Origin of the sequence: Pseudomonas sp. S3E17, assembly GCF_024168685.1 — a bacterium.
Lineage (GTDB): Bacteria > Pseudomonadota > Gammaproteobacteria > Pseudomonadales > Pseudomonadaceae > Aquipseudomonas > Aquipseudomonas marginalis.
Window position 1 is genome coordinate 688268 of sequence record NZ_JALJWE010000001.1, and the last position, 113863, is coordinate 802130.

General features: G+C 61.7%; 102 protein-coding genes and 2 riboswitches (2 of these 104 cut by a window edge). Of the genes, 58 read left to right on the plus strand and 44 right to left on the minus strand.

From position 1 onward, the window contains the following. A protein-coding gene (locus J3D60_RS02695; protein WP_253489502.1) for a PLP-dependent aminotransferase family protein crosses the window boundary here: on the plus strand, positions 1–1349 show its 3' portion. 136 nt of this gene lie to the left of the window's left edge; 1349 of the gene's 1485 nt are visible here — the last part of the coding sequence; its start codon lies off the left edge, out of view; its stop codon occupies positions 1347–1349. Here the strand turns inward: J3D60_RS02695 and J3D60_RS02700 are convergent. Continuing rightward, on the minus strand, positions 1279–2187 hold the full coding sequence (locus tag J3D60_RS02700) for a MurR/RpiR family transcriptional regulator (protein WP_010211026.1): 909 nt from the start codon (positions 2185–2187) through the stop codon (positions 1279–1281). The two genes, J3D60_RS02695 and J3D60_RS02700, sit on opposite strands and share 71 nt — an antisense overlap. 284 nt (positions 2188–2471) lie before the next feature. Here J3D60_RS02700 and iolC point away from each other — a divergent pair, with 284 nt between their 5' ends. From iolC to J3D60_RS02765, 13 genes are all read left to right on the plus strand, one after another. Continuing rightward, positions 2472–4409 (plus strand): 5-dehydro-2-deoxygluconokinase, encoded by a 1938-nt coding sequence (gene iolC / locus J3D60_RS02705; RefSeq protein WP_065941170.1) that lies wholly within the window; start codon positions 2472–2474, stop codon positions 4407–4409. 102 nt (positions 4410–4511) lie between these two features. After that, entirely contained in the window at positions 4512–5405 is an 894-nt protein-coding gene (gene iolE / locus J3D60_RS02710; RefSeq protein ID WP_253489504.1) for a myo-inosose-2 dehydratase, read from the plus strand. Beyond that, entirely contained in the window at positions 5402–6190 is a 789-nt protein-coding gene (iolB, locus tag J3D60_RS02715; RefSeq protein WP_065927950.1) for a 5-deoxy-glucuronate isomerase, read from the plus strand. The genes iolE and iolB overlap by 4 nt, the downstream gene beginning before the upstream one ends. 23 nt (positions 6191–6213) lie before the next feature. Further along, positions 6214–7029, plus strand: coding sequence for a TIM barrel protein (locus J3D60_RS02720; protein ID WP_065927949.1), 816 nt, complete (start codon positions 6214–6216; stop codon positions 7027–7029). 10 nt (positions 7030–7039) lie between these two features. Continuing rightward, the gene (gene iolD / locus J3D60_RS02725; protein ID WP_253489507.1) at positions 7040–8971 is read left to right on the plus strand and encodes a 3D-(3,5/4)-trihydroxycyclohexane-1,2-dione acylhydrolase (decyclizing); all 1932 of its coding nucleotides are present in this window, start codon (positions 7040–7042) and stop codon (positions 8969–8971) included. A 19-nt stretch (positions 8972–8990) separates the two neighbouring features. Next, on the plus strand, positions 8991–10001 hold the full coding sequence (locus J3D60_RS02730) for a Gfo/Idh/MocA family protein (RefSeq protein WP_253489509.1): 1011 nt from the start codon (positions 8991–8993) through the stop codon (positions 9999–10001). 149 nt (positions 10002–10150) lie between these two features. Next, positions 10151–11179, plus strand: coding sequence for a Gfo/Idh/MocA family oxidoreductase (locus tag J3D60_RS02735; RefSeq protein WP_253489511.1), 1029 nt, complete (start codon positions 10151–10153; stop codon positions 11177–11179). 127 nt (positions 11180–11306) lie between these two features. Continuing rightward, positions 11307–11483: a hypothetical protein gene (locus tag J3D60_RS02740; RefSeq protein WP_162844258.1), complete on the plus strand. Its 177-nt coding sequence runs from the start codon at positions 11307–11309 to the stop codon at positions 11481–11483. Between the two features lie 48 nt (positions 11484–11531). Further along, the gene (locus J3D60_RS02745; protein WP_027606526.1) at positions 11532–12467 is read left to right on the plus strand and encodes a sugar ABC transporter substrate-binding protein; all 936 of its coding nucleotides are present in this window, start codon (positions 11532–11534) and stop codon (positions 12465–12467) included. A gap of 65 nt (positions 12468–12532) precedes the next feature. After that, a complete protein-coding gene (locus J3D60_RS02750; RefSeq protein WP_065941178.1) occupies positions 12533–14086 on the plus strand; it encodes a sugar ABC transporter ATP-binding protein in 1554 nt (517 codons plus the stop codon). 58 nt (positions 14087–14144) lie between these two features. Continuing rightward, positions 14145–15167: an ABC transporter permease gene (locus tag J3D60_RS02755; RefSeq protein ID WP_024076018.1), complete on the plus strand. Its 1023-nt coding sequence runs from the start codon at positions 14145–14147 to the stop codon at positions 15165–15167. 325 nt (positions 15168–15492) lie between these two features. Then, the gene (locus tag J3D60_RS02760; protein WP_003191666.1) at positions 15493–15897 is read left to right on the plus strand and encodes a TraR/DksA C4-type zinc finger protein; all 405 of its coding nucleotides are present in this window, start codon (positions 15493–15495) and stop codon (positions 15895–15897) included. A gap of 183 nt (positions 15898–16080) precedes the next feature. Then, positions 16081–17676, plus strand: a complete 1596-nt coding sequence (locus J3D60_RS02765) for a methyl-accepting chemotaxis protein (RefSeq protein WP_253489513.1) — start codon at positions 16081–16083, stop codon at positions 17674–17676. Between the two features lie 81 nt (positions 17677–17757). On the opposite strand, the gene J3D60_RS02770 is transcribed toward J3D60_RS02765, so the two are convergent. From J3D60_RS02770 to J3D60_RS02780, 3 genes are all read right to left on the minus strand, one after another. After that, a complete protein-coding gene (locus tag J3D60_RS02770) occupies positions 17758–17994 on the minus strand; it encodes a DUF2789 domain-containing protein (RefSeq protein WP_027606523.1) in 237 nt (78 codons plus the stop codon). 72 nt (positions 17995–18066) lie between these two features. Then, positions 18067–18297, minus strand: a complete 231-nt coding sequence (locus J3D60_RS02775; protein ID WP_065927941.1) for a hypothetical protein — start codon at positions 18295–18297, stop codon at positions 18067–18069. A gap of 115 nt (positions 18298–18412) precedes the next feature. Next, the gene (locus J3D60_RS02780) at positions 18413–18679 is read right to left on the minus strand and encodes a hypothetical protein (RefSeq protein WP_083236488.1); all 267 of its coding nucleotides are present in this window, start codon (positions 18677–18679) and stop codon (positions 18413–18415) included. 416 nt (positions 18680–19095) lie between these two features. Between J3D60_RS02780 and J3D60_RS02785 the strand changes: the two genes are divergently transcribed. Then, positions 19096–19545, plus strand: a complete 450-nt coding sequence (locus tag J3D60_RS02785; protein WP_065941180.1) for a hypothetical protein — start codon at positions 19096–19098, stop codon at positions 19543–19545. A 133-nt stretch (positions 19546–19678) separates the two neighbouring features. Continuing rightward, positions 19679–20695 (plus strand): ABC transporter substrate-binding protein, encoded by a 1017-nt coding sequence (locus J3D60_RS02790; protein ID WP_065941181.1) that lies wholly within the window; start codon positions 19679–19681, stop codon positions 20693–20695. An 83-nt stretch (positions 20696–20778) separates the two neighbouring features. On the opposite strand, the gene J3D60_RS02795 is transcribed toward J3D60_RS02790, so the two are convergent. Continuing rightward, the gene (locus J3D60_RS02795; protein WP_253489515.1) at positions 20779–22905 is read right to left on the minus strand and encodes a TonB-dependent siderophore receptor; all 2127 of its coding nucleotides are present in this window, start codon (positions 22903–22905) and stop codon (positions 20779–20781) included. Positions 22906–23000: 95 nt separating this feature from the next. Beyond that, positions 23001–23390 (minus strand): DUF2946 domain-containing protein, encoded by a 390-nt coding sequence (locus tag J3D60_RS02800; RefSeq protein WP_065941183.1) that lies wholly within the window; start codon positions 23388–23390, stop codon positions 23001–23003. Positions 23391–23482: 92 nt separating this feature from the next. On the opposite strand from J3D60_RS02800, the gene J3D60_RS02805 reads away from it, so the two are divergent. From J3D60_RS02805 to J3D60_RS02820, 4 genes are all read left to right on the plus strand, one after another. Beyond that, positions 23483–23920 carry a DUF3995 domain-containing protein gene (locus J3D60_RS02805; protein WP_253489518.1) on the plus strand — a complete coding sequence of 146 codons (438 nt, stop codon included), beginning with the start codon at positions 23483–23485 and terminating at the stop codon, positions 23918–23920. Positions 23921–24036: 116 nt separating this feature from the next. Continuing rightward, positions 24037–26538, plus strand: coding sequence for a TonB-dependent siderophore receptor (locus J3D60_RS02810; RefSeq protein WP_253489521.1), 2502 nt, complete (start codon positions 24037–24039; stop codon positions 26536–26538). A 91-nt stretch (positions 26539–26629) separates the two neighbouring features. Then, the gene (locus J3D60_RS02815; protein ID WP_065941186.1) at positions 26630–26959 is read left to right on the plus strand and encodes a hypothetical protein; all 330 of its coding nucleotides are present in this window, start codon (positions 26630–26632) and stop codon (positions 26957–26959) included. Between the two features lie 178 nt (positions 26960–27137). Further along, entirely contained in the window at positions 27138–27398 is a 261-nt protein-coding gene (locus J3D60_RS02820; RefSeq protein WP_253489524.1) for a hypothetical protein, read from the plus strand. A 267-nt stretch (positions 27399–27665) separates the two neighbouring features. On the opposite strand, the gene J3D60_RS02825 is transcribed toward J3D60_RS02820, so the two are convergent. Continuing rightward, on the minus strand, positions 27666–28610 hold the full coding sequence (locus tag J3D60_RS02825) for a GGDEF domain-containing protein (RefSeq protein ID WP_253489527.1): 945 nt from the start codon (positions 28608–28610) through the stop codon (positions 27666–27668). Between the two features lie 116 nt (positions 28611–28726). Continuing rightward, positions 28727–28867: a hypothetical protein gene (locus J3D60_RS02830; protein WP_166655323.1), complete on the minus strand. Its 141-nt coding sequence runs from the start codon at positions 28865–28867 to the stop codon at positions 28727–28729. Between the two features lie 222 nt (positions 28868–29089). On the opposite strand from J3D60_RS02830, the gene J3D60_RS02835 reads away from it, so the two are divergent. From J3D60_RS02835 to J3D60_RS02850, 4 genes are read left to right on the plus strand one after another with little or no spacing between them, the layout of a single operon-like run. After that, entirely contained in the window at positions 29090–29401 is a 312-nt protein-coding gene (locus J3D60_RS02835; protein WP_253489530.1) for a YXWGXW repeat-containing protein, read from the plus strand. A 31-nt stretch (positions 29402–29432) separates the two neighbouring features. Further along, a complete protein-coding gene (locus J3D60_RS02840) occupies positions 29433–30011 on the plus strand; it encodes an RNA polymerase sigma factor (RefSeq protein WP_065941189.1) in 579 nt (192 codons plus the stop codon). After that, on the plus strand, positions 30008–30433 hold the full coding sequence (locus tag J3D60_RS02845; protein WP_065941190.1) for a hypothetical protein: 426 nt from the start codon (positions 30008–30010) through the stop codon (positions 30431–30433). The genes J3D60_RS02840 and J3D60_RS02845 overlap by 4 nt, the downstream gene beginning before the upstream one ends. Next, complete coding sequence (locus tag J3D60_RS02850) at positions 30430–30921, plus strand: periplasmic heavy metal sensor (protein WP_141157510.1); 492 nt, start codon at positions 30430–30432, stop codon at positions 30919–30921. The genes J3D60_RS02845 and J3D60_RS02850 overlap by 4 nt, the downstream gene beginning before the upstream one ends. Positions 30922–31314: 393 nt before the next feature. Here J3D60_RS02850 and J3D60_RS02855 read toward each other — a convergent pair whose 3' ends face one another. Then, complete coding sequence (locus tag J3D60_RS02855; RefSeq protein ID WP_065941192.1) at positions 31315–31677, minus strand: NUDIX hydrolase; 363 nt, start codon at positions 31675–31677, stop codon at positions 31315–31317. Positions 31678–31805: 128 nt separating this feature from the next. Between J3D60_RS02855 and J3D60_RS02860 the strand changes: the two genes are divergently transcribed. The 3 genes from J3D60_RS02860 (at position 31806) to J3D60_RS02870 (ending at position 34209) form a co-directional block, all read left to right on the plus strand. After that, complete coding sequence (locus J3D60_RS02860) at positions 31806–32786, plus strand: Gfo/Idh/MocA family protein (protein ID WP_253489533.1); 981 nt, start codon at positions 31806–31808, stop codon at positions 32784–32786. A gap of 19 nt (positions 32787–32805) precedes the next feature. Beyond that, a complete protein-coding gene (locus J3D60_RS02865) occupies positions 32806–33435 on the plus strand; it encodes a ribonuclease T2 (RefSeq protein ID WP_253489534.1) in 630 nt (209 codons plus the stop codon). Between the two features lie 186 nt (positions 33436–33621). Further along, positions 33622–34209 (plus strand): LysE family translocator, encoded by a 588-nt coding sequence (locus J3D60_RS02870; RefSeq protein ID WP_253489536.1) that lies wholly within the window; start codon positions 33622–33624, stop codon positions 34207–34209. Here the strand turns inward: J3D60_RS02870 and J3D60_RS02875 are convergent. The 9 genes from J3D60_RS02875 to gloB all read right to left on the minus strand — a co-directional run bounded on the left by J3D60_RS02875 (position 34151) and on the right by gloB (position 48545). Further along, on the minus strand, positions 34151–35038 hold the full coding sequence (locus J3D60_RS02875) for an AraC family transcriptional regulator (RefSeq protein ID WP_253489539.1): 888 nt from the start codon (positions 35036–35038) through the stop codon (positions 34151–34153). The genes J3D60_RS02870 and J3D60_RS02875 overlap by 59 nt on opposite strands. Positions 35039–35111: 73 nt before the next feature. Further along, positions 35112–38558 (minus strand): hypothetical protein, encoded by a 3447-nt coding sequence (locus J3D60_RS02880; protein ID WP_253489542.1) that lies wholly within the window; start codon positions 38556–38558, stop codon positions 35112–35114. Positions 38559–38735: 177 nt separating this feature from the next. Beyond that, entirely contained in the window at positions 38736–40349 is a 1614-nt protein-coding gene (locus J3D60_RS02885; RefSeq protein ID WP_253489545.1) for an ABC transporter ATP-binding protein, read from the minus strand. A gap of 1 nt (position 40350) precedes the next feature. Further along, complete coding sequence (locus J3D60_RS02890) at positions 40351–41370, minus strand: ABC transporter permease (protein WP_027606501.1); 1020 nt, start codon at positions 41368–41370, stop codon at positions 40351–40353. Between the two features lies 1 nt (position 41371). Beyond that, positions 41372–42448, minus strand: a complete 1077-nt coding sequence (locus tag J3D60_RS02895) for a microcin C ABC transporter permease YejB (protein WP_027606500.1) — start codon at positions 42446–42448, stop codon at positions 41372–41374. Then, positions 42449–44293 (minus strand): extracellular solute-binding protein, encoded by a 1845-nt coding sequence (locus J3D60_RS02900; RefSeq protein ID WP_065941199.1) that lies wholly within the window; start codon positions 44291–44293, stop codon positions 42449–42451. Then, entirely contained in the window at positions 44290–46119 is a 1830-nt protein-coding gene (locus J3D60_RS02905; protein ID WP_253489548.1) for an extracellular solute-binding protein, read from the minus strand. The genes J3D60_RS02900 and J3D60_RS02905 overlap by 4 nt, the downstream gene beginning before the upstream one ends. A 144-nt stretch (positions 46120–46263) precedes the next feature. Further along, on the minus strand, positions 46264–47679 hold the full coding sequence (locus J3D60_RS02910; protein WP_027606497.1) for a lytic transglycosylase domain-containing protein: 1416 nt from the start codon (positions 47677–47679) through the stop codon (positions 46264–46266). A gap of 98 nt (positions 47680–47777) precedes the next feature. After that, the gene (gene gloB / locus J3D60_RS02915) at positions 47778–48545 is read right to left on the minus strand and encodes a hydroxyacylglutathione hydrolase (RefSeq protein ID WP_253489551.1); all 768 of its coding nucleotides are present in this window, start codon (positions 48543–48545) and stop codon (positions 47778–47780) included. A 65-nt stretch (positions 48546–48610) separates the two neighbouring features. Between gloB and J3D60_RS02920 the strand changes: the two genes are divergently transcribed. The 5 genes from J3D60_RS02920 to J3D60_RS02940 all read left to right on the plus strand — a co-directional run bounded on the left by J3D60_RS02920 (position 48611) and on the right by J3D60_RS02940 (position 53737). Next, positions 48611–49369: a class I SAM-dependent methyltransferase gene (locus tag J3D60_RS02920; protein ID WP_053134936.1), complete on the plus strand. Its 759-nt coding sequence runs from the start codon at positions 48611–48613 to the stop codon at positions 49367–49369. Between the two features lie 44 nt (positions 49370–49413). Continuing rightward, complete coding sequence (gene rnhA, locus J3D60_RS02925) at positions 49414–49866, plus strand: ribonuclease HI (protein ID WP_003173571.1); 453 nt, start codon at positions 49414–49416, stop codon at positions 49864–49866. Between the two features lie 82 nt (positions 49867–49948). After that, positions 49949–50689 (plus strand): DNA polymerase III subunit epsilon, encoded by a 741-nt coding sequence (gene dnaQ / locus J3D60_RS02930; protein ID WP_168166845.1) that lies wholly within the window; start codon positions 49949–49951, stop codon positions 50687–50689. Between the two features lie 202 nt (positions 50690–50891). Continuing rightward, a complete protein-coding gene (locus tag J3D60_RS02935) occupies positions 50892–53147 on the plus strand; it encodes an Orn/Lys/Arg decarboxylase N-terminal domain-containing protein (protein WP_065941204.1) in 2256 nt (751 codons plus the stop codon). Positions 53148–53167: 20 nt separating this feature from the next. Next, on the plus strand, positions 53168–53737 hold the full coding sequence (locus J3D60_RS02940) for a GNAT family N-acetyltransferase (RefSeq protein ID WP_253493942.1): 570 nt from the start codon (positions 53168–53170) through the stop codon (positions 53735–53737). Here the strand turns inward: J3D60_RS02940 and J3D60_RS02945 are convergent. After that, positions 53734–54627 (minus strand): LysR substrate-binding domain-containing protein, encoded by an 894-nt coding sequence (locus tag J3D60_RS02945; protein ID WP_065941206.1) that lies wholly within the window; start codon positions 54625–54627, stop codon positions 53734–53736. The two genes, J3D60_RS02940 and J3D60_RS02945, sit on opposite strands and share 4 nt — an antisense overlap. Positions 54628–54808: 181 nt before the next feature. Here J3D60_RS02945 and J3D60_RS02950 point away from each other — a divergent pair, with 181 nt between their 5' ends. Next, a complete protein-coding gene (locus tag J3D60_RS02950) occupies positions 54809–55153 on the plus strand; it encodes a hypothetical protein (RefSeq protein ID WP_253489554.1) in 345 nt (114 codons plus the stop codon). A 63-nt stretch (positions 55154–55216) separates the two neighbouring features. Here J3D60_RS02950 and J3D60_RS02955 read toward each other — a convergent pair whose 3' ends face one another. Beyond that, positions 55217–55453, minus strand: coding sequence for a hypothetical protein (locus J3D60_RS02955; RefSeq protein ID WP_065927911.1), 237 nt, complete (start codon positions 55451–55453; stop codon positions 55217–55219). A gap of 226 nt (positions 55454–55679) precedes the next feature. Between J3D60_RS02955 and J3D60_RS02960 the strand changes: the two genes are divergently transcribed. After that, positions 55680–56237, plus strand: coding sequence for an NADPH-dependent FMN reductase (locus J3D60_RS02960; RefSeq protein WP_092488663.1), 558 nt, complete (start codon positions 55680–55682; stop codon positions 56235–56237). Positions 56238–56424: 187 nt separating this feature from the next. Here J3D60_RS02960 and poxB read toward each other — a convergent pair whose 3' ends face one another. Together poxB and J3D60_RS02970 are read right to left on the minus strand one after the other, a co-directional pair. Then, the gene (poxB, locus tag J3D60_RS02965) at positions 56425–58149 is read right to left on the minus strand and encodes a ubiquinone-dependent pyruvate dehydrogenase (RefSeq protein ID WP_253489557.1); all 1725 of its coding nucleotides are present in this window, start codon (positions 58147–58149) and stop codon (positions 56425–56427) included. 77 nt (positions 58150–58226) lie between these two features. Next, positions 58227–59459 (minus strand): NADH:flavin oxidoreductase/NADH oxidase family protein, encoded by a 1233-nt coding sequence (locus tag J3D60_RS02970; RefSeq protein ID WP_253489559.1) that lies wholly within the window; start codon positions 59457–59459, stop codon positions 58227–58229. A 71-nt stretch (positions 59460–59530) separates the two neighbouring features. Here J3D60_RS02970 and J3D60_RS02975 point away from each other — a divergent pair, with 71 nt between their 5' ends. After that, the gene (locus J3D60_RS02975; RefSeq protein ID WP_027606485.1) at positions 59531–59935 is read left to right on the plus strand and encodes a MerR family transcriptional regulator; all 405 of its coding nucleotides are present in this window, start codon (positions 59531–59533) and stop codon (positions 59933–59935) included. Between the two features lie 40 nt (positions 59936–59975). On the opposite strand, the gene J3D60_RS02980 is transcribed toward J3D60_RS02975, so the two are convergent. Both J3D60_RS02980 and J3D60_RS02985 read right to left on the minus strand, forming a co-directional pair. After that, positions 59976–60470, minus strand: coding sequence for a DUF934 domain-containing protein (locus J3D60_RS02980; RefSeq protein ID WP_003235539.1), 495 nt, complete (start codon positions 60468–60470; stop codon positions 59976–59978). Beyond that, a complete protein-coding gene (locus J3D60_RS02985; protein WP_065941211.1) occupies positions 60454–62112 on the minus strand; it encodes a nitrite/sulfite reductase in 1659 nt (552 codons plus the stop codon). Before J3D60_RS02985 ends, J3D60_RS02980 begins: the two co-directional genes overlap by 17 nt. A 422-nt stretch (positions 62113–62534) precedes the next feature. Here J3D60_RS02985 and J3D60_RS02990 point away from each other — a divergent pair, with 422 nt between their 5' ends. Next, positions 62535–63602, plus strand: a complete 1068-nt coding sequence (locus J3D60_RS02990) for an ABC transporter substrate-binding protein (RefSeq protein ID WP_253489561.1) — start codon at positions 62535–62537, stop codon at positions 63600–63602. Here the strand turns inward: J3D60_RS02990 and J3D60_RS02995 are convergent. Together J3D60_RS02995 and metH are read right to left on the minus strand one after the other, a co-directional pair. Further along, a complete protein-coding gene (locus tag J3D60_RS02995) occupies positions 63599–63817 on the minus strand; it encodes a DUF2970 domain-containing protein (RefSeq protein ID WP_027606482.1) in 219 nt (72 codons plus the stop codon). The genes J3D60_RS02990 and J3D60_RS02995 overlap by 4 nt on opposite strands. Before the next feature lie 52 nt (positions 63818–63869). Next, positions 63870–67580 (minus strand): methionine synthase, encoded by a 3711-nt coding sequence (gene metH, locus J3D60_RS03000; protein WP_253489572.1) that lies wholly within the window; start codon positions 67578–67580, stop codon positions 63870–63872. 165 nt (positions 67581–67745) lie between these two features. On the opposite strand from metH, the gene J3D60_RS03005 reads away from it, so the two are divergent. Beyond that, positions 67746–70037: a fatty acid cis/trans isomerase gene (locus J3D60_RS03005; RefSeq protein ID WP_253489575.1), complete on the plus strand. Its 2292-nt coding sequence runs from the start codon at positions 67746–67748 to the stop codon at positions 70035–70037. Positions 70038–70130: 93 nt separating this feature from the next. Then, on the plus strand, positions 70131–70715 hold the full coding sequence (gene nfuA, locus J3D60_RS03010; protein ID WP_027606479.1) for a Fe-S biogenesis protein NfuA: 585 nt from the start codon (positions 70131–70133) through the stop codon (positions 70713–70715). Between the two features lie 384 nt (positions 70716–71099). Here the strand turns inward: nfuA and cobM are convergent, their stop codons facing one another. The 4 genes from cobM to J3D60_RS03030 all read right to left on the minus strand — a co-directional run bounded on the left by cobM (position 71100) and on the right by J3D60_RS03030 (position 73210). Further along, positions 71100–71846: a precorrin-4 C(11)-methyltransferase gene (cobM, locus tag J3D60_RS03015; RefSeq protein WP_065941215.1), complete on the minus strand. Its 747-nt coding sequence runs from the start codon at positions 71844–71846 to the stop codon at positions 71100–71102. 70 nt (positions 71847–71916) lie between these two features. After that, positions 71917–72309, minus strand: coding sequence for a cobalamin biosynthesis protein (locus J3D60_RS03020; protein ID WP_141157524.1), 393 nt, complete (start codon positions 72307–72309; stop codon positions 71917–71919). Continuing rightward, a complete protein-coding gene (locus J3D60_RS03025) occupies positions 72306–73010 on the minus strand; it encodes a CbtA family protein (RefSeq protein ID WP_065941217.1) in 705 nt (234 codons plus the stop codon). The genes J3D60_RS03020 and J3D60_RS03025 overlap by 4 nt, the downstream gene beginning before the upstream one ends. Before the next feature lie 11 nt (positions 73011–73021). Further along, the gene (locus tag J3D60_RS03030; protein WP_065941218.1) at positions 73022–73210 is read right to left on the minus strand and encodes a CbtB-domain containing protein; all 189 of its coding nucleotides are present in this window, start codon (positions 73208–73210) and stop codon (positions 73022–73024) included. Positions 73211–73306: 96 nt separating this feature from the next. Beyond that, a riboswitch (cobalamin riboswitch) is annotated at positions 73307–73512 on the minus strand. A gap of 42 nt (positions 73513–73554) precedes the next feature. Beyond that, positions 73555–73755, plus strand: a riboswitch (cobalamin riboswitch). A gap of 89 nt (positions 73756–73844) precedes the next feature. On the opposite strand from J3D60_RS03030, the gene cobW reads away from it, so the two are divergent. From cobW to J3D60_RS03050, 4 genes are read left to right on the plus strand one after another with little or no spacing between them, the layout of a single operon-like run. Then, positions 73845–74906 (plus strand): cobalamin biosynthesis protein CobW, encoded by a 1062-nt coding sequence (gene cobW, locus J3D60_RS03035; protein ID WP_065941219.1) that lies wholly within the window; start codon positions 73845–73847, stop codon positions 74904–74906. A gap of 3 nt (positions 74907–74909) precedes the next feature. Then, positions 74910–78671: a cobaltochelatase subunit CobN gene (gene cobN / locus J3D60_RS03040; RefSeq protein ID WP_065941220.1), complete on the plus strand. Its 3762-nt coding sequence runs from the start codon at positions 74910–74912 to the stop codon at positions 78669–78671. Then, positions 78671–79669, plus strand: a complete 999-nt coding sequence (locus tag J3D60_RS03045) for an ATP-binding protein (protein ID WP_253489579.1) — start codon at positions 78671–78673, stop codon at positions 79667–79669. Before cobN ends, J3D60_RS03045 begins: the two co-directional genes overlap by 1 nt. Before the next feature lie 53 nt (positions 79670–79722). Beyond that, on the plus strand, positions 79723–80325 hold the full coding sequence (locus tag J3D60_RS03050; RefSeq protein ID WP_065941749.1) for a VWA domain-containing protein: 603 nt from the start codon (positions 79723–79725) through the stop codon (positions 80323–80325). Positions 80326–80451: 126 nt separating this feature from the next. Here J3D60_RS03050 and J3D60_RS03055 read toward each other — a convergent pair whose 3' ends face one another. Beyond that, positions 80452–81399, minus strand: coding sequence for a DUF1853 family protein (locus J3D60_RS03055; protein WP_253489582.1), 948 nt, complete (start codon positions 81397–81399; stop codon positions 80452–80454). A gap of 146 nt (positions 81400–81545) precedes the next feature. Between J3D60_RS03055 and J3D60_RS03060 the strand changes: the two genes are divergently transcribed. The 10 genes from J3D60_RS03060 to J3D60_RS03105 all read left to right on the plus strand — a co-directional run bounded on the left by J3D60_RS03060 (position 81546) and on the right by J3D60_RS03105 (position 91082). Beyond that, positions 81546–82436 carry an NAD(+) kinase gene (locus J3D60_RS03060; protein ID WP_003217892.1) on the plus strand — a complete coding sequence of 297 codons (891 nt, stop codon included), beginning with the start codon at positions 81546–81548 and terminating at the stop codon, positions 82434–82436. Then, on the plus strand, positions 82433–83407 hold the full coding sequence (locus J3D60_RS03065; protein WP_168166846.1) for a metallophosphoesterase: 975 nt from the start codon (positions 82433–82435) through the stop codon (positions 83405–83407). Before J3D60_RS03060 ends, J3D60_RS03065 begins: the two co-directional genes overlap by 4 nt. Further along, on the plus strand, positions 83404–84273 hold the full coding sequence (locus J3D60_RS03070; protein WP_253489596.1) for a rhomboid family intramembrane serine protease: 870 nt from the start codon (positions 83404–83406) through the stop codon (positions 84271–84273). Before J3D60_RS03065 ends, J3D60_RS03070 begins: the two co-directional genes overlap by 4 nt. Positions 84274–84287: 14 nt before the next feature. Continuing rightward, positions 84288–84548, plus strand: a complete 261-nt coding sequence (locus J3D60_RS03075) for a YeaC family protein (RefSeq protein WP_253489600.1) — start codon at positions 84288–84290, stop codon at positions 84546–84548. Next, positions 84545–85375 (plus strand): DUF2797 domain-containing protein, encoded by an 831-nt coding sequence (locus J3D60_RS03080; RefSeq protein ID WP_065941225.1) that lies wholly within the window; start codon positions 84545–84547, stop codon positions 85373–85375. Before J3D60_RS03075 ends, J3D60_RS03080 begins: the two co-directional genes overlap by 4 nt. Positions 85376–85388: 13 nt before the next feature. After that, a complete protein-coding gene (gene pepN, locus J3D60_RS03085) occupies positions 85389–88046 on the plus strand; it encodes an aminopeptidase N (RefSeq protein WP_253489613.1) in 2658 nt (885 codons plus the stop codon). A gap of 148 nt (positions 88047–88194) precedes the next feature. Continuing rightward, positions 88195–88911 (plus strand): YafY family protein, encoded by a 717-nt coding sequence (locus J3D60_RS03090; RefSeq protein WP_253489615.1) that lies wholly within the window; start codon positions 88195–88197, stop codon positions 88909–88911. A gap of 51 nt (positions 88912–88962) precedes the next feature. After that, positions 88963–89298, plus strand: a complete 336-nt coding sequence (locus J3D60_RS03095; RefSeq protein WP_065927894.1) for a nuclear transport factor 2 family protein — start codon at positions 88963–88965, stop codon at positions 89296–89298. A gap of 15 nt (positions 89299–89313) precedes the next feature. After that, on the plus strand, positions 89314–90417 hold the full coding sequence (zapE, locus tag J3D60_RS03100; protein WP_065941228.1) for a cell division protein ZapE: 1104 nt from the start codon (positions 89314–89316) through the stop codon (positions 90415–90417). Positions 90418–90590: 173 nt separating this feature from the next. Continuing rightward, a complete protein-coding gene (locus tag J3D60_RS03105) occupies positions 90591–91082 on the plus strand; it encodes a GNAT family N-acetyltransferase (RefSeq protein WP_027606459.1) in 492 nt (163 codons plus the stop codon). Between the two features lie 103 nt (positions 91083–91185). Here J3D60_RS03105 and J3D60_RS03110 read toward each other — a convergent pair whose 3' ends face one another. The 4 genes from J3D60_RS03110 to J3D60_RS03125 all read right to left on the minus strand — a co-directional run bounded on the left by J3D60_RS03110 (position 91186) and on the right by J3D60_RS03125 (position 95977). Next, positions 91186–91395 carry a hypothetical protein gene (locus tag J3D60_RS03110; RefSeq protein WP_065941229.1) on the minus strand — a complete coding sequence of 70 codons (210 nt, stop codon included), beginning with the start codon at positions 91393–91395 and terminating at the stop codon, positions 91186–91188. 144 nt (positions 91396–91539) lie between these two features. Further along, entirely contained in the window at positions 91540–93765 is a 2226-nt protein-coding gene (locus J3D60_RS03115; protein ID WP_253489618.1) for a TonB-dependent siderophore receptor, read from the minus strand. Between the two features lie 114 nt (positions 93766–93879). Further along, entirely contained in the window at positions 93880–95637 is a 1758-nt protein-coding gene (locus J3D60_RS03120; RefSeq protein WP_065941231.1) for a phosphoethanolamine transferase CptA, read from the minus strand. A gap of 160 nt (positions 95638–95797) precedes the next feature. Next, entirely contained in the window at positions 95798–95977 is a 180-nt protein-coding gene (locus J3D60_RS03125; protein WP_256097793.1) for a DUF6026 family protein, read from the minus strand. 226 nt (positions 95978–96203) lie between these two features. On the opposite strand from J3D60_RS03125, the gene gnd reads away from it, so the two are divergent. Genes gnd through J3D60_RS03140 form a run of 3 tightly spaced genes read left to right on the plus strand, consistent with a single transcriptional unit; the run spans position 96204 to position 99573 of the window. Further along, positions 96204–97232: a phosphogluconate dehydrogenase (NAD(+)-dependent, decarboxylating) gene (gnd, locus tag J3D60_RS03130; protein ID WP_223841635.1), complete on the plus strand. Its 1029-nt coding sequence runs from the start codon at positions 96204–96206 to the stop codon at positions 97230–97232. Beyond that, on the plus strand, positions 97229–98752 hold the full coding sequence (gene zwf, locus J3D60_RS03135; RefSeq protein ID WP_253489621.1) for a glucose-6-phosphate dehydrogenase: 1524 nt from the start codon (positions 97229–97231) through the stop codon (positions 98750–98752). Before gnd ends, zwf begins: the two co-directional genes overlap by 4 nt. Further along, a complete protein-coding gene (locus J3D60_RS03140) occupies positions 98749–99573 on the plus strand; it encodes an HAD family hydrolase (RefSeq protein WP_253489623.1) in 825 nt (274 codons plus the stop codon). Before zwf ends, J3D60_RS03140 begins: the two co-directional genes overlap by 4 nt. 65 nt (positions 99574–99638) lie before the next feature. Here the strand turns inward: J3D60_RS03140 and J3D60_RS03145 are convergent, their stop codons facing one another. Continuing rightward, positions 99639–99899 carry a hypothetical protein gene (locus J3D60_RS03145; protein ID WP_032887053.1) on the minus strand — a complete coding sequence of 87 codons (261 nt, stop codon included), beginning with the start codon at positions 99897–99899 and terminating at the stop codon, positions 99639–99641. Positions 99900–100242: 343 nt separating this feature from the next. On the opposite strand from J3D60_RS03145, the gene J3D60_RS03150 reads away from it, so the two are divergent. Beyond that, on the plus strand, positions 100243–101568 hold the full coding sequence (locus J3D60_RS03150; RefSeq protein ID WP_115486227.1) for a sigma-54 dependent transcriptional regulator: 1326 nt from the start codon (positions 100243–100245) through the stop codon (positions 101566–101568). A gap of 81 nt (positions 101569–101649) precedes the next feature. Here J3D60_RS03150 and J3D60_RS03155 read toward each other — a convergent pair whose 3' ends face one another. The 7 genes from J3D60_RS03155 to J3D60_RS03185 all read right to left on the minus strand — a co-directional run bounded on the left by J3D60_RS03155 (position 101650) and on the right by J3D60_RS03185 (position 107664). Further along, a complete protein-coding gene (locus J3D60_RS03155; protein ID WP_065941235.1) occupies positions 101650–102954 on the minus strand; it encodes a hypothetical protein in 1305 nt (434 codons plus the stop codon). 49 nt (positions 102955–103003) lie between these two features. Continuing rightward, positions 103004–103747, minus strand: a complete 744-nt coding sequence (locus tag J3D60_RS03160; protein ID WP_141157538.1) for a hypothetical protein — start codon at positions 103745–103747, stop codon at positions 103004–103006. A 38-nt stretch (positions 103748–103785) separates the two neighbouring features. Beyond that, positions 103786–104466 carry a C39 family peptidase gene (locus tag J3D60_RS03165; protein WP_253489627.1) on the minus strand — a complete coding sequence of 227 codons (681 nt, stop codon included), beginning with the start codon at positions 104464–104466 and terminating at the stop codon, positions 103786–103788. Between the two features lie 61 nt (positions 104467–104527). Beyond that, positions 104528–105271: a hypothetical protein gene (locus tag J3D60_RS03170; RefSeq protein WP_065941238.1), complete on the minus strand. Its 744-nt coding sequence runs from the start codon at positions 105269–105271 to the stop codon at positions 104528–104530. Between the two features lie 67 nt (positions 105272–105338). After that, positions 105339–105890, minus strand: coding sequence for an adhesin (locus tag J3D60_RS03175; protein ID WP_092488639.1), 552 nt, complete (start codon positions 105888–105890; stop codon positions 105339–105341). Continuing rightward, a complete protein-coding gene (locus J3D60_RS03180; RefSeq protein ID WP_253489630.1) occupies positions 105890–106339 on the minus strand; it encodes a hypothetical protein in 450 nt (149 codons plus the stop codon). The genes J3D60_RS03175 and J3D60_RS03180 overlap by 1 nt, the downstream gene beginning before the upstream one ends. Positions 106340–106668: 329 nt before the next feature. Continuing rightward, a complete protein-coding gene (locus tag J3D60_RS03185; RefSeq protein ID WP_065941241.1) occupies positions 106669–107664 on the minus strand; it encodes a FecR family protein in 996 nt (331 codons plus the stop codon). 142 nt (positions 107665–107806) lie between these two features. On the opposite strand from J3D60_RS03185, the gene J3D60_RS03190 reads away from it, so the two are divergent. After that, entirely contained in the window at positions 107807–108076 is a 270-nt protein-coding gene (locus tag J3D60_RS03190) for a PepSY domain-containing protein (RefSeq protein WP_027606443.1), read from the plus strand. 20 nt (positions 108077–108096) lie between these two features. Here J3D60_RS03190 and J3D60_RS03195 read toward each other — a convergent pair whose 3' ends face one another. After that, positions 108097–113256 carry a DUF6543 domain-containing protein gene (locus J3D60_RS03195; protein WP_253489633.1) on the minus strand — a complete coding sequence of 1720 codons (5160 nt, stop codon included), beginning with the start codon at positions 113254–113256 and terminating at the stop codon, positions 108097–108099. Between the two features lie 180 nt (positions 113257–113436). Here J3D60_RS03195 and J3D60_RS03200 point away from each other — a divergent pair, with 180 nt between their 5' ends. Beyond that, positions 113437–113863, plus strand: the 5' portion of a protein-coding gene (locus J3D60_RS03200; RefSeq protein WP_253489636.1) for an Ldh family oxidoreductase. 608 nt of this gene lie beyond the right edge of the window; 427 of the gene's 1035 nt are visible here — the first part of the coding sequence; it begins with the start codon at positions 113437–113439; the stop codon falls past the right edge of the window.

Genomic DNA, 113863 nt, shown 5'->3' on the forward strand with positions numbered 1-113863 from the left:
CATCCACCCGCAGCCTCGCCGAACGCTGGCAGTTATCCCGTGGCACCCTGGAGGCGGCATTCGACCGTCTGCACAGCGAGGGCTATGTGCAGCGCGTGGCCGGCTCCGGTACGCGGGTGTGCGCGGTGATCCCCGAGCAATTCATTGCGGCACCTGCACCGCACGCGATGCCTCGTCGCGAAGTGGCGGTTGATCGCCCCGAGTCCGGGGTGCAGAGCCATGTGCCTTTTGTCGCGCGGCGCCCGGACGCCAGCCTGTTTGATCTGAAGGCCTGGGCCCGCTGTATTTCCCGGGGACTGCTATCAGCAGGGCCGGGGGCGCTGGAAGCGGGCCATCCCGCCGGGCTGCCGGAACTGCGCGCACAGATCGCCGACTACCTGCGCAGCTATCGCGGCATGCACTGCGAGGCGGATGAAGTGATCGTCACCAGCGGCATTCGCCACGCCCTTGACCTGATCGCGCGCACGCTGCTCAAGCCCGGTGACACCGCCTGCGTCGAAGACCCCGGCTATCCACCCGCGCGCCGCCTGTTCGGGCTGGCGGGGGCGCAGGTCCAGGCGATTGCGGTCACGGCCGAAGGGCTGGATACCGCGCAACTCCCCGACACGGCGCGCCTGGCCTACGTCACCCCGGCCCACCAGGCACCGCTGGGCATGACCCTGTCGGTGTCGCGCCGCCTGGCGCTGCTGGACTGGGCTGCCCGTGCCGAGGCCTGGGTGGTGGAAGACGACTACGACAGCGAATACAACTACCACAGCGCACCGCTGGCGGCGCTCAAATCCCTGGACGCCCATGACCGGGTGATCTACTGCGGCAGCTTCAACAAAAACCTGTTCCCCGGTTTGCGCGTCGGCTTCATGGTGGTGCCCAAGGCACTGCGCCCGGCCTTGCTGCGCACCCTGCAACTCACCGGGCAGTCGGTGGGCGCCAGTGATCAGTTGGGGTTGCTGGAGTTTCTCGGCAGCGGCGCTTTCGTGCGCCACTTGCGGGCTTCGCGCCAGGCCTATCAGGCGCGGCGCGATGTGTTGCTCGACTGCCTTGGCGCGCACTGTACGATCAGTGGGCAACAGGCCGGTCTGCACTTTGTATTGTGGTTGCCGAGCGGTGTCGAGGAGGGCGAGTTCTGTTCCCGTGCTGCTGCCGTCGGGTTGACGTTACAGCCCCTGGGCACGTTCTGCGTCGAGGCGATCCTGCCGCCGGCGGTCATCATCGGCTACACCGCGTTGACCCTGGCGCAGATCCGCTTTCATGGGCGCGCGTTAGCCCAATTACTGCCGGTCAGTCATCAAACCCGACCTGCTCGTGAATCTCATCCACCTTCAACTCCAGCCGGTACGCCACGGCAATAAACAACGCCTGGCACAGGCACAAGGTGGCGCTCAACGAACGGAAGGCAAACGACGAGCCTTCATTCACCAACAGCACCGCGTTGGCCCGCTTGGCCAGGGGCGACAGGTTGCTGTCGGTGATGATCAGGGTCTTGGCCTGATGGTGCTGGGCGATCCGCAGGCAGTGCTGGGTCTCTTTGCCGTAGGGCGTGAAGCTGATGGCGATCACCAGGTCATTGGCACGCACGCTGCGCATCTGCTCGCGATAGCTGCCGCCCAAACCGGAAATCAGGTGGATGCGTTTGTTGGTGTGCTGCAGGTTGTAGACCAGGTAGTCGGCCACCGCGAACGACCGGCGCACCCCAACCACGTAGATGTTGTCGGCGTTGACCACCAGGTCCACGGCCTTGTCGAAGGCCACGTCATCGAGCTCCAGCCCCAGGCGCTCGATACCCGACAGGGTCGCGTTGACGCACTCGCGGGCCAGGTCGCCGCCGCTGGCTTTCTGTGACTTGTTGGCGATCATGCTGCGGATGCGCTGCTGGTAGTTCTGCACCGGTGTGGTCTTGTGGGTGTAGGCCTCGCGAAACAGCGCCTGCATCTCACTGAACCCACTGAAGCCGAAACGCTGGGAAAACCGCACGATCGCCGAAGGATGCACTTCGCATTCGCGGGCGATGTCGCTGATGCGGTCGACCATGATCCGGTCGCTCTGCTGGCTCATGTAGCTGGCGATGCGCTTGAGCTGGCGCGGCAGGCTTTCGTATTCGTCGGTGATCAGCTGCAACAGGCGTTCGGCGTTGATCGGAGGGCTGGCGATGGTGTCTTCCAGGGTGGTCTCGGGATCGGTGCGGGACATGGGCAATCCTTCTGGCGTGTTCTTCTGATGCGCTGATGGGTGGCGCAAGTCTACAGGGTAGGCGCAAAAAAATACCCCGGCATCACGGCCCGCGTGGCCTGCTGAAACGATGCACGGTGGCTGGCGTGCCCCTATGCTGACGTATTGGAAAAAATATTCCACTAAAAATAATTCTGGAATAAATATTGATTGCTGCCGCCGGACGTTCTAGTCTGCTCCCACCAAGAGCGTTTGCCGTCGTCACGGCGGCACAACGCAGGCTGATAAAAATAACAGGAGCCAGCATGGGCCAGACTCGTTTTGCCAGTGGGCGTCAATTGGATCTGATTTGCCTCGGGCGCCTGGGCGTCGACCTCTACGCACAGCAAGTAGGTGCGCGGCTTGAGGACGTGTCCAGCTTCGCCAAATACCTCGGCGGTTCCTCCGCCAATATCGCGTTCGGCACTGCCCGGCTGGGGCTCAAGTCGGCGATGTTGAGCCGGGTGGGGGACGACCATATGGGCCGCTTCCTGGTGGAGTCCCTGGCCCGCGAAGGCTGCGATGTCAGCGGCATCAAGGTCGACCCGGAACGCCTCACCGCCATGGTGCTGCTGGGCCTCAAGGACCGCGAAACCTTCCCGCTGGTGTTCTACCGCGAAAACTGCGCCGACATGGCCCTGCGCGCCGAAGACGTCAACGAAGCCTTTATTGCCTCGAGCAAGGCCTTGCTGATCACCGGCACGCATTTCTCCACCGACGGCGTGTACAAGGCCAGCCTCCAGGCCCTGGACTATGCGGCCAAGCACAACGTCAAGCGCGTGCTGGATATCGACTACCGCCCCGTGTTGTGGGGCCTGGCGGGCAAGGCCGACGGTGAAACCCGGTTTGTCGCCGACCAGAACGTCAGCCAGCATGTGCAGAAAATCCTGCCGCGTTTCGACCTGATCGTCGGCACCGAAGAAGAATTCCTGATCGCCGGCGGCAGCGAAGATCTGCTCACCGCCCTGCGCACCGTGCGTGACCTGACCCCGGCGACCCTGGTGGTCAAGCTCGGCCCGCAAGGCTGCACGGTGATCCACGGTGCAATTCCGGCGCGACTGGAAGAGGGCGCCATCTATCCTGGCGTGCGGGTTGAAGTGCTTAACGTGCTGGGCGCCGGCGATGCCTTTATGTCGGGCTTCCTCAGCGGCTGGATCAATGACGCCAGCGATGAGCGTTGCAGCCAGTTGGCCAACGCCTGCGGTGGTCTCGTGGTCTCGCGCCACGCCTGTGCGCCGGCCATGCCGACCCCGGCCGAACTGGATTACCTGTTCAACAGCCCGGTGCCGATCACCCGGCCTGACCAGGACGCGACCCTGCAACGCCTGCACCGCGTCACCGTGCCGCGCAAGGCCTGGAAGCAACTGTTCATCTTTGCCTTCGACCACCGCTGGCAACTGGTGGACCTGGCGCAACGCGGCGGCCAGGACCTGACCCGCATCAGCGAGATCAAGCAGCTGTTTATCCAGGCCATCGAACGTGTGGAGAAAAAGCTCGCCGAGCAGGGCGTCGAGGCCGATGTGGGCCTGTTGGCCGACCAGCGCTTCGGCCAGGACGCGTTGAATGCCGCCAGCGGCCGCGGCTGGTGGATCGCGCGTCCGGTGGAAGTGCAGAACTCGCGGCCCCTGGCGTTCGAACATGGCCGCTCGATCGGCAGCAACCTGATTGCCTGGCCCCAGGAGCAGGTCATCAAGTGCCTGGTGCAATACCACCCCGACGACGAGCCCATGTTGCGCCTGGAACAGGAAGCGCAACTCAAGGCGGTGTACGAGGCGTCGGTGACCAGCGGCCATGAGCTGCTGCTGGAGGTCATCCCGCCCAAGGATCATCCGTCCACTTACCCGGACGTGCTCTACCGCAGCCTCAAGCGCCTGTACAACCTGGGCATCTACCCGGCGTGGTGGAAGATCGAGGCACAGTCGGCCGAGGATTGGAAAAAGCTCGACGAACTGATCCAGGAACGCGACCCGTACTGCCGTGGCGTGGTGTTGCTGGGCCTGAATGCCTCGGCCGAATGCCTGGCCGCCGGCTTCCAGCAAGCCAGCCAGAGCAGCACCTGCCGTGGGTTTGCCGTGGGCCGCACGATCTTCCAGGAACCGAGCCGTTTGTGGATGGCGGGGGAGATCGATGATGAGACGTTGATCCAGCAGGTCCAGGCGACCTTTGAGCAGTTGATCAACGCCTGGCGCAGTGCCCGAGGCTGAACCCAGTCCTAAATGTGCAATGCAATCAAATGTGGGAGGGGGCTTGCCCCCTCCCATAGAAAGCAGATCTCAGTGATACCAGAAAATAATAAAGGTGCAGCCATGCCCGCAATCCGAATTGGCATCAACCCGATCTCCTGGAGCAACGACGACCTTCCGGCCCTCGGTGGTGAAACCCCGCTGAGCACCGCCCTGAGCGAAGGCAAGGAAATCGGCTACGAAGGTTTCGAGCTCAACGGCAAATTCCCCAAGGACGCCAAGGGCGTCGGCGACGTCCTGCGCCCCTATGACCTGGCGCTGGTCTCCGGCTGGTACTCCAGTCGCCTGGCCCGTCGTTCGGTGGCCGAAGAAATCGAGGCCATCGCCGGCCACGTCGAACTGCTGAAACAAAACGGCGCCAAGGTGCTGGTGTACGGCGAGGTGGCCGATTCGATCCAGGGCTCGCGCATTCGCCTGATCGAACGTCCGCGGTTCCACAGTGAACAGGCCTGGCAGGACTACGCCGACAAACTCACGGAGCTGGCGCGTTTCACCCTGTCCCAGGGCGTGCGCCTGGCCTACCACCACCATATGGGCGCTTACGTCGAATCGCCTGAAGACATCGATCAGTTGATGGGCCGTACCGGGCCGGAAGTCGGCCTGCTGTTCGATTCGGGCCACTGCTACATGGGCGGCGGCGACCCCATCGAGGTGTTGCGCAAGCATATCGACCGCGTCTGCCACGTGCATTTCAAGGACGTGCGCAAAGCCGTGGTGCAACTGGCGCGCAACCAGATGTGGAGCTTCCCCGATTGCATCGTCAACGGCACCTTCACCGTGCCCGGTGACGGCAATATCGACTTTGCCGAGTTGCTCGATGTGCTGCTGGCCGCGAAATACGCGGGCTGGCTGGTGGTGGAAGCAGAGCAGGACCCGGCCGTGGCGCCCAGCTATGTCTATGCAAAAAAGGGCTATGACACGTTGCGTGCGCTTCTCGACGAGAGGACCCAGCCATGAGCTTGCTGGTAAAGAGCAGTAAACGTGGGCAGACCATGGTCGCCCTGGAAGAGGGCCGCCTGGAGTACGTAGGCTTTGCCGCCTACCGCCTGAGCCTGGGTGAAACCCTGCCGGTCACCGCCGGTGATCAGGAGTTGTGCCTGGTGCTGCTCAGCGGTCGGGTCAATATCGAAGGCGAGGGCTTCAACTGGCAGAACCTCGGTGATCGCCAGTCGGTGTTCGAGGACAAATCGCCGTTCGCCGCGTATCTGCCGCCGGGTACCGACGCCCAGGTCACCGCGTTGAGCGACGTGCAGATTGCCGTCTGCGCCGCGCCGGGTGCGCCGGGTTTCGAGCCACGCCTGATCCGCCCCGAACAGTGCAAGCGCAGCGTCCGCGGCAAAGGCGCCAATACCCGTTACGTGTGCGACATCCTGCCGGATACCGACCCGGCCCATTCGCTGCTGGTGGTGGAAGTGCGCACGCCGTCCGGGCATTCGTCGAGCTACCCGCCGCACAAGCACGACACCGACGACCTGCCGCACCAGAGCTTTCTCGAAGAGACCTACTACCACCAGATCAACCCGCCCCAGGGTTTCGTGTTCCAGCGGGTGTACACCGACGACCGCAGCATCGACCAGGCCATGGCCGTGGAAAACAGCGACCTGGTGGTGGTGCCCAAGGGCTATCACCCGGTCAGCGTGCCGTATGGCTACGAGTCTTACTACCTGAACGTGATGGCCGGCCCCAAGCGCGCCTGGCATTTCCACAATGACCCGCAGCACAGCTGGCTGCTGGACCTTTAAACGGTGTTGGACGGAGAACAACAATGAAGTCGCCTCTACGCTTTGCCCTCAACCGTATGGTCGCGCCCAACCTGTCCCTGCCGGATTTCATCCAGCTGGCCGTGGCCTTGAAATGCGATGCCATCGAGATTCGCAACGACCTCAAGGATCGCCAGATCGAATACGGCACCCCGGCCGGCCGCGTGCGCGAATTGTGCGCGGCCCAGGGCATCACGGTGCTGTCGATCAACGCGCTGTACCCCTTTGACGTGTGGAATGACGAGCGCCGCGCCCAGGCGATAGCGCTCGCCACCTATGCCCGCGAATGTGGTGCGCAAGGCTTGGTGATGTGCCCGTTCAATGAACCCGGCGACACCCGCAACGAAGCCCAGCGCGCCGCCGGTTTGCGCACCGCGTTGAGCCAGCTGGCGCCGATCCTGCGCGAGTACGGGATTCTCGGGTTTATCGAGCCCCTGGGCTTCGAAGAATGCGCCATGCGCCGCAAGCGCGTGGCGGTGGACGCGATCCAGTCCATCGGCGGCCTGGATGTATTCCGCCTGGTGCACGACACCTTCCACCACCACCTGGCCAGCGAGCATGAGTTCTTCCCGGAGCTGACCGGGCTGGTGCATATCTCCGGCGTGGAAGATGCCGAGGCGCCGCTCAATTCGATCCGCGACGGCCACCGCGTGCTGGTGGGCGAGGGCGATATCCTCGGCAATACCGCGCAGATCGACACCTTGCTCAGCAGCGGTTACAGCGGCTACCTGTCGTTCGAGCCGTTTGCGACAAGCGTGCACGAGCTGGCGGATATCCAGCAGGCCTTGGGGGCAAGCATCGCCCACCTGCAGAAACGATAAGGGGCGCGACATGACCACCACCCGACTGACCATGGCCCAGGCCCTGGTGAAGTTTTTGGATAACCAGTACATCGAAGTCGATGGCGTGCAGAGCAAGTTCGTCGCCGGCGTGTTCACCATTTTCGGCCATGGCAACGTGCTGGGCCTGGGTCAGGCCCTGGAACAGGACAGCGGCGACCTGATGGTGCATCAGGGCCGTAACGAGCAGGGCATGGCCCATGCCGCCATCGGTTTTGCCAAGCAGCACCTGCGCCGCAAGATCTACGCCTGCACCGCCTCCGTCGGCCCGGGTGCGGCGAATATGCTCACCGCTGCTGCGACCGCCACCGCCAACCGTATCCCGTTGCTGTTGCTGCCCGGCGATGTCTACGCCAGCCGCCAGCCTGACCCGGTGCTGCAACAGATCGAGCAGTTCCACGACCTCAGCATCAGCACCAACGATGCCTTCCGTTCCGTGAGCAAGTACTGGGACCGCATCAACCGCCCCGAGCAACTGATGACGGCGGCGATTCATGCCATGCGCGTGCTCACCGATCCCGCCGAAACCGGTGCGGTGACCCTGGCGCTGCCCCAGGACGTGCAGGCCGAGGCCTGGGACTACCCCGATTACTTCCTGCAAAAACGGGTGCACCGTATCGACCGCCGCCCGGCCACCGCCGCGATGATCGGCGATGGGTTGGCCGCCTTCCGGGGCAAGCGCAAACCGCTGATCATCTGCGGTGGCGGCGTGAAGTACTCTGGTGCGAATGCTGCCTTGCAAGCCTTTGCCGAGCGCTTTGATATTCCTTTCGCCGAAACCCAGGCGGGCAAGAGCGCGGTGGTCTCCAGCCATCCACTCAACGTGGGCGGTATCGGCGAGACAGGCTGCCTGGCCGCCAACCTGCTGGCGCCCGAAGCAGACCTGATCATCGGCATCGGTACCCGTTACACCGACTTCACCACCTCGTCGAAATCGCTGTTCAAGCATGCCGAGGTGAAGTTTCTCAACCTCAATATCAGCCCCTGCGACGCCTTGAAACTCGACGGCGTGCAGGTGCTGGCCGACGCCAAGGTCGCCCTCGAAGCGCTGGCCGATGCCCTTGGTGATTACCGTTCCGGCTGGGGCGAGCAGATCGCCGACGCCAAGGCGCAGCTGGACGCCGAAGTGGACCGTGTCCATCAGGTCGAGTACCACGGCGATGATTTCGTACCGGAAGTCGACGACCACCTGGACCGCGCCGTGCTGCGTGAATTTATCGAACTGACCGGCTCGTGCCTGACCCAGAGCCGGGTGCTCGGCGTGCTCAACCAGACCCTGGCCGACGACGCGATCATCGTCGCCGCGGCCGGTAGCCTGCCCGGCGACCTGCAGCGTGCCTGGCGCAGCAAGGGCGTCAACACCTACCACGTCGAGTACGGTTATTCGTGCATGGGCTATGAGATCAACGCCGCCCTCGGCGTGAAGCTCGCCGAGCCCTCCAAGGAGGTCTATGCCCTGGTCGGCGATGGCTCCTACATGATGCTGCACTCGGAGCTGGCCACCTCGATCCAGGAACGCCGCAAGATCAACGTGGTGCTGCTCGACAACATGGCCTTCGGTTGCATCAACAACCTGCAGATCGGCAACGGCATGGACAGCTTCGGCACCGAGTTCCGTTACCGCAACCCCGAGAGCGGCAAGCTCGACGGCGGCCTGGTGCCGGTGGATTTCGCCATGAGTGCGGCGGCCTATGGCTGCAAGACCTACAAGGTCAGCAGCGTGGAGCAGCTGGAAGCGGCCCTGGCCGATGCGCGCACGCAAAGCGTCTCGACCCTGATCGACATCAAGGTGTTGCCCAAGACCATGGTCCACGGCTACCTGTCGTGGTGGCGGGTGGGGGTGGCGCAGGTGTCCACCAGCGAACGCACCAACGCGGCGGCGAAAAAACTCAATGAACACCTGGCCAAGGCCCGGCAGTACTAATAACAAGAGGAGCGTTTGTATGTCTTTGAAGCTTGGTGTAATCGGTACCGGCGCCATCGGCCGCGATCATATTCGTCGTTGCAGCCAGACCCTGCTCAACAGCCAGGTGGTGGCGGTGACCGACATCAACCTTGAGCAGGCCGCCAAGGTGGTCGCGGAGTTGAAGCTGGACGCCGAGGTGTACGCGGATGGCCATGGGCTGATCAACTCGCCGCAGGTCGAGGCGATTCTGGTCACGTCCTGGGGCCCGAGCCACGAGGAGTTCGTGCTCGCCGCCATCGCCGCCGGCAAACCGGTGTTCTGTGAGAAGCCCCTGGCGGTGACGGCCGAAGGCTGCCGCAAGATCGTCGACGCCGAAGTGGCCTACGGCAAGCGCCTGGTGCAAGTGGGCTTTATGCGTCCCTATGACGAAGGTTATCGCGCCCTCAAGGCGGTGATCGACAGCGGCCAGATCGGCGAGCCGTTGATGCTGCACTGCGCGCACCGCAACCCGACAGTGGGCGAGAACTACAAGACCGACATGGCGATTACCGACACCCTGATTCACGAGCTGGATGTCCTGCGCTGGCTGCTCAACGACGACTACGTGTCGGTGCAGGTGGTGTTCCCGCGCAAGACCAGCAAGGCCCTGGCCCATCTGCGCGACCCGCAGATCGTGCTGCTGGAAACCGCCAAGGGCACCCGTATCGACGTGGAAGTGTTTGTGAACTGCCAGTACGGCTACGACATCCAGTGCGAAGTGGTGGGGGAGACCGGCATCGCCAAACTGCCGGAGCCATCCCAGGTGCAGCTGCGCAGTGGGGCCAAGCTGTCGAATGCGATCCTGATGGATTGGAAGGACCGGTTTATAGGTGCGTATGACGTGGAGTTGCAGGCCTTTATTGACAGCGTACGCGCCGGTCAGGTCGGCGGGCCCTCGGCGTGGGATGGCTTTGCGGCGGCGGTGGCGGCGGATGCGTGTATCGAGGCCCAGGGCAGTGAGCAGATCGTCAAGGTCAGCCTGCCGGATCGTCCGAACTTCTACGGCTAAATCACTGAAGGAACTCTGTTAAAAATGTGGGAGGGGGCTTGCCCCCGATGGCAGTGTGTCAGTCAACCAGTTGTTATCTGACCCACCGCTATCGGGGGCAAGCCCCCTCCCACAGTTGATTGGTTTCCAATTCAATTCAGGAGTTGATCATGCGAATCGGACTAGTCGGCTACGGCCACGGAGGGCGCTTTTTTCATGCGCCGCTGATTGCAACTTTGCCGGGGGCGACGTTTGTCGGCGTGGTGACGCGCTCACCCGAGCGCCGCCAGCAATTAAGTACCGATCTTCCAGGTGTGAAAGCCTTTGACAGCATCGGCCAGATCGTCGAAGCCGGTGTCGATGCCCTGGTGATTTCCACCACCCTCAAGGGCCGTCCGGCGTTGGTGCTGGAAGCCATCGAGCACGGCGTGGCGGTGGTCAGCGACAAACCCTTTGCCGCCAACGCCGAGCAGGCCCAGGCACTGATCACGGCCGCCGAGCGCCATGAGGTGTTGCTCAGCGTCTACCAGAACCGGCGCTGGGACTCGGACTACCTGACCCTGCGCAAATTGATCGACGCCGGTGCCCTGGGCGAGATCACCCGCTTTGAATCCCGCGTCGAGCGCTACACCCCGCAGGCCGTGGGCAATGCCAGCGGCGGCGGCTGGCTGCGCGACCTGGGCAGCCATCTGGTGGACCAGGCGCTGCAACTGTTCGGTCCGGTGGAGCGGGTCTTTGCGCAGTTACAGTTCACCCCTGAATACCCCACTGTCGACCACGGTTTCTTCGTCTCCCTGACCCACGCCAACGGGGTGGTTTCCCATTTGTGGGGCAACGCCCTGCAGAACAGCCAGGCCCCGCGTTTTCGCGTCAGTGGCACCTCGGGTTGCTACACCGTGGACGGGCTGGATGGCCAGGAAGAGGCGCTGATGGCCGGCAAGTCGCCGAAAACCGAGGGCGAGCACTGGGGCGCAGAAGAACATCGCCGCTGGGGCTGGTTCGAACAGGGGCCGGAACGTGAGCGAGTGCCGTCGGAGAAGGGCTGCTGGACCCAGTTCTATCGCCAGTTGCAAGCGGCGGTGCAAGGGAATGGCCCGTTGCCCGTGGACGCTTATGACGCGCTGGAAACCACGCGTATATTGGACGCCGCACGCCTCAGCGCCGAGCGCCAGCAGGTGGTTTCAACAAAAATAGAATAAAATTCTAAAACAGGTTGATATGGAAATTATTTTCCAATAAAGTCTTTTCCAGGTTGCATAAAGTACGTTCGAACTCGATTCGCACGACTCAACAAAAACAAGATCAAAAACAACCAGGTACCGTCAGATGAAAATCTTCAACGCTGTACTGCGAGTTTTACGCCCTGCCCATACGCCCCGCGGCCTGCCCCGCGCCCGGCCGTTCTACTTCTCCTTCCTTAATGTGCTGTGCGTCGAAAACCAGGGCGCGCTGGTCTGCTGCATTCCAGGCGCACCGGTCGTACGCGTGCCTGCCGAGCTCTGATAAACGCAACGTCCAAAAAACCAACAAGAAAGTGGAGACAGACCGTTCATGAAGACCCCGATCCGTTTTACCGCGCTGGCTTTATCCATGCTGCTGGCCAGCGGTGTTGCCAGTGCCGCCGACATCAAGGTCGGCGTGAGCATGTCCGCCTTCGATGACACCTTCCTCACTTACCTGCGCGAAGACATGGACAAGCAGGCCAAGTCCTATCCCAAGGGTGACGGCGTGCAGCTGCAGTTCGAAGACGCCCGCGCCGATGTGGTCAAGCAGCTGAGCCAGGTGGAGAACTTCATCAGCCAGAAAGTCGACGCCATTATCGTCAACCCGGTCGACACGGCCTCTACCAAGAACATCATCAATGCCGCGACCAAGGCCGGCATCCCGCTGGTGTTCGTCAACCGCCGTCCCGACCAGAAGGACTTGCCCAAGGACGTGGTGGCCGTGACCTCCGATGACGTCGAGGCCGGCAAGCTGCAAATGCAATACATCGCTGAGAAGCTCGGCGGCAAGGGCAAGATCGTGATCCTGCTGGGCGACCTGGCGAACAATTCCACCACCAACCGCACCAAGGGCGTGAAGGAAGTGTTGGCCAAGTACCCGGACATCAAGATCGAACAGGAACAGACCGGCATCTGGCTGCGGGACAAGGGCATGACCCTGGTCAACGATTGGCTGACCCAAGGCCGCGAGTTCAACGCGGTGCTGGCCAACAACGATGAGATGGCCATCGGCGCGTCCATGGCGCTGAAATCGGCCGGCAAGGAAAAGGGCAGTGTGCTGATCGCGGGGGTCGACGGTACGCCGGATGGCTTGAATGCGATCACCAAGGGTGACATGGCCGCCTCCGCGTTCCAGGACGCCAAGGGCCAGGCAGTGGGTTCGGTGGAAGCGGCGCGCAAAATGGCCAGGAAGGAACCGGTCGAGCAGAACGTGATCATCCCGTTCCAGCTGATCACCCCGGAAAACGTCGCCACGTTCAAGTAGCCCTGACATAACAACAATGAACCGGCAGGGCGGTCGTGCCCGCCCTGCTGATGGAGTACCGTCTTATGCTCGCTCAAGCCACTGTCTCGCAGCCTCCCGGGATCCAGCCGTTGCCGCTGGACGAACCCTACCTGTTGGAAATCGTCAACATCAGCAAAGGCTTTCCCGGCGTCGTGGCCCTGGCCGACGTACAACTGCGTGTTCGCCCCGGTACGGTGCTGGCGCTGATGGGCGAGAACGGTGCGGGCAAGTCGACCTTGATGAAAATCATCGCCGGCATCTACCAGCCCGACGCCGGTGAAATCCGCCTGCGCGGCAAGCCCATCGTGTTTGACACACCGCTGGCGGCGCAGAAAGCCGGGATCGCGATGATCCACCAGGAGCTCAACCTGATGCCGCACATGAGCATCGCCGAGAATATCTGGATCGGCCGCGAGCAGCTCAACAGCCTGCACATGGTCAACCACCGCGAAATGCACCGCTGCACCGCCGAGTTGCTGGCGCGCCTGCGCATCAACCTGGACCCCGAGGAACACGTGGGCAACCTGAGCATCGCCGAGCGGCAGATGGTCGAGATTGCCAAGGCTGTGTCCTATGACTCCGACATCCTGATCATGGATGAACCGACATCGGCCATTACCGAGAAGGAAGTGGCCCACCTGTTTTCGATCATTGCCGACCTCAAGGCCCAGGGCAAAGGCATCGTCTACATCACGCACAAAATGAACGAAGTGTTCGCCATTGCCGATGAAGTGGCGGTGTTCCGCGACGGCCAGTACATCGGCCTGCAACGCGCCGACAGCATGAACAGCGACAGCCTGATCTCGATGATGGTGGGTCGCGAGCTGAGCCAGTTGTTCCCGGTGCGCGAGACGCCCATCGGCGAACTGCTGCTGTCGGTGCGCGACCTGCGCCTGGACGGGGTGTTCCAGGGCGTGTCGTTCGACCTGCATGCCGGTGAGATCCTCGGCATCGCCGGGCTGATGGGCTCGGGGCGCACCAATGTGGCGGAAACCATTTTCGGCATCACCCCCAGCAGCGGTGGGCAGATCACCCTGGATGGCGAGGCGGTGCGCATCAGCGACCCGCACATGGCCATCGAAAAAGGCTTTGCGCTGTTGACCGAGGACCGCAAGCTCAGTGGCCTGTTCCCCTGCCTGTCGGTGCTGGAAAACATGGAAATGGCCGTGCTGCCGCACTATTCGGGCAACGGTTTTATCCAGCAGAAAGCCCTGCGCGCCCTGTGCGAGGACATGTGCAAGAAACTGCGGGTGAAGACGCCGTCCCTGGAGCAGTGCATCGACACCCTGTCCGGCGGCAACCAGCAGAAAGCCTTGCTGGCGCGCTGGTTGATGACCAACCCACGCTTGCTGATCCTCGATGAACCGACCCGGGGCATCGACGTGGGGGCCAAGGCCGAGATCTATCGCTTGATCGCCTTCCTCGCCAGCGAAGGCATGGCGGTGATCATGATTTCCTCCGAGCTGCCTGAAGTGCTGGGCATGAGCGACCGGGTGATGGTGATGCACGAAGGCGAACTGATGGGCACCCTGGACCGCGCCGATGCGACCCAGGAAAAAGTCATGCAGCTGGCCTCCGGTATGACCGCGGTCCACTGACGAACAGCCGCGCGGGCCTGCGGTTGGCCCGTGCCATAGAATAAGAAGGTGATTGGCTATGAACGCAATAACGGACAACAAGCCTGCCACGGCCCCGGTCAAGCACCGTCGGCGCTTGCCCACCGAGCTGAGCATCTTCCTGGTGCTGATCGGCATCGGCCTGGTGTTTGAGCTGTTTGGCTGGATCGTGCGGGACCAGAGCTTCCTGATGAACTCCCAGCGCCTGGTGCTGATGATCCTGCAAGTGTCCATCATCGGCCTGCTGGCGATCGGGGTGACCCAGGTGATCATCACCACGGGGATCGACCTGTCGTCGGGCTCGGTGCTGGCGCTGTCGGCGATGATTGCCGCCAGTTTGGCGCAAACTTCCGACTTTTCCCGGGCGGTGTTCCCTTCGCTGACGGACTTGCCGGTGTGGATTCCGGTGGCGATGGGGTTGGGTGTGGGACTGCTGGCGGGGGCGATCAACGGCAGCATCATCGCCGTCACGGGTATTCCGCCGTTTATCGCGACCCTGGGCATGATGGTCTCGGCCCGTGGCCTGGCGCGCTACTACACCGAAGGCCAGCCGGTGAGCATGCTCTCGGATTCGTACACGGCCATCGGCCATGGCGCGATGCCGGTGATCATCTTCCTGGTGGTGGCGGTGATTTTCCATATCGCCCTGCGCTACACCAAGTACGGCAAGTACACCTACGCCATTGGCGGCAATATGCAGGCGGCGCGGACGTCGGGGATTAACGTCAAGCGGCACCTGATCATCGTCTACAGCATTGCCGGCCTCCTGGCAGGCCTGGCGGGTGTGGTGGCCTCGGCACGCGCCGCCACCGGCCAGGCGGGCATGGGCATGTCCTATGAGCTGGATGCGATTGCCGCCGCGGTGATCGGCGGCACCAGCCTGGCGGGCGGGGTAGGGCGTATCACCGGTACCGTGATCGGCGCGCTGATCCTCGGGGTGATGGCCAGCGGGTTTACCTTTGTCGGGGTGGATGCGTATATCCAGGACATCATCAAGGGCCTGATCATTGTGGTGGCGGTGGTGATCGACCAGTACCGCAACAAGCGCAAGCTCAAGCGCTGAGCTTCAAGCTGCAAGCTGCAAGTCCGATGAGCTCTACAGCTTGTCGCTTGCAGCTTGCGGCTTATAGCTGCTGTACGAACTTTCCTGCTATAAACGCACTCCGATGACCATTCGCCAAGCCCGTCCTGGTGCCTTTGGGGGTTATATCGGAAAAAATGCCTGTCATTTCAGTTGCTGTGCCCTCAAGTCGGCCTTAGACTGCCGCCCCTCGTAAATTGAGTGCCGGGTGGCGCTTGGAATGGATGGCGCCTTTCCGAGACCTGCAGAGGTCGACCGGAACGCTCCCTTATTCGCCTTAATGCACGTATTTTTTATAGAGAAATCAATGACAAAGGAAAAGTTGCTGGCCATGCCGGCGGATGACTACATGAATGCCGAACAGCACGCTTTTTTCGAGAAGTTGCTGCAGGACATGAAGGTGGAACACCACGAGCGCATTGAGCAGAACCGCATCGCCATTGAAAGCCTGGACACCCCGGCCGACCCGGCCGACGCCGCGTCCGTTGAAGAAGAGCGCACCTGGCTGGTCAACGCCATCGACCGCGACCAGCGCATGCTGCCGCAGCTCGAGCGTGCACTGGAACGCATCAAGGAAGATTCCTTCGGCTGGTGCGATGACAGCGGCGAGCCTATCGGCCTCAAGCGCCTGCTGATCAGCCCGACCACCAAGTACTGCATCGAAGCGCAAGAGCGCCACGAGCAGATCGACAAGCACCAGCGCCAAGCCTGATGCGCTGAAGCTGGGGGATCGCCTGGGCGGTTCCCCGGAGAAAGACCCGTTACGCCCCGTCTATTGATCTGCTGCAGGCTACCCCACTAAAGGCCCATGGATAATGGCTGGATAGTGGCGTTTAATGCAGGGACAAAAATGACAAACAGTGGGGTAACGACAATGGCTGGAGACGGAGCTCTGATGGGCACAGCAGTGCCACCGCAACCGGTGGTGCGCGGGGTGCCCGGCTGGTTGATGCCGCTCCTGCAGAGCGCCGCCCTGGTGCTGGTACTGCTGGGCCTGACGTTTGCCAGTCTGCCGATCTACCTCTGCCTGCCCATTGCCTTGCTGGTGATCTGGCTGCCAGGCCTTATGAACCGCACCTCCCGCCCGGCACCGCCCGCCACTGCCGATGCCATTGGCGAGCTGACCCGCGATCTGTCCTATACCACCAGCCACAACGCACTGTCCGCTGCCGGCGTCGCCTATTCGGTCAAGCAACTGGCGGCTCGAGTGCAATCGCAATTGGGCGCGGCCAAGCAGATCGTCAGCAGTGCCGAAGTGATGATCAGCACTGAAAAGGTCACCTCCCAACTCAGTCGCGAGGCCCTGCAGGCGGCCAGCCAGGCCCATCAGCGCAGCACTGAAGGCCGTGAAGTGCTGGCCCAGTCGATCATTCGTATGCATCAGCTCAGCCAGCGCGCCAACGCCAGTCGGGAGTTGATTGAAGCCCTGAGCCAACGCAGTGAAGAAATCCAGCGGGTGACCCTGGTGATTCAGTCCATCGCCAGCCAGACCAACCTGTTGGCGCTCAACGCCGCGATTGAAGCGGCGCGGGCCGGTGAGCACGGTCGCGGGTTCGCCGTGGTGGCGGATGAAGTGCGTGGGCTGGCGGGCCGCACGGCCACGGCCACCGATGAAGTCGGGGTGATGGTGGCGGATATCCAGCAACGCACTGCCCAGGTGGTTGAGCAGATTCGCCAGCTCTCGGCAGACTTGCACACCGGTGTCGAGCAGGTGGAGCACGCCGGCGAGCACCTGGAGAACATTGCCGGCCTGGCGGCGGGTGTGGAAGGCCAGGTCAATGAAATCGCCCAGGGCACCGACAACAACCGCGCCCAACTCGACAGCCTGTTCCATGCCGTGGAGCAAATGCGCAGCGATCTTATCGTGAGCGACCAGCAGACCCGCCAGTTGGCCGATGCCGCTGTGCAGATGGAAGGGCAGGCCGAAACGATCAGCGAGCGCCTGGCGGAAGTCGGGCTGGATGACTATCACCAGCGCATCTACGACCTGGCGCGCGAAGGCGCGAGCCGGATTGCCGCGCAATTCGAAGCCGATGTACAGCAGAACCGCATCAGCCTGGATGACTTGTTCGACCGCAGCTACACCTTGATCCCCAACACCAGCCCGAGCAAGTACCACAGCCGGTTCGATGGCTACACCGACCAGGTGCTGCCGGCCATCCAGGAAGCACTGCTGCCACGCCATGAAGGCTTGGTATTTGCCATTGCCTGCACGCCCCAGGGCTATGTGCCGACGCACAACAAGGCGTTTTCCCAGGCGCTGACCGGCGATGCCCAGGTCGATGCGGTGCAGAACCGCACCAAGCGCAAGTTCGAAGACCGCACTGGCATCCGCTGCGGCAGCCACCAGCAAGCGGTGTTATTGCAGACCTACACCCGCGATACCGGCGAGTTGATGCACGATTTGTCGGTGCCGATCATGGTCCGGGGGCGGCATTGGGGTGGCCTGCGCCTGGGGTATAAGCCGGAGGGAGCGAAGGCTGCGGGCTAGGGCGTGTTGTTGTCTGTGAGGCGGGGAAATACCAGCTGCCTGGCAAGCGCTATTGCGCCCAGGCAGCCGGCATTGTGTGGATTACTGCGGTTGATGCAGGCGCTGGTTCAGCTCATCCACCGCCATGGCCCAATCGGCGTCTTCACGCAGTTCTTCCTTGAGGAACTGTGCCTGTTGCGGCGTCCAGAACGGCGCGTCGATCAACTTGACGTCGTCACTCAGCGGGTGCGCGACAATGAAGGCGTCGATAGCTTCGGGGGTTGAGTCCAGGCCCAGTTGTTCAAATAAGGTTTCGAGTGTCGGTATTGGCGCGTCCATGTCAGTCTCCGTGCGGGTTTCGGGATCGTTATGCATGGGAGGCTTGTGGCGCGGTAGAGTTCGATCGGATTGTCAGGAGGTCAGTGCCCCTGAATCCACTGCTGCCTTGAGTGCCTGGGCGGATTCTTTTCCGGCGCTGGCGGCAGTATCGAGGGTCTTGAACCAACGGTCTTTTTCGACCTGGTGCGTGGTAACGGTGGTCAACGGCGGCTTGGCGCGCATCACGATCACTGCTTGAAACTCACCGTCTACTTCCCTTGCGTCGCCATGGATGAAAAATTCGCCAATATCAAATTCCGTCACGTATCGCCTTCCCTTCGAGGTAACCAACAGCACTGATGAAACCTGGCCCGTGCGGGGGCAAATTCCAATGGACAGGCCAGTATGGCAGTTGTTGAAGGGCGGCGGCGCAGTAAAGTCATCCGGGTGACGAAACGATTCCGCCGTGCAGTGAGGCCTCCAGCCGCTTGGCCAGTTCGCAGGCCTTGATGTGGTCGCTGCGAAAGCCTTTGATCCTGCCACTGGTGACTTCGCGGATATGGAAGAAGTTTCTTCCGGCGGGTACAACTTGGTAAAGAACCGAATTGGGGTACCCGTTGGGACTGCGTAAGCAGTAGTATTGCTGTTCGTCCTGACATGATGAGCGAGTGCGGGAAGACGTAGCGTCGTATTGGCGTCGTTGCATGGTCAGCTCCTGTCGATCGATCTTGTTGACCCACCAGCAGCGTTACAGGTGGTTTTGACCCGTGTCGCTGTTTTAGTATTGTTGTCGGCAGTCGGCGTCTGGTTCCACGCCGAGATGTTTTTGTTTATATGAGCTGTCGGAAACTGCGTTTTTAATAGTGTTATTCTCTGAAGCGGGTCGACCGGTATTCTCCGGTTATTGAACCTGTGATTTCCTGCGATGCCTGATGTCCCTGCACAAGGCCCATCGTGCATGCCTGTCCGGGGCTTTGGGCGCAGCAACGGGGTCTTCTTCAGTTTTTCAATGAATGTGTTGTGTGATCGTGCCGAGATGGCCGTTTCTTTGTGCTGCCCGCTCTGGCGGTCAGTGCTTTATTTCGATGTGGGGGCGTTTCCTTGGCAGTCAGTAATCTGGATATGCACGCGTTGTTCGTGCTGGGTGATTTGCGCGCAAAGTTGGTCAAGCAGTTTCAATCCCGTTTTGTTTACATCACCGAGCAGACGCCGGAAGGTATCTATATCGCCGAAATCGATACCGAAGCGGCAATGGTTGTGGATGACAAACCCCGTCTGGAGCTCAAGGTGGGCGACCACTTCCGTGCTGCGGTATTGCCCAGTCGCGAAGGTGGCAAGTTCGAACTCAAGTTCCGCGACATCAAGTTGACGGTGTATGGCTTGGGCGACTATGCCTTTGTGTCCTCGCCCGAGGGCCAGGGCATCGTCTTCAAGGAAGGCCACAGTGTGATGCTGGTGTTTGCCGCCAATGAACAACTGCAGGAAGGCCTGACCAAGACCCTCAAGGCCGTGACCGGCAAGGCCGCCAAATGGCGCAAGGGTGAGCTGGTGACGTTCAAGGCCAGTGAATAATCGGTAAATACTGCGAACATCTCCTATCTCCCGGAACCTCTACTACAGTTGAGTTGACTTAACTATTCAGAGGCTTCGCGCATAGACAGCAAAGCCGTTCGTTGTTTGCTGCGACATCGCGAGGTGCAAGGGCATGAAAGGATTGAGAACGCTGTTGGCTGCATCGCTGACGACCCTGGGTCTATCGGTGGCTTCACTGTCAGTTTCGGCCGCGCCAGCGCCGGTGCACTTTGCCGACCTGAACTGGGAAAGCGGCAGCCTGATCACCGAAATACTGCGGGTCATCGTCGAGAAGGGCTACGACTTGCCCACCGACACCTTGCCCGGTACCACCATCACCCTGGAAACCGCCCTGGCCAAGAACGACATCCAGGTCATCGGTGAAGAGTGGGCCGGCCGCAGCCCGGTGTGGGTCAAGGCCGAGGCCGAAGGCAAAGTGGTGGGCCTGGGGGATACGGTCAAGGGGGCGACCGAAGGGTGGTGGGTGCCCGAATACGTGGTCAAGGGTGATCCGTCCAAAGGTATCAAGCCCCTGGCACCGGACCTCAAGAGCGTGAAGGACCTTGCGCGCTACAAGGACGTGTTCAAGGACCCGGAGTCTCCCGGTAAGGGGCGCTTCCTCAACAGCCCCATCGGCTGGACCTCGGAAGTGGTCAACAAACAGAAGCTCAAGGCCTATGGCCTGGATGACAGCTACGTGAACTTCCGCAGCGGTTCGGGAGCTGCACTGGATGCCGAAATTGCCTCGTCCATCCGTCGCGGCAAACCGGTGTTGTTCTACTACTGGTCGCCGACGCCGTTGATGGGGCGCTACAAGTTGATCCAGCTGGAAGAGCCACCGTTCGATGCCGAGGCCTGGAAGACCCTGACGGATGCGGATAACCCCGATCCGAAGCCCACTCGGTCGTTGGCATCCAAGCTGAGTATTGGCGTGTCCACGCCGTTCCAGAAGGAACATCCGCAGATTGCGGGGTTTTTCGAGAAGGTCGAGTTTCCGATCGAGCCGCTGAATAAAGCCCTGGCGACCATGAGCGAGAACCACACCGCGCCCCGGGAGGTGGCCCAGACATTCCTCAAGGAGCATCCGGAGGTGTGGAAGGCCTGGTTGACCGAGGATGTGGCGCAGAAGGTCGAAGCCAGCTTGAAGTAAGCACGGCGCTTATTGCCGAGCGGAGATCAAAAATAATGTGGGAGAGGGCTTGCCCCCTCCCACATGTTGTTTGCAGTGTCGCTTCAGAATCTGGTTTGCACCGCCAGCTCGAATGTCCGTGGCGCTCCCAGGTAATACGCCGGGGACACATGGGCAAACTCGGCATACACCTCATTGGTCAGGTTGCGCACCCGGCCGGTCACCGAGGTGTGTGAATCCACCTGGTAGCGCAGGAACGTCCCGAACAGCGTGTAGGCCGGCACCGTCTGGGTGTTGGCATTGTCCGCATACACCTCGGCGACATAGCGTGCATCCACGCCGCCTTGCCAGTCCTCGGCAAAGTCATAGGTCAACCACAGGTTGCCGACGCGCCTGGGCACGTTGGTCGGTGTATTGCCCTTGCGCGAGACCACCGCGCCACTGGCGATCTTCTCGTTGAACTCATCGTATTCGGCATCCACCCAGGCGACGTTGCCTTCCGCCAGCAGCCTGGGCGTGATGCGCAATGAACTGGCCAGCTCGATGCCCTTCGATGACTGCGCGCCGACCGGGATGCTCGTGGTCGGGTCCTGCGGGTCGGTTACGGCAAAGTCCTTGCGTTCGATCTTATAGACAGCAACGGTGGCCGAGCCACGGCCGTCCAGGTAGTCGAACTTGCTGCCCACCTCCCATTGTTTGCCGGTCGAGACATCGAACACCTGGGTGGTTGTACTCGGTTGTTCGGCGGCGGTGCTGTATTGCACGTAGACATTGGCCGATGGGATGAACTGGTAAGTCAGGCCGACGCGACCGGTCACCGGTTCCCAATGGCGCTTGAAGTGCCGTGGGTTGGTGGCCGTGATCGCGCGGTGGTTGGTCACATCCAGGTCGATGGCGTCGTAACGCAGGCCGCTCAGCAGCGAGAGTTTTTCGGTAAGGCCCAGGCGGTTTTCCACGAACAACGCCTTGGTGGTGACCTCACTGGTCTTGTCCTTGCCAAAGTTCTCCCGAGTACGCGGGATGTCGTAGAAGTGCCCGGGGTTGAAGCCGTTCGGGTCCACGGTGCTGTTACCCGGCACATTCAGCGGCGTGTTGGTGGTGCTGTTGACCTTGTACTCAAAACCACCGGACCAGGTGGTCGACAGGCCGAACAGACGGTCGTCATGGCGCAGTTCGAACTGGTTGCCGTGCTGTTCGCCCTGGTGGCGCACCTGGTAGGCGGTCGAGCGGTTTACCGCACTGTTGTCGGCGTTGTATTGGTAGGTTTCGAGGTTGCGGTAATCACGCTGGCTATCGAGGTGGTAGAGCGTATTTTTCAGCGTCGTGCTGTCGTTGATCCGGTAGTCGATGATCGAGCGCGCCCAGATCGTGCGCTGCTCGTAACGGCCGTCGGCGACGTTGTAGTTATTGAAACGGTTGTGCTTGTCGATCTTCAGCTCGCCGGCCTTGGGATTGAGCACCGGCGTGCCCCAGTAAGGGCTGTCTTCCTGTTCATCCTGGTATTCCAGGGCCAGGGTATGGGACAGGTCGGGGGTGAGGTCGCTGAGCAGGGAAAACGCCAGGCTCCAGGCCTCACGCTGGTCGCGGTCGATGTAGCTGTGGTTGGTGTTGCGGCTCACATCCAGGCGCGCGTAATGCTGCACGTCGGCGCCGGGCTCGGTCAGCGCGTGATTGACGCCGAATGCCATGCCGGTGGTGTCGTAGCTGCCATAGGTGAGCTGACCTTCGGCGGCCTGCTCCTCACGGGTGGCCAGCTTCGTCACATAGTTGAGCGAGCCGCCGACGGAGCCGGCACCGTTGATCAAGGAGGAGGGGCCACCGACCAGCTCCACCCGGTCATAGATCCAGGCGTCCACTGGCCGGGCCAGGCCTGTGGCGACATTGATACCGTTGAACATCTGGGTGATCTGGCTGCTGGTAAACCCACGGTAAGAGACAAACCCGCCAAAACCCGGTGGCGCGCTGGCGTTGACGCCGGGCAGGGTGTTGGCGGCATCGCGAAACGTCTTGGCGCCATGGCGTTCGATGTCATTGCGGTTGGCAATGGCAACCGACGCTGGGGTTTCCCGCACGCTCAGTCCCAGCCGCGAAGCGACGCCGCTGGATTGATCCAGGGTAAGACCGGATTCGGCAGTTGATTCGCCATCAATGGTGGTCGGGGCCAACTCGAGGGCCCAGGCGCAGACAGGCAGGCAGCCGAACAGGCCCGCCAACAGGGGTAGATGTTTCATGGTTGAATCCTGAAAAACTTGGCTTGAAAACAACGCACGGCCGTCCGTCATTCCGTGTGGAACCGGCGGTCAGTGCAGATGGGAAAGCAAAGGGATCAGGCGAAGGCGGGTGGCGCGCGCGGGTTAGCCGTGGGCCAGGTGAAGCGGGCAGGGATGTCAGCAGCCAGCACCACGGCCGGCGGTGGTGCATGGGGTTGTGGCAACACCGCCACATTCAGGCTGGAACTGAGCGCCGGGCCCATGCCGCCGGTTGAGCACAGCGGGCAACCGAACGCCTTGGACAGCGTCGGCAGGCTCTCATCGGTGGAGTTGGACGGCTTGGGCGCCTGGGTACGCGGGTCGACGGTGCAGAACTGCCCGCCGATGCCATTAAGCTGCATCCCCACCATCTGCCCGTGACCGATACTGCAGGCGAACACATTGAACAGGACGCAGCAATAGAGCATCCAGGCAATGAGCGAGCGGTCGGCGCGGGCGAGTTTCATGGGGCGGCACTTTACCATCAGCCGCCGACGAAATGCCTGCAAAAAATCCCAGGGCGACTATCCTGTCTCGCACCTTTCAGGGAGAACCCGCCATGAGCTTTGTCATCGCACGATGCATCGTCGGCGTTTTTACCTGCATCAGCATGGTGCACCTGTACTGGGCTGCCGGCGGCAAACTCGGCAGCCTCGCCGCCATCCCCCAACTGCCCGGCGAATTCGCCAGCGGGCCTCGCCCTGCATTCAAGCCCTCGGCGCTGGGTACCTTTCTGGTGGCGATGGGCTTGGTCGGCATTGCGCTGCTGGTGTGCCTGCGGGCCGGGCTGTACTTTTCGGCGGTCTCCCATGCGGCGCTGCAATGGGGAATCAGCGCGATCGCCCTGCTGATGTTTGCCAGGGCGATTGGGGATTCGGAGTTGGTGGGGTTTTTCAAGAAGGTCGGCGGGTCACGGTTTGCGCGGTGGGATACGTGGTTCTATTCGCCGTTGTGCCTGGCGTTGGGGGTGGGGTTGTTGGTGGTGGCGTGGGGTTAATGAGGGAAACACAACACACCGATCTACGCCGCTCAAATAAAAACTGCTCTCATCCTTGCCCGATTTGCCGACCTGGCCGTCATGGTTAATAGAACCTCTATTACCCAGGATTTCCCATGTCGCGCCTTGCTCGCCCCTTGCACCCACTGGCCCTGTCAGTGGCGTTGGCTTTTGCCGCCGTGCCGTTGCTGAACGTCCAATCCGCCTTCGCCGAAGAAAGCCGCAGTGCTGTACGCGGCTTCCAGATTCCGGCCGGTGACTTGAGCCAGGCGCTCAACAGCCTGGCCGAGCAGGCGGGCCTGGTATTGGCGTTTGATGCGAGCCTGGCACGCGGCAAACGCAGCAACGGCTTGAGCGGGCAGTACGCCACCGACGTGGCGCTGACCCAGTTGCTCGCCGGCAGCGGCCTGCAGGCGCTGAAGCTCTCGGCCGACCGCTACCGCCTGGAAGCCATCCCGGATAACGGCGGTGCCATGGAGCTGCAGGCCACCACCATCAGCGGCGCGTACCAGGCCGAAAGCCCTACCGGGCCGGTGTCCGGTTATGTGGCTACGCGCAGTTTGTCGGGCACCAAGACCGATACCGCGCTGATCGAAACCCCGCAGTCGATTTCCATCGTCACCAAAGACCAGATGCGTGCGCAGAACGCCGAGAGCCTCAACCAGATCCTGCGCTACAGTGCCGCGGTCATCCCGGAAACCCGCGGTGCCACGGCGTCGCGTCTCGACCAATTGACCATTCGTGGGTTTGCCCCGGCCACTTACCTCGACGGCCTGCGCATGCCGTCGAGCCGTGATGCCTTGCCGCAAAAGGATGCCTTTGACCTGGAGCGCGTCGAAGTGCTGCGCGGCCCGGCGTCGGTGCTGTACGGGCAGGGCACGCCGAGCGGGGTGATCAATATGGTCAGCAAGCGCCCGCTGGATACGCCCTTCCATGAAGTGGGCGTCGAATACGGCACCTTTAACAAAAAGCGCACCACCTTCGATTTGAGCGGGCCGATTGACGATCAAGGCGTGTATTCCTACCGCGTGGCGGGGCTGTTCGACGATGCCGATGGCCAGGTCGAACACACCGAAACCCGTCGCCAGTCGTTGTCCAGCGCGTTCACCTGGCGGCCGGACGAAGACACCTCGCTGACCTTGCTCGGGCATTTCCAGAAGGACCCCAAGGGCGCGTCCTACGGTTCGGTGCCGGCCTGGGGCTCGGTATTGCACAGCCCGACCGGGCGCAGCATCGACGTGGACTTCTACGACGGCGAAAAGAACTTCGAGAAAAGCGATCGCGAGTACTACTCCATCGGCTGGGCCTTCGAGCATCACGTCAACGATGTGTGGACGGTGCGCCAGAACGCGCGTTACCTGCGCAGCGAAGGACGGTATCGCAGCCTCTACAGCAACTACCTGATGGCGGATTACCGCACCATTCGACGTTCCACCATTGCCAGTGATGTCGACATGGATGCCTACACCCTCGATAACCAGGTGCAGGCCAGATTCGACACGGGCCCACTGCAACACACCCTGCTGATGGGGCTCGACTACCAGAACACCAGCACCGATACCTTGTCCGGCTCAGGGACGTATACCGCCGGGCCGACCCTGGATATTTTCAACCCGGTGTATGGCGCGGCCGTGCCGGTACCGGCGTACACCACCGACGGTACGTCACGCAGCGAACAGACCGGTGTCTATCTGCAAGAGCAGATGAAGTGGGACAAATGGGTGCTGTTGCTCGGCGGTCGTTATGACTGGGCCAGCACCGACAGCACCACCAAGACCTTGCGCACCGGGGCCAAGAGCCAGTCCTCCCTGGACAGCAAGGCCTTTACCGGGCGTATTGGCCTGGTCTATCTCTTCGATAACGGCCTGGCGCCCTATGCCAGCTATGCGGAGTCGTTCAACCCGCAGTCGGGCACCGGTTACGGCGGATCGGTATTCAAACCGACAGAAGGCAAGCAGTATGAAATCGGCATCAAGTACCAGCCGCCGGGCAGCAACAGCTTTATCACCGCGGCGATCTTCGACCTGCGCCAGACCAACGTCCTCACCACCGACCCGGACCCCACCCATCTGTGCGGCAGCGGTCGCTGCCAGAGCCAGGACGGCGAAGTGCAATCCCGTGGTTTTGAACTGGAAGGCAAGGCCAGCCTCAATGACAACCTGGACATCACGGCGGCCTATGCCTACCTGGATAACCGCATCAGCAAATCCAATAACACCGTGCGTTACGCTCCCATCAGCGATATCGGCGTAGGCCCGGCCATCAACGCCGAGGGCACCACCACCTATGCGGTACCGCGCCACACGGCGTCGGCGTGGGCTGACTACACCTTCCATGATGGCAACCTCAAGGGCTTCGGTGCCGGCGCGGGTGCGCGGTATGTCGGTTCGTCCTGGGGCGATACCGCCAACACCCTGAAGGTGCCGGGCTACACCCTGTTCGATGCGGCGGTGCACTACGACATTCCGAACATCGCCAACCTCAAGGACAACCTGCGCCTGGCCCTGAACGCCACCAACCTGGCGAACAAAGAGTACGTCGCGTCGTGCTATTCCTACTCGTGGTGCTGGTACGGCTCGCAGCGCACCGTGCAGGCGAGTGCGACCTACCAATGGTGATGGCACGACGATAAGGCAATTTAATGGCCCCTTTGTAACAAAATTCTCGCCAGAATCGCTTTTATTTTCAGGTGGTTAGGTGAGGAAGCAAATGCGCACTGTTGGAATCATGCTGATCGCCTGCTCCCTGGCCGGCGGCGCGGCTGCCGTGCAGGCACGGGAGCTGCGCGAGGGTGACAAGTACATGTGCAGTTGGGGCGCCGGCACCGCCGCCAGGGCCCAGGAGCTCAAGCTGTCGGGGGTGTCGCTGTACGCCGCGCGGCAGAAGATCCAGACCATCAAGTTCAGTAAATCCTGGATGCGCATGATGGCCATGGGCATCACCGAACAGACCTATGACAGTCGTTCACGGCTCAAGCCCGAAGCGATTCGCCAGAGTTTCTATCAGGATTGCGTGCGTTACAAAGTGGCACGCAAGTAATCGAGTGCAGGCTTTACAAAACCACGACAAACCGATGTTTCTATTTGCATACAATTGCTCCCTTGGTAGAGGAGGCAGGTATGCACACGCTTATTCGCGCCGCGACGCCGGTCCCGGGAGGGGGCTGCCCGAGGCGCTCCAGGTTTGCTGTCAAAACAGAGCCGGGCAGGGTAAGCCCGTGACCCCGGCCCCCCCCCCTTTATCCAACAGCCTGCGCTATTTTGCGCTTGGCGTGCTGTGTGTCGCGATGTTGCTCGGGGGCTATTTCATGCAGCTCAACGCCAAGGCGGATCGCCAGCGCGAAGAAGCGGCCGAGCGTTTGGCACTTTGCCGGCAGGTTGAGCGGGTCGCCAGTGTGGCCACCTCCGCGGGTCTGGAACTTCGCGATACCTGCAAGCAATTGGGGGAGAACGGGTCGAAGAGTGCCACGCCGCCTTAACTAATAACCCTTTTTTATAAGTGGAAATATCGGCGGTAGTTGCACCAAAAAGTGGCACTTATATGCTTCGCCACCTTAAAAAACATGTGGTTATTGAAGGACTTACAATGCTTTTAATCCGACGAAAGGATATAAAATTTTCTTGTTACAGCTTTTTACACTGGTTACTATAGCCGGGCGTTCACCTCCCACGGTTTATGCATTTTTAAATCCCAAGTTTCCATCAGCTACTTGGGATTTTTTTTGCCTGGAATTTAACCCCCGGCGTCAAACTTCACCTTCTGCAAACTCCGCACGCATCCGCCCGTTGCGTTTGGCCCGGTAGAGCAACTTGTCGACATCTTCGACAAAACCCAGCATCGGGCTGTCGGGTTTGACGATGCGCGTACCTACGCCCAGGCTCAGGGTCAGCAGGTTCGACACCGCTGAAAAGCCATGATCGATCTGTTGTTGGCGGATCAGGTGCAGGCAACGTACGGCGACCTGTTTGGCCGACGCCGCGTCGGTTTCCGGCAACAACCACACAAACTCCTCACCGCCGATGCGAGCGATGAAGTCCCGCGGCCGGTTGGCGGCCAGTGACAGGGTATGCGCGACCTGGCGCAGGCATTCGTCGCCCTTGATGTGGCCATAGTGATCGTTGTACTGCTTGAAAAAATCGATATCCAGGATGATCAATGACAGTGGCAACTGGCTGCGCTGGGCGCTGGTCCATTCGCGCTCGAGCACGGTGTCGAACATGCGCCGGTTGGCAATGCCGGTCAGGCCATCCTGGTAGGAATATTCCTCGAGTTGTTTTTGCAGGCGCACCAGGTGTTCTTCGGTCTTCTTGCGTTCGCTGATATCGAACATAAAGCCAATCAGCGCCTCGACTTCACCGTCCTTGCGCACCACATGCACCACGTCGCGGATCCATACATAGTCGCCGTTCACCGTCAGAGCCCGGTAATCCGCTTCATGGTCCACCCCGGCACGGGATTGCGACACGCAGAAATTCACCACGTATTCGCGGTCATCGGGGTGCATGCGCGAGACCCAGTCGTCGACGCTGACCCAGCTTTGCGGGGTCCAGCCCAACAGCGTTTCGATCTGCGGGCCGATATAGCTGAAGGTCATGCTCTGCCAGTCGATACGCCACGGGATGGCCTTGGTCGATTCCAGCAGCGTGCGGTATACGTCGCTGTCGGGCTGGCTCGGAGGGGCAATGCTCATGGTGGACGGCTCGAATGATGGCTAAGTGCCCAGAGCGTCGTGTGATCGACGGTGGGAGTCAAGCGCTTGCCGAGGCAGCAGACGAGAGGTCGTGTGACGAGCATGGTGGTGGCCAGCTAGCCGATGACAGCATGGCTTGGCGCGTCCACTGCGCCGTAGTAACGCCAGCAGCAATGACGGTGTTCCGGCACGATCACGCAGCCGCTGAGGCTGACGATCAGCACAGCGGCAACCAGCAGGGTAAGTCGACGGTACATGGTGTTTCCTCTTGGGTTGGCCGGGGTTAATCCTTCAACGCGGCGACCGGCGAAAATCCGTCGCACGCCTTTCAAACATTTCATCAAGCCCCGCCAACCCCTGAGCAATACTGGTCTCGCCCCCTGCTGAAAAAATCTGCGCAGCCGGCGACGGATTTTTGTGCACGCGCCGTTCAACCCATCAGCAACCTGCACTTTCGCGGGTTGCATGGAGGAGTTGCCATGAGAGCCCTGGCCACATTGCGTTTAACCGTGCTTGTTCCGCTGGTTTTCGCCGCGTTTGTCAGCACCCCGACGTTTGCCCAGACCGACATCATCATCCAGCAGGCGCCGCCGCCTCAACGTGTGGAAATGATCCCGGCCGAGCGCCCCGGCTATGCCTGGGACCCTGGCCACTGGCGCTGGGAAGGGCGCGGTTACGGCTGGGTGCCGGGCCACTGGCAGCCCGTGATGCGTCATGCACGCTGGGAGCCTGGCCATTGGGAAGCCCATGGCCCGAACTGGTACTGGCGCGAAGGGCATTGGATCCGCTGAACCCTGACCCTTGGCCCTGAGAACTGCCCGATTGAACGAAACTGATCCGGACGTTGAGCTGCTGGCGCGTATCGGCAATAACGAACCTGCCGCCGTCAACGAAATGGTGACGCGCAAGCTCCCGCGTTTGCTGGCGCTCGCCAGTCGGATCCTGGGGGACGCCGACGAGGCCAAGGACGTGGCCCAGGAAAGTTTCCTGCGCATCTGGCGCCAGGCCGCCCACTGGCGCAGTGGCGAGGCGCGTTTCGACACCTGGTTGCATCGGGTCGCGCTGAACCTGTGCCACGACCGCTTGCGGCGACGCAAGGAGCGCCCACTGAGCGATGAGGCGGCGGTGGAAGTGGCGGACAGCTCGCCATCGCCTGAAGAGCAACTGGAGACCCAGGACCGCAGTGCACGCATGGCCGCCGCGTTGGCGGCTTTGCCCGAACGCCAGCGCGAAGCCATCGTGTTGCAGTACTACCAGGAGCTGTCGAACATCGACGCCGCGGCCCTGATGAATATCAGCGTCGAGGCACTGGAGAGCCTGCTGTCGCGGGCCCGACGCCAGTTGCGCAGCCAACTTGCCGATACACCCGGGCTCGCCCGCCCAGGAAGGGGAACATCATGACACCCGAACGCTTTGTGTACCTGGCCGACGTCTATGGGGCGGACCTGCGTCGCTGGCCCGCGGCAGAACGGGCAACGGCCCAGGCGCTGCTCGACAACGGCAACGTCCATGCCCGTGTAGCCTTGCAGCAGGCACGTTGGCTCGACAGCCAGTTGGACAGCCATCAACTGGCGTTCCCCGACCCGGCGCTGGTCCGGCAGATACGCCAATCCGCCCCACGCTCATTCTGGTCACGCTATGCCAACTGGTTATCGCCCGCCGGCCTTGTCGGTGCGGGCATTGCCGGCATCGTCACCGGGATGCTGGTGGCGTCCATGAGCGTGCCGCTGCCGATGTTGTCCTCCGACGTGCTGCCCAGTGTCTTTGATCAAGGCGACGCGGAAGTCGTCTTCAGCGTCAACGCCGAGGAAACCGAACAATGACCGCCAGATCCCTGAAACCGTGGTTGTTTGTCTCGATCCTGCTCAACGTATTTTTGATCGGTGGGGTGGGCGGCGGTCTCTACCACTGGATGGCCAACGCCCGGCCTGCCGAAGTGGTGGTTAACCAGCACGGCCTGCGCCAGGCGATGGTCAAGTTGCCGCCGGAGCGGCGCAGGGAACTGCGCCAACTGCTGCGCCGCAATCGCGACGACAGCCAGCCGCTGATCATGGCCGGGCGTGAGGCGCGGCTGGGGGTGATCAAGCAATTGGAAGCGCCGACGTTGAAGCGTGATGTGTTGGAGGCGCAATTAGCCAAGGCGCGTGAGGCCGACGCGGCGCTCAGGGCCTTGGTGGACGGCACATTGGCGCAGTTTGCCGAAACCTTGACGTGGGACGAGCGGCAAAGGCTGGTGGAAGCGTTGTACTTGCGGGGGCAGGCAAACACACCGCGAACCGGAAGGAAGCAAGCCGCCATTGCGAGGGATTAAATCAATCGAGAGCGTAAGCAAGAGCCCTTTCATGGAACTGGATATTCTGACAAGCCACAGAGATAGCGCTCAAAGAAACCCCACATTCCGTTGGGTAGAGTAAGAAGGTAGGAACGATGACCGATATCTCTAAATTAGCTGGCTCGCAGTCACCTGTTGCACAGTCCAATTCTTTAGACGCGATTGCAGATTTCGGAGGCGCGCAAACGGACGGCATGGCTGAGCACATACGAGTGAAACGCCCGGAAGCAGAATCCGCAGCGGCAAACGCTCCGTCTCAGATCTCTTACTGAGTTTTGCTTTCAGCGGCGTGACGAAGCTGCCACGTTCGTCAAATCCTAAGCGAATGGCGGGGTCAAGCTAGAATTGCGCCATCGCGGGCAGCGTGCTGAATTACAGGCGACGCAGAAAGGATTTGACGATGTGCCGCGTGGCGTCGGTGGTGTCCAGTTCGTCCACGGCGCTATAGGCGTGCCACTGGCAGTCGACGATTTCGTTCAGCGGCCGTGCATCCGCGATATTCACTACCGAGGCTTCAAACACATGGTGCACGGTGTCGCGGGCTTTAAGCTCCTGCAAGTACAGCAGCCCGTCCACGTTCAATCCGGTTTCTTCTTCCAGCTCCCGTTCGGCCGCACCGACCGGGCGCTCGTCCCGTTCCACCTTGCCGCCCGGCAAGGCCCATTTTGACCTGGCCTTGCGCACGAAGAGGATATGCCCCTCGTGTTCGCAAATGACCGTTGCGCGTATTTTCATCGTCTGTGCCCCCGCAGCGGGATGAGTGTCATAAAAGTGTAATGCAATTGTCATGCTAAGTGGTTATGGCGCGCCGCGGTGGGGATGTGGATACTTGCCCGATTGATGAAAACGGGCGAGGAAAACAGATGAGCAGCGTACGTTGGGGCATGATCGGGTGTGGCAGTGTCACTGAGTTGAAGAGTGGACCCGCTTTCTACAAAGCGCCAGGTTCGGCGCTGGTGGCCGTGATGGGGCGGCGCGAGGAGGCCGTGCGCGATTATGCATCGCGCCATGGGATTGCCCGTTACTACACCGACGCCCAGGCACTGATCAACGACCCCGAAGTGGACGCGGTGTACATCGCCACGCCGCCCGACAGCCACCTGGAATACAGCCTGATGGTGGCGGCGGCCGGCAAGCATTGCTGTGTCGAGAAGCCGATGGCGCTGAATGCCGAACAGAGCGCGCTGATGCAGCGCACCTTCGAGCGTGCCGGGCTGCACCTGTTTGTTTCCTACTACCGGCGCTCGCTGCCACGCTTCCAGCAGGTGCGCGCGTGGCTGCAGGACGGGCGCATCGGCACGTTACGCCAGCTGACCTGGACCCTGTGCAACCCCCCGGCCGCCGAGGATGCCAGCGCCGCCAACTGGCGCACCGACCCGGCCATTGCCGGTGGTGGCTACTTTGCCGACCTGGCCAGCCACGGTTTCGACCTGTTCCAGTACCTGGCCGGGGATATTGTCGAGGTCGCGGGCTTTACCGCACGACAGGCCGGGCACTATGCCGCCGAGGATGCCGTGACGGCCTGCTGGACCTTCAGTTCGGGCGCGCTGGGCATGGGCTGCTGGAACTTCGTCGCCGACCGCCGTGAGGACCGGGTCGAGTTGATCGGCAGCCGTGGGCGCATCCAGTTCTCGGTCTTCGAAGACCAGCCGCTCCACCTGGAGGGCGAGACCAACGAGGTGCTGGAAGTGCCATGCCACCCGCATATCCAATGGCACCACGTAGTGGCCATGAACGCGCATATTCGCGGCGAAGCCGAGCATCCTTCGCTGGCCATCGAGGCGTTGAAGACCGATCGGATCCTGGACAAGGTTCTGCAACGTAACCCCAATCTGCCGGGATGATTTTCCAAGGAATAGCGGAATGAAATACTGGATGGTCCTGTGGCTGGCACTTGCCACCACGGCGATGGCGGCCCCGCGTAGCCAAGGGACGCCTGGGGAATTTGATTTTTATGTATTGTCGCTGTCATGGTCGCCGACCTTCTGCCTGACGCACCCGGACAACGAGCAGTGTTCGGGCAAGGGCTACGGCTTTGTGCTGCACGGCTTGTGGCCGCAATACGCGCGGGGAGGGTGGCCGGCGACCTGCGCGCCGCAATCGCGCTTGAGCCGCGAAGAGATGGACAAGGGCGCGGCGCTGTTCCCGACGCGCTCGCTGCTCACCCACGAATGGGCCAAGCACGGCACCTGCAGCGGGCTGGAACCCTTGGCGTACCTGGAGAAAACCGATGCGGCGCTGGGCGTGGTTGCCATCCCTGCGCAACTGCAACCGTTCAACACGCCACCGTCGTTATCGGCCCGCGAGATCGAGGCGCTGTTTCGCGAAAGCAACCCGCGCATGGGCAACCATGGGCTGGCGGTGATCTGCAAAGGCAAGGAGTTGTCGGAAGTGCGTGTGTGCCTGACCAAGGACCTGGCCTTCGCCGGTTGCCCGCGCAGTGTGAAAACCCAATGCCGTGATGGCGACATCCGCATCCCCACGCAGCGTTGAACGCCGGCATCCACACACCTTTGCCCAAGCCACTGCACTAGGTCGAGATCCTGGCTGAGGATGGACGGGGGTGTGACGTCGAAGACTGTGTGATCCACGTCCCAGGGTGATTTTGTTCAATACCTATTTGACCCGGCCTTATACCGTGGAACCCTGTTTACGCCTCATCATAAAAAGGGAACCGCAATGAGTTTGATCATTTCCATGGCCGCCTTCGCCCTGGCCACGTCCATCACGCCGGGACCGGTCAACGTGGTCGCCCTGAGTTCAGGCGCGCGCTTCGGTTTTGTCGCCAGCCAGAAGCATGTGTTCGGCGCTGCCGTTGGCTTTACCTTGCTGTTGGTGCTGATCGGCCTGGGGCTGCACGAGGTGCTGGTGCGCTGGCCCATCCTGACCCAGTTGATCCAGTGGGGCGGGGTCGCGTTCCTGCTGTACATGGCCTGGAAACTGGCGGTGGATAACGGCGAGCTCGACGCGGAGGGCAGCGCGACGGCGCCATCCATGCTCTACGGCGCGATCATGCAATGGCTCAACCCCAAGGCCTGGCTGGCCTGTGTGGCGGGCATGGGCCTGTTTGTGGCCGACGGGGATGGGCGGCAAGTCTGGCTGTTTGCCAGTCTCTACCTGGTGATCTGCTACCTGTCGGTGGCGTGCTGGGCCTATGCCGGGACTTTTCTGCGCCGTTACCTGGACAATCCCCAAGGCGTGCGCCTGTTCAACCGCTCGATGGCCGCGTTGCTGGTGGCCAGTGTGGGTTATTTGCTGATGGCTTGAGCACCTCGCGGTATTGCCCCGGGGTGGCGGCGAAATGCTGTTTGAAGGTGCGCTGGAAGTGCGCCTGGTCGGCAAAGCCCGCGGCGAGCGCCACGTCGGCGATCAACTCGCCCTTGCGCAGCTGGGTGCGGGCAAACTGGATGCGCTGGTTGACCAGGAACGCGTGGGGCGTCAGCCCGTAGTACTGCTTGAAGGCGCGGATCAGGTACGACGGCGACAGTTCGGCCGCCAGGCAGATGTCTTCGAGTTTCAACGCCTCGGTGCAGTGCGCACGGATGTACTCGGCGGCCCGCTCCAGCTTGTGGTTGACCTCGCGCATCGGTGTGGGTGAAGGGTTCAGGCGCTGCTGGACTTCGCTGAAGTAACTCACCAGCGCACTCTGTTTTTGCAGCAATTCGGCCTGCTCGTTCACCAGCATCCGGTACAACGCCAGCAAGCCGCTGTACAGCAGCGGGTCACGGGTATGCGGCGTATTGAACGGGCGATAACCCTGGTCGGTGCTGAAGCCCAATTGGTACTGCAGCTCGGTCAGCCAGGGCGTGTCGAGGTACAGCATATGATAGGACCAGGGCTGGTCGTGGATAGGGTTGCAGGCATGCACATCGCCGGGGTTCATCAACACCACGGTGCCGGCGCTGATCTGGAATGTATCGGTGCCGTAATGGTAATAGCTGCGCCCGGTGGTGATTGCGCCGATGGAGAAATGCTCATGGGCGTGACGGGTGTAAGTGACCTTGCGCCCGTCGGCGATGGTGCGCGCTTCGATGAACGGCAGGCGCTCGTCGCGCCAGAAGCGCGGTGCGGCGGGGAAAGGGGCGGGCGGTGTCATGGGCGCGACTCCAGGGCAGTCAAGATCAGAAACGGATCGTTGCACAGACCCTGGCGTTTGGGTAGCCGATGACTTAATAGGGTTTGAGATTGTGCAAACGCTCGTTTCGGCGTTTGTTGATCATCAGGACCTTTTCCACATTGTTGAGGTTCTGCGTGGACTCGCTCAGATCCCGGTGGTTACTGAGCAGGCATTGGTCAACGACCATCCTGGCAATCGCTTCGAGTCGTGCCGATTGCCAGGACTTCGGTATGGGGGCGGGGTCACCCTGGGTATCCGTTATGAGGGTGGTGTCCAGGGGATGGAGCAGGACCTGCGAACTGGCGTCCGCCACGGGTTCGGAACCGTTGAGATAAGCGCTCCAATCGATCTGCAACTGAACAGGGCCTGGGGCGACCGGGTCATTCAGCAGGCCGGATGGCGGGTTGGCCAGCTGCGTGACCAGCATCTGCCTGGGAAGCAGTTGCAGCAGGTAGCGATCCCGCTGGTAGCGAACACGCAACAGGCATCCAAAATGTGCGGTGATCATCGTGTCCCGCGCAGAGGGAGATGGTTTGCGCAGCAGGTACAGCTCGATGTTTCCCTGCTCCAGGCTGACGCGCCTGGGCAGCGGCAGGCAGGACAGCAGGTAGGCAATGTACACGACATAGCTCTCACGTAGGGATTCGAGCGCGGCATGGAAGTTTTCATCGGCGTTGTGGTCCTTGAGCGTTCTCAAGGGTGGCGAAAACCTGTTGACACGTACCTGTGGCTGAATCGCCCTCCAGCGTTCCATGTGCTTTAACTCACCGGCCAGATACAGTTCGGCCAGGGAAAAGGAAATATCCTGGGTGCTGACTTGCGGATAGCGAATACCGGGCGGAAGGAAGGGCGCCGGCATGAACACGGTTTTGTCCAGGTGAGCGTTATCCGGATAGACCTCACGCAGGTACCTCAATGCCGCCTCCTTCTGATCCGGATAGGGAGTGTGCAGCGATCCGAAGGCATCGTTGAGTGTGCGCTTCTGTTTCTCATAGGTGCGCACGGCGAGCTCGCCTTTAAAGGGCAGGTCCGTGTCCGTCGTATCCACCACGCCATTGGCACGCGCCCAGTCGAGGACGGGATCGACCGTAGGAGGCAGCGCCCAGAATTCCCGGTTGAGCGTCGTGGCAGGGTTATGGACCAGAGTCATGATGTTCTCAAGTGTCATGTACCGGCTGGCGCCAGGGGTTTTCAACTCGATGAAATCAACGAACTGCTTGAACACGACCCAGTTCTGGTTACACAGGTAAGGCAGGGTTTCGGGGATGTTGCGCACCAGCAATTGTGGCGCGCTGCCACTGAGCAGCAAATGCGCGGCCAATGGGGCACCCTCCAGAAGGGTCTGGCGCAGGAGGGCTTCCAGATTGCTGCGCACCAGTGCGCAGTTGTCACCCCAGTAGTAATCGGTGTCGATGGCCAGCCCGCCGACCAGGTTGCGTTGTGTGCCGGCCTGTTCGTCCAGGCTCAGAATCAGTGCGCTGAGCAGCAGTGTTTGTCGACGCTGTTGTGGCGTTGTACCGTGCAGTGCGGCATCGGACCAGATGACGAGGGTGTTCAGGCGCTCGACCAATAGCTGGCTGCGCGAGCTCTGCACCATCTGGTTCAGCAGCATGTCCGCTTCGGCGCGGATCCTGGGGGCGCTCTTGCCCGCCCAACAAGGTTCGCCGAGCCACTTGAACAGGGGCGCTCCCTGCGCCTGTGCAAACGCCTGTTGCGCTTCGTATACCTGTCGGCGTTGTGCGCTGGATAAGGTCAGCAATGACGGCTGCGGCTGGCCCAGGCCCTGCCAGTAGTTGCCCAGCCGTGGTGTAGCAGCCCTGACGGCCCTCAGGTAGTGCGCTGCCTGTTGGGCCTGGTCCGCTGTCTTCACTTCGGTCATGCGCAGGAACTTCATCAACTGCTTGAGGGTGGCCTTCATATCACTGCGCAGCTCGCCACCCAAGTGTTTGGCCAGCTCCTGCAAGGGCGTGAGATAGCGCTTGAGCGCTGGACTGGAGACGATATCGTCCGTGAGGCTTCTGCGCATGCCGTCCCTGTCGTCCGCGCCTACATACCCCTCTTCAGTCAGCAGTACCAGCGCCTTTTCGTCGTCGATACCGCGTTTCACGCAAATGGCGACAAATGATCTGTGCTTGATCATCATCAGCAGTTTTTCGGCGCTCTCCTCCAGCAACTGGTAGAACATCGAGTCAGTGTCCAGCTCGACCGTATCGTCGAGCTCAACCTTTTCATCGGGTTGTTTGCCAGCGCTGACGCGCTCCAACTCTGTCTGCAGGCGATTAAAGTTGTTCAGGGCGCTCAGGCTGTTTTGTTTGCGCTTGAGCCATTGCGCATCCTGGGCCGCTTCACTGCAGTACGGCTGCCCAGGCACGGATGACTGGCGCAGGCGCGTGATCAGGGCGTGCACATCGCTGGCCTGGAGGGGGACCTCGATGGCGTAGAAGTGCATGAGCTCTGCCAGGCTCAGGCTGTTATTGGAGGCTACCTGTTCTCCCAGCAACGATGCATATTGCGCCAGGCGAATCAGCCGACCCGCCACTGGCGCACCACCCAGGTGTGTACGCAGGCTGATGCTGATCCCCTGGAGTTCTGCGGATGAGGCACGCAGGGAATGATCCTCGCCGGAATAAATAAAGTATTCATCGGGGCCCAACGCAGTCGGGAACGTTTGCGTGAACTCGATCGAATTGATCACGCTCTGCAGTAATTGCGCGGCCTCTTTCAAGGTGTGGGCTACGAAAGAGTCAGACCTCAGCGTGAGGCGGTGGCGGTAAGCGAGATAGCTGTCATGGGGTTCATCCGCGGCTGCCGCGCTGGCCATGCATTGCTCGAGGTTATCGGCCAGTTGCAGCAAATCCAGGTGCTGGGCGTGCATTTCATGGCGTGTCGCCGACTGCGCGTGGCCATTGTCACCCATCGTTGGAAAGGCATGGTAGGCCTGCAGCTCATCGACAATCATCCGTGCCTGGATCTGGTTTTTGGGCAACGTGTAGCCGTAGAACGCCAGCGTCAACTCGAGTGGCAATTCAAACGTACTGTGGCCGTTTGGCAAGTCGATATAGGGCACGCCCAGTTGGTTGGGATCAATGATCTCGGAGATGCCCAGGATCGGCGCGGACACTTCCAGCCAGCCTGGGTCGTCATGAAGATGAAAGGCCCTGGAAGTCAGTTGGTCCTCGTGAATGACATTGGCGTGCAGGGAGCCTCCCATGACCTTGATGCTTCGATACTCCAAGTGCTGCGCGTCGGCCCATGCCAGGAACACGCTCTGGTTGATAGCCTTGCCGAACAGCACCATCCATTGGCCAAGCCTGGAATTGCGGTCGACCGCGATCAACGGGGGAGGCCCCAGCAGAGTCCAATTGTGCGGTACGGCGGGTGACAGCAGTGCAACCAGGCTGTTGATCAGCTTCAGATCATCCTGGGTGGCAAACAAGACGGGGCTGGCAGGCAGTGGCTCGGTCGCCGCAGCGGCAATCAGCGGGGCAAATTCGTACATGAATGAAGTTCCGTTTCAAGGTTGCCCAAGAAAACGCTCTTGAGCGGAGCTTCATGGTCGAGGTTTTTTACCTGCGCTTGATAGCCTGCGTCATCCCGAGTTGCTGTAGGTCGAGTAGGCGGCCACGGTGATCCAATGGCGAGGCATGCCCACGCAAGAGGTGGGCGTGCTCATCGCTCAGAGGCGCTCCGGGCAGGGCACCAGAAAGGCCGCTTCCAGCAGTTGACGCGTATACCCATGCTGCGGATCAGCGAAAATCGCTCGCGCATCGCCTTGCTCCACCACCTGCCCCTGCTTGACCACCATCAGTTGGTGACTGAGCGCCTTCACCACCGCCAGGTCATGGCTGATAAACAGGTAGGTCAGGTTGTACTTGGCCTGCAGGCTGCGCAGCAATTCCACCACTTGCCGTTGCACGGTGCGATCCAGCGCCGAGGTCGGTTCGTCCAGCAGGATCAGGCGCGGCTTGAGCACCAGTGCGCGGGCGATGGCGATGCGTTGGCGTTGGCCGCCGGAGAACTCATGGGGGTAGCGATGACGGGACTCAGGGTCCAGGCCCACCTCCTTGAGCGCCGCGATAATCGCCGCTTCCTGCTCGGCCGGAGTGCCCATCCTGTGAATGCGCAGGCCTTCGCCGACGATCTCGCTGACGCACATGCGTGGGCTCAGGCTGCCGAACGGGTCCTGGAACACCACCTGCATTTCCCGGCGCAACGGGCGCACCTGTTGCTGGGTCAGCGTGTCCAGCTGCTGGCCTTCGAAACGAATCCCGCCCTTGCTGGCAATCAAGCGCAAAATCGCCAGGCCCAGGGTGGATTTGCCCGAGCCGCTTTCGCCGACGATGCCCAGGGTCTGGCCCTGGGGCAGGCTGAAGTTGATCCCGTCCACCGCCTTGACGTAATCGACGGTGTTGCGCAGGAAGCCCTTCTTGATCGGGAACCAGACTTTCAGGTCATCGACTTCCAGCAACGGCGGGCCGACTTCGTTGCTGGCCGGGCCACCGCTGGGTTCCGCCGCCAGCAGTTCCTGGGTGTAAGGGTGTCGGGGCGACTGGAACAGCGTCTCGCACTCGGCCTGCTCGACGATGCAGCCCTGCTGCATCACGCACACGCGGTGAGCAATGCGTCGCACCAGGTTCAGGTCGTGGCTGATCAACAGCAAGGCCATGCCCAAACGCGCCTGCAACTCCTTGAGCAGTTCCAGGATCTTCAGCTGCACGGTGACGTCGAGGGCGGTGGTCGGCTCATCCGCGATCAACAACTCCGGCTCATTGGCCAGGGCCATCGCGATCATCACCCGCTGGCGCTGGCCGCCCGACAGTTCGTGGGGCAGGGCCTTGAGCCGTTTGTACGGCTCGGGGATGCCCACCAGTTCCAGCAGTTCCAGGGTGCGCCGGGTCGCGACCTTGCCGGTCAGGCCCTTGTGCAGCCCGAGCACTTCATTGATCTGCTTCTCGATGCAGTGCAGCGGGTTCAACGACGTCATCGGCTCCTGGAAGATCATCGCGATGCGGTTGCCGCGAATATGCCGCAGGGTCTTTTCCTTGAGGGTCAGCAGGTCCTGGCCGGAATAGGTGATGGTGCCGGACGGATGCCGGGCCAGCGGGTAGGGCAGCAGGCGCAGGATCGAGTGGGCGGTCACCGATTTGCCTGAGCCGCTTTCGCCGACCAGGGCCAGGGTTTCGCCGCGCTTGATATCGAAGCTGACGTTGTTGACCACACGGTGGTGATGCTCGCCCGTGACGAACTCGACGGAGAGGTCGCGGATTTCGATCAGATTGTCCTGATTCATCTCATTTCCTCGGGTCGAAGGCATCGCGAGCGGACTCGCCGATAAACACCAGCAAACTCAGCATGATCGCCAGCACGGCAAACGCGCTCATGCCCAGCCACGGTGCCTGCAGGTTGGATTTGCCCTGGGCCACCAGTTCGCCCAGGGACGGCGAACCGGCCGGCAGGCCAAAGCCGAGGAAGTCCAGGGCGGTCAGGGTGCCAATGGCGCCGGTGAGGATGAACGGCATGAAGGTCATGGTCGAGACCATGGCATTGGGCAGGATATGGCGGAACATGATCGCGCCGTTCTGCATCCCCAGTGCCCGCGCCGCGCGCACGTATTCGAGGTTACGCCCGCGCAGGAACTCGGCGCGCACCACGTCCACCAGGCTCATCCAGGAAAACAGCAGCATGATCCCCAGCAGCCACCAGAAGTTCGGCTGCACGAAGCTGGCGAGGATGATCAGCAGGTACAGCACCGGCAAGCCCGACCAGATTTCCAGGAAACGCTGCCCGGCCAGGTCGACCCAGCCGCCATAGAAGCCCTGCAAGGCGCCGGCGATCACGCCGATGATCGAACTGAGCACCGTCAACGTCAGGGCAAACAGCACCGACACACGGAAGCCATAGATCACCCGCGCGAGCACATCGCGGCCCTGGTCATCGGTACCCAGCAGGTTGACGCGCGAAGGCGGCGCCGGGGCCGGTACCTTCAGGTCGTAGTTGATGCTCTGGTAGCTGAACGGGATCGGCGCCCACAGGGTCCAGGCGTCCTTGGCCTTGAGCAGTTCCTGGATATACGGGCTCTTGTAGTTGGCTTCCAGGGGGAATTCGCCGCCGAAGGTGGTTTCCGGGTAGCGCTTGAGCGCCGGGAAATACCAGTCGCCGTCGTAGTGCACCGCCAGTGGCTTGTCGTTGGCGATCAGCTCCGCGCCCAGGCTCAGCCCGAACAGGATCAGGAACAGCCACAGCGACCACCAGCCACGCTTGTTGGCCTTGAACCGCTCGAACCGGCGGCGATTGAGGGGGGACAGGTTCATCTCAATGCTCCCGGCTGGCGAAGTCGATACGCGGATCGACCAGGGTGTAGGTGAGGTCGCCGATCAGTTTCACCACCAGCCCCAACAGGGTGAAGATAAACAGCGTGCCGAACACCACCGGGTAGTCGCGGTTGATCGCCGCTTCAAAGCTCATCAGGCCCAGGCCGTCGAGGGAGAAGATCACTTCCACCAGCAACGAGCCGGTGAAGAAAATCCCGATGAACGCCGACGGGAAGCCGGCGATCACCAGCAGCATCGCGTTACGGAACACATGGCCGTAGAGCACCCGGTGGTTGGTCAGGCCCTTGGCCTTGGCGGTGATCACGTATTGCTTGTTGATCTCGTCGAGAAAGCTGTTCTTGGTCAGCAGGGTCATGGTCGCGAAGTTGCCGATCACCAGCGCGGTGATGGGCAGCGCCAGGTGCCAGAAGTAGTCGAGCACCTTGCCGCCCCAGCTCAACTCATCGAAGTTGTTGGACGTCAGCCCACGCAAGGGGAACCAGTCGAAATAGCTGCCGCCGGCAAACACCACGATCAGCAGGATCGCAAACAGGAACGCCGGGATCGCATAGCCGACGATGATTGCCGAGCTGGTCCACACATCGAAGTGGCTGCCATGTCGCGTGGCTTTGGCGATCCCCAGCGGGATCGACACCAGGTACATGATCAGCGTGCTCCATAACCCCAGGGAGATGGACACCGGCATCTTTTCCTTGATCAGGTCGATCACCTTGGCGTCACGGAAGAAGCTGTCGCCGAAATCCAGCCGGGCGTAGTTCTTGACCATGATCCACAAGCGTTCCGGCGCCGACTTGTCGAAGCCGTACATCTTTTCGATTTCCTTGATCAACGCCGGGTCCAGGCCCTGGGCGCCACGGTAGCTGCTGGAACCGGCCACCGAGACTTCGGCGCCGCCGCCGGCAATGCGGCTGGTGGCGCCTTCAAAGCCCTCGAGCTTGGCGATCATCTGCTCCACCGGCCCCCCGGGGGCGGCCTGGATGATGATGAAGTTGATCAGCAGGATCCCGAACAACGTCGGGATGATCAGCAACAGGCGGCGAACAATATAGGCCAGCATTTAATCGCCTCCGCTCGCCGCATCGGCGCTCGTGTCGGTAGCCGTTTCCAGGGGGACGGCAGGTTTTACGTTGGGCTTTGCCCACCAGGTGGCGGTGCCCACGTCATAGCGTGGCGGGGTTTTCGGATGGCCGAGGTGGTCCCAGTACGCCACGCGGAAGGTCTTGATGTGCCAATTGGGGATCACGTAGTAACCGAACTGCAGCACACGGTCCAGGGCCTTGGCATGGGCGATCAGGCTGTTGCGCGAGTCGGCGTCGATCAGTTCTTCCACCAACTGGTCGACCGCCGGATCCTTGAGGCCCATGTAGTTGCGGCTGCCGGGTTTGTCGGCACTGGAGGACTTCCAGAATTCCCGTTGTTCGTTACCCGGTGAGGTGGATTGCGGGAAGCTGCCCACCATCATGTCGAAGTCCCGGGAACGCACACGGTTGACGAACTGCGAAACGTCCACCCGGCGGATCACCAGGTCGATGCCCAGGTCCGCCAGGTTGCGTTTGAACGGCAGCAGGATGCGCTCGAACTCGGTCTGGGCCAGCAGGAACTCGATGGTCACGGGTTTGCCCGTGGTGTCGACCATCTTGTCGTCGACGATGCGCCAGCCGGCCTCCTGCAGCAGTTGGTAGGCCTCGCGTTGCTGGGTGCGGATCATGCCGCTGCCGTCGGTTTTGGCCGGCTCGAAGGCCTGGGTGAAGACTTCGGCGGGGATCTTGTCGCGCAGGGGTTCGAGGATTTTCAGCTCATCCGGGCCGGGCAGGCCGGTGGCGGCCATTTCGGAGTTTTCGAAGTAGCTGCGGGTGCGAGTGTAGGCGCCGTTGAACAGCTGTTTGTTGCTCCACTCGAAGTCCAGCAACAGGCTGATGGCCTTGCGCACACGCACATCCTGGAACATCGGCTTGCGCGTATTGAACACAAAACCCTGCATGCCGGTGGGATTGCCGTTGGGGATTTCTTCCTTGATCAACCGGCCCTCGGTCACGGCCGGAATGTTGTAGGCATTGGCCCAGTTCTTGGCGCTGAATTCCAGCCAGTAGTCGAACTGCCCGGCCTTCAACGCTTCCAGGGACACGGTGCTGTCGCGGTAGTAGTCGGTGATGCGGTTGTCGAAATTGTAGAAACCCTTGGTGATCGGCAGGTCCTTGGCCCAGTAGTCCTTGACCCGCTCGTAGCGGATCATGCGCCCGGCCTTGACCTCGGCCACCTTGTACGGCCCGCTGCCCAGGGGCACCTCGAGGTTGCCCTTGGCAAAGTCCCGCGTGGCCCACCAATGTTTGGGCAGCACCGGCAGTTGCCCGAGGATCAGCGGCAATTCGCGGTTGTTGGTGCGCTTGAACTTGAACAGCACCCGCAGTGGGTCTTCGGCGACCACTTCATCCACATCGGCGTAGTAGGTGCGGTAGATCGGCGAGCCTTCCTTCATCAGTTCCTGGAAGGTGAACACCACGTCTTCGGCGCGGATCGGGTGGCCGTCGTGGAACCGCGCTTCGGGGCGCAGGTAGAAACGCACCCAGCTGTTGTCCGGGGCTTTTTCGATCTTGCCGGCGACCAGGCCGTATTCGGTGATCGGTTCGTCCAGGCTCTGCATGGCCAGGGTGTCGTAGATCAGGCTGACGTTGTCGGCCGGCACGCCCTTGCTGATAAACGGGTTGAGGCTGTCAAAGCCGCCCATGCTCGACTCGCGGAAGGTACCGCCCTTGGGCGCGTCCGGGTTGACGTAGTCGAAGTGCTTGAAGTCGGCGGGGTATTTCGGCGGCTCGTTGTACAGCGTCAGTGCGTGTTGCGGGGCGGCGTGGGCCGTGGTGCACAGCAACAGGCTGCCGAGCAGTACGTTGCGCAAATACATCATTGGGCTTTCTCCGAAGCTTTCAGCCACCACGCGCTCAGGCCCAGGCTGTAGGGCGGCGTGGTGACAAAGGCGAACCGGTTGCGGTACGCCAGGCGATGATAGTTGAGGTACCAGTTGGGAATGCTGTAGTGCTGCCACAGCAGCACCCGGTCCAGGGCGCGGCCGGCGGCCAGTTGTTCTTCGCGGGTCTGCGCCGCCAGCAGTTGTTCCAGCAGGTGATCGACAACGGGGTTGGTGATGCCCGCATAGTTCTTGCTGCCCTTGATCGCAGCCTGGCTGGAGTGGAAGTACTGCCACTGTTCGAGGCCGGGGCTCAAGGTCTGGTTGAGGGTGATCAGGATCATGTCGAAATCGAATTGATCCAGGCGTTGCTTGTACTGGGCGCGGTCGACGGTGCGCAGGCGTGCGTCGATGCCGATGCTGATCAGGTTCTCGACATAGGGCTGGAGGATGCGCTCCAGGTTCGGGTTGACCAGCAGGATCTCGAAGCGCAGAGGTTGCCCGTCCTTGTTGAGCAGGCGTTGGCCCGACAACTTCCACCCGGCTTCGCCCAGCAGCGCCAGGGCGCGGCGCAGGGTTTCGCGGGGGATGCCGCGCCCGTCGGTCTGGGGCAGGCTGAAGGCTTGGGTAAACAGGTTGGGCGGCAGCTGGTCGCGGTAGGGGGAGAGCATCAGCCATTCATGGCCGGTTGGCACCCCGGTAGCGGCGAATTCGCTGTTGGGGTAATAGCTGAGCGTGCGTTTGTAGGCGCTGCTGAACAGGGTGCGGTTGGTCCACTCGAAGTCGAACATCAACCCCAGGGCTTCGCGCACCTTGGTCTGGCTGAAGGTCGGGCGCCGGGTGTTCATGAACAGGCCCTGGCTTTGGGTCGGGATCTGGTGGGCGATCTGCGCCTTGATCACTTCGCCACGGTTCACCGCCGGGAAGTTGTAGCCATTGGCCCAGTTCTTGGCCTGGTGCTCGATATAAATGTCGAACTCGCCGGCCTTGAACGCTTCGAAGGCCACATCGCTGTCGCGGTAGAACTCCACCTCGACCTTGTCGTAGTTATAGAAGCCCTGGTTGACCGGCAAGTCCTTGCCCCAGTAATCCTTGACCCGTTCGAACACCAGCTGGCGTCCAGGGGTGATCTTGCTGATGCGGTACGGCCCGCTGCCCAGGGGCGGTTCGAAGGTGGTCGCCTTGAAGTCGCGGTTTTTCCAATAGTGCTGAGGCAATACCGGCAATTCGCCCAGGCGCAGGATCAGCAATGGGTTGCCGGCACGCTTGAACACAAAGCGGATGCGGTGAGGGTTGAGGATGTCCACCCGCGCCACTTCCTGCAGGTTGGTGCGGTATTGGGGGTGGCCTTCGGTCAGCAGGGTACGATAGGAAAATGCCACGTCATAGGCCGTGATCGGCTTGCCATCGTGGAAGCGCGCCTGCGGACGCAGGTTGAATACGACCCAGCTGCGGTCCTCGCTGTATTCCACCGACTGGGCAATCAGCCCGTAGCTGGAGGTGGGCTCGTCGCCGGACGGCGCGTACTGACCGGTGCCGACCATCAACGGCTCATTCAGCTCATTGACGCCGTATTGCAGGAAGTTGGGGGTGGAAACCGGGCTTGAACCCTTGAACGTGTAGGGGTTGAGGGTATCGAAGGTGCCAAATGCCATGACCCGCAAGGTCCCGCCTTTCGGCGCTGCAGGGTTTACCCAATCGAAGTGGGTGAATTTGGCCGGGTACTTGAGCGTGCCGAACTGCGTGTAACCGTGGCTCTCGGTTATTGTCGCGTTCGCACCAAAGCTCAAGGCCAGACTTATTAGTAGAAGGAGGGGACGCTTCAAGTCAGGGATCCGATCCAGGCGGCTTGGGCTTTATGATCGGTACAGTAACAGCTTGTTCCGGATGGAAAAAGCCAGTCGGGATGATGTAGAACCAATGTGGGAGCAAGCCCCCTCCCACATTGGTTCTCCGGGGTTCTTGAAACCTTAGCGCGGCCCGGAAACCACCAGCATCTGCCCCGGCTTCAGCGCCTGGCCAGTACGGGGGTTCCAACGCTTGAGATGTTGCATCTCGACGTTGAAGCGCTTGGCGACGATGTACAGCGAGTCGCCTTTCTTGACCTTGTACTGCACCGGCTTCTTGCTGTCGGCCTTGGCCACCAGCTTGCGGGTGTCCTGCATCACCAGGGTCTGGCCGACCTTGAGGGCCTGGCCGTTGAGTTTGTTCCAGCGCTGCAGGTCATGTACATCGACCTTGTTCGCCTTGGCGATCAGCGTGAGGTTGTCGCCACTGCGCACCTTGTAGCTGCGGGTGCGGCCGGCCACCCGGGCGGTCTCGACTTCGTCGAACACCTGCTTTTTCGGGCGCATCGCCAGCAATTCTTCCGGCTTCATCGTCGAAAGGGTGCTGGTGAGCAATTGTGCCTTGGAACTCGGCACCAGCAGGTGCTGCGGGCCATCCAGGGTGGTGCGTTGCTTGAGCGCCGGGTTGAGCTGGAACAGTTCGTCTTCATCGATCTCGGCCAGCGCGGCAACCCGCGACAGGTCCATGCTTTGCTTGACCTCGACCACCTCGAAGTACGGCGTATTGGCAATCGGGTTCAGGTTGACGCCATAGGCCTCGGGGGCCAGCACCACCTGGGACAGCGCCAGGAACTTGGGCACATAGTCCTTGGTTTCCTGGGGCAGGGGCAGGTTCCAGTAGTCGGTGGGCAGGCCGAGCTTCTCGTTGCGCTCGATGGCCCGGCTCACCGTGCCTTCGCCGGCGTTATAGGCGGCCAGGGCCAGCAGCCAGTCGCCGTTGAACATGTCGTGCAGACGGGTCAGGTAGTCCAGGGCGGCGGTGGTGGAGGCTGTGATGTCGCGGCGGCCGTCGTAGGCGCGGGTCTGGCGCAGGTTGAAGTAGCGCCCGGTGGAGGGGATGAACTGCCACAGGCCGACGGCATCGCTGCGCGAATACGCCATCGGGTTGTAGGCACTTTCGATCACCGGCAGCAGCGCCAGCTCCAGGGGCATGTTGCGTTCTTCAAGGCGTTCGACGATGTAATGAATGTAGAGGCTGCCGCGTTCACCGGCGTTCTCCAGGAAGGACGGGTTGCTGGCGAACCACAGGCGCTGTTGCTCGATGCGCGGGTTGACGCCCACGTTGTCCTGCAATTGAAAGCCCCGGCGCATGCGTTCCCACACGTCCTGGGGCACTTCTGGAGCAGGTTTCTCTGAAAGCCAGATGACGGGTTTCTGTTTGATCTTGGCGGCAAGGTTGGGCTTGGGTTGCACGGTGGATTGTGCGGCGAAATTTGTCGATTGGCAGCCCGCCAGCGTGGCGGACACAGCCACCGCCACAGCTTGAGCCAGGCGGGTCAATGCGTCTGAATGGTTGGCTTTACGAATAGATGACGACATTGGCTGGAAGTAAGTTCCGGGCAAAAATGTCGGGCGATTCTAGAAAGCACTTTGGTTCCGGTCAACCATTCAGAAATTACGTATCAGATTGCATCCCTTTAGAACTTATCTTTCCACGCCCTCAAGCTAGCAAATACCTCGGCCCCAGAGCGGTTGTCACGACCATTCCGTTCGTCCGCTTTTTGTTTAACGGATGTTTCAGAGGTACGCAGGAAGGGGTTGGTACGCTTTTCCAGGGCCAGGTTGGAAGGCAGCGTCATCTCGCCGCGGGCCCGCAGCTGCCGGACGTTTTCCACCCGTTCGGAGATGTCGGCATTCTGCGGTTCCACCGCCTGGGCAAACTTGAGGTTACTTTGTGTGTATTCGTGGGTGCAGTACACCAGGGTATCGGCGGGCAGGGCGGCCAGGCGCTCGAGGGAGGTGTGCATCTGTTCCGGCGTGCCTTCGAACAGGCGGCCACAACCGGCGGCGAACAGGGTGTCGCCACAGAACAGCACGCCCTGGTGGTAGAAGGCGATATGGCCTAGGGTGTGGCCGGGCACGGCATAGACATCGAAATCCCGGCCCAGCACGCTGATGCGGTCGTTATCCTGCAGGGCGATGTCCCGCGCCGGGATCGTCTCGTTGGCCGGGCCGTACACCTTGGCGTCGGTCACCCGCTTGAGTTGCTCGACACCACCGACATGATCGTGGTGATGGTGGGTAATCAGGATGTCGCTGAGGGTCCACGTCGGGTTTTGCTCGAGCCAGGCCAGTACCGGCGCGGCATCGCCGGGATCGACCACGGCACAACGTTGGGTCTGCGGGTCCTGCAGCAACCAGATGTAGTTATCGGTGAAGGCGGGCAGGGCACTGATCTGTATCATTCTTCGATTCGCCAAGCTGAACACATTGGTGCATCTTAGAACGTCTAGGCGAGTTGGAGAATGCAATGACTGATAAAGCGTTCGCCCAGGCCGATCCTGAGTGGCTGGCCCTGATCGGCGCAGCCCGTGAATGGCTGTCCGGGCCCATCGGGCAATTTCTGCTGGATGAAGAACGGCGCATGCTCGAAGACGAGCTGGGCCGTTTCTTTGGCGGCTACCTGGTGCATTACGGCCCGTCGGCCCAGACCCCGCCCGCGGCGCCCCAGGTGCAACGCAATGTGCGCCTGGGCGCGCCGTTGCCGGGGGTGGAGATTGTCTGCGAAGAACAGGCCTGGCCATTGAGCGAGCACGCCGCCGATGTGGTGGTGTTGCAGCATGGCCTGGATTTTTGCCTGTCGCCCCACGGTCTGCTACGTGAAGCGGCGAGCAGCGTGCGCCCTGGTGGTCATTTGCTGATTATCGGCATCAACCCTTGGAGCAGTTGGGGCCTGCGCCATGTGTTCGCCCATGATGGCCTGCGCCAGGCGCGCTGCATCTCGCCATCACGGGTCGGGGACTGGCTCAACCTGCTGGGCTTCGCGCTGGAGAAACGCCGCTTCGGGTGCTATCGTCCGCCGCTTGCCTCGGCCAAGTGGCAAGGTCGCCTGGCCGGTTGGGAACGCCGCGCAGGGGCCTGGCAACTGTCGGGTGGCGGCTTCTATTTATTGGTGGCGCGCAAGATCGTGGTCGGGCTGCGGCCGGTGCGCCAGGTGTTGCGCCAGCCCATGGGCAAACTGGTGCCGATGCCGATGGCCAAGGTCAACCGCAAGCAAAGCGAACCGTAGAACTTTTTTGATTTCAGACCTGCCCGTTTTGATGGATGTAACCGATGACCGATAGCGTAGAACTCTTCACCGATGGCGCCTGCAAGGGCAACCCCGGCCCCGGCGGCTGGGGCGCCTTGCTGGTGTGCAAGGGCGTAGAGAAGGAGTTGTGGGGCGGCGAAGCCAACACCACCAACAACCGCATGGAGCTGATGGGCGCCATTCGCGGCCTGGAAGAACTCAAGCGCCGCTGCAACGTGCTGCTGGTCACCGACTCGCAATACGTGATGAAAGGCATCAACGAGTGGATGGTCAACTGGAAGAAGCGCGGCTGGAAGACCGCGGCCAAGGAGCCGGTCAAGAATGCCGACCTGTGGCAATTGCTCGATGAGCAATGCAACCGCCATGACATCACCTGGAAATGGGTGCGCGGGCACATCGGCCATCCGGGTAACGAGCGCGCCGACCAGCTTGCCAATAGAGGTGTGGACGAAGTGCGGGGCTACAAGCAGAGCTGATGCTGGCTGACGTGTTAACATCGCGCTCCTTGACTCACACCACACTGCACACCACACCGTTGAGAGCTGAACCCTGATGGCGATCCGATCTGTTGTACTCGATACCGAAACCACCGGCATGCCGGTGACCGACGGCCACCGGATCATTGAAATCGGCTGTGTCGAACTCATGGGTCGGCGCCTCACCGGTCGTCACTTCCACGTCTACCTGCAACCGGACCGCGACAGTGACGAAGGCGCCATCGGCGTCCACGGCATCACCGACGAGTTCCTCAAGGGCAAGCCGCGTTTCGCCGAAGTGGCCGATGAGTTCTTCGAATTCATCAACGGCGCCCAGTTGATCATCCATAACGCGGCGTTCGACGTCGGCTTCATCAATAACGAGTTTGCCCTGATGGGGCAGATGGATCGCGCGGACATTTCCCGGCACTGCTCGATCCTCGACACCCTGATGATGGCCCGTGAGCGTCACCCGGGCCAGCGCAACAGCCTCGATGCCTTGTGCAAGCGTTATGGCGTCGACAACTCCGGCCGTGAACTCCACGGTGCCTTGCTCGACTCCGAGATTCTCGCCGACGTTTACCTGACCATGACCGGCGGGCAGACCAGCCTGTCCCTGGCCGGCAACGCCTCCGACGGCAGTGGCTCGGCGGAAGGTTCGGGCAACCGCCCTTCGGAAATCCGCCGCCTGCCGGCCGATCGCAAGCCCACCACCATCATTCGCGCCAGCGAGCAGGATCTGGCCGAGCATGCGGCGCGGTTGGAGGCGATTGCCAAGTCGGCGGGTGCGCCGGCGTTGTGGACCCAGCTAACACAACAATAGCCCTGCGTAGGTATGATCAAAATGTGGGAGGGGGCTACACCCTGATGGCGGTGTATCAGCCAATCAAATATGAGCTGGCATACCGTCATCGGGAGCAAGCCCCCTCCCAGGGTTGACCTCCATTGCTTTCAGAATCTTCATTCGCGTCATCGTCCCCGAGCTTCTACCCTTGAGTGCATAGCCCTCAGGACTACACGCCCTCATGTACAAAGACCTGAAGTTCCCCGTGCTTATCGTGCACCGCGACATCAAGGCCGACACCGTTGCCGGTGACCGGGTTCGGGGCATCGCCCGGGAGTTGGAACAAGAGGGCTTCAGTATCTTTTCCGCCGTGGACTACGCCGAAGGCCGGCTGGTGGCGTCGACCCATCACGGCCTGGCGTGCATGCTGATCGCGGCCGAAGGCGCCGGTGAGAATACCCACCTGCTGCAAAACATGGTCGAGCTGATCCGCCTGGCGCGCCTGCGAGCGCCGAACCTGCCGATCTTTGCCCTGGGCGAGCAGGTCACCCTGGAAAACGCCCCGGCCGATGCCATGAGCGAACTCAACCAGTTGCGCGGCATTCTCTACCTGTTCGAAGACACCGTACCGTTTCTCGCCCGCCAGGTGGCCCGTGCTGCCCGCACTTACCTGGATGGCCTGTTGCCGCCCTTTTTCAAGGCGCTGGTGCAACACACCGCCGACTCCAACTATTCCTGGCACACCCCCGGACACGGCGGTGGCGTGGCCTATCGCAAAAGTCCGGTGGGGCAGGCGTTTCATCAGTTCTTCGGGGAGAACACCCTGCGCTCGGACTTGTCGGTCTCGGTGCCCGAACTGGGCTCGCTGCTGGATCACACCGGGCCCCTGGCCGAAGCCGAAGCCCGCGCCGCGCGCAACTTCGGCGCCGACCATACCTTTTTCGTGATCAACGGCACGTCCACCGCCAACAAGATCGTCTGGCACTCCATGGTCGGGCGCGATGACCTGGTGCTGGTGGACCGCAACTGCCACAAGTCGGTGTTGCATTCCATCATCATGACCGGTGCCATCCCGCTGTACCTGTGCCCGGAGCGCAACGAACTGGGCATCATCGGTCCGATTCCCCTGAGCGAGTTCAGCCCGGAATCGATCCGCGCCAAGATCGACGCCAGCCCCTTGACCCGCGGCCGGCCCCCCAAGGTGAAGCTGGCCGTGGTCACCAACTCCACCTACGACGGGCTGTGCTACAACGCCGAGCTGATCAAGCAGCAATTGGGCAACAGTGTCGAGGTGCTGCACTTCGATGAAGCCTGGTACGCCTACGCGGCGTTCCACGAGTTCTTTGCCGGGCGCTACGGCATGGGCACCTCCCGTACCCCGGACAGCCCGCTGGTGTTCACCACCCACTCCACCCACAAGTTGCTGGCGGCGTTCAGCCAGGCCTCGATGATCCATGTGCAGGATGGCGGCGCGCGCCAACTGGACCGCGACCGTTTCAATGAAGCCTTCATGATGCACATCTCCACGTCGCCGCAGTACAGCATCATCGCCTCCCTGGACGTCGCCTCGGCGATGATGGAAGGCCCGGCCGGGCGCTCGCTGCTGCAGGAAATGTTCGACGAGGCCCTGAGTTTTCGCCGGGCCCTGGCCAACCTGCGCCAGCATATTGCCGCCGAAGATTGGTGGTTCTCCATCTGGCAGCCGCCGTCGGTGGCGGGCATCGACCGCGTCGCCACCGCGGATTGGCTGTTGCAGCCGCAGGATGACTGGCACGGCTTTGGTGACGTGGTCGAAGACTACGTGCTGCTGGACCCGATCAAAGTGACCCTGGTCATGCCCGGTCTCACCGCCGGCGGTGCCTTGAGCGATTGCGGGATTCCCGCCGCGGTGGTCAGCAAATTCCTCTGGGAGCGTGGGCTGGTGGTGGAAAAGACCGGGCTGTATTCGTTCCTCGTGTTGTTTTCCATGGGCATTACCAAGGGCAAATGGAGTACCTTGCTCACCGAGTTGCTGGAGTTCAAGCGCAGTTACGACGGGAATGTCAGCCTCGCCAGTTGTTTGCCATCGGTGTTTGCCCAGGGCCCGGCGCGTTATCAAGGCTTGGGTTTGCGCGACTTGTGCGACCAATTGCACAGCTGCTACCGCAGCAACGCCACCGCCAGGCACCTCAAGCGCATGTACACGGTGTTGCCGGAAATCGCGATGAAACCCGCCGACGCCTACGACCAATTGGTAAGGGGAGAGGTAGAGGCCGTGTCCATTGATGCCTTGCCAGGACGCATTGCAGCCGTGATGCTGGTGCCTTATCCACCGGGCATTCCGTTGATCATGCCGGGCGAGCGCTTTACCGAGTCGACCCGGTCGATCATTGACTACCTGGCGTTTGCCCGGACGTTCGATAGCAGTTTTCCCGGTTTTGTTGCCGATGTTCACGGGTTACAACACGAAGACGACGGCAGTGGTCGTTGTTACACCGTCGATTGCATCAAGGGTTAAGGATGTTTATGCAAGCTGTAATGAACCCGAAGTATCCAGGGCTCAGTGTGCGGGTCGCCGACGAGGGCTTCGACGCCTACGTGTGGGGCAATGATTTCAGCTTTGAGGTCAGTGCCTATGGCGTGCCGGAGATGGACAGGCGGGTCGATCAATGGCCCGTGGAGCGCATCGTGCCGTACCGCAAGTGCTATGGCATCGACCCGGAAGAATTCGCCAGTTTTCGCGATGCGCCGGACAGTGCGATCTTCATGGCCTACCTGGATGATCGTGCGGTCGGGCATATCGTGGTCAGCACCAACTGGAACGGCTTTGCCCACGTTGACGAGCTGGCGGTGGCCTTGCCTGCCCGGCGGCATGGGGTGGCCAAGGCGCTGCTGGATGTGGCGCAGTTCTGGAGCCGCAAGAAAAACCTGCCGGGCATGATGCTGGAAACCCAGAACAACAACCTGGGCGCCTGCCGACTGTATGAGCGTTGCGGCTACGTGATGGGCGGGATCGACCACCTGCGCTATCGCGGCATCGACCCGCAAACCCGTGAAGTGGCGATTTTCTGGTATCGGTTGTTCAAGACCGACGCCGAGCGGCGTTAACTTTCCAGCAGGCCCTGGGCCTTTTGCGTGACGATCTCCAGTAACGCATTCAGCGCAGGCGAGGTCACGCCATCCTTGAGTGTCAGCGCATACAGGCTGACCAGGATCGGCGGCGACACCGGGCATGTATCCAGGCCCGCCTCGCGTGCGCCAAAGGCGGTGAACGGGTCGACAATCGCCAGGCCTTCTCCGGCTTCCACCATGCTGCGCATCATCTGGTAGGTCTGCACCCGCGTCTGCACCACCGGCAGCGGGCGCAAGGCTTGCAGCTTGGCGTCCAGCAGGCGGCTGAGCGGGTCGTGTCCTTCGAGCCCGATCATCGCTTGCCCGGCCAGGTCCGGCAGCGCAATGTACTTCTGCTTGGGCTTGAGCCAGCCGTGGGGCGCCAGCAATTGCAATTTGCCTTGGGCCAGCACCGTGCTGTGGATTTGTGGGTGTTCCGGGTCATGCAGGCTCAGGCCCACCTCGGCCTCGTGCAGCAACAGGCTGCGCACGATTTCCCGGGTTGGCTGGCTCGACAGGTTGCACGGCGTGTCCTGGAAGCGCCGGCGCAGCAGCGCGATGCTCTGGGGCAGCAGTTGATTGGCCAGGGGCGGCGTGCACAAGGCGCGCAGGGTGGGGGCGTGATGGTGTTTCAAGCGGCTGGCCAGGCGTTGCACCGGTTCCAGGGCTTCGTACACATGGGCGATTTCTGCCTGCAACTCCAGGGTTTCCCGTGTCGCCTGCAAACGCCCGCGCACACTGGCAAACAGCATGAAGCCCAATTGCCGCTCGGCCTCCTTGAGGGCCGCGTCTACATCGCCCACAGGAAGTTGCAACCATTCGGCGGCGGTGCCGAGGTGTCCGGTCTGCAGGATGGCCTGAATCACTTCGATATGACGTAAACGCATGGCCGGAGTCTATGTGCAGCGCCGTGGGGATTCAATGGTGCATGCCGTCGTGCGCAAAAAAGACGGTGTGGGTCGTGTACATCGCTGGCGTTCAGCCAGGACCTCACTAGAATGGCGAGTCTGATCATCAACGACCAATGCCGGTTACCGGCACATACAACAAAAACAGGTCTGGTCTCATATGTCTCTCCCCTCGACAGTTTTCGGGGTAACGGTCAAGCAACTGCTGGTCCTGGTGACCGTAGGGTGCGTGGCTGCTTATCTCTTCAGCAATCACGAAGAATCAGCCCCGGAAAACCTCACGCTTGAGGCATTTATCCGTGCCCAGGAGCAAGTCGCCGCGCAGGTCGGCACGGTGCTGGGCATGACGCAGGTCAAGCAGGTGGTGGCGTATCCGGGGTACAACTCGCCGGGCTACAGGCGGGTGATGTACGCGGTGGAAGGCGAGCGGGGCCGGTTGATGGTGACGCTCAAGCAAGTGGACGGTGAGTCGGGGCTTGAAGTGACGGAGATTCGCCGCCCGTGACCGCCCGGCCCAGTCGATGCCGTCAACGGCCGGGACTGAGCAGGTACGCCTGGGCGATCAAGCTTATGAGGCGAGGACGGTCTGCGATTCGCGGACGATAATGGTCCCCGACTGAATCAGCTTGAACTCATCGCCTTCGAGTTTTTCTACCCGGTCGCCAATGGCCAGCTTGTAGGTGGTGGTGGGTGCCGAGCCAGCCAGGTCGCCTTGCGCCGGGTTGGATTCCTGGAACTCATGCACCGAATACACGCGTCCTTCTGCGTCTCTGGCATGAAACTGTCCGACTAGTACTGCTGCCATCTGTTTAGAACCTCTGGAGATAAACACTCAATTCGCGGTGCTGTAGACCGTCATAAAGAGGGGGAGTTTACCTATTGAAAAAAAATACTATTCGCTGACATTTTCAGACGGTTCCTACGCATCAAATCGCGGGCCAAACGTCTGGAGGATTATCAAAACCTTCTGGTGAACGCACTGCGAAGCCTTTATAACTACAAGCTCCCTTAGTCAGACGTCGAGAAACCCAATGAGCAAGGTCTACACGATTGCCGTCCTGGTTGGCAGCCTGAGAAAAGACTCGATCAACCGCAAGGTCGCCCTGGCACTGGCCGAACTGGCCCCCGCCAACCTGAAGTTGAACATTGTGGAAATTGGCGATTTGCCGCTCTACAACGAGGACATCGACGGGGCATCACCGCCCGCAGCCTACAGTACTTTCCGTCAGCAGGTACGTTCATCCGACGCGGTGTTGTTTGTGACGCCGGAGTACAACCGCTCCGTCCCCGCGCCGTTGAAGAATGCGATTGACGTCGGCTCCCGTCCGTATGGCCAAAGCGCCTGGAGCGGCAAGCCGGGGGCGATCATCAGCGTATCGCCGGGCGCCGTTGGCGGTTTTGGCGCCAACCACCATTTGCGTCAGTCCCTGGTGTTCCTCGATGTGCCATGCATGCAGCAGCCGGAAGCCTACCTGGGCGGAGCGGGCAGCGTGTTCGACGACGCCGGCAAGGTGTCGGAAAAGACCAGGCCGTTCCTGCAGGCATTTATTGATGCCTACGGCAAATGGGTAGAAAAGCAGACAGCTTGAATCGGCTCTCGCCGTTCAGTTAAGGCTTTTGTAGGAGCGAGCTTGCTCGCGAAAAACTCACAGGCGCCGCGTTCATTCAGGAAGCACGCGTTATCGTTGACGTTTTTCGCGAGCAAGCTCGCTCCTACAGGAGGCGATGTTCGCTTAACTGACTGGTATTAGGGCAAGCCCCTCCCACAGTATTGGATCAGCGCAACCAGTTAGTCCGCGCCAATTCGATCACTTCATCCCCACGCCCACTCATCACCGCCTTGAGCATATACAGGCTGAAGCCCTTGGCCTGTTCCAGCTTGATGCTCGGCGGCATCACCAGTTCCTGGGTGGCCGTCACCACATCCACCAGCACTGGGCCATCATGGGCCAGGGCGCGGCGCAGGGCCGGTTCCAGGTCTTCGGATTGCTCCACGCGAATGCCGAGGATGCCCATGGCGTTGGACATGGCGGCGAAGTCCGGGTTTTTCAGCTCGGTGCCGGCATCCAGGTAGCCCGCGGCCTTCATTTCCATGGCGACAAAGCCCAGGGACGAGTTATCGAACACGATGACTTTGACGGGCAGGTTCAACTGCGCCAGTGAAATGAAATCCCCCATCAGCATGGCAAACCCGCCGTCGCCGGACATCGAGATCACCTGGCGCCCAGGAAAGGCCGCCTGCGCACCGATCGCCTGGGGCATGGCATTGGCCATGGAGCCGTGGTTGAACGAGCCGATCAGGCGGCGCTTGCCATTCATCTTCAGGTAGCGCGCCGCCCACACCGTCGGCGAGCCCACGTCGGCGGTGAAGATTGCATCGTCGTCCGCCAGTTCGCTGAGCAGGCGCGCCACGTATTGCGGGTGGATCGGCCGGTTGGCCTTTGACGGTTGCGCCAGGTCGTCCAGGCCTTGGCGGGCTTTTTCGTAGTGCTTCAGTGAGGTCTCGAGGAAGCTGCGGTCGGTCTTGCGGGTCAGGCGTGGCAGCAAGGCGCCGATGGTCTCGCTCACATCGGCAGCGATGCCCAGGTCCAGCGTGGCGCGACGGCCGAGCGCCTGCGGGTTGCGGTCAACCTGGATGATCTTGGCATCGGTAGGGTAGAACTGGCGGTACGGAAAGTCCGTGCCGAGCATGATCAGCGTGTCGCAGTCGAGCATGGCGTGGTAGCCGGAGCTGAAGCCGATCAGGCCGGTCATGCCCACGTCGAATGGGTTGTCCCATTCCACATGCTCCTTGCCGCGCAGGGCGTGCACCACCGGCGCACCCAGCGTGTCGGCCAGGGCCACCACTTGATCGTGGGCACCGGCGCAGCCACTGCCGCACAGCAGGGTGACTCTTTCGCTGCTTTCAAGGATCTCGGTCAGGCGCTGCAGGTCCTGTTCCGCCGGCAGGGTACGCGGTGCGTGCAGGGCCGGCCAGGGCTTGAGCTTGTCTTCCACTTCCAGCAACGATACGTCCCCCGGAATCACCACCACCGCCACGCCGCGGTTGAGGATCGCCGAACGCATGGCACGGTGCAGCACGTGCGGCATCTGTTCGGGGTTAGTGACCAGCTCGATAAAGTGGCTGCACTCCTTGAACAGTTCCTGGGGATGGGTCTCCTGGAAGTAGTTCAGGCCGATCTCGGAGGAGGGGATTTGTGCTGCGATCGCCAGCACCGGCACATGGTTGCGATGGCAATCGAACAGGCCATTGATCAAGTGCAGGTTGCCCGGCCCGCAGCTGCCGGCGCATACCGTCAGTTCACCCGTGGCCGCCGCTTCGGCACCAGCGGCGAAGGCGGCGACTTCTTCGTGGCGCACGTGCATCCACTCGATGCTGTCCATGGTACGCAGGGCGTCGGTGAGGCCGTTGAGGCTGTCGCCGGTCAGGCCCCAGATACGCTTGATGCCCGCCTGTTCAAGGGTGGTCGCCAATTGCTGGGCCAGGTTGATTTTCGCCATGAAGAACTCCAATCGTCAGTGAGGTTAAAAGCTGCTGATCAATAGGGGACAGTTCGATCACGGCGAATGCTCCGCTTTTAATGTGAAGATTGCGTCATGGTTGCGCGGTATTGCCGGGTGCGCCGGGCGATAAACCATTGGTCACACGCCAGCGCCAGCCATGGCACGACATTGGGTTTAGGCAGGCGACCGCGACTCAGGCGGCGCATCTGGTCCCGCACCACGGCCAGGGTGGCGAGGGCGGCCAAGGGTTTGCGTTTCCAACTGATCGGCTTGAGTTGCGGGTTGAGGTCGCGACCCTCGTGCCAGTGCTTGATCAGTTGCGGTTCCAGGGTCAGGGCGGTAGCGATGCCGGCCATGGCGATGCCGCTGTCCAGCACTTGTTGCACGATGGGCAGGCGACGAATGCCGCCGGTGACCATCAGCGGCATCTTGGCGATGGTCGCCAGTTCCTTGGCAAACTCCAGGAAATACGCTTCGCGGGCCAGGGTACGGCCGTCCCGTGCTTCGCCTTGCATGGCCGGGGCTTCGTAGCTGCCGCCGGATAATTCCAGCAGGTCGATGGGCAGCGGGTTGAGCATCTCGACCACGGCGCGCGCGTCGTTGGCGTCGAAGCCGCCGCGCTGGAAGTCGGCCGAATTGAGTTTTACCGCCACACAGAATGAAGGACTGACGCTGGCACGCACGGCGTGGATCACTTCCAGCAGCAGGCGTGCGCGGTTTTCCAGGGGGCCGCCCCAGCGGTCAGTGCGTTGGTTGCTGAGTGGGGAGAGAAACTGGCTGAGCAGGTAGCCGTGCGCGCCGTGGATCTGCACCCCGGTGAACCCGGCTTTCTCGGCCAGGCGTGCGCTGGTGGCGAAGCGTTTGATCACGTCTTGAATGTCGTCTTCGGTCATGGCCCTGGGCTTGGCGAACATCTTCGAAAAGCTGCCGAGGTCCAATGCAATCGCGGAGGGCGCCAGGGCCTGCTGGCCGAGGTTGGCCATGGTCTGGCGCCCCGGATGGCTGAGCTGTACCCAAAAGTGCACGCCCTTGTCGCGGGCCACGGCGGCCCACTCGCGAAAGCTGTCCAGGTGCTGTTCGTCTTCGAGGGCAACGCCGCCGGGGCCGGTCATGGCGCGGCGGTCGATCATCACATTGCCGGTCAGCAGCAGGCCGGGCTCGCCGTCCGCCCAGGTCTTGTACAACTGCTTCAATTCGCGGGAGGGCGCCTGTTGCGCATCCGCCATGTTTTCTTCCATCGCCGCCTTGGCGATACGGTTGCCGAGGACTTGGCCATTGGGCAGTTGCAAGGGTTCAAAGGGTGACATGGGTTGACTCCTGAGCAGGGGAGGCCTCAGGCTAAGCTTAAAGTTAACTTTAATGTCAAGCAGGCGTTTTGATGAATATTGGAGAGCTGGCAAAACAGAGCGGGCTGGCGGCGTCGCGTATCCGCTTCTATGAAGCAGAAGGGTTGATCAGCCAGGTGGGGCGCCAGGCCAATGGCTATCGCCGTTATGCACCGGAGGCCTTGCAGACGCTGCGCTTGATTCAGAGCGCGCAGCAGGCCGGTTTCACCTTGCAGGAACTCAAGGCGCTGATGCCGGCCCCCGGCGAGCACAAGCGCGCCGAGCTGATCGAGGCGCTCGAGCGCAAGGTCGAGCAGATTGAAGCGATGCAGGCGCAACTGGCGCACAGCAAGGCGCAGTTAGTCGGGGTGATCGACGCGGTACGCGCGCAACCGGAAGGTGTGCCGTGTTCGATGGGGCAGAAGCAGGTGCTGGCGTCGATCAAGCTCAACTCATAAAAAAGCCCTGGCATGCCAGGGCTTTTTCATTTGTGCAGACTCAGCGACGACGGAACAGCGGCAGCGGTTCATCCGTTGCAGCCTGGTACGTCACCGAGAAGTCCTTGAGGCTTTCCAGTGCTTCGTACGGATCTTTGTCGGCGCGCAAGGCGAAGGCATCGAACCCGCAACGGCGCAGGTAGAACAACTGGTCGCGCAGCACGTCGCCAATGGCCCGCAGCTCGCCTTTGTAACCGTAGCGGTCACGCAGCAGGCGTGCGTTGGAATAGTTGCGACCGTCGGTGAAGGCCGGGAAGTTCAGGGCGATGACCTGGAAGTGCTCCACGTCAGCGCCGATCTCTTCGGCTTCTTCATCGGCGTCTAGCCATACACCCAGGCCGCCGTCGCGCGCCTTGAGGGCGTGGCCATGTTCGCGCCACAGCGCCAGCGGCACGATCAGGTCGTCGCAGTTGGAGATGCCGTCGAAGCTCGCGTCCTTGGGCAGCAGGTGCCAGGTTTCGTCGAGGACTTCGTTGTTCTTAATGATTCGCTGCATAGACGCGCTCCTTGAACAGGTCAATGCCGATGCGCTGGTAGGTGTCGATGAAACGCTCATCTTCGGTGCGCTGTTCGATGTACACGTCGATCAGCTTGCCGATCACCTCGGGCATGGCTTCCTGGGCGAAGGACGGGCCGAGGATCTTGCCCAGGCTCGCATCGCGGCTGGCGCTGCCACCCAGGGACACTTGGTAGAATTCTTCGCCTTTCTTGTCCACGCCCAGGATGCCGATGTGGCCGACATGGTGGTGACCACAGGCGTTCATGCAACCGGAGATGTTCAGGTCCAGCTCGCCGATGTCGAACAGGTAGTCCAGGTCGTCGAAACGGCGCTGGATCGATTCGGCGATCGGGATCGACTTGGCGTTCGCCAGGGAGCAGAAGTCGCCGCCCGGGCAGCAGATGATGTCGGTCAACAGGCCGATGTTCGGCGTGGCGAAACCGCCTTCGCGCAGTTCGCCCCACAGGGTGAACAGTTGGCTCTGCTCAACGTCCGCGAGGATGATGTTCTGCTCGTGGGAGGTGCGCAGTTGGCCGAAGCTGTAGCGCTCGGCCAGGTCGGCGACGGCGTCCAGCTGCTTGTCGGTGATATCGCCCGGTGCAACACCGGTCGGTTTCAGCGAGAGGGTCACGGCCACATAGCCCGGCTTTTTGTGCGCCAGGGTGTTGCGGGTGCGCCAGCGCGCAAAGCCCGGGTGCTGCTGGTCGAGCGCTGCGAGCTCGGCATCCTGATTGCTCAGGGCCTTGTACTCAGGATCGACGAAGTGCTTGGCCACACGGTGCACTTCGGCGTCGGTCAGGGTGGTCTGGCCGCCGCGCAGGTGCTCCATCTCGGCGTCGACTTTCTGGGCGAACACCTCAGGGGTCAGCGCCTTGACGAGGATCTTGATCCGCGCCTTGTATTTGTTGTCACGACGGCCGTAGCGGTTGTAGACCCGCAGGATGGCGTCGAGGTAGCTCAACAGGTCCTGCCACGGCAGGAACTCGTTGATGAACGCACCGACCACCGGGGTACGGCCCAGGCCGCCACCCACCAGGACACGGAAACCCAGCTCGCCGGCCGCGTTGTACACCGGCTCCAGGCCGATATCGTGTACTTCGATGGCGGCACGGTCCGAGGTCGAGCCATTGATGGCGATCTTGAACTTGCGCGGCAGGTAGGCGAATTCGGGATGGAAGGTGGTCCACTGGCGGACGATTTCACACCACGGGCGTGGGTCGATCAGCTCGTCGGCGGCAACCCCGGCGAATTGGTCGGTGGTCACGTTGCGCAGGCAGTTACCGCTGGTCTGAATGGCGTGCATCTGCACGGTGGCCAGTTCAGCCAGGATGTCCGGCACATCTTCCAGGGCCGGCCAGTTGAACTGCACGTTCTGGCGGGTACTGATGTGGGCATAGCCTTTGTCGAAGTCGCGGGCAATCTTGGCCATCATGCGGGTCTGGCGCGAAGTCAGTTGGCCATACGGCACGGCCACCCGCAGCATCGGCGCAAAGCGCTGAACATAAAGGCCATTTTGCAGGCGCAGAGGGCGGAACTCTTCTTCGCTCAGTTCACCTGCTAGGTAGCGTCGGGTCTGATCACGGAACTGCTTGACGCGGTCCTCGATGATGCGCTGATCGTATTCGTCGTATACGTACATATAGGTCCTGTTCTCGGCAAATCTGCGCGCACGGCCGCGCACTCCCAACGGAGCCGGCGCACGATACCAGTTTGCGTTTATGCGCAAAAGTGATGTTTGAGTATATGCACATAACCAAAATGACTAATGAGAAGGGTTATCGTGATACCCACATTTGTCATGCGGGCAATCGTGAACTTTACTGTGAGCGTGTTTGAGTGCAATCACCTATAAAACCGACAAGAGGCGATGCAATGAGCAATCCGACCAAAGCCCGTAAACCTGACAGTACCGTTGATGCCTGGGCCATTCTGTTCCTGATCATTCTGGTGGTGGGAACGGCCGTTTTCTGGGTCAGCCACCAATAAAGGACGTTGATTGAGCCTCGATTGGTTAAGGCATTGCCACTATCATGGCGGCCTATTTTCGAGGCTCAAGCATCCATGTTGAAGGTGTTGATTACGTGTGTCTGGTTGCTGGGATCGACGTGTGGGGCGATGGCTCATGCAACGTCGGTGGTGTTTCTCAACCCGGGCATGTCGACGGAAACCTTCTGGGTCAGCTATGCGCAATTCATGCAGGCCGCCGCCAAGGACCTCGGCCTGGACTTGCGCGTGCGTTATGGCGAGCGTGATGCCGGCAACACGCTGGCCCAGGCGCGTGAGGTGCTGCAAGGCAGCCAGCGGCCTGATTACCTGGTGCTGGTGAATGAGCAGTACGTTGCACCGCAGATCCTGCGCATGGCCGAGGGCAGTGGCGTCAAGCTGCTGCTGGTGAACAGCGCGCTGACCTCCGATCAGGTGCAATTGCTGGGAACCCGCCGTGGCATCCGTTTGATCGGCAGCCTGGTGGCTGACGATGAACAGGCTGGTTACCTGATGCTCCGTGACCTGTTGCGCCAGCACGGTCCGGTTGCGCCGGGAGAGCCCCTCGACCTGTTGGCGTTTTCCGGCACCAAGTCCACCCCGGGGGCGCAATTGCGTGAGCGCGGCATGCGTCGCGCGCTGGCCGAGCATCCCGAGGTGCGCCTGCGTCAGTTGGTCTACGGCGAATGGAACCGCGAACGCGCCTTCGAACAAGCGACGCAACTGTTCAAGCGCTACCCGCAGACGGCGCTGGTGTGGTCGGCCAACGATCAGATGGCGCTGGGCGCCATGCAGGCGCTGGAGGGCAGTGGGCGGTTACCGGGCAGGGACGTGCTGTTCAGCGCGCTCAACAGCTCGCCGGAGATCCTGCAGGCACGCCTGGATGGACGCTTGTCGTCCCTGGTCGCCGGGCATTTCACCGTAGGCGGCTGGGCCATGGTGTTGGTCCATGACGATGCCAAGGGCCTGGACATTGGCGCCTATGGTGGACGCGACCGGCAGTTGGCGTTGTTCCAATTGATCGATGCCGGCCAGGCGCGGCGCTTGCTGGGGCCGACACCGTCGGTGAATTTTCGCGCGTTGTCCGCCCAGGACAAGCCCGTGTCCTATCGTTACCCGTTCAGCCTGCATCTGCTGCTGCGCTAGACGCCGGCCAGGTGCAGCACCAGCTTGACGATGCCGAACAGCGTCAAGGCGAATACTGCTGTGAACAGAATGCCCAGGATCACGAAATGGCTGGGCTTGCCGTGGGTGAAGTCGCGGGCGCGATTCTTGCCGCTCTGCACGCCAAACGCAGCGGCCATGACGCTGTGGAGCATCTGCCAGAAGGTCGGCGGCTTGTTGTTGACTGGATCGTCCATACATCCCTCGACACAAGGTGTGTGAGGGACAGCATAGACAATCCAGGCCGGCTTAGTTGTCGTAGCCCAGGTTTGGCGCCAGCCAGCGCTCGGTCACGGCCAGGTCCTGGCCCTTGCGCGCGGTGTAGCTGGTCACCTGGTCCTTGTCGACCTTGCCCACGGCAAAGTACTGCGCCTGCGGGTGGGCGAAGTACCAGCCGCTGACCGCCGCCGCCGGGAACATCGCGTAGTGCTCGGTGAGGAACACGCCGCTGCGCCCAGCGTGCATTTCGCGGGCCTCGGGGTCGAGCAGTTGGAACAACTGGGCTTTCTCGGTGTGGTCCGGGCACGCCGGGTAACCGGGGGCAGGGCGGATGCCGCTGTACTGCTCCTTGATCAGCGCCTCGTTGTCCAGTTGCTCGTCCTTGGCGTAGCCCCAGTGTTCCTTGCGCACCTGCTGGTGCAGCCACTCGGCACAGGCCTCAGCCAGGCGGTCGGCCAGGGCCTTGACCATGATCGAGTTGTAGTCGTCGCCCGCGTCCTGGTAAGCCTTGGCCACGTCTTCGGCACCGATGCCGGCGGTGGTGATGAAGCCACCGATGTAGTCGGTCACGCCGCTGTCCTTGGGCGCGACGAAGTCGGCCAGGGAGAAGTTCGGCTTGCCGTCGGTCTTGATGATCTGCTGGCGCAGGTGGTGCAGCCTGGCAATCGGCTGGCCGTCTTCGCCGTAGACTTCCAGGTCATCGTCCTGCACCTGGTTGGTCGGCCAGAAACCGAACACCGCACGGGCGCTGATGAGTTTTTCGTCGATCAGTTTCCTGAGCATTTCCTGGGCGTCGGCGTACAGCGCGGTGGCGGCTTCACCCACCACTTCATCGGTCAGGATGCGCGGGAACTTGCCGGCCAGGTCCCAGGAGATAAAGAACGGGGTCCAGTCGATGTACTCGGCCAGGACGTTGAGGTCGATATTGTCCAACACCCTTGAGCCGGTGAAGGTTGGCTTGACCGGCGTGTAGGTGCTCCAGTCGAACTGCGGCTTCTTGGCGATGGCCGCCGGGTAGCTCAGGCGTTCGGTGCGCGCGCTGCGGTTGGAGGTGCGTTCACGCACGTCGATGTATTCCAGGCGGGTCTTCTCGACGAAGCCGGCCTTCAATTCCTTGGACAGCAGCTGCGTGGCCACGCCCACCGCACGGGAGGCGTCGGTGACGTAGATCACTGCATCGTTGCTGTACTTGGGCTCGATCTTCACCGCCGTGTGCGCCTTGGAGGTGGTCGCACCGCCGATCATCAGCGGCAGGTGGAAATCCTGGCGCTGCATCTCGCGGGCCACATGCACCATCTCGTCCAGGGACGGCGTGATCAGGCCGGACAGCCCGATAATGTCGCACTTCTGCTCCTTGGCCACTTGCAGGATCTTCTCGGCCGGCACCATCACGCCGAGGTCGACGATGTCATAGCCGTTGCAACCAAGCACCACGCCGACGATGTTCTTGCCGATGTCATGCACGTCGCCCTTCACCGTGGCCATCAGGATCTTGCCCTTGGCTTCCGGCTTGTCGCCTTTTTCCAGCTCGATGAACGGGATCAAGTGGGCCACGGCCTGCTTCATCACGCGGGCGGATTTCACCACCTGGGGCAGGAACATTTTGCCGGCGCCGAACAGGTCGCCAACGATGTTCATGCCGGACATCAGTGGGCCTTCGATCACCTCGATAGGGCGGGCGAACGACAGCCGCGATTCTTCGGTGTCTTCGACGATATGGGTGGTGATGCCCTTGACCAGCGCGTGTTCCAGGCGCTTGTTGACCGGCCAGCCGCGCCACTCTTCGGTTTCGGCTTCTTTTACGCTGCCGTCGCCCTTGTACTTGTCGGCGATGGCGAGGAGGGCGTCGGTGCCTTCCGGGGTGCGGTTGAGCACCACGTCTTCCACGGCATCGCGCAGCTCGGCCGGGATCTGGTCGTAGATCTCCAGCTGGCCGGCGTTGACGATGCCCATGGTCAGGCCGTTGCGGATCGCATACAGCAGGAACACCGAGTGGATCGCCTCCCGCACCGGGTTGTTGCCGCGGAACGAGAACGACACGTTGGACACGCCACCGGAGGTCAGCGCATACGGCAGCTCGTCGCGGATATAGGCGCAGGCGTTGATGAAATCGACAGCGTAGTTGTTGTGCTCTTCGATGCCGGTGGCGACCGCGAAGATGTTCGGGTCGAAGATGATGTCTTCGGGTGGGAAGCCGACTTCATCCACCAGGATGTCGTAGGAGCGCTTGCAGATTTCCTTCTTGCGCGCTTCGGTGTCGGCCTGGCCGGCCTCGTCGAAGGCCATCACCACCACGGCGGCGCCGTAGCGTTTGCACAGCTTGGCGTGGTGAATGAACTGCTCGACGCCTTCCTTCATGCTGATGGAGTTGACGATGCCCTTGCCCTGGATGCACTTGAGGCCGGCTTCGATCACTTCCCACTTGGAGGAGTCGATCATGATCGGTACGCGGGAGATGTCCGGCTCGCCGGCAATCAGATTGAGGAAGGTCACCATGGCCTTCTTCGAATCGAGCATGCCCTCGTCCATGTTGATGTCGATCACCTGGGCGCCGGCTTCCACCTGTTGCAGGGCGACTTCCAGGGCTTCGGTGTAGTTGTCCTCGCGGATCAGGCGGGCGAAACGCGCAGAACCGGTGATATTGGTGCGCTCGCCGACGTTGACGAACAACGAGCTGCGATCAATGGTGAACGGCTCCAGGCCCGACAGGCGACAGGCCTTGGGGATGTCCGGGATAGTACGCGGCGCGTAGCCGGCCACGGCCTTGGCGATGGCTTCGATATGGCCCGGGGTGGTGCCGCAGCAACCGCCGACGATATTGAGGAAGCCGCTCTGGGCGAATTCTTCGATGACCTTGGCGGTTTCCGACGGCAGTTCGTCGTACTCGCCGAATTCATTGGGCAGCCCGGCGTTGGGGTGCGCGGACACATGGGTATTGGCTTTGTTGGACAGCTCTTCCAGGTACGGGCGCAGCTCGCTGGCGCCGAGGGCGCAGTTCAGGCCCACGGAAATCGGCTTGGCGTGAGCCACCGAGTTCCAGAAGGCTTCGGTGGTCTGGCCCGACAGCGTGCGGCCGGAGGCGTCGGTGATGGTGCCGGAGATCATGATCGGCAATTCGATACCAAGCGTTTCGAACACACCCTGCACGGCGAAGATCGCGGCCTTGGCGTTGAGGGTGTCGAAGATGGTCTCGATCAGGATCAGGTCGGCACCGCCCTCGATCAGGCCTTGGGTGGCCTCGGTGTAGTTCTCCACCAGTTCATCGAAGGTGACGTTGCGGTAGCCGGGGTTGTTCACATCGGGCGACAGCGAGCAGGTGCGGCTGGTCGGGCCGAGGACGCCGGCGACGAAACGCGGCTTGGCCGGGTTCTCGGCGGTCTTGGCATCGGCGATCCTGCGTGCCAGGCGTGCGCCTTCGACGTTCAGTTCATAGGCCAGTTCTTCCATGCCGTAGTCGGCCATTGAGATGCGGGTGGCGTTGAAGGTGTTGGTTTCGAGGATGTCGGCACCGGCATCCAGGTAGGCCTTCTCGATCCCGCCGATCACGTCCGGGCGGGTGAGCACCAGCAGGTCGTTGTTGCCCTTGACGTCGCTCGGCCAGTCGGCGAAGCGTTTGCCGCGGTAGTCGTGTTCTTCCAGTTTATAGCTCTGGATCATCGTGCCCATGCCGCCGTCGAGGATCAGGATGCGTTCCTTGAGGGCGTGGTGAAGGGCTTGCAGACGAGCGCTACGATCGGACATGGGACTACTCTGGTCAGGCATTACGGAGGGCGTGGATCATAACAAACCTGTGCGGATTTGCGGCATGTCCGGGTTTTGCATGAATATCGCTCATGTTGAGCGGGGGCATGGCCCGGTAGAATCACCGCCACTTTAAACCGCACGCATTGAATCGGGACCGGATACATGTCACTTCGTCTTATCGTCAGCGCCGTCCTGGCATTGATAGCCAGCAGCGCTCTGGCAGAAGGTCCCGCTCCGGCGATCTCGTATACCCGCGACATCCAGCCGATCTTCACCGAGAAGTGCGTGGCCTGCCATGCGTGCTATGACTCCGCGTGCCAGCTCAACCTGGGCAGCGCCGAGGGTGCGGCGCGCGGTGCGACCAAAGTGCCGGTCTACGACGGCGAGCGCAGCCAGGCCACACCCACCACGCGCTTGTTCTATGACGCCTTCGGCAAGCAGGCCTGGCAGCAGAAGGGCTTTTATTCGGTACTCGACGCCCAGGGCAGCCAGGCCGCGTTGATGGCGCGCATGCTGGAGCTGGGGCATACCGCAGCCCTGAAGCCCAATGCCAGGTTGCCTGAAGAGATCGTATTGGGCCTGAACCGCGAAAACATGTGCGCCACCCCGGGCGAGTTCAACGCCTATGCCGGTGCCCATCCCAAGGAAGGCATGCCGTTGGCGGTCACCGGCCTGAGTGACCAGCAGTACCAGACCCTGCAACGCTGGCTGGCCTCCGGTGCACCGATTGACCAGCAAGGCGTGGCCCCCAGTGCTCGGGAAGCCGCGCAAGTGCTGCAATGGGAAAACCTGCTCAACGCCCCCGGCGCGCGGGAAAGCCTGGTGGCCCGCTGGTTGTTCGAGCACCTGTTCATTGCGCATCTGTATTTCGAAGACGGTGAGCCTGGGCATTTCTTCCAGTGGGTGCGCTCGCGTACCCCCAGCGGCCAGCCGATTGACCTGATCAATAGCCGCCGCCCCAATGACGATCCCGGCACCCGCGTGTACTACCGCCTGTGGCCCGTGGAAGGGGTGATCGTCCACAAGACCCACATCACCTACCCCCTCAGCGCGGAAAAAATGGCGCGGGTCAAATCCCTGTTCTACAGCGGCGACTGGCAGGTCAGTGCCTTGCCCGGCTACGGTCCCGGCCGGCGGGCCAACCCTTTCGAGACGTTCGAGGCGATTCCGGCCCAGGCGCGTTACCAGTTCATGCTGGATAACGCCGAATACTTTGTGCGCACGTTTATTCGCGGGCCGGTGTGTCGCGGGCAAATTGCCACGGACGTGATCCGCGACAATTTCTGGGCGTTGTTCCAGGCGCCCGACCACGACCTGTACATCACCGATGCTCGCTATCGCGGCCAGGCCACGCCGTTGCTGGCGATGCCAGGGCAGAATGATGACGTGGGCAGTGTGCTCAGCCTGTGGCTCGAATACCGCGATAAGCGCAACCAGTACGAAGCCCTGCGGCGAGACAGCTATGCCGAGTTGCCGGCACCCAGTTGGTCGACCCTGTGGGCCGGCAACGACAATGCCCTGTTAAGCATCTTCCGTCACTTCGACAGCGCCTCGGTGAATAAGGGCCTGATCGGTGAAGTCCCGCAGACACTGTGGTTGTTCGACTATCCGTTGCTCGAACGCACCTACTACCAACTGGTGGTCAATTTCGATGTGTTCGGCAACGTATCGCACCAGGCCCAGACCCGGCTGTACTTCGACCTGATCCGCAACGGTGCCGAGCAGAACTTCCTGCGTCTGATGCCGGCCAATAGCCGCGATGCGTTTATGGATGATTGGTACCAGAACAGCGGCAAGATCAAGCTGTGGCTGGATTACGAAGCCATCGACGACGACACGCCTACCGGTTTGCACCTGGATAAAAAGGACCCCAAGCGCGACTTCGCCAACCAGTTGCTTGCCCGCTACGGCGACCTGAATGCCAGCCCGGATCCGATCAACCGTTGCGGGGGCGCGTTTTGTTCGCGCGACGGTATCGACCCGGCGCTGCAGGACGCCGAACAGGCGCTCAGCCGCCTGACTTCACGCCCGGCGGCGGGGCTCAAGGTGATTGACCAGTTACCCGAAGCGACGATGCTGCGCGTCGAAACCGCCAGCGGCAAGCGCGTGGTCTACAGCCTGCTGCGCAATCGCGCTCACAGTAACGTGGCATTTCTGCTGGGTGAGGCTTATCGCTATCAGCCGGGCCTGGACACACTGACCCTTTACCCTGGAGTGCTCAGCAGTTACCCGAACTTCATGTTCAACATCCCTGCCCAGGAAGTGCCCGAATTCGTCGCCGAAATGGAGCGGGCCAAGGACGCCAATCGCTTTGAGAAAATTGTCGACCGCTGGGGCGTGCGCCGCAGCCACCCGTTGTTCTGGCAGTATTTCCACGATTTGTCCCAGTACATCCGCGAGACGACGCCGGTGGAAGAAGGGGTGCTGGATATGAACCGTTATGAAAACCTCTGACAGAGGCCAGTGTCTTTTCCGACAAAATTACTCGGACTTTGTACCTGCGTAATATTTTGGCGTAAACTGCCGTCAAGCCTGTGAGGAGTTTCCATGACTGCCATAACCATTACCGACGCCGCCCACGATTACCTGGCTGACCTGCTGTCCAAGCAGAACACCCCGGGAATCGGCATCCGCGTCTTTATCACCCAGCCTGGCACCCAGTACGCCGAGACGTGCATCGCCTACTGCAAGCCCGGTGAAGAGAAACCTGAAGACACCGCCCTGGGGCTGAAAAGCTTCACCGCGTATATCGACAACTTCAGCGAAGCCTTCCTGGACGATGCCGTGGTCGACTACGCCACCGACCGCATGGGCGGCCAATTGACCATCAAGGCGCCCAACGCCAAGGTGCCTAATGTCAATGCCGACAGCCCGGTCAACGAGCGTATCAACTACTACCTGCAAACCGAGATCAACCCGGGGCTCGCGAGCCACGGCGGTCAGGTCAGCCTGATCGACGTCGTCGATGACGGCATTGCCGTATTGAAGTTCGGTGGCGGCTGCCAGGGCTGCGGCCAGGCAGACGTGACCCTGCGCGAGGGCATCGAGCGGACCTTGCTCGAGCGTATTCCGGAGCTCAAGGGCGTCCGTGATGTGACGGACCACACGCAGAAAGAAAACGCCTACTACTGAGTAAGGTGTTCACTGCGAACAAAAAAACGGCGCCCGTGAGCGTCGTTTTTTATTATTAAAATTCAAACAGTTATACCATCTATCTAACAAGTAGGATTAAGTGTGGGAGGGGACAAGCCCCCCCCTTCCACATTTTTTGCATTTATTCAGTTAAATCAGTGTGTTGTTGATGGTTTGTGAATTAAAAAATCAAATTCGAATGTTGACTCTATCTCCCTGACAAGGAAGGTCAAATGTGGGAGGGGGCTTGCTCCCGATAGCGGTGCCTCAGTCGACTCATGAGGAAGCTGACACACCGCCATCGGGAGCAAGCCCCCTCCCACATTTTGTTTTGTATTTAGCTATTCAAATCAATGGATTGCTTTGATTTTTTGAAGTAAATAATCAAGGCCGATAAAGGTGCGCATGCCCCGCCCGATACAACGACGACTCACTGAAACTGTCACTCGCCAGTACTCGCCCCACCACAATCAACGCCGTACGCCGAAAGCCCTTGGCGGCGACTTTGTCGGCAATATCGCTGAGGGTGCCCACGGCCCAATCCTGATCCGGCCATGTCGCCCGGTGTACCACGGCAATCGGGCAGTCTGCGCCATAGTGCGGCAGCAGTTCGGCGACGATCTTCTCCAAATGGTTGACCCCCAGATGAATCGCCATGGTCGTGCCATGGCGGGCCAGGCTGTCGAAGTCTTCGCCGGCCGGCATGCGGGTTTTATCGGCGTAGCGGGTCAGGATCACGCTTTGGGCGATGTCCGGCAAGGTCAGTTCGGTCTCCAGCAACGCTGCGCAGGCGGCCACTGCGGTGACGCCGGGAATGATCTGGAAGGGGATGCCCAACTCGCGCAGGTAACGGATCTGCTCGCCAATCGCGCCATACAGGCTCGGGTCGCCGGAGTGCACGCGGGCCACATCCTGGCCGTTGGCGTGGGCAGCCTTGAACAGTTCGATGATCTGTTCCAGGTGCAGTTCGGCGCTGTTGACCACCTGCTGCGCCTGATGACCTTCCAGTACCGCCGCCGGCACCAGCGAGCCGGCATAGATGATCACCGGGCAACTGCGGATCAGGCGTTGGCCTTTGACGGTGATCAATTCCGGATCGCCGGGGCCGGCGCCGATGAAGTAGACGGTCATGGAGAATTCCTGTGGAAAAACGGGCGAGCATGAAGATTGCTCATGATCGGGACTGACGATTATCGGGATTTTAGCCGGCGCAGGCCAATGCAAAGGTGGCCTGGGCGGTTTTCTGGCGGGTGATCAACAAGCGGGCAGGGCCGCCGCAGAGCTGTTCGGCCAGGGCCAGGGCGGCACTTTCGGCGACGCCGTAACAGCCGGTATGGGCAAACGCGACCGCCGATTTGTGGCTCAGCCGGTCTTCGTAAACGGCCAGTTGCCCGGCGTTGAAGCATTGCAAGGGCAGGTCGAGCAGTCGGGCCAGGGCGAGTAACCCTGGCTCGTCCTGTTTACGGTCGATGCTGGCCAGTGCCGTGACACGCTGGCGCTCGATCCCGCCCTCGGCCAGGGCGCTGTCCAACAGGCCCAGCAGGGTGTCGACATCACAACCCCGCTGGCAACCCAGGCCGACCACCAGGGTCATGCCGAGTATTGATCGTCACGGTTACGGCGGAACAACCAGGCACTGATCAGGCCAAGGGCCAGCCAGAACGCCACGTTGGTCAACTGCGAAGCGATTTTGAACTGCGCTTCGAGGGCTTCCGGCGCCAGCATCGAATGGGTTTCCGGCTGCGGTGCACCGATCACATGCGGCACCACCAGGATCGCCACGCCCAGGACTTTCAGCAGCCAGTTGCGACCAAACACGATCAGGGCAATACCCACAGCCGTCGAGGCAGCGGTGCCTATCCACCAGATCTGCCGTTGCGCCAGGTCAGCGGCGGCAGTGCCCGGCAGCTCCGGTGGCAGGCCCAGGGTGGGCGCCAGCACAAAGGTCGCGTAGCCGGCCAGGCCCCACAGCAAGCCTTGGGCCGTGCGGGTAGGGGCGCGCAGGGTATAGAGGCCGGCGAGCATCAAGGCGAAGCCGACGGCGACCACCAGGTTGCCGCCGGTGGTCGACAGCACGCGCTGCCAGCCGTCTTCCGGCTCCCAGGCTTCGGCGTCGTGGGTGTGTGCAGCGGCGCCAGCGGCGTGCTCATGCACGACTTCCGTTGTGGCAGGGGCTTTTTCAAAGGTTTCCGCCTGCAGAATCAGCGGGGCGACCCAGAAGCTTTGCAGCAGGGTCAGCAGCAGGGCGGCCAGCAGGCCGGTGAACCCTGCGGTTTGCGCAATACGCTTGATCATGTCGGCAGGCCTCAGTGGCACGGGAACGCGGCGCTGTGGCGGGTGTCGTGGGCAGCATTGTGCACCGCCTCGATATGGGAGAAACCGGCGAAGTACACCAGGCACGCGCCGAGGATCGACGCACCGATGGCGGCGGTCAGGCGTTGGCTGAGGGTGGCGGAGCTGCTGGCGGTGTGCGAGGTGCTGCTGACGATCGACATGGCGCGTCCCTTTCAGGTGTCAGGGTGACACGAGCGCATGCAAACCTCGCGAGCCAGGCACGCAGGATTTTAACAGCGCCCGCCCACCGCGGGTTTGTTATTCGATGTTATTCGGGCCGGTCTCCGGGCTTGCGAGGGACACTGGGTCTATAAAACGTCGCCTTCCCATGCCGTACAGGCACAGTGGATCTGACGCTTCACTCGCTTACCGTTGCGGGGGCAGCACCGGACTCGTCATAAGGCTATGACTCACCGGTTTCCCGTTTCACCCTGTGAAGGGCACCCGAAACAAGATGTGTAGGAGAGCATGGGCCGGGGACGGTAGTCAAATGCGGCGAGCCCCTGTAGCCTTGCACCCTCGAGGTTCTTCGGCCCAGGTCGAAGCTAAGAAGGGAACGCGGTCAAAGCCGCGGCTGCCCCCGCAACTGTGAAGGGTTTATCTGACTGCCACGCCACTGCCACTGCGGCGGGAAGGCGCAGTCGGCGCCGGTCGCAAGACCCGCAAGCCCCAAGCCAGGAGACCTGCCTCGCCACCGATTTTCCAATTCAACCGGGCGGGGTGATCCGGTGACGAAATCCGCTTCTGCGCGCCGCAGGGCCCATCGTCCCGTATGCCCGCCCCAAAGGGCATCCGATGAAAACACTGGCCAAACTCCCCGTCACCATCGTTACCGGCTTCCTCGGCTCGGGCAAGACCACCTTGCTGCGCCATATGCTCGACAACGCCCAGGGCCGTCGCATTGCGGTGATCGTCAACGAATTCGGCGAACTGGGCATCGACGGTGAGATCCTCAAGCAGTGCTCCATCGGTTGCACCGAAGAAGAGGCCAACGGCCGCGTGTACGAGCTGGCCAACGGCTGCCTGTGCTGCACGGTGCAGGAGGAGTTCTTCCCGGTGATGCGCGAACTCGTCGCCCGTCGCGGCGACCTCGACCATATCCTTATCGAAACCTCGGGCCTGGCCCTGCCGAAACCCTTGGTGCAGGCCTTCCAGTGGCCGGAAATCCGCAGCGCCTGCACGGTTGATGCGGTCATCACCGTGGTCGACAGCCCGGCCGTGGCCGCCGGCACCTTTGCGGCGTTCCCGGATCAGGTCGACGCCCAACGCAAGCTCGACCCGAACCTGGACCATGAATCGCCGCTGCACGAGCTGTTTGCCGACCAGTTGGCCAGCGCCGACCTGGTGATCCTCAACAAATCCGACCTGATCAGCGCCGAAGACCTGGCCCGTGTGCGCCTGGAAGTCGCCGAAGAGCTGCCGCCGGCGGTGAAGATCATCGAAGCCAGCAGCGGTCGCCTGCCGTTGGACGTGTTGATCGGCCTGGGCGCGGGGTCCGAAGAACATATCGACGCTCGCCATAGCCACCACGATCATCACCACGAAGGTGAGGAAGATCACGATCACGACGCCTTCGATTCCATCTCCATCGACCTGCCCCAAGCCGACGAAGCGCTGCTGCTCGACGCCCTGAACCAATTGGTGGTTCAGCACGGCATCCTGCGGGTCAAGGGTTTCGCCGCCATCCCGAACAAGCCGATGCGCCTGCTGATCCAGGGTGTGGGTACGCGTTTCGACAAGCACTTCGACCGTGCCTGGGGCGCCGACGAAGCGCGCATCACGCGGCTGGTGCTGATCGGCCAAGAGCTGGACGCGGCGGGCCTCGAAGCGCAACTGCGCGCCGCCCTCAGCGTTTAACCCATGCACCTGCTCAGGACTCAGCCCGGTGGTTTCGTCGCGGACGACAATATTGCCGACCTTGGCCAAACCCCCGCCGAACTGGTGATCCTGTGCAGCGGCGATTCCAGCCTGGCGCTGCTGGCCGAAGCGGCCCAGCAGTTGCCCGAGGATTACCCCAGCCTGCGCCTCGCCAACCCGATGCAGGTGCAGAACCACGCATCGGTCGACCTGTACGTGGACGAAGTGCTGCGCCACGCCAAGGTCATCCTGATTTCCCTGCACGGCGGCATCGGTTATTGGCGCTACGGCATCGAGCGCCTGGTGGAGCTGGCCGAGCGCGGCGTTACGCTGATCCTGGTGCCGGGGGATGACCGCCCGGACCCGGAACTCAGCGGCCTGAGCACGGTGAGTGCCGAACAACGCGACCGCCTGTGGCACTTCCTGCGCCAGGGCGGGCTCGCTAACGCGCTGGATTTCTTCCGCTGCCTGGCCAGCGGCTACCTGGACCGCGATTACCCGTGGGCCGAGCCGCAGACCTTGCCGCGCACCGCGATCTATCACCCGCACAAAGCCAACCCTCGCCTCAATGACTGGCAGACCGATTGGCACGCGGATTGGCCCGTGGCGGCGGTGCTGTTCTACCGCTCCCACTTGCAGGCGGCCAATACCGGTTTTATCGATGTGTTCTGCCAGCGTTTGCAGGCGGCAGGCCTCAACCCGTTGCCGATGGCGGTGGCCAGTTTGAAAGAGCCCGGCTGCCTGACGGTGGTCGAGGACCTGCTGGATGAGGTCGGCGCGGCGGTGATCCTGAACACCACCGGTTTTGCCCAATCCAGCCCCGAAGCCCCGCATCTGCGGCCGTTTCGCCGCAATATCCCGGTGATCCAGGCGATCTGCGCCCAGGATAACCAGCCGGGCTGGCAGGCCAGCGAGCAAGGCCTGGGCCCGCGCGACCTGGCGATGCACATTGCCTTGCCCGAGTTGGACGGGCGGATTATCAGCCGGCCGATCAGCTTCAAGGATCTGGCCTGGCGCAGCGAGCGCAGCCAGTCGGACGTGGTGTGCTACCGCGCAGCGCCCGAACGCATGGATTTCGTCGCCGAGCTGGCGCGCCGTTGGGTCGAGCTGGCACGGGTGCCGAATGGGGATAAACGCATCGCCCTGATCCTTGCCAACTACCCGACCCGCGATGGTCGTATCGGTAATGGCGTGGGCCTGGACACCCCGGCTGCCGCACTGAATATCCTGCGTGCCCTGCAAGCCGAAGGCTATCCGGTGCCGGAGCAACTACCCGAAAGCGGTACCGCGCTGATCCATGAGCTGCTCGGCGGCGTCACCAACGACCTCGACAGCCTCGACCTGCGCCCCTGTCATCAAAGCCTGGGCCTGGACGACTACGAGGCGATGTTCAATCGCTTGCCTGAATCCAACCGCCAGGCGGTGCTGGAGCGATGGGGCGCGCCGCACAACGATCCAATGTTCCGTGACGGCCGCCTGATGATCGCCGGCCTGCGCCTGGGCCAGACCTTCGTCGGCATCCAGCCGGCCCGGGGTTACCAGGTGGATGCCAGCGCGGTGTACCATGACCCGGACCTGGTGCCGCCCCATGGCTACCTGGCGTTCTACTTCTGGTTGCGCCACACCTACGGCGCCCATGGCGTGATCCATGTGGGCAAGCACGGCAACCTCGAATGGCTGCCGGGCAAGGGCGTGGGGCTCTCGGAAAACTGCTGGCCGGATGCGCTGCTGGGGCCGCTGCCGAACATCTACCCGTTTATCGTCAACGACCCGGGCGAGGGCGCCCAGGCCAAGCGGCGTACCCAGGCGGTGATCATCGACCACCTGATGCCGCCACTGACCCGCGCCGAAACCTACGGGCCGCTGCGGGACCTTGAGCTGTTGGCGGACGAATACTACGAAGCCCAACTGCTCGACCCGCGCCGGGCCCGCGAGCTGCAAAAAGACATCCTCAAGCTGGTGCGCGAAACTCGCATCGACCAGGAGCTTGAGCTGGATGGCGACGCCGATGCTGCTATCTGGCTGCCGCGCCTCGACACCTACCTGTGCGACTTGAAGGAGTCGCAGATCCGCGACGGCCTGCACATCTTTGGCGAATCCCCCGTGGGCCGCTTGCGCATCGACACCTTGCTGGCCTTGCTGCGCATCCCGCGTGGCGACGGCCGTGGCCCGCAATCGAGCCTGCTGCGCGTGTTGGCCAAGGCGTTCGCGCTGGGTTTTGACCCGCTGGACTGTGCCCTGGCCGAGCCCTGGACCGGGCGACGCCCGGCGGTGTTGCAGAAGATCGATGGGCAGCAGTGGCGCACCGCCGGGGATACCCGCGAGCGCTTGGAGTTGTATGCGGCGCGAATGATCGAGCAGGCGTTGGAAGGGCCGCTGGAACAGTTGGAAGAGCCTGGCTGGGAAGAGGTGAAGGCGGTGATCGAAAGCCTGCGCATCGTCGTGGCGCCACGCCTGGACGCCTGCGGCCCGGCGGAAATGCGCGGCTTGCTGGAGGCCCTCGGCGGGCGCTTTGTCCCGGCCGGCCCGAGCGGTGCGCCAAGCCGTGGGCGCCTGGATGTGCTGCCGACCGGGCGCAATTTCTTCACCGTTGACGTGCGCAACCTGCCCACCACCACCGCGTGGCGCATCGGCTTCCAGTCCGCCAACCTGATACTTGAACGGCACCTGCAGGACCACGGCGATCACCTGCGCCAGCTCGGCCTGTCGGTGTGGGGCACGGCCACCATGCGCACCGGTGGCGACGACATCGCCCAGGCCATGGCGCTGATGGGCGTACGGCCGGTGTGGGCCACCGGCAGTCAACGGGTGGATGATTTTGAAGTCCTGCCCATCAGCCTGCTGGACCGCCCGCGCGTGGACGTCACCTTGCGCGTGTCCGGGTTTTTCCGCGATGCCTTCGCCAACCTGATCCGCCTGTTCGACGCGGCGGTACAGGCGGTGGCGGCCCTGGATGAGCCGGACGACATGAACCCGCTGGCCGCCAAGGTGCGCAATGAGCGCGCGGCGTTGCTGGCCTCCGGCCTGGATGCGGAGGCCGCAGCGAAACAGGCCGGCTGGCGCATCTTCGGGGCCAAGCCCGGTGCCTATGGCGCGGGCGTGCAGGGCGCCATTGACGGGCGCCTGTGGCAAAGCCGCGAGGACCTGGCCGAGGTCTACCTGAATTGGGGCGGCTACGCCTATGGCGGCTCCGACGAAGGCACCGCTGCCCGCGCACAGTTTGCCCAGCGCCTGAGCCAGGTGCAGGCGGTGTTGCAGAACCAGGATAACCGCGAGCACGACCTGCTCGACTCCAACGACTACTACCAATTCCAGGGCGGCATGCTCGCCGCCGTGGAAACCCTGAGCGGCGACAAGGCCGCCAGCTATCACGGCGATCATAGCCAGCCGGACCTGCCGAGGATTCGCACCTTGAAGGAAGAGCTGAACCGGGTGATCCGTTCCCGCGCCGCCAACCCCAAGTGGATCGACGGCGTGAAGCGCCATGGCTATAAAGGTGCGTTTGAAATGGCCGCGACCGTGGACAATCTGTTCGCCTTCGACGCCACCACTGCGCTGATCGACGATCATCAATATGCATTGCTCGCCGACGCCTACCTGCTGGACCCTGACACCCGGGCCTTTGTGCAGCAGCACAACCCCGCGGCGCTGCGTGATATGACCGAGCGCATGCTCGAAGCCCAGCAGCGTGGCCTGTGGCAGGAGCCCGGGGCTTATCGCGAGGCGTTGGAAAACCTGTTGCTGGATATAGAAGAAGACAGCTGATGACTGATACTCCGCATTTCCCACTGTCCGCCGTGGTCGGCGCCGACGACCTGAAACTGGCGCTGTGCCTGACCGCCATCGACCCGAAGATCGGCGGCGTGCTGATCGAAGGCCCGCGTGGCATGGCCAAATCCACCTTGGCCCGTGGTTTGGCGGATCTGCTGGCCAGCGGCCAATTCGTCACCTTGCCGTTGGGCGCCACCGAAGAGCGCCTGGTGGGTACCCTGGATCTGGATGCCGCGCTGGGGGAAGGCCGCGCGCAGTTTTCCCCTGGGGTACTGGCCAAGGCCGACGGCGGCGTGTTGTATGTGGATGAAGTCAACCTGCTGCCCGATCACCTGGTGGACCTGTTGCTCGACGTCGCCGCCAGCGGCACCAACCTGATCGAACGCGACGGCATTTCCCATCGCCACTCGGCGCGCTTTGTGCTGATCGGCACCATGAACCCGGAGGAGGGCGAGTTGCGCCCGCAACTGCTGGACCGCTTCGGTTTCAACGTGGCGCTGAGCGGGCAGACGCTGCCGGCCGAGCGCGGGCAGATCATCCGGCGGCGCCTGGATTTCGACAGCGATCCCGCCGCTTTCTGCACCCAGTGGGCCGAACAGCAGGCGGCGCTGCGCCAGCGCTGCACCCACGCGCGGGCGCGGCTGGACAGTATCGAGCTGGATGATCAGGCCCTGGCGCAGATCACCGAGCGTTGCTTTGCTGCCGGTGTCGACGGCTTGCGCGCCGACCTGGTCTGGCTGCGGGGCGCCCGGGCCCACGCGGCGTGGCGGGGCGCGGATACCATTGCCGAAGAAGACATCGAAGCGGTGGCGGAATTTGCCTTGCGCCACCGTCGCCAAGAGCAATCCCCACCGGCCAGCCCACCCAATCAAGGGCCGTCGCCGACACCCTCGGACACCTCGCCCGGCCAAGGCCAATGGGGCGATATGCCCGCACCGGCCCTGCCCACGGGTACGCGCCGAGACGTGCCCGCCTGGCCAAAAAAGCCCTAGGCATTCGCCCCCGACCTGACGCGGGGGCGGATGCCCGGCCCAAGGCGGGGCGACTGGACAACGGCAGGCAGGGCAAGGCACGCAGCGCACAGCAGGGTTCGATCAACTGGCCGGGCACCTTGCTCGGCGGCCGGCCGCACTCCCGTGGAGACCTGCGCTACCACCTGCGCAGCCGCTCGGCCCATGAGTTGTGGCTGGTGATCGTGGATGCGTCGGCGTCCACCCGGCGGCATCGTGCATTAACCGATGCGAAGGGCTTGCTCGCCCAGCTGTTTGACGACGCCTACCGGCAAAGGGCGCGCATGGCGTTGTTGACCGCCAGCGGCCAGGCACCGAAGTGGCAGGTACAGGGGTTGAAAGCTGCGAAAGGCCTGGCTGGCTGGCTGGATCAGCTGGGCGCCGGCGGTGGCACGCCGTTGCTGGCGGCGCTGACCGAGGCCGCGCATTGGCTGGTGGCGCGCCGCAAGCGTTATCCGGCCGAGCAGCAGCGTGTACTGGTGATCACGGATGGGCGCCTCAAGGACATCGGCGGGTTGCCGTTATTGGCGTGTGCGGGGTTGCTGGTGGATATCGAGCGCGGGCCGATCAGGCTGGGGCGGGCCCAGGAGCTGGCGGTGGGGTTGCAGTTGGATTATCGGCATATCGATGAGTTGTAGTGGCGGTACCACCGCCATCGGGGGCAAGCCCCCTCCCACATTTGATCGAGTACACCCATTTGGAATGCGGTCAGTGTGGGAGGGGGCTTGCCCCCGATGAGGCCCTCACATACACCACACCCTCCATCAGCCAGCCCCCGGCACATTCGGCCAAAGATCCGCCACCAGGAACAAACGCTCGGCCTCCTCCCAATCCTCGCCGTTCTGCACCATGCGCACCAGCAGCTGCGCAGGCGCCATCGGATCAAGGTCTGCCAGCCAGGCCTGCATCTGTTCTTCGCTCCACACCTCATCCGCCGGGTAATGCGCCGGCGCCAGCCACGCATGCCGGGGCAACGGTTGCCAGCGGCCTGACGCACTGGCGCTGACAAAATCCCGCCAGTCCCGCTGATGCAACCAGCGCCCGCGCAGATGCTGCGGGTGTGCGCCTTGGGGCGGTTCGGCCAGTCCAGGCCAGGGATAGAGCAAATACCCGCCGAGCCACAGGTGCGCATCAAACTGCTGAATATCCAGGGCCGCCAACACCTCGCGGCTTTCTGCCCGCGCCGAGATCGGCAGTTGATGCTGGGCCAGGTGCGCCAGCTTGCGGTCCAGCCGATCGTGGCAGCCTGGGCCCAGCCACTGCGCGGTGTCCTGGCCGTTGCCGTCCTGCGGGCCCAGGTAGAGTTTGATCGCCAATTCCAGGTGATGCACGCCATCGCGGTCGCGCAGCAGCATGTCCAGTTCGCCCAGGGTGTGCCCGGCGCGGCGGATCGGCAGGTTGGCGGCGAGCAACTCCACCCCCGGCGCATGCTGCACGGCGAACTGCCACAGGCGTTCGTAGTACAGGCCCAGGCGCCGGGTGCGTGACAGGCTCAACCAGTGCTGCAAGGCGCGGCTGTCCTGGTCGAGTGCGCGTAGCCAGTGTTCAAGACGGTCGGGCGCCTGCACCCAGTCGCTGCCCGCCAGCGGGTGGCGCTGTGGCCACGGCGTCTGCGCGAGCATCGGCGGGGCGAGCATCACCCACGCCAGGTCGCGCACCTCGGGGTGGCGCAGCTGGCGGGGCAGGTTGTGCAAATCCGGGAACACAGTCATGGTCCGAGCATAGCCTTTTAACCGTTGCGCAGGGGGCTGAGAACCGTTGTCATCAAGGCTTCACGGCGACAAAGGATTTTGCCTGAGCCAGCCTTTCGCCCATAATCGTTTCTTTTTTGCCCCACCCCCAATCCCGCAGGAGCCCCATGGAGCAATTTCGCAATATCGGCATTATCGGTCGCCTGGGCAGTACCCAGGTGTTGGACACCGTCCGCCGGCTGAAAAAATTCCTGCTGGAACGCCACCTGCATGTGATCCTCGAAGACACCATCGCCGAAATCCTTCCCGGCCACGGCCTGCAAACCTCGTCGCGCAAGATGCTCGGCGAAGTCTGCGACATGGTCATCGTGGTCGGCGGCGACGGCAGCCTGCTCGGCGCGGCCCGGGCCCTGGCGCGGCATAACGTGCCGGTGCTGGGGATCAACCGTGGCAGCCTGGGGTTTCTCACCGATATCCGCCCCGATGAGCTGGAAGTCGAAGTGGCCAAGGTGCTCGACGGCCATTACCTGGTGGAAAACCGCTTCCTGCTGCAGGCCGAAGTGCGCCGCCACGGCGAAGCCATCGGCCAGGGCGATGCGCTCAATGATGTGGTGTTGCACCCGGGCAAATCCACGCGGATGATCGAATTCGAGCTGTATATCGACGGCCAGTTCGTGTGCAGCCAGAAGGCCGACGGCCTGATCGTCGCCACGCCCACCGGCTCCACCGCCTACGCGCTGTCGGCCGGTGGCCCGATCATGCACCCCAAGCTCGATGCCATTGTGATCGTGCCGATGTACCCCCATATGTTGTCCAGCCGGCCGATTGTGGTCGATGGCAACAGTGAGCTGAAAATCGTGGTGTCCAAAGACATGCAGATCTACCCGCAAGTTTCATGCGACGGGCAGAACCATTTCACCTGCGCCCCCGGTGACACCATCACCGTGAGCAAGAAGGCGCAGAAGTTGCGCTTGATCCACCCGCTGGATCACAACTACTACGAAGTGTGCCGCACCAAGTTGGGCTGGGGCAGCCGCTTGGGGGGTGGAGGCGACTGATGCTCGATCCCGCGCGTAGCTACGACCTGATTGGTGACGTGCACGGTTGCGCTCATACCCTTGAGCACTTGCTCGACCAGATGGGTTACCACAAGCAGGGCGGCACCTGGCGCCATCCTTCGCGCATGGCGGTGTTCCTCGGCGATATCATCGACCGTGGCCCACGCATTCGCGAGGCGCTGCATATCGTCCACGACATGGCCGAGGCCGGCCAGGCGCTGTGCATCATGGGCAACCACGAGTTCAATGCCCTGGGTTGGGCCACGCCGGCGCCGCCGGGCAGTGGCCGGCAGTTCGTGCGCGAGCACACCCCACGGCATGAGCGGCTGATCCACGAGACCCTGACCCAGTTCGAGCAGCACCCGGCCGACTGGCACGACTTTCTCGCCTGGTTCTACGACATGCCGCTGTTTGTCGATGCCGGGCGTTTCCGCGTGGTGCATGCGTGCTGGGACGACGGCTTTATCCAGCCGCTGCGCGCGACGTTCCCGGATGGCTGCATCGACCAGCACTTCCTGCAGGCCGCCGCCGTGCCCGGCAGCTTTGCCTGCAACGCCTTCGACCGCCTGTTGCGCGGCACCGATATGCGCCTGCCGGATGGCCTGACGCTGACCGGTGGCGATGGCCTGACGCGCTCGTTCTTCCGCACCAAGTTCTGGGAGGACGACCCTAAGACCTACGGCGACATCGTATTCCAGCCCGACGCACTGCCGGAGCCGGTGGCGCGCACGCCATTGTCGCCCCATGAAAAAAACTCCCTGCTGCGCTACGGCGCCGACGAACCCTTGCTGTTCGTCGGCCATTACTGGCGCAGCGGCAAACCGGCGCCGATCCGCCCGAACCTGGCGTGCCTGGACTACAGCGCGGTGCTGTACGGCAAGCTGGTGGCGTACCGCCTGGACCAGGAAACCCGCCTGGATCCGCGTAAATTCGTATGGGTCGACGTTGAGCGCCCCGAGGTGATTGTATGAGTGCCGTGCCCGTATTGCGCTTGCCGTTGAGCGTCGACCTGGGCGGTTTCGTGAAACTGCTGCAACGCATGCAAGTGCCCCATCGCGTCAGCGAGGAAGCCGGCGAGCAGGTGTTGTGGGTGCCCGAGACCCTCAGCGATGACGTGCGCGTGCTGTACCAGCGCTTTCCGGCCGGTGATCCGGACCGGCAACTGGATATTCCCGAACAGGCGCCGGTCACGCGTCCCGGCTTTGCCCAGCAGGTGCGCCATAGCCCGGTCACGGCGCTGGTGCTGCTGGCGAGCATCATCGTCGGCGCCGTGACCTTGCTCGGGGAAAACCTGCAGGCCATGAGCTGGCTGACCTTCCTGCCGTTCCGGGTGATGGGCGAGTACATCCAGTTCACGCCGTTCGCCGACATGTTGGCTTCCGGCCAATGGTGGCGGCTGTTCACGCCGATGCTGATCCACTTCGGCATCCTGCACCTGGCCATGAACGGCATGTGGTACTGGGAGCTGGGCCGGCGTATCGAAGTGCGCCAGGGCAGCATCAACCTGCTGGGCCTGACCCTGTTGTTCAGCCTGGTCTCCAACTACGCGCAATATGCCTACGGGGGCCCCGGCCTGTTCGGTGGCTTGTCCGGGGTGCTGTATGGCCTGCTCGGGCATTGCTGGATCTTTCAACTGCTCTCGCCCAACCCGGCCTATCGCTTGCCCCGTGGGGTGCTGGTGATGATGCTGGTGTGGCTGGTGTTGTGCCTGTCGGGGCTGGTGTCGATGATCGGCTTCGGCGAAATCGCCAACGCTGCCCATGTCGGCGGCCTGGTTATCGGTTGCCTTACCGGTTTGCTCGGCGGTTTGTATAACCGTCGCAAATCCTCTCTTTGATAAGGAAGAGCCTTATGTCCTCTTTTGCTGAAATGATCGAAAACATCACCCCGGACATCTACGCGAGCCTCAAGCTCGCCGTGGAAATCGGCAAGTGGTCCGATGGCCGCAAGCTCAGTGCAGAGCAGCGCGAACTGTCCCTGCAGGCCATGATCGCCTGGGAGATCCAGAACATGCCGGAAGACCAGCGCACCGGCTATATGGGCCCGCAGGAATGCCAGTCGAAATCGACCACCGTGCCGAACATCCTGTTCAAATCGGATGCGATCCATTGATTGAAATTGGTCGCGGTGCAGTCAGCAAAATGTCGGCGCAACTCGGTGAGCCGACCGTTCAATACGCGTTTCGCCTGGGCGATACCGAGGTGCCGGTCAATCCCCTGATCGGCACCCATGTACGCCTGGAATACCTCGGCGCCATCCATTGCAGCCATTGCGGCCGCAAGACCAAGACCAGCTTCAGCCAGGGCTATTGCTACCCGTGCATGACCAAGCTGGCCCAGTGTGACCTGTGCATCATGAGCCCCGAGCGTTGCCATTACGACGCCGGCACCTGCCGCGATCCGGGCTGGGGCGAGACATTCTGCATGACCGATCACGTGGTGTACCTGGCCAATTCGTCGGGCATCAAGGTCGGCATCACCCGTGCCACCCAATTGCCGACGCGTTGGCTGGACCAGGGCGCCAGCCAGGCGCTGCCGATCATGCGCGTGGCGACACGCCAGCAATCCGGGTTTGTCGAGGATGTATTGCGCAGCCAGGTGGCGGACAAGACCAACTGGCGTGCGTTGCTCAAGGGCGACGCGGCGGCGGTGGACCTCAAGCAGGTGCGCGACGAGTTGTTCGCCTCCTGTGCCGATGGCCTGCTGCAATTGCAGGAACGCTTCGGCCTGCAGGCCATCCAACCGGTAACCGACCTCGAACCGTTGGAAATCCGCTACCCGGTGGAGCAGTATCCAGCCAAGATCGTCAGCTTCAACCTGGACAAGAACCCGATTGCCGAAGGCACGCTGCTGGGGATCAAGGGCCAATACCTGATCTTCGACACCGGCGTTATCAATATTCGTAAGTACACGGCCTACCAGCTCGCCGTGCATCAGTAGAAGGATGCCACCCATGCGCACCGAACAACCGAAGATGATTTACCTGAAGGACTATCAGGCGCCGGACTACCTGATCGAAGAGACGCACCTGACCTTCGAGTTGTTCGAGGACCACAGCCTGGTCCACGCGCAGCTGGTAATGCGCCGTAACCCCGAGCGTGGCGCCGGCCTGCCGCCGCTGGTACTCGACGGCCAGCAACTGGAGTTGCTGACCGTCAACCTCGGCGACCAGGAACTGAGCGAGGCTGACTACCAACTGACGGACAGCCACCTGACCCTGCATCCGACCCGCGAGACCTTCACGGTCGACACCAGCGTGCGCATCCACCCGGAAACCAACACCGCCCTGGAAGGCCTGTACAAATCCGGCAGCATGTTCTGCACCCAGTGCGAGGCCGAGGGCTTCCGCAAGATTACCTATTACCTCGACCGCCCCGACGTGATGAGCACCTTCACCACCACGGTGATCGCCGAGCAACACCGCTACCCGGTGCTGCTCTCCAACGGCAACCCGATTGCCAGCGGTCCGGGTGAAGACGGCCGTCACTGGGCAACCTGGGAAGACCCGTTCAAGAAACCCGCCTACCTGTTCGCGCTGGTGGCCGGTGACTTGTGGTGTGTCGAAGACAGCTTTACCACCATGACCCAGCGTGAAGTGGCACTGCGCATCTACGTCGAGCCGGAAAATATCGACAAGTGCCAGCACGCCATGACCAGCCTGAAAAAATCCATGCGCTGGGACGAAGAAACCTACGGCCGCGAGTATGACCTCGACATCTTCATGATCGTGGCGGTCAACGATTTCAACATGGGCGCCATGGAGAACAAGGGCCTCAATATCTTCAACTCCAGCGCCGTGCTGGCCCGCGCCGAAACCGCCACCGACGCCGCGCACCAGCGAGTCGAGGCCATCGTTGCCCACGAATACTTCCACAACTGGTCGGGCAACCGCGTGACCTGCCGCGACTGGTTCCAGCTGTCGCTTAAGGAAGGCTTTACCGTGTTCCGTGATTCGGGCTTCTCCGCCGACATGAACTCCGCCACGGTCAAGCGCATCCAGGACGTGGCCTACCTGCGTACCCACCAGTTCGCCGAAGACGCCGGCCCCATGGCCCATGCGGTGCGCCCGGACAGCTTTATCGAGATCTCCAACTTCTACACCTTGACCGTGTACGAAAAAGGCTCGGAAGTGGTCGGTATGATCCATACCTTGCTCGGCGCCGAAGGCTTCCGTAAAGGCAGCGACCTGTACTTCGAACGCCATGACGGCCAGGCCGTGACCTGCGACGACTTTATCAAGGCCATGGAAGACGCCAACGGCGCCGACCTCAGCCAGTTCAAGCGCTGGTACAGCCAGGCCGGCACGCCACGCCTGGCGGTGAGCGAGTCCTACGACGCTGCGGCCAAGACCTACAGCCTGACCTTCCGCCAGAGCTGCCCGGAAACCCCGGACCGGGTCGAGAAACTGCCGTTCGTGATCCCGGTCGAGCTGGGCCTGCTGGACGGGCAGGGCGCGGGCATGGCCTTGCGCCTGGCCGGTGAAGCCACGGCCGGCGCCACGTCCCGTGTGATCTCGGTGACCGAAGCCGAGCAGACCTTCACCTTCGTCGACATCGCCGAACAGCCGTTGCCGTCGCTGCTGCGCGGCTTCTCGGCGCCGGTGAAACTGAGCTTCCCGTACAACCGCGATCAGTTGATGTTCCTGATGCAGCACGACAGCGACGGCTTCAATCGCTGGGATGCGGGCCAGCAGCTGTCGGTGCAGGTGTTGCAGGAACTGATCGGCCAGCATCAGCAGGGCCAGGCGTTGCAGATGGACCAGCGCCTGATCACGGCCTTGCGCAGTGTGTTGAGCGACGAAAGCCTGGATCAGGCCATGGTTGCGGAAATGCTGTCGTTGCCGGGCGAAGCCTACCTGACGGAAATCAGCGACGTCGCGGACGTGGATGCCATCCACGCCGCGCGTGAGTTTGCGCGCAGGCAACTGGCTGACAACCTGCATGAGCCGCTGTGGTTGCGTTACCAGGCCAACCGCGAACTGTCCAAGCAGACGCCTTATGTGGCGGCGGCCGAGCACTTCGCCCGGCGTGCCTTGCAGAACATCGCGCTGTCGTACCTGATGCTCAGCGGCAAGCCCGAAGTGCTGGCGGCGACCCTTGAGCAGTTCGACACCAGCGACAACATGACCGAGCGCCTGACCGCGCTGGCGGTGCTGGTGAACTCGCCGTTCGAAGCGGAGAAGGCCCAGGCGCTGGCGGTATTTGCCGAGAACTTCAAGGACAACCCGTTGGTCATGGACCAGTGGTTCAGCGTGCAGGCCGGCAGCCCGTTGCCGGGCGGGCTGGAGCGGGTCAAGGCGTTGATGGAGCACCCGGCGTTCACGCTCAAGAACCCGAACAAGGTGCGTGCACTGATCGGCGCGTTTGCCGGGCAGAACCTGATCAACTTCCACGCCGCGGACGGTTCGGGCTACCGCTTCCTGGCGGACCTGGTGATCCAGTTGAATGCGTTCAACCCGCAGATCGCTTCGCGCCAGTTGGCGCCGCTGACCCGCTGGCGTAAATACGACAGCGCGCGCCAGGCGTTGATGAAGGCGGAGCTGGAGCGCATTCGTGGGTCGGGTGAGTTGTCCAGCGATGTGTTCGAGGTGGTGAGCAAGAGTCTTGCTTAAATAAACCGCTTCGGTAAAAAAAAACGGCCTGTTCAGGCCGTTTTTTTTGCCTCGCAGCTTCGTTCAAGGAGCGCTTTTTTGCTGCTGACGTTTCCTGGCAGAAGGCTCTGCTAAGCTGCGGCACTTTTCCTTATTCGGTGGGATCAACGTGTCGCGTACCACTCGTTTACTGACGTTGTTGCAGGCCCTGCGGGGCAAGAAACGCCCGGTGACCGCCGCCGTGCTGGCGGCGCAATTGGAAGTGTCCGAGCGCACGCTGTACCGCGACATTGCCGAGTTGACCGCCCTGGGCGCGCCGATTTTCGGCGAGGCCGGGGTAGGGTATGTGCTGCGCAGCGGCCTGTTTTTGCCGCCCTTGATGCTCAACGCCGAAGAAACCGAAGCGATCGTACTGGGCTTGCGTTATGTGGACCAGCGCGGCGATGACGTGCTCAGCCGAGCCGCCGCCAACGCTTTGGCGAAAATCGCCGATGTGCTCGACCCGGCGGCGCAGGAAGCCTTGCGCAACCCGACGTTGCTGCCCGGCCCGCCAGGGTTTGGCTACCCGGAAAACCGCGTGCCGCTGGATGTATTTCGCGAAGCGATTCGGCATCAGGACAAGTTGCAGATCGACTACGCGGATGCCAGCCAGACCCAGAGTCAACGCCTGATCTGGCCCCTGGCCCTGGGGTTTCTCAATGAAGTGCGGGTGATCGTGGCCTGGTGTGAGCTGCGCGGCGCGTATCGCACCTTTCGCACCGACCGCGTGGCGAGTGCCGAGGTCGTCGGCGAACATTATCCGGGGCGGCGCAGCGACTGGCTGCGGGCCTGGCGCAAGCTGATGGAGCAGAATGAATCCGGGCCCTTCACTCCTGACAAAAACTGACACACCCCTGGCTTAGCATGCTGCTACAACCACCTGAAAAGGAGCTTTGCCATGTCCCAGCCTGAATTGGCCCCCGCCATCGCCGCCTATATCGCGGCGACCAATACCCGCGACACCTCGGTCATTGCCCAGTGTTTTGCCGACGATGCCAATGTGTTCGATGAAGGCCAGCACCAGGTGGGCACCGCCGCCATTGCACGCTGGATGGAAGACACCGGGCGCCGCTACCAGCCGCGTGTCGAGGTGCTCAAGGTGCAGCACCGTACCGGCAAGGTGCTGGTCAGCAATGTGGTCTCCGGCAATTTTCCCGGCAGTCCGCTGGAGTTGCGCTACACCTTTCGCCTGGACGCGCAGGGCAAGATTTCACGGCTGGATATCTCCCTGTAGGTCATAATCGCGGGCATGACTTTCGACTCGCCCCTCGCTGCTTACCAACACGCCATTACCCAACAGGGTTTCGTTGCCGACGACGCCCAGCGCCGGGCGGTGGATGCCCTGCAAGCCTGCCATGCGGCCCTGCATCAGGGCCGTTCGCCCGTGGCTGGCGTTTACCTGTGGGGGCCGGTGGGCCGCGGCAAGACCTGGTTGATGGATCAGTTCTACCAAAGCCTGCGGGTGCCCGCACGGCGTCAGCATTTTCACCACTTCATGGGCTGGGTGCATCAGCGACTGTTCCAGCTCACCGGCACCCATGACCCGTTGCAGGCCCTGGCGCGGGAGCTGAGCCGGGAGGTGCGGGTATTGTGTTTCGATGAGCTGTTCGTCAGTGACATCGGTGACGCGATCATCCTCGGCGGGCTGTTCCAGGTCATGTTCGAGGAAGGTGTGGTGATGGTCTGCACCTCCAATCAACCACCGGCCCAGCTGTATGCCGATGGCTTCAATCGGGAGCGCTTCCTGCCGGGCATTGCGGCGATTGAGCGGCATATGCACGTGGTGGCGGTCGACGGTGGCGAGGATCATCGCTTGCATCCAGGTGTGGGCCGGCAGCGCTATTGGGTGAACCAGCCTGAAGCGCTGGCGAACGTGTTCGCACAATTGGCCGAAAGCCAGGCGGTGAGTCGTGGTCCGGTCACCGTCGGCCATCGTTCCATCGTGTGCGTGCAGGCCAGTGACAGCGTGCTGTGGTGCCGCTATGCCGACCTCTGCGAACACCCCCTGGCGGCAATGGATTTCATCCTGCTGTGCGACCGCTTCAAGGCGATCCTGCTGGGGGAGGTGCCCAACCTGAGTGCGCAACAGCGCCCAGGCCGGATTGCCCGCGGCACCGAGGATGGGGTCGAGCGCGTGGTGGCCGGTGATCGTGAGTTGCCGCAGTTGTCGGTGCACGACGACAGTGTGCGTCGCTTCATCGCCCTGGTGGACGAGTGCTACGACCGCAAGGTGCCATTGTTCATCGACGCCCAGGTGCCGCTGGAGCGCCTGTATACCGACGGTTACCTGGCGTTTCCTTTCCGTCGCACCTTGAGCCGCTTGCAAGAAATGCAGCTGCAGCGCTTCGGCTGAGGCCTGTACGAAAAAAGCCCTGAATGGACACTTTGGGTTTTTTTAGTGCCAAAGCCTTCGCGCTTTCGGGCGCACATTTGTAGTTAATCTCCTTCATCTGGTGCTGACTCCACGCTTACAATCGTGCCCCTCAAAGGGAACCGGTTCCCTAGTAGTCGTGATCGAGGACGGAAATGGACACCCCAGATATCCTGGTGCTGCAAGCCAGCTACACCAATCCTGTACATGCCGAAGCCATTGCCAAGGTGCTTAACCATTACGCCGAAGACCCCATGGGCGGCGGCCATAGCCTGCCAGCCGACCTGCTGGAGCAACTGCCGGCCGAGTTGGCCAAGCGCCCCCATGCGTTCAGTGTGCTGGCGTTTGTCGGCGGTGAGCCGGCGGGTCTGGTGAATTGCTTTGAAGGGTTTTCCACCTTTGCCTGCCGCCCCTTGGTCAACGTTCACGACGTGGTGGTGATGAATGAGTTTCGCGGCTTGGGGCTGAGCCAGAAGATGCTGCTGAAGGTCGAGGACATCGCCCGCCAGCGTGGTTGCTGCAAGATCACCCTGGAGGTGCTGGAAGGTAATGCCGTCGCCCAGTCGGCGTATCGCAAGTTTGGTTTTGATGATGCGAAGTTTGATCCGGCCCATGGGCGCATGTTGTTCTGGAACAAGCCGCTTTAATAAATAACCGGCGAAAAAAAGGGGCGCCAGCAGAGGGCGCCCAATAAACCTTTGCCAACGGAGCGGTATGGCCCAGGGTGTTGCGGATTAACTAACGATTAACTTAACTCTTGGGTTGTTCCTGTTCGGTCGTATTGGTGTTCGGTGTCTTGCCGTCGGCGGATGCCGTTTGTTCAGTCGTGCCGTGAAGCGTCTGCTGCGTGAAGGTGAAGCTGTTGTAGAACTCCTTCGAGCGCTCCGAGCCGCCTTCGGCAAACGCGGCGGCGGAGCCCAGGGTCATCAGGCTGGCAAGCATCAAGGTCGAGAGTTTCATCTGTGTTTACTCATTAAGTGTGATCGGTTATCTGCTCTGTCCTTGATCAGAATCGTGGGGCGATTCTGGTGCGATCTTATTAAGTGGGAATTAACGCGAGAAACATCCGAAGTTAACAATATCGTTAACTTCGGATGGCCGTCTTTAAAGCTTCCAGTCCAAGGCCAGCGTAATGGCGCGTGGGTCGCCCCAATACACGCCGTTATAAAACCCCACGCGTTCGTAATACTTTTTATCGAACAGGTTGTTGACGTTAAGCGACGCTGAGACGTGCTCGTCGAATTGATAGCGGGACATCAGGTTGACCACGGTGTAGGCCTGTTGTGTGATCTTCGCCCGTTCGGTCACCGGTGTGTTGCCGACGCGTACCCCCGTAGGTCGATTGCTCCAATCGTAAATGTCGCTCTGCCAGTTCACCGCGCCGCCGACCGTGAGGTTGCGCCACGCCCCCGGCAAGCGGTAGGCGCTGGAGACTTTCAGCAGGTTCAGCGGCTGCCCGGTGTTGTTGCGTTTACCCGAGCCGTTGACCGAATGGGTGTAGGTATAACCGGCCGTCAGGTTCCAATCGGGCATGATTTCTCCGGCAGCTTCCAATTCGAAGCCGTTGACCTTGTTACCTTTGCCGCCGGACTTGTAGTACTCCTCCCCGGTGATGGGATTTGGTGGCACTGAATCGTCCCGCTCTGCGACGTTGTCCTGGGTGCTCCAGAAATACGCCGCCGCCAGGTTCAGGCGCTCCTCCAGCACGCTGCCCTTGAGGCCCACCTCGTAGTTGCTGCCGACCACGGGCTCCAGGTACTTCTTGTTGGCATCGCGCAGGCTCTGGGGTTTGAAAATGTCGGTATAGCTCGCGTAGACCGTGTACTCCGGCGTCAGGTCGTAGAGCAGGCCGGCGTAGGGCGTCCACATATCGTTGTGGGTCTGGGAGGTCTTGTTGGCGGCCGTCAATTGGTCGTTGGCGTTGTATTCGGGGGCCGCGCTTTTCAGTTCCCAACTGCCATAGCGGCTGCCCAGCACCGCATGCAAGCGGTCGGTGAGGCTCAGTCGCGTGGCCAGGTAGCCGGCCTTTTGTTGCTTGCTGCTGTGTTCGCCCTTGAGGTCGGTGACGGTGTCGCCGAACTTGGTGATCCCGCCCATGTATTTCCAGTCTTCGATGGTGTAGTAGCTGGCGGGTAGGTTGCTGCGCATCACGGGGGAAACGTCCCGCTGCGTGGCCTCGCCATAGCCCATCATCAGTGCATGTTCGCGGCCCAGCAGTGCATAGCTGCCAGCGAGGTTGAGGTCGACGGCCTCCATTCTCGATGTGCCGCGCATGTGGCTGGCCCAGGCGGTCATGCCGCTGCGGTCATCGTTGGGGAAGCCCGCGCCGCCGTAGTACACCTTGCCGTCCGTGTCGCTCTGGCGATGGGTGTAGGCGGCCTTCACGTGCCAGTCGCCGCCCAGCCGATGGTCGAGGGTTGCGAAGGTGGTCTTGTCCGTCAGCGGCCATGAACTCCAGTGCGCCGCCATATTGGTGGAGCGCGACAGACCGGCCTTGCCGCCCTCGCTGTTCCAGTACGGCACAGTGCCCCAGGAGGTGCCTTGGACCTGCTTATTCTGGTAGTCGAAACCTACAGCCAGCACGGTATCGTCGGAAAGATCGCCTTCCAGGATGCCGTAGCCGACCGCCCGCTGCAGGCCATAGTTGTCGCGGAACGATTGGCTGTCACGATAGGCCAGCACCGTGCGCCCGCGCAGCTTGCCGTCGAACGCCAGCGGGCCGCCCACGTCCACGTAGCTGTAATAGTTGTCATGGCTGCCGGCGCTGACGCCGGTTTTCGCCTGCCATTGGACCGTCGGGCGCTTGCGCACCATATTGATGGTGGCCGAGGGGTCGCCGGCGCCGGTGGTCAAGCCCGTGGCACCGCGTACCACCTCGATGTGGTCATAGATGATGGTATCGGCGTCGGACTTCATGTAGCCGAAGGTATTGAGCATCCCGTCAATCTGGAAGTTGGTGATGCCGTAGCCGCGGGAGGAATAGGACACGCGGTCGGAGTCGTTGTGCTGGACGTTGATCCCGGTGGTCTGGCGCAGCACGTCGGTCAGCGTGTTGAGATTGAAGTCATCCATCTGCTGGCGAGTGATCACCGAGATCGATTGTGGGGTTTCCTTGACCGACAGGTTCAGGCGGGTGGCGGTGCTCATCGAGCCGGTGGTGTAGGCACCGGTGTGTTCGGTGGTGGCACCCAGGCCTTCGGCGGAGATGTTGGTCGCGCCGAGTTCGAGCGGGGTGTGTTCGGGGTCGGTTTCAGCCAGCAGGTCCGGGCTTAGGGCGGCGCCGCACAGGCCGAGCGTGAGGGTCATGGAACGGGTAAAAGGCGCGAACATCGCGGAAGACTCCTTGTCGTCTTTGCGGCCACCCCGGAAAGGGAAGGCCTTGGCTCAAAGACGAAAGGAGCGGGGGAACTTTAGGGCTAAACGAGAATGATTGTTATCTTTCTGTTACAAGGCCGGCGGTTCCTGCAGGACCACATCGGTCGGATTGGCCTTTTTCGGCTTGATCAGGCTGAAGTCGATCAACGCCTTCTGCTGGCGCATATAGGGGTTGCCGATCAGTTGCGGGCGGGGTTTGAAGCTGTCGCTCACCAGGCTTTTGCTGCGGTCGAGCTCGTTGAAACTGAGCCCGGCCAAGTCGGCCCAGGTGTGGATCAACTGCGAGCTGGTGTAAGGGCGTTGCAGGTCGCCGGCGAAACTCCAGTCGTGGGTTTCACGCCATTTCGGTGATGCGTAGGCCATGAACGGAATGGTGTACATCGGTGCCGTCGGCTTGCCTTCGTTACGCCCCAGAGTGGCGTGGCCGGCGGAATCGAACACGTCTTCGCCGTGGTCCGACAGGTACAGCAAAAAGCCGTTGGGATCGGTCTTGGCGTAGTCCTTGATCAGGCTCGACACCACGAAATCGTTGTACAGCACCGCATTGTCGTAGCTGTTGTAGGTGGGCAGTTGATCGTCACTGATCCCGGCAGGTACACCCTGGCGGTCGGTGAATTTGTCGAAGGTCGGCGGATAGCGGTACTGGTAGCTCATGTGGGTGCCGAGCAGGTGCACCACGATGAACTTGCGCTCGGCCGGGTCGGCCAGGGCCTTGGAGAATGGCGCCAATACATCGCCGTCGTATTGGCGGGCGTTCTGGTTGCGGTTGTTGTTCAGGTACACCTGCTCGTCGGCCTGTTCGGAAAAGGTCGTGAGCATGGTGTTGCGCTTGGTCATGGTCTGCTGGTTGGTAATCCAGTAGGTCTTGTACCCGGCCTGTTTCATCACGCTGACGATCGACGGTGTCTTGAGGTAAAGATCGGGGTTCTCCTCGTCGGCGAACGTCAGTACCTGTTGCAGGGCTTCGATGGTATAGGGGCGCGGGGTGATGACGTTGTCGAACACCGCCAGTTGATCGCGCAGCTTGTCCAGCTCCGGCGTGGTGTTGCGCGGATAACCGTAGAGACTCATGCGTTGACGGTTGGTGGACTCGCCGATCACCAGCACCAGGGTCGACGGCTGGCCGGCCATGGTGTCCTTGAGGTTGGTCAAGGGCGCGATCTGGCTGGCGCTGTCGAGCATGCCTTGCATGTTGTCCAGCTGTTCGGTGTAGCGGCGGTAGGCAACGATCATCTGCCAGGGCACGGCCGGTTCGATGCGCGATTCGAAGCGGTCGATGGCGTCGTCCAGGGTGTCGCTGCGGGCAATCTGCTTGACCAGCGGGTAACCGATGATCGCCACCAGGATTGCCGTTGCCGCCACCAGGGCCTGGCCGCGCGGCAAATACACCGGGCGTACCCGGGTCCACAGGAAAATAGCCACGGCGGTGTGGGCAATGAACGCCAGCACGATCCACCAGGCGAAGTATTGGGTGGCGTACTCGCCGGCTTCGGAGATGTTCGATTCGAACATGATGAAGATGACGCTTTGGGAAAATTCCTGCTGGTAGATGAAGAAATAACCCAGGCTGGCCATGGAACAGGCCCACAGCACCACGCCGATCAGGGCAGCAAGCAAGCGCGTACGGCGGGGGAACACCAGCAGGGGCGCGAGCCATATCGCACTCATGAAGAAGGCTTGGCGAAAACCACTGAAGCCTGAAGTGCCGCTGAGTTGGATCAGCAGTTGGGTAATGCCGGAGAAGTACCAGAAAAACACGAATAGCCAGGCAAGACCGGCCCAATCAAAGCCTTTCGCAGACGTGGTGCTGCGTTCGAACATCGCCATCCAGCGCTCCAACCCGGTAATTTTTCAGTCGACGCGCAGGGCTGCACGCAACAGAGGCCACCCTTGCATGGGATGGCCCTTGGGGGCGGGAGTATCGGGAAGGGCATGTGAAAACTTTGTGAGATTTATGTAGCCGTTATCTTACAAAGTGATGACGGGCTCAGCAGAGCGCGGGCTGCGCACCGGAAGGCTGGTCCAGCTGGGCCTGAATGATATGGGCACGCAGGCGCATGACCTCAAGCTGCAACTGATCGCGTTCGTCTTTCAACTGGCGCAATTCATCGCGACGGAGTGTGACGTAGAGGGTCTGTGGAGGACGGGTCATCTGTGCTGTGCTCATTGCTTGCCTCGCAAATAGCCGGTGTGTCGCGGTGTGCCAGAACGCTTGAGTCGAGGTTCTCGGCAACAGTCGGAAGCAATTCTGAATTCTTTTTCACCTCAATGGAACTTTTTTATTTTTGGTGGTCGTGTGACTTTCGGGGGCGTGATGGTGAAATGATGGCAACTTTTTCCCATGAAACTACACGGATCTGCCCTGGACTAACCCTCATTAGCCTCATTGCGCTATAAACTATGTCACACATTTATTCAGTAGTTGGGAGCATCAGCACATGCAACTGGGGATTATCGGACTAGGCCGCATGGGCGGGAATATTGCACGGCGCCTGATGCTCAATGGGCATACCACCGTTGTTTACGACCGTAACGAAGCATTTGTCAAAGGTTTGAGCGAAGAGGGCGCCACCGGCGTTGCCGACTTGAAGGCCCTGGTGGCCGGGCTGCAGAAACCGCGTGCTGTCTGGGTGATGTTGCCGGCAGGCGACCCCACCGAAAACACCATCAATGAACTCAGTGAGCTGCTGGAAGACGGTGACGTGATCATCGACGGCGGCAACACCAACTATAAGGATGACGTACGTCGCGGCAAGGCCCTGGCGCAAAAGGGCCTGCACTATGTCGATGTCGGTACCTCCGGCGGCGTCTGGGGCCTGGAGCGTGGCTACTGCATGATGATCGGCGGCGACACCGAGACGGTGCAGCGCCTCGACCCGATCTTCGCCAGCCTGGCACCGGGCCTGGGCAACATCCCGCGCACCAAGGACCGTTCCGCGTCGGCTGACAAGCGTGCCGAGCAGGGCTACATCCACGCCGGCCCGGCGGGCTCCGGGCATTTCGTCAAGATGATCCACAACGGCATCGAGTACGGGATGATGCAGGCGTTTGCCGAAGGTTTTGACATCCTTAAGACCAAGAACTCGGAAAACCTGCCCGAAGACCAGCGCTTCGACCTCAACGTTGCCGATATCGCCGAAGTCTGGCGCCGTGGCAGCGTGGTCTCGTCCTGGTTGCTGGACCTGACCGCCGACGCCCTGGCCACCGACCCCAAGCTGGACGGTTACTCCGGTTCCGTGGCCGACAGTGGCGAAGGCCGCTGGACCATCGAAGCCGCCATGGAGCAAGCCGTGCCGGTGCCGGTATTGTCCACGTCGTTATTCGCGCGGTTCCGCTCGCGCCAGCAGAGCACCTACGGTGACAAGATGCTGTCTGCCATGCGCTTTGGCTTTGGCGGCCACGTGGAGACTTCCAAAAAATGACCGCCAACGGCAAGAAACTCAAGGCCGAACCTGCTCCACCCACCACCCTGTTCCTGTTTGGCGCCCATGGCGACCTGGTCAAGCGCCTGCTCATGCCGGCGCTGTACAACCTCAGTCGTGATGGCTTGCTGGGCGATGGCCTGCGTATCGTTGGCGTTGATCACAACGCCATCAGCGATGCCGACTTCGCCAAGAAACTCGAGGACTTTATCCGCACCGAGGCCGCGAGCAAGGTCAAGGGCAATGGGGATAACGCCCTCGATCCGGCATTGTGGGCGCAACTGGCCAAAGGCATCAGCTACGTCGAGGGCGATTTCCTCGATGACAGCACCTACGCCGACATCGGCAAGAAGATCGCCGGCAGCGGCACCGGCAACGCGGTGTTCTACCTGGCCACCGCACCACGCTTCTTCAGTGACGTGGTGCAGCGCCTGGGCAGTGCCGGCCTGTTGACGGAAACCGATGACAGTTTCCGGCGCGTGGTGATCGAGAAGCCCTTCGGCTCCGACCTGGCCACCGCCGAAGCGTTGAACGCCAGCCTGCTCAAGGTGATGAGCGAGAAGCAGATCTATCGCATCGACCATTACCTGGGTAAGGAAACGGTCCAGAACATCCTCATCAGCCGTTTCTCCAACGTGCTGTTCGAAGCGTTCTGGAACAACCATTACATCGACCACGTGCAAATCACCGCCGCCGAAACCGTCGGCGTGGAGACGCGAGGCAATTTCTTCGAAAAAACCGGCACCCTGCGCGATATGGTGCCCAACCACCTGTTCCAGCTGCTGGCGATGGTGGCCATGGAGCCCCCGGCTGCCTTTGGTGCTGATGCGGTGCGCGGTGAAAAGGCCAAGGTCATCGGTGCGGTACGCCCGTGGTCCCTGGAAGACGCGCGGGCCAACTCGGTGCGCGGGCAATATACCGCGGGCGAAATCGCCGGCAAGCCACTGTCCGGCTACCGCGAGGAAGCCAACGTCGCTCCCGACAGCAGCACCGAGACCTTCGTCGCCCTCAAGGTGATGATCGATAACTGGCGCTGGGTCGGCGTGCCGTTCTACCTGCGTACCGGCAAGCGCATGAGCGTGCGCGACACCGAGATCGTGATTTGCTTCAAGCCGGCGCCCTATGCGCAATTCCGTGACACCGAGGTGGACGAGATCAAGCCCACCTACTTGAAGATCCAGATCCAGCCCAACGAAGGCATGTGGTTTGACCTGCTGGCGAAAAAGCCCGGGCCGACCCTCGACATGGCCAACATCCAGCTGGGCTTTGCCTACAAGGACTTCTTCGAAATGCAACCGTCGACCGGGTACGAAACCCTGATCTACGACTGCATGACAGGCGACCAGACCTTGTTCCAGCGCGCCGACAACATCGAAAACGGCTGGCGTGCAGTGCAACCGTTCCTCGATGCGTGGAAGGAGGACGACGGGATCCAGACCTACAAGGCCGGTGAAGACGGGCCTGCAGCGGCTGACGAATTGCTGGCGCGCGATGGCCGCACCTGGCACTCGCTCGGATGAGTGATGCAGCGATTCATCCCATCCGTTTTATCCTCAGCGACGTGGACGGCACCTTGCTGCATCCGGATCACAGCCTGAGCCAGCGCACCGCCGATGCGGTGAGCGCCCTGCGCGCGGCCGGGGTGTTTTTCAGCCTGGCCAGTGGGCGACCACCCAAGGCCATGCTGCACCTGATCGAGACATTCGGGATCGATGTGCCGGTCGCAGGCTTCAACGGTGGCACCTTGATCAACCCGGATGGCAGCATCCTGGTTGCCCACCATCTGCCGGCGGAGGCGGCGCTGGTGACCTTGGCGCTGTTCTCGGCCGAGCCGGATGTGGAAGTGTGGGTGTTTGCCGACGGTGACTGGCTGCGCCGTGGTCCGCCAGGGCCGGTGGAACCGCGCGAAGTCCATGGCCTGGGGTACGGGCCGGTAGTGGTGGAGAGTTTCGAGCCCTACCTGGAGCGTATCGATAAGATCGTCGCCGCGAGCAACAACACCCCATTGCTGGTGACGTTGGAAGCGCAATTGCAGCCCAAGGTCCAGGGCTTGGCCCAGGTGTCGCGTTCGCAGCCGATTTATTTGGATGTGACGGCCATGCTGGCCAACAAGGGCGAGGCGTTGAAGACGCTGGCGGCGCACCTTGGGGTGCCGCTGGAGCAGACGGCGGCCATCGGGGATGGGGGCAATGACCCGGCGATGTTTCAAGTGGCGGGGTTGTCGATTGCCATGGGGCAGGCGGAAGAAGCCGTCAAGCGCCAGGCCAGCGTGGTCACCGGCAGCAATGTCGAGGAGGGCGCTGCGGAAGCAATCGAACGGTTTATTCTCGCGGCGCGATAAGCGTCTTAAGTTCGATTGTGCAACTTGCGACCACTGTTTTGCAGTGATCGCAAGTTAGCCGCGATTTACTTCGGCATGGCCCAGGACTGCAACTGGTAGCCATCTTTGTCGAGCTCGGCGCGGGCTTGCAACAGCAAGTCTTCCAATTGCGCCGGGTCGCTATAGGTGTTCGACGACAATTGTTTGCTGCCGATACGGGTATTGGTGCGGTCGATGACACTCAGGCTCAGGGCGCCGTTGCCGTCGTGCCAGGCCACGCATTGAAAGGGCTGGAAAGCACGGTCTGCGATCAAAAGAGCTTCGTTGATGCGGAGCGGGGCGTTCATGTGGGTCTCTCTCTAAATGCCCATTCAAGTGATTGCCGGCGGTTGGGCTGACCGTGCGGCGGGTTACTTGTACTGATGCGCGATGACGGGGTGCGGGTCACATGTTAGAGCAACAAATTTCAACTTTTCCTGATTGATGTCATGTAAGCGGCTGTTTTGAAAGCTGAATGAAAGTTTCAGCGCGGCGCAACTTTTCAGCTCAATGCATTGTTTGATGGCTTTTTACCCGCTGTTATAGCGAAATGGTACAAGGCCTGCGTCAAGATCTTGCTAGTGTTAGCGCTGGTCGTCACAACACATTGTTTCTAAATAACTTTAACAATTTTGACGCCAAGGAATAGTCATGGTTGTTACACCCGTGCAGCGCCGCTTACTCGTGGTTGACCCCTGTGACGACTGCCATGGCTTATTACCCGGTTTGCGCACGGCAGGCTGGGAGGTCGACAGCTGTGCCCTGGAGGCGGTAGGTGACCGATCCTGTGATGTCGGTTTGCTGCGGCTGCAGCCTTACCATCTGGAGCGTCCGGAAGCGGTCAAGGAACTGATTGGCCGCAGCGGCACCGAATGGATTGCTGTGCTCAGCCAGGATGTACTGCGCTTGCAAAATGTCGGTGATTTTGTCTGCGAGTGGTTTTTCGACTTTCATACCTTGCCTTTCGACGTGTCTCGGGTCCAGGTCACCTTGGGCCGGGCGTTCGGCATGGCGCGCCTGCGTGGCAAGGGACACACTCCGGTCGATGAGCCCGAGCATGAGCTGCTCGGTGACAGCCGCCCGATTCGCGAATTGCGCAAGTTGTTGTCCAAGCTGGCGCCCACGGAGTCCCCGGTGCTGATCCGTGGCGACAGCGGCACCGGCAAGGAGCTGGTGGCCAAGACCCTGCACCGCCAATCCCAGCGCCATGCCAGGCCCTTTGTCGCGATCAACTGCGGCGCCATTCCCGAACACCTGATCCAATCCGAGCTGTTTGGCCATGAGAAGGGCGCGTTTACCGGTGCCCATCAGCGCAAGGTCGGGCGCATCGAAGCGGCCCATGGCGGCACCCTGTTCCTCGATGAAATCGGCGATTTGCCCATGGAACTGCAAGCCAACCTGCTGCGCTTTCTCCAGGAAAAGCAGGTCGAGCGGGTCGGCGGCAGCCAGCCGATTCCGGTGGACGTGCGGGTGTTGGCGGCCACCCACGTCGACCTTGAAGCGGCCGTCGCCAAGGGCGCTTTCCGCGAAGACTTGTACTACCGGCTCAATGTGCTGCAGGTGGTCACTGCGCCCTTGCGCGAGCGCCATGGTGATGTGGCGATGCTGGCCAACCACTTTTCACGCTTCTACAGCCAGGAAACCGGCCGCCGCCCCCGCAGCTTCAGCGATGACGCCCTGGTGGCCATGGGGCAACACCCGTGGCCGGGCAATGTGCGCGAACTGGCCAACCGCGTGCGCCGCGGCCTGGTACTCGCCGAAGGGCGCCAGATCGAGGCCGCCGATCTGGGATTGCTGGGCGAACAGGCAATTTCGCCACCCATGGCTACACTGGAAGACTATAAGCACCGTGCTGAACGCCAGGCGCTGTGCGATGTGCTCAACCGGCACAGCGACAACCTGAGTGTCGCGGCCCGTGTGCTGGGGATTTCCCGGCCGACGTTCTACCGGTTGCTGCACAAACACCAGATCCGCTAGGGCGGGTAAACCGAAAAGCCCCGCAACGACCCTTATCGTTGCGGGGCTTTTCCTTGTGCGCCGGATTCTGTAGCGGTCGGGTTAGAAGTAATACGGGAATTTCAGGCTGAACGTGAAGTCCGGCGCATCGTCTGTCATGCCGATTGCCAGGTTCGGCACGATGGTCAGGTTATCCGACGCGGCAATGGTCATCCCCACGTTGAAATAACCGGCGTTGGCATCGCTGGAAACCACCGATTGCCAGTCGCCGCCGTTGGGTTTGAGCCTGCTCTTGCGCTGCACCAGGTCGGACACCGAGAACGACATGCTCATTTTCTCGTTGAGGGCAAAGGCCACGCCGACCCCGAACTGGAAGCTGTCGCCCAGGCTGACCTTGCCGCCGACCTTCTGGTTGACGTCACTGCTGATGTCATCGAAGGATTCTTCGAAGTTATGGGTGTAGGACAGCGAGCCAAACAACACGGCAGGATCGAAGGTCTTGACCAGGGAAATGCCCGGCGTGATCGACCACACGCCATTGCCCGTAGGCAGGCTTTCCGGCACGAACAGGTTGTCATTGCCGGGTGTATTGATCAGCTTGATACCAAACGGTTCTTTGCCGGTGGGCGCCTTGACCCGCACCGACACCACGGCATCCGGCAGGGTGGGGGTTTCGTCGAGGAACTTGTAGGCCACGCCGAAGTTGACGTCGCCGATGGTCGGGTCGCGGGTGACCGACTGTTCCGATGTGGCGGTGCCGTTGTTGCCGGCACCGGCAGACTGGTAAGTCGACTCGCGGTACACCACCGGCACGTTCACGTCGAACTGCCAACGGTTATCGACGTTGTAGCGCCCGGTCAGGTCCAGGGTCCAGTTATCGGACTTGATCCGGTCCAGGTTGATGTTGCCGAGGAAAATCGAGTCCAGCGCCAGGAAGCCGTTGAGGGTCAGCTGACGGGCGTCGTAACGGGCATAGGTAACGCCGGTTTCGAAGCTGAACTTGCCGTTGCCGAAAAAGCCGCTGGCTTCGTTATAGAGGTTACTGACGCTTTGTGCCGGGGCCGAATCATCCTTGAGAGACTGGCCGTAGGAACTGCCGCCGCCCCCCGCACCACCGGAAGCCGCCGCGGCCCCCGTGCCCGCGACAGTGGTGCCGTTGGCTTTCTGAAAGTCTGCCGGCGACTTGGCCAGGCGTTTGGGGGCCGGGGTGGCCGGTTGGTCTTCGACCTGACGCACGCGCTGCTCCAGCACGGCCAGCGCTTTTTGCTGCACTTCGTACCGCTGCTTGAGTTCCAGAAGTTCCTGTTTGAGGGTTTCGATGTCGCTATCTGGCGCTGCATACAGAACGGATGCGGGCAAGAGCGTACTTAAACAGATCACAGCACGGAGCGATAACGATCGATGCATGAAATAAGCCGTCCTTTTCTAATGCGTAAGTGTCGACGGTCAGCGTAGTTCAATAACCGAGCGTGCGTAGGGCTTTGAGTTGATCCAGATTGCAGTTCAATGCACCGTTGTTCAAACCGTTATTGTTCATCACGACGTTAAGTTGGGTCATGTTGTTGACGAAGTTAGTGTTGCCGGTCAGCACCGTGCCTTGCAGCACATTCCCGCCGCCGATCTGCTGCAGGCTGTTGCCCTGGTTGTGATTGGCCTGGATCGCCATCTGCAAGCCGCCGTTGTTGGCCGACACGCTCACGCGGCCTGCCGCGCTGTCACCGGTAACGGTGCCGCCGGCCACCAGTACTTGCCCTGATTGCACGATGTTGGAGGGCGCAAAGCCGTTCTCGACGGTGATGCCTACATTGTTGTAGGCGGTGTTGCCATCGCCGGCGGTGCGCACACTTTGTGTCACACCCTGGCCGCTGCCCAGGCCTGCCCCGCCGGTAACCGTGCCGGTGCCGGTATTCGGGTTCGTGCCGTTGCCGGTCGAGCCGGTGGTTTGTACATAGAATTGCGGGGTGATGGTCGACGAATCGATCTGCATGCTGGCCTTGCCGGTGATGCTGTCACCCACGGCGTTGGTCCAGGTGCTGCTCATGACAATGCCGAAGCTGATGATCCGCCCCGGCATTACGTAACGACCGCGCAGGTCGGCCATTTCCGAATCCTTGAGTTCGATGGGTTTGAACCCCGACGAAGCATAAGCGGGCATTGAGGCTGCCAGACACAAGACCGTCAGCCAACGGGAAGTGTTCATCTTTTGCTCCTGGAGCGTCCTGCCCCTTATTGCGCTTCTTAGAAGAAGTCGCTCTGGATAAAACCGAAATCCATCAGCTCGGCATCGCCTACGGGCCTGAACTCATTCATCTGGCTCTTGGCGGTCAGCGGTGTGGGCGGGTCGAGCAGGGCATTGGCCTTGTCGTAACCTTCACCCAGCACGGCGAACACGATGCCGTTCCAGCCCTTGACGAAGTCATCATGGGAATAGCGCTTATGGCCCAGTACCGGGTCGCCGATATAGACCCAGTCCTTGTCGGCCCGCTGCATCACCACGAAGTGCTTGTAGCCACGAATTTCCAGCAGGACCACCACGGGGATCTTTACGGTGACCAGTGTTTCTGGCGCGATTTTGTAGCCCCGGGCACGCATGCCGATGCTTTCGAGGTAGCGCTTCATGTCCAGCATGGAAAAGCCCTGGGTACGCACCAGGTCCTGGTCGGCATTGACCAGCATGCCTTTGATGACGTGATCTTCGTCTACGTCCAGCCAATAACCCTGGCGCAGAATGGTAGCGAGTGCCGCAGCACCGCAGCTGAAATCGGTTTTCTGTTCCACCAGGTTAGCGAACCGGCGCTCACGAATACTCTCGACCTTCTTGTAGATCACTGCACCGCCAGGCAGGGCGGAGATCGCCATGTTGCCTGCCCAGGTCGGGCCGGTGAGCAGCATCAGGAGGGTGAGGGTCGCGAGGCGCATGATCGTGTGACCTGCTGGACACTGGAATAAAAAAGGGCCTTGTTGCCAAGGCCCCGTTGGATCAGAAGCGCACGCCGCTGGCGCAGACGCTGCAACCTTGACCGATCGACAGGCTGTTGCTGCCTTGGTTGCCCGAGCCGGATTGCAGGTTCACACCCACGTTGCCGGAGTTGCGGTTAACCGAGTTGTCGAGGCTGGAGTTGTTCGACACGTATTGTGGTTTGCCGCCATGGTGGCCATACCCGGTAGCCGCGGCGTTGAGGTAGTTGTTGGCGAGCGAGTTTTGCTCGGTGTTGGCGGCCGCTGCGATGTTTTTGCCATCAGCGGTGGTGATTGCCAGGTTGTTTTTACCCTGGTTGCCTTGACCGGCCTGGCCGTTGTAACCCAGGTTGCCGGAGTTGCCGTTAGCCGAGTTATCCAACGAGGCGTTGTTCTGGGTGCCTTTGTTGACGAAGTTGTTCAGCCCGCTGTTTTGATTGACATCGACGACAGCGAATACCGTTGCAAAGTCACCTTTGGCACTGGAGATGGCGCCGGAGTTGTCGGCCTGGTTACCGCTGCCCGCCTGTACGTTGACCCCGGTGTTACCGCTGTTGCTGGTGACCGAGCCGTCGGCAGAGGCGTTGTTTTCGGTTTTGGTGTCATCGAATTTGTTGCCCACGCTGTTCTGCACATCGGTCACCACAGAGGCAACCACACCGGTGGGTTGAGGTGCAGGGTGCCAGCCACCACCTGCTTGAGCAGCAGCAGCCATGAGTGCGGCCAGAGCGAAAACCAGTGGTTTCAGAGCCATTTGAGGTTTCATGGTGTTTCTCCTTGCTTCTAATTAGTTGGTTAAGTGTTGGTACGGTCTAACTAGTGCTACCAAGCGTTTACTTGATAGTAATGCCTAGGGTGTTAGCCACTCGGTTCCCCACCCCGGCACTCTGGTTCACCTGAATCACTCCTCGGCTGCCTGTGAAGGCCTGGTCGCTTGTAACGACAAGGCGGCTGCCAGTGGTGGGGGTGAGCCCTGAGTCGGTTGCCAGCGTCGTCGTGTTCTGTTGCAACAGGACGCTGTCATCGATGCTTTGCGGGCCAGGATTGATGCTGATCCGCACGGCGTTGATTGATTGGTTATTGGCCCCGGCCGACTGGTTGATGCCTAGTACACCGTTGCCGTTGGTAAATGAGCTGCCCTGGATCGCCGCCTTGGCGTTCAGGGACGGGTCGACACTGCCGTCGAGGCGCTGGATGTTGACGTTGGTGGCCTGGCCACCGAGCGCGATGGCGCGGCTGTTGGACATTTGCTGCTGGTTGCCGGCTGCCTGGTTGATCGACACGACACCTTGGTATTGTTGGCCGCTGTTGTGGATCACCGCCGTGTCGTCGGCGAATGCCGGGGCGCTGGCCAGCAGGGCGAGAACGAGCAGGGAACGATTCATCACTTGCCCCCCAGCATGCTGCCGATGTTGTTCAACGGCGCCATGCCGCGCTGGACCGAGTCGCTGATCTGCCCGCCCATGCTGCTGCCCGCACCGTGGCCCGCGGCGGAGCCGGCCCCCAGGGTGGACATGCTGTTCTGTGTGGCGTGCAGGCCGGTCAAGGTGCCGTTGGTCTGAACTGCGCGGACAATGCTTGAACCGCTGCTGATGCCGCCGATATCCATATCACTGAGCTCGCCGGTGGCACCGATGATGTCCCGGCTGGGGTTGGCGTTGGCGGTGGTGGGGTAGGGGTCTTTACCGAAGGCGGCGCGGCCGTACATATGAGCCTGCACGTTGCGCCCTGTCACAATCACACCATCCTCTCCAAAGCTGGGAACACTGATGCCGACGCTGAGTACACAGCTGATCAGCAGCACGTTCATCGAACCTTGAGTGAGTGTGACCATGGCGGCATTCCTTATTCGTCGCGCTGACCCTAAACAGCGCTGTAAGGGATAGAGCAGAAGCCGTGCCGCTTTTTATTTATTGTTGTTATTCAATAGGTTGGAGTTATTTGTGGGCAAAGTGATGTCAGTGCTGTTTCAGCGCTGAGACACCTGCTGCCCAGGTATACACACAGCGCCGTACCACAAACGATTCACCCCGCTGTATCAGCGCTGTAACACCGCGTATGACAAAACGATGAATCCGCACGGCACGGGCGGTCCAGAGGCGTCGAGTGTTTCAAAAATGGACACTTCAGGCGCAACGACGCCCGAGCCGGGGGGGGGCAAGCTCAGCCTTTGGGGGATTTACGCGGGATGGAATTGAGTACGGGGTTGCCATCCTGGTTCTGGGTCAGGTAGACCGGCAAAACCTTGGGCAAGGAGGGGATGAGGTTATTGACCTCGGTGATGTTGTAGATGCCGCCGATGCGAATTGTGCCGGTGTTGGCGTCTGCCAGCATCACCGGTTTGTTCAGGTAGCGGTTGATCAACGGCAACGCATCCACCAGCGCCAGGTTGTCGAGCACCAGCTTGCCCTGGCGCCAGGCCAGGGCACGGTCATTGGTGGTGATTGCCTGTACGCGCGGCGTTGCATCGCCCTGTTGGTAGCTGGCCTGCATGCCCGGCGTCAGGGGTACGCTGCCGTGAATCCGGTCGCTGGTAATCTGCACCGAGCCTTCGAGCAACATCACCCGCACCTGGTCTTCATACTTCCAGACGTTGAACTGGGTGCCCGTGACGCGCACCTGGCCTTCGCCTGCGTGCACGATAAACGGATGGGCGCTGTCATGGCTGACTTTGAAGAACGCCTCGCCCTTGTTCAACGTGACGCGGCGCTGATCCTTGTAGTTGCTGTAGACCAGCTCGGTGCCCAGGTTGAGTTCCACCTCGCTGCCGTCGCCCAGGGTGACCTGGCGTAAGCCATTGGCGGCCTGGAAGCGCTCATAGGAACTCGGCAGCCAGCCGGCTTCCCAGCCAGTGAAGGCGGCCAGGGGCAAGGCGACCAGGCAGATCGCGGCCGCTACCGCGTAGGTGCGCAGCCGGCTGCGTGGCTTGAACGGCACCACCACCGACGGGATTTCGTGGCGGGGCAGGTGGTCGGCGACGTCCCAGATTTCCAGCATGGCCGCGTATTCAAAGGCGTGCAGTGGATGGGAGTCATGCCATTGCGCAAAAGCCTGACGTTCATCCGCGGTGCAATCACTGGCGTGCAGGCGCATGCACCAATGCGCGGCAGCGTCGGTGATGGCGTCATATTCGGCTTCTGAAACGGACTTTTCGCTCATTAACTCATCCTGATTTCGCACATTCTAACCTCCCGAGGTGGACCGCGAGAACAGGCGTCATGGCGATTGCACATCAATTGGAACTTATTCTTATTTGCCAGGACCTAAAAAATTCAGGACATTCCCACAATGGAGTACGAATATGCTGAAGAAAACCTTAGCCGCCCTGTGTGCAACCACCGCGCTGCTCAGTGCTGGCGCCGCTATGGCCGATAAGCCCGGTGCGGGCTGGATCACCATCGAAAAGGCGATTGAAGTGGCCAAGACCAAGGCCGGCTACATCGAAGTCTACGCGGCCGAAGCCGATGACAACGGCTATTGGGAAGTTAAGGGCCGCAAGTCAGACGGCACCGTGTATGAAGCGCGCATCGATGGCGCTTCGGGCAATATCCTGCGTGACCAGAAAGACTGATAGACCCGCCGGGAGCCTGTTCAGGCTCCCGCATCCAGTTCCCGGCCGAGTTGGCTGATCATGTAGGTCACCGAGTCGGCATTCGCCAGAATGGTATCGATACGTTTATCGGCGTCGCTCATGAAGATGGCACGGGCATCACTGAGGGTGCGAGTGCCGGTGGTGCTCAGCACCTTGTCCTTGGCCGGTGTGGTCCCGCGATTGCTGCCGAAGTCTTCCCATGCCTGGGAAAAATCGTCCCAGGTCTTGAAAAGCAGGGCGGCGGGCGTGAGGGTGGACAAGGCGGTCTCGCGCAGGTCGGCCAGGTCGGTCTGCATCGGCCTGGCGCCGCGGATGCTGACATTGATCAGGTCGTGGAACGGCCGCATGCTGTCCAGGTAGGCCAGGTCTTCGGTCAAGGATTTGATGTGGGTGATTTCGTGAATCAGCACCGTTGCCCGTGCATGGGCAGAGAGGTTGAAGGGCGTGTTCAGACGGTTTTGGTAGATATCCATGTGCGGGTCGAAGAAGCGATCGAGCAAATAGATTTTCTGCTCTGTGTCATTGGGCAGCACGAAGGCAAACGTGTCGTGTGGGCTATAGCGATGGGTGCCGGCGACAAAACGCTGTGAGTCGGGACCGATCAGGGTGTGATTGGTCAATTCATCGAGCAGTTCGTCGACGCGTCGCTCGACTCTTTGCACTTGATCGGAGGTCAGCGTGACCACGCCGAATAACTCGCTGAAAAACCGCCCGGCGCGGCTGTTGGGGTCCAGGTGTGTGGCAAAGTGCAGGAGGTTGCGCTTGCAGTTGACCGCATAGTACGTCGCGACATTGAGCGCTTCATCGATGCATTGGGCTTTCCAACCGGACAGTGCGGCAATTTCCCGCATGCCCGCCGCTTCGATATTGATGGCATCGCGCTCGGCCGCCCGTGTTTGCACTCTGCCTGTGTAACGACTCAAGGTTTTTCCGTAGCGTGGATGATGTCGATCCAGGTCCAATGTCCAGCCGCCCTGGGCATGGTGTTGTACATAAGGGCCGTGCAATTCGCCGTTGCTCAGGCGCCAGCGTTGCCCGGCTTTTTTCACCGGGTAGACCTTGCCTGCCACCGCGACAAAATCGCGGGTGCCGGTCTCATCTCGATAGGGGCTGTTGGGTGAAACTTGCTTCAAATCAGCCAAGGCCACCCCATGGTTTTCAAACGCTTGCAGATGGGTACGCCCGGGAGCGGTCAGGTCCAGGTCGGCCAAAGTGCCTGGGGCAGGCGGCGCAGCCTGCAGCCATTGCTCCAGGTCGGCCGGCCTGACGGGTGAGGGCGGCGCAAAGGCCTTGTCCATGTCCCTGCGCAAGGAGGCCAGCTCGGCCACCCCGGCGGCAAAGGTCTTGAGCGCGTGTTGCCAGCGATGTTGCTGCAGGTCTTCAGCGGAGGCCTTGAACAATTCATAGCTGCGCCACACCACCAGCGGATAGGCGAGCTTGCCGGCGAGCAATTGCAGGCCCTTGGGGATTTCCTCGCTGAACAGGCTGGTGATCGCGTCCCATTGGGTGCTGCCCAATCGCTCGAACTGGCGGGCCAGCATCCGCAGCAGCATCTCGCTATTGTCATCGAACAACTGGTTCAGCAGGTTGCCGCCGATGGGCGATACGCCAAGACGAATCTCGGACAATCCCTGGCTCCAACGCTCTCCCAGCAAGTTGCGGTAAGTCGCTTGATGGGGCGCGTCCAGCTGCCCGACTATCCAATCCTGCAGTGCGCCCGGGGTGGTGAACTCATGGAGCAGCGCGGCTTCATCCGCGTATTCGCGCAATAGATGCCTGGGGCTGTAGGGCGCGTACAGGACCAGTGGGCCGCGGGCGCCGGCGGCCGGCCCGATCAGGTAGCAGCCCAGCGCCTTGACCCGCGCCGCGCCCTCGGTGGCGATCAACTCAAGCGGACGAACGATCGCGGTCGCACCACGCACGGCGGCCCGCGCCACCGCATCGGGCATGTCGAAGGCTTGCTGGATAAAGCGCCAGGCCGAGGCGGACAGCCGCTCATCGAGGGTTTGCCCATGGGCGTATTGCAGCAATTGCCAGGGCAATTGCCGGCAGAATAATCGACGACGTTCGCGGGCCTCTTCGGTCTGGCCCTTGAGAAGGGGGGAGAGCCGGGCCTGGTAGAGGCGTTTCAAATCCAGTTGGCGTACCAGTTGCACGATGGCATTGCCGTCCAACGCCGCCGGCAGCGGCGTGGCGGTAAGCGAACGTGGCCGTATGGCGTCGCCACTGAGTTCGGGCAAGTGCCGCAAGGCAAAGTCCGTGAGGGTCTGGGTGTTGCCTTTCAGGTCGATACGGCCGGGTATCAATACGTTATCCGGATTGACCACCTGCCCCGGAAAACGCGCGTTGAGCAGTTCTGCAAGCACACGCCGGGCTTCATTGCGCATCGGCGTGATGCTGTGCAGGTAGTCACGTGCGTCCGGTGCGCTGATGCGGTATTGCTCCAGCAGTTCGGCGTGGAGGATTTGCTCGTGGGGTGGCGCCATGCCCAGCCCTACCGGCAGCGCTTGCTGGCGGACCAGCGCGTGCGCGATGACGATGGCCCTGGGCAGGTTGCTCGGTGGCGGGCGACGGATCAGGTTGTCCATGCCGGTCTGGAAACGCGCGGCCTTCAGTCCCATCGAGAACACATGATCGATCTCGTCACGGGTGAAGTCGCTGTAGGTCTGTTGCCGGTTATGCAGCAGGTGATCGTCGATACGTTGCAGTGGGCCGAGCTGACAGGCCTGATGGGGCACGCGCTTGGAGACGCGCAGGTTTTCCATCAGGGGCAGTCGCCGCCGGGGATCCTGCAGGCGCTGCTCCAGGTCATCGCGCAGGGCCTTGATCGATGCAAAGGCTTCATAGCCGCCACGGGGCGTCCACAACAGCGCCATGCCCGAATGCACGTTGTCCAGGCCGCCACGTTCGGTCAATACAAAACAATTGGCCAGGGCGTGGGGTGTGGCATCCGAGCCGATGCGGACAGTCAGGCCGAACGCATCCGGGATAAAGCCGTTCAAGCCATGGCGGGTGAGGCGGGTCATGCTGTCGGCCTGGAGCGTGCTGTCCAGCAACGCCAGGCCGGCGGGCGACAGGCTCTTGTTCAGCGCCCGCAGTTGCGCTTCGCCGTTCAGGCCTTGCAGCATGCCCTGGCTCAGGTGTGCCTGGTTATTCTCCAGCAGCACATTCGGCAAGGTGCGCAGGTCATTGCGGGCAAACGTGCTTAAGACCTGGTCGATGATCGCGTTGAAGGTCGCGAGGGTCAGGTTGTTCAGTTTGTAGGCGGCACCGTCGCTGCGCTTGCCGTAGAACCAGGTGAGGTAGGACGCGCGCAGGGCATCGGCTTGCCTGGCCAGGCGGGCGATAAAGTGCTCGACCATGCTCGAAGACGCCTGGGGCAAGCGCTCTTCGCGCTCCTGGGCCTGGGTGGGGTAGGTATTGATGTAGACGTCTTCGGGCTGCAGGTCCAGGTTTCGTCTGCTCAACTCCACCTGCAGGGCATGGGCGGCCAGGGTGCGCAGAGTTGGAAGTTGGCTGCGCTCCCGTGCCATTGCCGCCTCGACCGCCTGCAGGCGTTGCAGGTGCAGCCTGGCTTTTTCTGCCTGGACGGTGGAGGGGCGGCCATTGCCACTGCTAATCGGATGGACGGACCAGCGCCCGTCGCTTTCCTGCTCCAGCAACCGAGTGTCGAGCATGCTGCGTATGTCCAGGGCGCTGTCGAGCAGGGCGGCCAGATCGACGTTGCCTGCGCTGCGTCGATAAAGCCCGAGCGCATGCTCAAGGTTGCCGAGCTGTTTGGCGACGATGTCTTCGACCGTTTCCTGGAACACATCGCCGGCGACAGGTGTTCCGGTCACCTGGATGTGATCCATGCCGACGAACACGCTGCGCTCATCCATGGACAGGAAATTGAGCAGTTCGTCTTCGTGCCCCGCGGTCTTGAGCATGGCCAGCAGGGTGTCGTTGAGGTCCTTGAGGTCGGCGAGTACCTGCAAGCCACGGGATTGGGTGTAGAGGTACGCGTGGGTAGTGCTGATCATCAGGGTGCTGGCCAGCTCGACGTAATGCTGAAAAGGCGCATGCACCCGCACTTTTTCGATGTTCAGCTGGCTGTCAACGGCTTTGCGCGCGGCCTGGTCCGGAAGGAATACCGTGCGCAGCCGCAGGCTTTCAGCGCTGCTGAGGATCGTTGCCTGGTGCTTGAACAACAGGTCGGCGCGAAACTTGTCAGCCATGACCCGGCTGAAGAAGCGCACGCGCGACTGGCCATCCTTGAAGTCTTCGTTCCAGTAGGTCTGCAGCAGGCTGTTCAATAACGTTGAAAGAATGCTGGCGGTTTGCTCGACCACGCTGTCCCAGCGCTGTTGCTCTTGGGCCAGTTGCTCGGCGCTGAAGGCGCGGGTGTCATGCCCGATGTTGAAATACGTGTGGGTCTGGTCCGTGGGCCAGGCCTGCTGCACGTAGAAGCGCAACAGCGCATCCCGCAACGGCTCGGAGGCGACCCAGTGCATGTCCTCGGCCATGGCCGCACGGCGGAAAAAGTTCACGCGGGTGTTGCTCTGGTTCACCCCTGGAAAATAGGTGCGGGCCATGATGCCGAGCAAGGTGTCGAGCATCTCGCGCAGGCTGGGGAGTTGGCGCAGCTCGGCGAGCATCGCCAGCACATTTTTCTGCTGGGCCGCGAGGATCACGCGTTCCTGGTCCTCCATCACTGCGCCCTGGATCACGGCGGTGGTGACTGTCAGTCGTGTGTCCGCCCCAAGCCCATCCCGCTCGTCGATCGACAGGAAACTCAGCAGGTCGGCGCGGTGCTGCGGTTGCGCCAGGCGGTCGCCGAGTGCATGGAGCAGCCCGGCGTGGCTCGCGAACAGCTCCAGGCCGCCATAGGGCGTATAGAGCACGGCCTTGGCCTCGTCAGGTGTCGGGCTCATCATGAAGGCGCCGGCCAATGGGATGGCAGGTTGGCCGGCGAGGCCCACCAGCAGCCTTTCCACCCGCATGGGATAGCCGTTTTCCGTCGGTGCCATGCGTATCGCGTCAGTGGCGTAATACAGCGTGTTCAGCCAATCAAGGTCCTTGACGGTGAACCCGAGCGCACGCTCCCGTTCCGTCGGCTCCTTGCGTCGGTCCGGGCGCAACAGCTCTTCGAAGAAATAGGGCGGGGTGACGTTTGCCATGCTGCACTCTCCATCTGTATGGCGCGTAGGAGGCTCCAAAGTAGGTGCAGGCATCACGTGGAGGGCGGTAGATAACTGGTGCAGATCGCAAGCGCCCGTTGACAGCAGGCACGGCAGGCGTTGTTTAATCATCGGCCTGGATTCTTGTTGTCTCTTCCAATTATAAAATCGGAGCTACAGATGCCTGCCCAGTCCCCGATAGTCGACAACGCCACAACCCTCATCGGTTTCAACGACCTGGTGAGGTTGCTGAGTGCGGTATTCGTGAAGCACGGCACCGCGCCGGAAGTGGCCGAAATCCTGGCGCGCAATTGCGCCAGTGCCGAGCGCGACGGCGCCCATAGCCACGGCATTTTCCGCATCCCCGGTTACCTCAGCACGTTGGCCAGTGGCTGGGTCAATGGCAAGGCGGTGCCGGTGGTCACCGACGTGGCGTCCGGCTTTGTACGGGTGGACGCCGGCAACGGATTTGCCCAGCCGGCCCTTGAAGCGGCGCGCGCGCTGCTGGTGGATAAGGCTCGCAGTGCCGGTATCGCACTGCTGGCGATCCACAATTCCCATCACTTCGCGGCCTTGTGGCCGGATGTCGAACCCTTCGCCGAGCAAG

What these genes read in the sequence shown, in the direction of transcription:
- J3D60_RS02700 (WP_010211026.1), bottom strand. Translation starts at nt 2,187, where the DNA reads ATGTCCCGCACCGATCCCGAGACCACCCTGGAAGACACCATCGCCAGC.
- iolC (WP_065941170.1), top strand. Translation starts at nt 2,472, where the DNA reads ATGGGCCAGACTCGTTTTGCCAGTGGGCGTCAATTGGATCTGATTTGC.
- iolE (WP_253489504.1), top strand. Translation starts at nt 4,512, where the DNA reads ATGCCCGCAATCCGAATTGGCATCAACCCGATCTCCTGGAGCAACGAC.
- iolB (WP_065927950.1), top strand. Translation starts at nt 5,402, where the DNA reads ATGAGCTTGCTGGTAAAGAGCAGTAAACGTGGGCAGACCATGGTCGCC.
- J3D60_RS02720 (WP_065927949.1), top strand. Translation starts at nt 6,214, where the DNA reads ATGAAGTCGCCTCTACGCTTTGCCCTCAACCGTATGGTCGCGCCCAAC.
- iolD (WP_253489507.1), top strand. Translation starts at nt 7,040, where the DNA reads ATGACCACCACCCGACTGACCATGGCCCAGGCCCTGGTGAAGTTTTTG.
- J3D60_RS02730 (WP_253489509.1), top strand. Translation starts at nt 8,991, where the DNA reads ATGTCTTTGAAGCTTGGTGTAATCGGTACCGGCGCCATCGGCCGCGAT.
- J3D60_RS02735 (WP_253489511.1), top strand. Translation starts at nt 10,151, where the DNA reads ATGCGAATCGGACTAGTCGGCTACGGCCACGGAGGGCGCTTTTTTCAT.
- J3D60_RS02740 (WP_162844258.1), top strand. Translation starts at nt 11,307, where the DNA reads ATGAAAATCTTCAACGCTGTACTGCGAGTTTTACGCCCTGCCCATACG.
- J3D60_RS02745 (WP_027606526.1), top strand. Translation starts at nt 11,532, where the DNA reads ATGAAGACCCCGATCCGTTTTACCGCGCTGGCTTTATCCATGCTGCTG.
- J3D60_RS02750 (WP_065941178.1), top strand. Translation starts at nt 12,533, where the DNA reads ATGCTCGCTCAAGCCACTGTCTCGCAGCCTCCCGGGATCCAGCCGTTG.
- J3D60_RS02755 (WP_024076018.1), top strand. Translation starts at nt 14,145, where the DNA reads ATGAACGCAATAACGGACAACAAGCCTGCCACGGCCCCGGTCAAGCAC.
- J3D60_RS02760 (WP_003191666.1), top strand. Translation starts at nt 15,493, where the DNA reads ATGACAAAGGAAAAGTTGCTGGCCATGCCGGCGGATGACTACATGAAT.
- J3D60_RS02765 (WP_253489513.1), top strand. Translation starts at nt 16,081, where the DNA reads ATGGGCACAGCAGTGCCACCGCAACCGGTGGTGCGCGGGGTGCCCGGC.
- J3D60_RS02770 (WP_027606523.1), bottom strand. Translation starts at nt 17,994, where the DNA reads ATGGACGCGCCAATACCGACACTCGAAACCTTATTTGAACAACTGGGC.
- J3D60_RS02780 (WP_083236488.1), bottom strand. Translation starts at nt 18,679, where the DNA reads ATGCAACGACGCCAATACGACGCTACGTCTTCCCGCACTCGCTCATCA.
- J3D60_RS02785 (WP_065941180.1), top strand. Translation starts at nt 19,096, where the DNA reads ATGCACGCGTTGTTCGTGCTGGGTGATTTGCGCGCAAAGTTGGTCAAG.
- J3D60_RS02790 (WP_065941181.1), top strand. Translation starts at nt 19,679, where the DNA reads ATGAAAGGATTGAGAACGCTGTTGGCTGCATCGCTGACGACCCTGGGT.
- J3D60_RS02795 (WP_253489515.1), bottom strand. Translation starts at nt 22,905, where the DNA reads ATGAAACATCTACCCCTGTTGGCGGGCCTGTTCGGCTGCCTGCCTGTC.
- J3D60_RS02800 (WP_065941183.1), bottom strand. Translation starts at nt 23,390, where the DNA reads ATGAAACTCGCCCGCGCCGACCGCTCGCTCATTGCCTGGATGCTCTAT.
- J3D60_RS02805 (WP_253489518.1), top strand. Translation starts at nt 23,483, where the DNA reads ATGAGCTTTGTCATCGCACGATGCATCGTCGGCGTTTTTACCTGCATC.
- J3D60_RS02810 (WP_253489521.1), top strand. Translation starts at nt 24,037, where the DNA reads ATGTCGCGCCTTGCTCGCCCCTTGCACCCACTGGCCCTGTCAGTGGCG.
- J3D60_RS02815 (WP_065941186.1), top strand. Translation starts at nt 26,630, where the DNA reads ATGCGCACTGTTGGAATCATGCTGATCGCCTGCTCCCTGGCCGGCGGC.
- J3D60_RS02825 (WP_253489527.1), bottom strand. Translation starts at nt 28,610, where the DNA reads ATGAGCATTGCCCCTCCGAGCCAGCCCGACAGCGACGTATACCGCACG.
- J3D60_RS02830 (WP_166655323.1), bottom strand. Translation starts at nt 28,867, where the DNA reads ATGTACCGTCGACTTACCCTGCTGGTTGCCGCTGTGCTGATCGTCAGC.
- J3D60_RS02835 (WP_253489530.1), top strand. Translation starts at nt 29,090, where the DNA reads ATGAGAGCCCTGGCCACATTGCGTTTAACCGTGCTTGTTCCGCTGGTT.
- J3D60_RS02845 (WP_065941190.1), top strand. Translation starts at nt 30,008, where the DNA reads ATGACACCCGAACGCTTTGTGTACCTGGCCGACGTCTATGGGGCGGAC.
- J3D60_RS02850 (WP_141157510.1), top strand. Translation starts at nt 30,430, where the DNA reads ATGACCGCCAGATCCCTGAAACCGTGGTTGTTTGTCTCGATCCTGCTC.
- J3D60_RS02855 (WP_065941192.1), bottom strand. Translation starts at nt 31,677, where the DNA reads ATGAAAATACGCGCAACGGTCATTTGCGAACACGAGGGGCATATCCTC.
- J3D60_RS02860 (WP_253489533.1), top strand. Translation starts at nt 31,806, where the DNA reads ATGAGCAGCGTACGTTGGGGCATGATCGGGTGTGGCAGTGTCACTGAG.
- J3D60_RS02865 (WP_253489534.1), top strand. Translation starts at nt 32,806, where the DNA reads ATGAAATACTGGATGGTCCTGTGGCTGGCACTTGCCACCACGGCGATG.
- J3D60_RS02870 (WP_253489536.1), top strand. Translation starts at nt 33,622, where the DNA reads ATGAGTTTGATCATTTCCATGGCCGCCTTCGCCCTGGCCACGTCCATC.
- J3D60_RS02875 (WP_253489539.1), bottom strand. Translation starts at nt 35,038, where the DNA reads ATGACACCGCCCGCCCCTTTCCCCGCCGCACCGCGCTTCTGGCGCGAC.
- J3D60_RS02880 (WP_253489542.1), bottom strand. Translation starts at nt 38,558, where the DNA reads ATGTACGAATTTGCCCCGCTGATTGCCGCTGCGGCGACCGAGCCACTG.
- J3D60_RS02885 (WP_253489545.1), bottom strand. Translation starts at nt 40,349, where the DNA reads ATGAATCAGGACAATCTGATCGAAATCCGCGACCTCTCCGTCGAGTTC.
- J3D60_RS02890 (WP_027606501.1), bottom strand. Translation starts at nt 41,370, where the DNA reads ATGAACCTGTCCCCCCTCAATCGCCGCCGGTTCGAGCGGTTCAAGGCC.
- J3D60_RS02895 (WP_027606500.1), bottom strand. Translation starts at nt 42,448, where the DNA reads ATGCTGGCCTATATTGTTCGCCGCCTGTTGCTGATCATCCCGACGTTG.
- J3D60_RS02900 (WP_065941199.1), bottom strand. Translation starts at nt 44,293, where the DNA reads ATGATGTATTTGCGCAACGTACTGCTCGGCAGCCTGTTGCTGTGCACC.
- J3D60_RS02910 (WP_027606497.1), bottom strand. Translation starts at nt 47,679, where the DNA reads ATGTCGTCATCTATTCGTAAAGCCAACCATTCAGACGCATTGACCCGC.
- gloB (WP_253489551.1), bottom strand. Translation starts at nt 48,545, where the DNA reads ATGATACAGATCAGTGCCCTGCCCGCCTTCACCGATAACTACATCTGG.
- J3D60_RS02920 (WP_053134936.1), top strand. Translation starts at nt 48,611, where the DNA reads ATGACTGATAAAGCGTTCGCCCAGGCCGATCCTGAGTGGCTGGCCCTG.
- rnhA (WP_003173571.1), top strand. Translation starts at nt 49,414, where the DNA reads ATGACCGATAGCGTAGAACTCTTCACCGATGGCGCCTGCAAGGGCAAC.
- J3D60_RS02935 (WP_065941204.1), top strand. Translation starts at nt 50,892, where the DNA reads ATGTACAAAGACCTGAAGTTCCCCGTGCTTATCGTGCACCGCGACATC.
- J3D60_RS02940 (WP_253493942.1), top strand. Translation starts at nt 53,168, where the DNA reads ATGAACCCGAAGTATCCAGGGCTCAGTGTGCGGGTCGCCGACGAGGGC.
- J3D60_RS02945 (WP_065941206.1), bottom strand. Translation starts at nt 54,627, where the DNA reads ATGCGTTTACGTCATATCGAAGTGATTCAGGCCATCCTGCAGACCGGA.
- J3D60_RS02950 (WP_253489554.1), top strand. Translation starts at nt 54,809, where the DNA reads ATGTCTCTCCCCTCGACAGTTTTCGGGGTAACGGTCAAGCAACTGCTG.
- J3D60_RS02955 (WP_065927911.1), bottom strand. Translation starts at nt 55,453, where the DNA reads ATGGCAGCAGTACTAGTCGGACAGTTTCATGCCAGAGACGCAGAAGGA.
- J3D60_RS02960 (WP_092488663.1), top strand. Translation starts at nt 55,680, where the DNA reads ATGAGCAAGGTCTACACGATTGCCGTCCTGGTTGGCAGCCTGAGAAAA.
- poxB (WP_253489557.1), bottom strand. Translation starts at nt 58,149, where the DNA reads ATGGCGAAAATCAACCTGGCCCAGCAATTGGCGACCACCCTTGAACAG.
- J3D60_RS02970 (WP_253489559.1), bottom strand. Translation starts at nt 59,459, where the DNA reads ATGTCACCCTTTGAACCCTTGCAACTGCCCAATGGCCAAGTCCTCGGC.
- J3D60_RS02975 (WP_027606485.1), top strand. Translation starts at nt 59,531, where the DNA reads ATGAATATTGGAGAGCTGGCAAAACAGAGCGGGCTGGCGGCGTCGCGT.
- J3D60_RS02980 (WP_003235539.1), bottom strand. Translation starts at nt 60,470, where the DNA reads ATGCAGCGAATCATTAAGAACAACGAAGTCCTCGACGAAACCTGGCAC.
- J3D60_RS02985 (WP_065941211.1), bottom strand. Translation starts at nt 62,112, where the DNA reads ATGTACGTATACGACGAATACGATCAGCGCATCATCGAGGACCGCGTC.
- J3D60_RS02990 (WP_253489561.1), top strand. Translation starts at nt 62,535, where the DNA reads ATGTTGAAGGTGTTGATTACGTGTGTCTGGTTGCTGGGATCGACGTGT.
- J3D60_RS02995 (WP_027606482.1), bottom strand. Translation starts at nt 63,817, where the DNA reads ATGGACGATCCAGTCAACAACAAGCCGCCGACCTTCTGGCAGATGCTC.
- metH (WP_253489572.1), bottom strand. Translation starts at nt 67,580, where the DNA reads ATGTCCGATCGTAGCGCTCGTCTGCAAGCCCTTCACCACGCCCTCAAG.
- J3D60_RS03005 (WP_253489575.1), top strand. Translation starts at nt 67,746, where the DNA reads ATGTCACTTCGTCTTATCGTCAGCGCCGTCCTGGCATTGATAGCCAGC.
- nfuA (WP_027606479.1), top strand. Translation starts at nt 70,131, where the DNA reads ATGACTGCCATAACCATTACCGACGCCGCCCACGATTACCTGGCTGAC.
- cobM (WP_065941215.1), bottom strand. Translation starts at nt 71,846, where the DNA reads ATGACCGTCTACTTCATCGGCGCCGGCCCCGGCGATCCGGAATTGATC.
- J3D60_RS03020 (WP_141157524.1), bottom strand. Translation starts at nt 72,309, where the DNA reads ATGACCCTGGTGGTCGGCCTGGGTTGCCAGCGGGGTTGTGATGTCGAC.
- J3D60_RS03025 (WP_065941217.1), bottom strand. Translation starts at nt 73,010, where the DNA reads ATGATCAAGCGTATTGCGCAAACCGCAGGGTTCACCGGCCTGCTGGCC.
- J3D60_RS03030 (WP_065941218.1), bottom strand. Translation starts at nt 73,210, where the DNA reads ATGTCGATCGTCAGCAGCACCTCGCACACCGCCAGCAGCTCCGCCACC.
- cobW (WP_065941219.1), top strand. Translation starts at nt 73,845, where the DNA reads ATGAAAACACTGGCCAAACTCCCCGTCACCATCGTTACCGGCTTCCTC.
- cobN (WP_065941220.1), top strand. Translation starts at nt 74,910, where the DNA reads ATGCACCTGCTCAGGACTCAGCCCGGTGGTTTCGTCGCGGACGACAAT.
- J3D60_RS03045 (WP_253489579.1), top strand. Translation starts at nt 78,671, where the DNA reads ATGACTGATACTCCGCATTTCCCACTGTCCGCCGTGGTCGGCGCCGAC.
- J3D60_RS03055 (WP_253489582.1), bottom strand. Translation starts at nt 81,399, where the DNA reads ATGACTGTGTTCCCGGATTTGCACAACCTGCCCCGCCAGCTGCGCCAC.
- J3D60_RS03060 (WP_003217892.1), top strand. Translation starts at nt 81,546, where the DNA reads ATGGAGCAATTTCGCAATATCGGCATTATCGGTCGCCTGGGCAGTACC.
- J3D60_RS03070 (WP_253489596.1), top strand. Translation starts at nt 83,404, where the DNA reads ATGAGTGCCGTGCCCGTATTGCGCTTGCCGTTGAGCGTCGACCTGGGC.
- J3D60_RS03075 (WP_253489600.1), top strand. Translation starts at nt 84,288, where the DNA reads ATGTCCTCTTTTGCTGAAATGATCGAAAACATCACCCCGGACATCTAC.
- pepN (WP_253489613.1), top strand. Translation starts at nt 85,389, where the DNA reads ATGCGCACCGAACAACCGAAGATGATTTACCTGAAGGACTATCAGGCG.
- J3D60_RS03095 (WP_065927894.1), top strand. Translation starts at nt 88,963, where the DNA reads ATGTCCCAGCCTGAATTGGCCCCCGCCATCGCCGCCTATATCGCGGCG.
- zapE (WP_065941228.1), top strand. Translation starts at nt 89,314, where the DNA reads ATGACTTTCGACTCGCCCCTCGCTGCTTACCAACACGCCATTACCCAA.
- J3D60_RS03105 (WP_027606459.1), top strand. Translation starts at nt 90,591, where the DNA reads ATGGACACCCCAGATATCCTGGTGCTGCAAGCCAGCTACACCAATCCT.
- J3D60_RS03110 (WP_065941229.1), bottom strand. Translation starts at nt 91,395, where the DNA reads ATGAAACTCTCGACCTTGATGCTTGCCAGCCTGATGACCCTGGGCTCC.
- J3D60_RS03115 (WP_253489618.1), bottom strand. Translation starts at nt 93,765, where the DNA reads ATGTTCGCGCCTTTTACCCGTTCCATGACCCTCACGCTCGGCCTGTGC.
- J3D60_RS03120 (WP_065941231.1), bottom strand. Translation starts at nt 95,637, where the DNA reads ATGGCGATGTTCGAACGCAGCACCACGTCTGCGAAAGGCTTTGATTGG.
- J3D60_RS03125 (WP_256097793.1), bottom strand. Translation starts at nt 95,977, where the DNA reads ATGAGCACAGCACAGATGACCCGTCCTCCACAGACCCTCTACGTCACA.
- zwf (WP_253489621.1), top strand. Translation starts at nt 97,229, where the DNA reads ATGACCGCCAACGGCAAGAAACTCAAGGCCGAACCTGCTCCACCCACC.
- J3D60_RS03140 (WP_253489623.1), top strand. Translation starts at nt 98,749, where the DNA reads ATGAGTGATGCAGCGATTCATCCCATCCGTTTTATCCTCAGCGACGTG.
- J3D60_RS03145 (WP_032887053.1), bottom strand. Translation starts at nt 99,899, where the DNA reads ATGAACGCCCCGCTCCGCATCAACGAAGCTCTTTTGATCGCAGACCGT.
- J3D60_RS03150 (WP_115486227.1), top strand. Translation starts at nt 100,243, where the DNA reads ATGGTTGTTACACCCGTGCAGCGCCGCTTACTCGTGGTTGACCCCTGT.
- J3D60_RS03155 (WP_065941235.1), bottom strand. Translation starts at nt 102,954, where the DNA reads ATGCATCGATCGTTATCGCTCCGTGCTGTGATCTGTTTAAGTACGCTC.
- J3D60_RS03160 (WP_141157538.1), bottom strand. Translation starts at nt 103,747, where the DNA reads ATGAACACTTCCCGTTGGCTGACGGTCTTGTGTCTGGCAGCCTCAATG.
- J3D60_RS03165 (WP_253489627.1), bottom strand. Translation starts at nt 104,466, where the DNA reads ATGCGCCTCGCGACCCTCACCCTCCTGATGCTGCTCACCGGCCCGACC.
- J3D60_RS03170 (WP_065941238.1), bottom strand. Translation starts at nt 105,271, where the DNA reads ATGAAACCTCAAATGGCTCTGAAACCACTGGTTTTCGCTCTGGCCGCA.
- J3D60_RS03175 (WP_092488639.1), bottom strand. Translation starts at nt 105,890, where the DNA reads ATGAATCGTTCCCTGCTCGTTCTCGCCCTGCTGGCCAGCGCCCCGGCA.
- J3D60_RS03180 (WP_253489630.1), bottom strand. Translation starts at nt 106,339, where the DNA reads ATGGTCACACTCACTCAAGGTTCGATGAACGTGCTGCTGATCAGCTGT.
- J3D60_RS03185 (WP_065941241.1), bottom strand. Translation starts at nt 107,664, where the DNA reads ATGAGCGAAAAGTCCGTTTCAGAAGCCGAATATGACGCCATCACCGAC.
- J3D60_RS03190 (WP_027606443.1), top strand. Translation starts at nt 107,807, where the DNA reads ATGCTGAAGAAAACCTTAGCCGCCCTGTGTGCAACCACCGCGCTGCTC.
- J3D60_RS03195 (WP_253489633.1), bottom strand. Translation starts at nt 113,256, where the DNA reads ATGGCAAACGTCACCCCGCCCTATTTCTTCGAAGAGCTGTTGCGCCCG.